General features: G+C 62.8%; 89 protein-coding genes and 11 pseudogenes. 45 read left to right on the forward strand and 55 right to left on the reverse strand.

The genetic code is table 11. From position 1 onward, the window contains the following. The first annotated feature begins 459 nt into the window (after positions 1-459). Together PSOLE_RS11750 and PSOLE_RS11755 are read left to right on the forward strand one after the other, a co-directional pair. Complete coding sequence (locus PSOLE_RS11750; protein ID WP_003461245.1) at positions 460-732, forward strand: CopG family ribbon-helix-helix protein; 273 nt, start codon at positions 460-462, stop codon at positions 730-732. After that, positions 720-1,013 carry a type II toxin-antitoxin system RelE/ParE family toxin gene (locus PSOLE_RS11755; RefSeq protein WP_003461247.1) on the forward strand — a complete coding sequence of 98 codons (294 nt, stop codon included), beginning with the start codon at positions 720-722 and terminating at the stop codon, positions 1,011-1,013. Before PSOLE_RS11750 ends, PSOLE_RS11755 begins: the two co-directional genes overlap by 13 nt. Here PSOLE_RS11755 and PSOLE_RS11760 read toward each other — a convergent pair. Continuing rightward, a pseudogene (locus tag PSOLE_RS11760) lies at positions 1,007-1,681 on the reverse strand (site-specific integrase); the annotation flags it as partial. The gene PSOLE_RS11755 and the pseudogene PSOLE_RS11760 overlap by 7 nt on opposite strands. A gap of 27 nt (positions 1,682-1,708) precedes the next feature. Here PSOLE_RS11760 and PSOLE_RS11765 point away from each other — a divergent pair. The 5 genes from PSOLE_RS11765 (at position 1,709) to PSOLE_RS11790 (ending at position 6,834) form a co-directional block, all read left to right on the forward strand. Continuing rightward, on the forward strand, positions 1,709-2,059 hold the full coding sequence (locus PSOLE_RS11765) for a DUF262 domain-containing protein (RefSeq protein WP_242408933.1): 351 nt from the start codon (positions 1,709-1,711) through the stop codon (positions 2,057-2,059). A 133-nt stretch (positions 2,060-2,192) separates the two neighbouring features. After that, complete coding sequence (locus PSOLE_RS11775) at positions 2,193-3,482, forward strand: NAD(P)/FAD-dependent oxidoreductase (RefSeq protein ID WP_074860612.1); 1,290 nt, start codon at positions 2,193-2,195, stop codon at positions 3,480-3,482. A gap of 16 nt (positions 3,483-3,498) precedes the next feature. Next, complete coding sequence (locus tag PSOLE_RS11780; RefSeq protein WP_074860635.1) at positions 3,499-4,056, forward strand: helix-turn-helix domain-containing protein; 558 nt, start codon at positions 3,499-3,501, stop codon at positions 4,054-4,056. A gap of 28 nt (positions 4,057-4,084) precedes the next feature. Beyond that, the gene (locus PSOLE_RS11785) at positions 4,085-5,431 is read left to right on the forward strand and encodes a glutamine synthetase family protein (protein WP_074860614.1); all 1,347 of its coding nucleotides are present in this window, start codon (positions 4,085-4,087) and stop codon (positions 5,429-5,431) included. A gap of 23 nt (positions 5,432-5,454) precedes the next feature. Next, complete coding sequence (locus PSOLE_RS11790; RefSeq protein ID WP_074860618.1) at positions 5,455-6,834, forward strand: aspartate aminotransferase family protein; 1,380 nt, start codon at positions 5,455-5,457, stop codon at positions 6,832-6,834. 328 nt (positions 6,835-7,162) lie between these two features. On the opposite strand, the gene PSOLE_RS11795 is transcribed toward PSOLE_RS11790, so the two are convergent. The 14 genes and pseudogenes from PSOLE_RS11795 to PSOLE_RS11860 form a co-directional block, all read right to left on the reverse strand. After that, the gene (locus PSOLE_RS11795; RefSeq protein WP_074860620.1) at positions 7,163-8,017 is read right to left on the reverse strand and encodes a helix-turn-helix transcriptional regulator; all 855 of its coding nucleotides are present in this window, start codon (positions 8,015-8,017) and stop codon (positions 7,163-7,165) included. A 324-nt stretch (positions 8,018-8,341) separates the two neighbouring features. Further along, positions 8,342-9,313, reverse strand: coding sequence for an XdhC family protein (locus PSOLE_RS11800; protein ID WP_003461270.1), 972 nt, complete (start codon positions 9,311-9,313; stop codon positions 8,342-8,344). A 276-nt stretch (positions 9,314-9,589) separates the two neighbouring features. Further along, positions 9,590-9,970: pseudogene (locus PSOLE_RS11805) on the reverse strand (IS5 family transposase); the annotation flags it as partial. 207 nt (positions 9,971-10,177) lie between these two features. After that, positions 10,178-11,419 (reverse strand): benzoate/H(+) symporter BenE family transporter, encoded by a 1,242-nt coding sequence (locus tag PSOLE_RS11810; RefSeq protein WP_074860622.1) that lies wholly within the window; start codon positions 11,417-11,419, stop codon positions 10,178-10,180. An 83-nt stretch (positions 11,420-11,502) separates the two neighbouring features. Beyond that, a complete protein-coding gene (locus tag PSOLE_RS11815; protein ID WP_074860624.1) occupies positions 11,503-12,306 on the reverse strand; it encodes an enoyl-CoA hydratase/isomerase family protein in 804 nt (267 codons plus the stop codon). A gap of 27 nt (positions 12,307-12,333) precedes the next feature. After that, positions 12,334-13,866 (reverse strand): AMP-binding protein, encoded by a 1,533-nt coding sequence (locus PSOLE_RS11820; RefSeq protein WP_074860626.1) that lies wholly within the window; start codon positions 13,864-13,866, stop codon positions 12,334-12,336. Then, complete coding sequence (locus PSOLE_RS11825; protein WP_003461286.1) at positions 13,866-14,372, reverse strand: (2Fe-2S)-binding protein; 507 nt, start codon at positions 14,370-14,372, stop codon at positions 13,866-13,868. Before PSOLE_RS11825 ends, PSOLE_RS11820 begins: the two co-directional genes overlap by 1 nt. Before the next feature lie 2 nt (positions 14,373-14,374). After that, entirely contained in the window at positions 14,375-15,181 is an 807-nt protein-coding gene (locus tag PSOLE_RS11830; RefSeq protein ID WP_003461288.1) for an FAD binding domain-containing protein, read from the reverse strand. Further along, positions 15,178-18,180 (reverse strand): xanthine dehydrogenase family protein molybdopterin-binding subunit, encoded by a 3,003-nt coding sequence (locus tag PSOLE_RS11835; RefSeq protein WP_074860628.1) that lies wholly within the window; start codon positions 18,178-18,180, stop codon positions 15,178-15,180. The genes PSOLE_RS11830 and PSOLE_RS11835 overlap by 4 nt, the downstream gene beginning before the upstream one ends. Positions 18,181-18,654: 474 nt before the next feature. Further along, a pseudogene (locus PSOLE_RS11840) lies at positions 18,655-19,076 on the reverse strand (organic hydroperoxide resistance protein); the annotation flags it as partial. A 440-nt stretch (positions 19,077-19,516) separates the two neighbouring features. Next, the gene (locus PSOLE_RS11845; protein WP_003461296.1) at positions 19,517-19,969 is read right to left on the reverse strand and encodes a MarR family winged helix-turn-helix transcriptional regulator; all 453 of its coding nucleotides are present in this window, start codon (positions 19,967-19,969) and stop codon (positions 19,517-19,519) included. 73 nt (positions 19,970-20,042) lie between these two features. Then, positions 20,043-20,360, reverse strand: a complete 318-nt coding sequence (locus PSOLE_RS11850) for an I78 family peptidase inhibitor (protein ID WP_003461298.1) — start codon at positions 20,358-20,360, stop codon at positions 20,043-20,045. A gap of 17 nt (positions 20,361-20,377) precedes the next feature. Next, positions 20,378-21,028 carry a YceH family protein gene (locus PSOLE_RS11855; protein ID WP_074860630.1) on the reverse strand — a complete coding sequence of 217 codons (651 nt, stop codon included), beginning with the start codon at positions 21,026-21,028 and terminating at the stop codon, positions 20,378-20,380. 48 nt (positions 21,029-21,076) lie between these two features. Further along, the gene (locus PSOLE_RS11860; RefSeq protein WP_003461303.1) at positions 21,077-21,643 is read right to left on the reverse strand and encodes a TetR/AcrR family transcriptional regulator; all 567 of its coding nucleotides are present in this window, start codon (positions 21,641-21,643) and stop codon (positions 21,077-21,079) included. 89 nt (positions 21,644-21,732) lie between these two features. On the opposite strand from PSOLE_RS11860, the gene PSOLE_RS11865 reads away from it, so the two are divergent. The 4 genes and pseudogenes from PSOLE_RS11865 to PSOLE_RS11880 all read left to right on the forward strand — a co-directional run. Beyond that, positions 21,733-22,464: an SDR family oxidoreductase gene (locus PSOLE_RS11865; protein ID WP_003461306.1), complete on the forward strand. Its 732-nt coding sequence runs from the start codon at positions 21,733-21,735 to the stop codon at positions 22,462-22,464. A gap of 43 nt (positions 22,465-22,507) precedes the next feature. Beyond that, positions 22,508-23,101, forward strand: a complete 594-nt coding sequence (locus tag PSOLE_RS11870) for a 2-hydroxychromene-2-carboxylate isomerase (RefSeq protein ID WP_074860632.1) — start codon at positions 22,508-22,510, stop codon at positions 23,099-23,101. A gap of 68 nt (positions 23,102-23,169) precedes the next feature. Further along, positions 23,170-23,385: a DUF3820 family protein gene (locus PSOLE_RS11875; RefSeq protein WP_003243834.1), complete on the forward strand. Its 216-nt coding sequence runs from the start codon at positions 23,170-23,172 to the stop codon at positions 23,383-23,385. Positions 23,386-23,471: 86 nt separating this feature from the next. Next, positions 23,472-23,795 (forward strand): annotated as a pseudogene (locus tag PSOLE_RS11880) (IS110 family transposase); the annotation flags it as partial. Here the strand turns inward: PSOLE_RS11880 and istB are convergent. Together istB and PSOLE_RS24105 are read right to left on the reverse strand one after the other, a co-directional pair. Next, a pseudogene (istB, locus tag PSOLE_RS11885) lies at positions 23,793-24,455 on the reverse strand (IS21-like element ISPpu7 family helper ATPase IstB); the annotation flags it as partial. The pseudogenes PSOLE_RS11880 and istB sit on opposite strands and share 3 nt — an antisense overlap. Positions 24,456-24,472: 17 nt before the next feature. Then, positions 24,473-24,616, reverse strand: coding sequence for a hypothetical protein (locus PSOLE_RS24105; protein WP_156157174.1), 144 nt, complete (start codon positions 24,614-24,616; stop codon positions 24,473-24,475). 162 nt (positions 24,617-24,778) lie between these two features. On the opposite strand from PSOLE_RS24105, the pseudogene PSOLE_RS11890 reads away from it, so the two are divergent. Continuing rightward, positions 24,779-25,102, forward strand: a pseudogene (locus tag PSOLE_RS11890) (IS21 family transposase); the annotation flags it as partial. Positions 25,103-25,149: 47 nt separating this feature from the next. On the opposite strand, the gene queD reads toward PSOLE_RS11890, so the two are convergent. Together queD and PSOLE_RS11900 are read right to left on the reverse strand one after the other, a co-directional pair. Continuing rightward, positions 25,150-25,506, reverse strand: coding sequence for a 6-carboxytetrahydropterin synthase QueD (queD, locus tag PSOLE_RS11895; RefSeq protein ID WP_074855975.1), 357 nt, complete (start codon positions 25,504-25,506; stop codon positions 25,150-25,152). Positions 25,507-25,618: 112 nt separating this feature from the next. Beyond that, positions 25,619-26,698 carry a patatin-like phospholipase domain-containing protein gene (locus PSOLE_RS11900; protein ID WP_074855978.1) on the reverse strand — a complete coding sequence of 360 codons (1,080 nt, stop codon included), beginning with the start codon at positions 26,696-26,698 and terminating at the stop codon, positions 25,619-25,621. 145 nt (positions 26,699-26,843) lie between these two features. Between PSOLE_RS11900 and PSOLE_RS11905 the strand changes: the two genes are divergently transcribed. From PSOLE_RS11905 to PSOLE_RS11920, 4 genes are read left to right on the forward strand one after another with little or no spacing between them, the layout of a single operon-like run. Further along, on the forward strand, positions 26,844-27,152 hold the full coding sequence (locus PSOLE_RS11905; RefSeq protein WP_003461318.1) for a PepSY domain-containing protein: 309 nt from the start codon (positions 26,844-26,846) through the stop codon (positions 27,150-27,152). Then, entirely contained in the window at positions 27,152-27,466 is a 315-nt protein-coding gene (locus PSOLE_RS11910) for a PepSY domain-containing protein (RefSeq protein WP_003461320.1), read from the forward strand. The genes PSOLE_RS11905 and PSOLE_RS11910 overlap by 1 nt, the downstream gene beginning before the upstream one ends. Beyond that, entirely contained in the window at positions 27,466-28,134 is a 669-nt protein-coding gene (locus tag PSOLE_RS11915; RefSeq protein ID WP_003461322.1) for a response regulator transcription factor, read from the forward strand. The genes PSOLE_RS11910 and PSOLE_RS11915 overlap by 1 nt, the downstream gene beginning before the upstream one ends. Continuing rightward, positions 28,131-29,444 carry an ATP-binding protein gene (locus PSOLE_RS11920; protein WP_003461324.1) on the forward strand — a complete coding sequence of 438 codons (1,314 nt, stop codon included), beginning with the start codon at positions 28,131-28,133 and terminating at the stop codon, positions 29,442-29,444. The genes PSOLE_RS11915 and PSOLE_RS11920 overlap by 4 nt, the downstream gene beginning before the upstream one ends. A gap of 103 nt (positions 29,445-29,547) precedes the next feature. Here the strand turns inward: PSOLE_RS11920 and PSOLE_RS11925 are convergent, their stop codons facing one another. Together PSOLE_RS11925 and PSOLE_RS11930 are read right to left on the reverse strand one after the other, a co-directional pair. Further along, a complete protein-coding gene (locus PSOLE_RS11925; RefSeq protein WP_003461326.1) occupies positions 29,548-30,144 on the reverse strand; it encodes an NADPH-dependent FMN reductase in 597 nt (198 codons plus the stop codon). A gap of 145 nt (positions 30,145-30,289) precedes the next feature. Next, positions 30,290-32,434 (reverse strand): annotated as a pseudogene (locus PSOLE_RS11930) (methyl-accepting chemotaxis protein). A gap of 184 nt (positions 32,435-32,618) precedes the next feature. Here PSOLE_RS11930 and PSOLE_RS11935 point away from each other — a divergent pair. From PSOLE_RS11935 to PSOLE_RS11950, 3 genes and pseudogenes are all read left to right on the forward strand, one after another. Next, a complete protein-coding gene (locus PSOLE_RS11935) occupies positions 32,619-33,938 on the forward strand; it encodes a Na+/H+ antiporter family protein (protein ID WP_074855980.1) in 1,320 nt (439 codons plus the stop codon). A gap of 117 nt (positions 33,939-34,055) precedes the next feature. Next, a pseudogene (locus tag PSOLE_RS11940) lies at positions 34,056-34,816 on the forward strand (cache domain-containing protein); the annotation flags it as partial. Positions 34,817-35,449: 633 nt separating this feature from the next. Continuing rightward, positions 35,450-35,865 (forward strand): annotated as a pseudogene (locus tag PSOLE_RS11950) (IS5 family transposase); the annotation flags it as partial. Here the strand turns inward: PSOLE_RS11950 and PSOLE_RS11955 are convergent. The 9 genes from PSOLE_RS11955 to PSOLE_RS11995 form a co-directional block, all read right to left on the reverse strand. After that, the gene (locus PSOLE_RS11955) at positions 35,848-36,687 is read right to left on the reverse strand and encodes a GGDEF domain-containing protein (protein ID WP_373855182.1); all 840 of its coding nucleotides are present in this window, start codon (positions 36,685-36,687) and stop codon (positions 35,848-35,850) included. The pseudogene PSOLE_RS11950 and the gene PSOLE_RS11955 overlap by 18 nt on opposite strands. Before the next feature lie 100 nt (positions 36,688-36,787). Further along, positions 36,788-37,615 carry an alpha/beta fold hydrolase gene (locus tag PSOLE_RS11960; protein WP_074855984.1) on the reverse strand — a complete coding sequence of 276 codons (828 nt, stop codon included), beginning with the start codon at positions 37,613-37,615 and terminating at the stop codon, positions 36,788-36,790. Between the two features lie 105 nt (positions 37,616-37,720). Next, positions 37,721-39,682 carry an acetoacetate--CoA ligase gene (locus tag PSOLE_RS11965; protein ID WP_074855987.1) on the reverse strand — a complete coding sequence of 654 codons (1,962 nt, stop codon included), beginning with the start codon at positions 39,680-39,682 and terminating at the stop codon, positions 37,721-37,723. A gap of 221 nt (positions 39,683-39,903) precedes the next feature. Next, positions 39,904-40,803, reverse strand: a complete 900-nt coding sequence (locus PSOLE_RS11970; RefSeq protein ID WP_003461343.1) for a hydroxymethylglutaryl-CoA lyase — start codon at positions 40,801-40,803, stop codon at positions 39,904-39,906. A 156-nt stretch (positions 40,804-40,959) separates the two neighbouring features. After that, positions 40,960-42,888 (reverse strand): acetyl/propionyl/methylcrotonyl-CoA carboxylase subunit alpha, encoded by a 1,929-nt coding sequence (locus PSOLE_RS11975; protein WP_074855989.1) that lies wholly within the window; start codon positions 42,886-42,888, stop codon positions 40,960-40,962. 1 nt (position 42,889) lies between these two features. Continuing rightward, positions 42,890-43,684 carry a gamma-carboxygeranoyl-CoA hydratase gene (locus tag PSOLE_RS11980; protein ID WP_074855992.1) on the reverse strand — a complete coding sequence of 265 codons (795 nt, stop codon included), beginning with the start codon at positions 43,682-43,684 and terminating at the stop codon, positions 42,890-42,892. A gap of 86 nt (positions 43,685-43,770) precedes the next feature. Continuing rightward, positions 43,771-45,378 carry a carboxyl transferase domain-containing protein gene (locus PSOLE_RS11985; protein ID WP_074855994.1) on the reverse strand — a complete coding sequence of 536 codons (1,608 nt, stop codon included), beginning with the start codon at positions 45,376-45,378 and terminating at the stop codon, positions 43,771-43,773. Positions 45,379-45,481: 103 nt separating this feature from the next. Then, a complete protein-coding gene (locus PSOLE_RS11990; protein ID WP_074855996.1) occupies positions 45,482-46,645 on the reverse strand; it encodes an isovaleryl-CoA dehydrogenase in 1,164 nt (387 codons plus the stop codon). Between the two features lie 35 nt (positions 46,646-46,680). Further along, entirely contained in the window at positions 46,681-47,061 is a 381-nt protein-coding gene (locus PSOLE_RS11995; protein WP_017676704.1) for a MerR family transcriptional regulator, read from the reverse strand. A gap of 87 nt (positions 47,062-47,148) precedes the next feature. On the opposite strand from PSOLE_RS11995, the gene PSOLE_RS12000 reads away from it, so the two are divergent. Next, positions 47,149-47,850, forward strand: coding sequence for an SDR family NAD(P)-dependent oxidoreductase (locus tag PSOLE_RS12000; RefSeq protein ID WP_003461350.1), 702 nt, complete (start codon positions 47,149-47,151; stop codon positions 47,848-47,850). 182 nt (positions 47,851-48,032) lie between these two features. Further along, on the forward strand, positions 48,033-48,725 hold the full coding sequence (locus PSOLE_RS12005) for a thiolase family protein (protein ID WP_003461351.1): 693 nt from the start codon (positions 48,033-48,035) through the stop codon (positions 48,723-48,725). Here the strand turns inward: PSOLE_RS12005 and PSOLE_RS12010 are convergent. Then, positions 48,629-49,328 (reverse strand): annotated as a pseudogene (locus PSOLE_RS12010) (IS5 family transposase); the annotation flags it as partial. The gene PSOLE_RS12005 and the pseudogene PSOLE_RS12010 overlap by 97 nt on opposite strands. A 119-nt stretch (positions 49,329-49,447) precedes the next feature. Continuing rightward, entirely contained in the window at positions 49,448-49,858 is a 411-nt protein-coding gene (locus tag PSOLE_RS12015; RefSeq protein ID WP_003461354.1) for an acyl-CoA thioesterase, read from the reverse strand. A 104-nt stretch (positions 49,859-49,962) separates the two neighbouring features. Between PSOLE_RS12015 and PSOLE_RS12020 the strand changes: the two genes are divergently transcribed. Then, on the forward strand, positions 49,963-50,667 hold the full coding sequence (locus PSOLE_RS12020) for an MlaA family lipoprotein (RefSeq protein ID WP_003461355.1): 705 nt from the start codon (positions 49,963-49,965) through the stop codon (positions 50,665-50,667). A gap of 57 nt (positions 50,668-50,724) precedes the next feature. Here the strand turns inward: PSOLE_RS12020 and PSOLE_RS12025 are convergent, their stop codons facing one another. Further along, positions 50,725-51,024: a PilZ domain-containing protein gene (locus tag PSOLE_RS12025; RefSeq protein ID WP_003461356.1), complete on the reverse strand. Its 300-nt coding sequence runs from the start codon at positions 51,022-51,024 to the stop codon at positions 50,725-50,727. A gap of 216 nt (positions 51,025-51,240) precedes the next feature. Here PSOLE_RS12025 and rssB point away from each other — a divergent pair, with 216 nt between their 5' ends. Both rssB and rssC read left to right on the forward strand, forming a co-directional pair. Beyond that, entirely contained in the window at positions 51,241-52,425 is a 1,185-nt protein-coding gene (gene rssB, locus PSOLE_RS12030) for a two-component system response regulator RssB (RefSeq protein ID WP_003461357.1), read from the forward strand. Positions 52,426-52,433: 8 nt separating this feature from the next. Beyond that, the gene (gene rssC / locus PSOLE_RS12035) at positions 52,434-52,916 is read left to right on the forward strand and encodes an anti-sigma factor antagonist RssC (RefSeq protein WP_026088796.1); all 483 of its coding nucleotides are present in this window, start codon (positions 52,434-52,436) and stop codon (positions 52,914-52,916) included. 131 nt (positions 52,917-53,047) lie between these two features. On the opposite strand, the gene tal is transcribed toward rssC, so the two are convergent. Next, a complete protein-coding gene (gene tal / locus PSOLE_RS12040; RefSeq protein ID WP_003461359.1) occupies positions 53,048-53,974 on the reverse strand; it encodes a transaldolase in 927 nt (308 codons plus the stop codon). Between the two features lie 195 nt (positions 53,975-54,169). Between tal and PSOLE_RS12045 the strand changes: the two genes are divergently transcribed. Further along, the gene (locus PSOLE_RS12045; RefSeq protein ID WP_003461360.1) at positions 54,170-54,454 is read left to right on the forward strand and encodes a hypothetical protein; all 285 of its coding nucleotides are present in this window, start codon (positions 54,170-54,172) and stop codon (positions 54,452-54,454) included. A gap of 10 nt (positions 54,455-54,464) precedes the next feature. Here the strand turns inward: PSOLE_RS12045 and dusA are convergent, their stop codons facing one another. Continuing rightward, the gene (gene dusA, locus PSOLE_RS12050) at positions 54,465-55,457 is read right to left on the reverse strand and encodes a tRNA dihydrouridine(20/20a) synthase DusA (protein ID WP_074856068.1); all 993 of its coding nucleotides are present in this window, start codon (positions 55,455-55,457) and stop codon (positions 54,465-54,467) included. Positions 55,458-55,642: 185 nt separating this feature from the next. On the opposite strand from dusA, the gene pqqF reads away from it, so the two are divergent. The 8 genes from pqqF (at position 55,643) to PSOLE_RS12090 (ending at position 68,026) form a co-directional block, all read left to right on the forward strand. Then, the gene (gene pqqF / locus PSOLE_RS12055) at positions 55,643-58,024 is read left to right on the forward strand and encodes a pyrroloquinoline quinone biosynthesis protein PqqF (protein WP_074855998.1); all 2,382 of its coding nucleotides are present in this window, start codon (positions 55,643-55,645) and stop codon (positions 58,022-58,024) included. Positions 58,025-58,450: 426 nt separating this feature from the next. Continuing rightward, positions 58,451-59,635 carry a porin gene (locus tag PSOLE_RS12060; RefSeq protein WP_074855999.1) on the forward strand — a complete coding sequence of 395 codons (1,185 nt, stop codon included), beginning with the start codon at positions 58,451-58,453 and terminating at the stop codon, positions 59,633-59,635. A gap of 258 nt (positions 59,636-59,893) precedes the next feature. Continuing rightward, positions 59,894-60,286: a hypothetical protein gene (locus PSOLE_RS12065; RefSeq protein ID WP_074856001.1), complete on the forward strand. Its 393-nt coding sequence runs from the start codon at positions 59,894-59,896 to the stop codon at positions 60,284-60,286. A 247-nt stretch (positions 60,287-60,533) separates the two neighbouring features. Next, complete coding sequence (gene nosP / locus PSOLE_RS12070) at positions 60,534-61,697, forward strand: nitric oxide-sensing protein NosP (protein WP_084343998.1); 1,164 nt, start codon at positions 60,534-60,536, stop codon at positions 61,695-61,697. Beyond that, positions 61,627-64,269, forward strand: a complete 2,643-nt coding sequence (gene nahK, locus PSOLE_RS12075) for a hybrid sensor histidine kinase/response regulator NahK/ErcS' (protein WP_169713320.1) — start codon at positions 61,627-61,629, stop codon at positions 64,267-64,269. The genes nosP and nahK overlap by 71 nt, the downstream gene beginning before the upstream one ends. A 600-nt stretch (positions 64,270-64,869) precedes the next feature. Then, positions 64,870-66,279: a circularly permuted type 2 ATP-grasp protein gene (locus PSOLE_RS12080; protein WP_074856007.1), complete on the forward strand. Its 1,410-nt coding sequence runs from the start codon at positions 64,870-64,872 to the stop codon at positions 66,277-66,279. Positions 66,280-66,281: 2 nt separating this feature from the next. Continuing rightward, complete coding sequence (locus PSOLE_RS12085; protein ID WP_072424180.1) at positions 66,282-67,232, forward strand: alpha-E domain-containing protein; 951 nt, start codon at positions 66,282-66,284, stop codon at positions 67,230-67,232. Then, a complete protein-coding gene (locus tag PSOLE_RS12090; RefSeq protein ID WP_074856010.1) occupies positions 67,229-68,026 on the forward strand; it encodes a transglutaminase family protein in 798 nt (265 codons plus the stop codon). The genes PSOLE_RS12085 and PSOLE_RS12090 overlap by 4 nt, the downstream gene beginning before the upstream one ends. A gap of 102 nt (positions 68,027-68,128) precedes the next feature. Here the strand turns inward: PSOLE_RS12090 and PSOLE_RS12095 are convergent. Together PSOLE_RS12095 and PSOLE_RS12100 are read right to left on the reverse strand one after the other, a co-directional pair. Continuing rightward, positions 68,129-68,942: pseudogene (locus PSOLE_RS12095) on the reverse strand (c-type cytochrome). Next, positions 68,939-69,298: a rhodanese-like domain-containing protein gene (locus PSOLE_RS12100; RefSeq protein ID WP_074856013.1), complete on the reverse strand. Its 360-nt coding sequence runs from the start codon at positions 69,296-69,298 to the stop codon at positions 68,939-68,941. The pseudogene PSOLE_RS12095 and the gene PSOLE_RS12100 overlap by 4 nt, the downstream one beginning before the upstream one ends. 678 nt (positions 69,299-69,976) lie before the next feature. Here PSOLE_RS12100 and PSOLE_RS12105 point away from each other — a divergent pair. Continuing rightward, positions 69,977-71,182, forward strand: a complete 1,206-nt coding sequence (locus PSOLE_RS12105) for an acetyl-CoA C-acetyltransferase (RefSeq protein WP_074856015.1) — start codon at positions 69,977-69,979, stop codon at positions 71,180-71,182. A gap of 95 nt (positions 71,183-71,277) precedes the next feature. Further along, entirely contained in the window at positions 71,278-73,422 is a 2,145-nt protein-coding gene (locus PSOLE_RS12110) for a 3-hydroxyacyl-CoA dehydrogenase NAD-binding domain-containing protein (RefSeq protein ID WP_074856017.1), read from the forward strand. Positions 73,423-73,540: 118 nt separating this feature from the next. On the opposite strand, the gene PSOLE_RS12115 is transcribed toward PSOLE_RS12110, so the two are convergent. From PSOLE_RS12115 to PSOLE_RS24935, 3 genes are read right to left on the reverse strand one after another with little or no spacing between them, the layout of a single operon-like run. Next, complete coding sequence (locus PSOLE_RS12115) at positions 73,541-73,807, reverse strand: PepSY domain-containing protein (RefSeq protein WP_074856018.1); 267 nt, start codon at positions 73,805-73,807, stop codon at positions 73,541-73,543. A gap of 56 nt (positions 73,808-73,863) precedes the next feature. Beyond that, complete coding sequence (gene ptrC / locus PSOLE_RS12120; RefSeq protein ID WP_074856020.1) at positions 73,864-74,064, reverse strand: type III secretion system co-regulatory protein PtrC; 201 nt, start codon at positions 74,062-74,064, stop codon at positions 73,864-73,866. Between the two features lie 20 nt (positions 74,065-74,084). Continuing rightward, complete coding sequence (locus PSOLE_RS24935) at positions 74,085-74,198, reverse strand: PA2485 family small membrane protein (RefSeq protein WP_279530729.1); 114 nt, start codon at positions 74,196-74,198, stop codon at positions 74,085-74,087. Between the two features lie 296 nt (positions 74,199-74,494). On the opposite strand from PSOLE_RS24935, the gene PSOLE_RS12125 reads away from it, so the two are divergent. Then, positions 74,495-75,220: an amidotransferase gene (locus PSOLE_RS12125; protein ID WP_074856021.1), complete on the forward strand. Its 726-nt coding sequence runs from the start codon at positions 74,495-74,497 to the stop codon at positions 75,218-75,220. A 43-nt stretch (positions 75,221-75,263) separates the two neighbouring features. On the opposite strand, the gene PSOLE_RS12130 is transcribed toward PSOLE_RS12125, so the two are convergent. The 12 genes from PSOLE_RS12130 to PSOLE_RS12185 form a co-directional block, all read right to left on the reverse strand. Further along, entirely contained in the window at positions 75,264-75,506 is a 243-nt protein-coding gene (locus PSOLE_RS12130; protein ID WP_003461396.1) for a hypothetical protein, read from the reverse strand. Between the two features lie 10 nt (positions 75,507-75,516). Beyond that, complete coding sequence (locus PSOLE_RS12135) at positions 75,517-75,711, reverse strand: hypothetical protein (RefSeq protein WP_003461399.1); 195 nt, start codon at positions 75,709-75,711, stop codon at positions 75,517-75,519. Between the two features lie 146 nt (positions 75,712-75,857). Next, a complete protein-coding gene (locus PSOLE_RS12140; protein WP_074856022.1) occupies positions 75,858-76,580 on the reverse strand; it encodes a lysophospholipid acyltransferase family protein in 723 nt (240 codons plus the stop codon). A gap of 162 nt (positions 76,581-76,742) precedes the next feature. After that, positions 76,743-77,972, reverse strand: a complete 1,230-nt coding sequence (gene alaC / locus PSOLE_RS12145; RefSeq protein ID WP_074856024.1) for an alanine transaminase — start codon at positions 77,970-77,972, stop codon at positions 76,743-76,745. 129 nt (positions 77,973-78,101) lie between these two features. After that, complete coding sequence (locus PSOLE_RS12150) at positions 78,102-78,680, reverse strand: ANTAR domain-containing response regulator (RefSeq protein WP_003461404.1); 579 nt, start codon at positions 78,678-78,680, stop codon at positions 78,102-78,104. 18 nt (positions 78,681-78,698) lie between these two features. Continuing rightward, complete coding sequence (locus tag PSOLE_RS12155; protein WP_074856026.1) at positions 78,699-79,910, reverse strand: CmpA/NrtA family ABC transporter substrate-binding protein; 1,212 nt, start codon at positions 79,908-79,910, stop codon at positions 78,699-78,701. A 401-nt stretch (positions 79,911-80,311) separates the two neighbouring features. Beyond that, the gene (fabI, locus tag PSOLE_RS12160) at positions 80,312-81,106 is read right to left on the reverse strand and encodes an enoyl-ACP reductase FabI (protein ID WP_003461408.1); all 795 of its coding nucleotides are present in this window, start codon (positions 81,104-81,106) and stop codon (positions 80,312-80,314) included. Positions 81,107-81,134: 28 nt separating this feature from the next. Continuing rightward, on the reverse strand, positions 81,135-82,748 hold the full coding sequence (locus PSOLE_RS12165) for an ABC transporter ATP-binding protein (protein ID WP_003461410.1): 1,614 nt from the start codon (positions 82,746-82,748) through the stop codon (positions 81,135-81,137). A 1-nt stretch (position 82,749) separates the two neighbouring features. Beyond that, a complete protein-coding gene (locus tag PSOLE_RS12170; protein ID WP_074856028.1) occupies positions 82,750-83,769 on the reverse strand; it encodes an ABC transporter permease in 1,020 nt (339 codons plus the stop codon). A 2-nt stretch (positions 83,770-83,771) separates the two neighbouring features. Beyond that, the gene (locus PSOLE_RS12175) at positions 83,772-84,857 is read right to left on the reverse strand and encodes a microcin C ABC transporter permease YejB (protein WP_003461414.1); all 1,086 of its coding nucleotides are present in this window, start codon (positions 84,855-84,857) and stop codon (positions 83,772-83,774) included. A gap of 1 nt (position 84,858) precedes the next feature. After that, positions 84,859-86,718, reverse strand: a complete 1,860-nt coding sequence (locus PSOLE_RS12180) for an extracellular solute-binding protein (RefSeq protein WP_003461416.1) — start codon at positions 86,716-86,718, stop codon at positions 84,859-84,861. After that, on the reverse strand, positions 86,715-88,544 hold the full coding sequence (locus PSOLE_RS12185; protein ID WP_039964729.1) for an extracellular solute-binding protein: 1,830 nt from the start codon (positions 88,542-88,544) through the stop codon (positions 86,715-86,717). Before PSOLE_RS12185 ends, PSOLE_RS12180 begins: the two co-directional genes overlap by 4 nt. 147 nt (positions 88,545-88,691) lie before the next feature. Between PSOLE_RS12185 and PSOLE_RS12190 the strand changes: the two genes are divergently transcribed. Continuing rightward, on the forward strand, positions 88,692-90,134 hold the full coding sequence (locus tag PSOLE_RS12190) for an HDOD domain-containing protein (protein ID WP_088339317.1): 1,443 nt from the start codon (positions 88,692-88,694) through the stop codon (positions 90,132-90,134). Here PSOLE_RS12190 and PSOLE_RS12195 read toward each other — a convergent pair whose 3' ends face one another. Further along, positions 90,135-91,709 carry a lytic transglycosylase domain-containing protein gene (locus PSOLE_RS12195; protein ID WP_039964731.1) on the reverse strand — a complete coding sequence of 525 codons (1,575 nt, stop codon included), beginning with the start codon at positions 91,707-91,709 and terminating at the stop codon, positions 90,135-90,137. Between the two features lie 121 nt (positions 91,710-91,830). After that, on the reverse strand, positions 91,831-92,604 hold the full coding sequence (gene gloB / locus PSOLE_RS12200) for a hydroxyacylglutathione hydrolase (protein WP_003461422.1): 774 nt from the start codon (positions 92,602-92,604) through the stop codon (positions 91,831-91,833). 72 nt (positions 92,605-92,676) lie between these two features. On the opposite strand from gloB, the gene PSOLE_RS12205 reads away from it, so the two are divergent. From PSOLE_RS12205 to nudC, 7 genes are all read left to right on the forward strand, one after another. Further along, positions 92,677-93,435, forward strand: a complete 759-nt coding sequence (locus PSOLE_RS12205) for a class I SAM-dependent methyltransferase (RefSeq protein WP_003461423.1) — start codon at positions 92,677-92,679, stop codon at positions 93,433-93,435. Between the two features lie 41 nt (positions 93,436-93,476). Further along, positions 93,477-93,929, forward strand: coding sequence for a ribonuclease HI (rnhA, locus tag PSOLE_RS12210; protein WP_003461424.1), 453 nt, complete (start codon positions 93,477-93,479; stop codon positions 93,927-93,929). A gap of 172 nt (positions 93,930-94,101) precedes the next feature. Further along, on the forward strand, positions 94,102-94,896 hold the full coding sequence (gene dnaQ, locus PSOLE_RS12215) for a DNA polymerase III subunit epsilon (RefSeq protein WP_045107750.1): 795 nt from the start codon (positions 94,102-94,104) through the stop codon (positions 94,894-94,896). A gap of 121 nt (positions 94,897-95,017) precedes the next feature. Continuing rightward, complete coding sequence (locus PSOLE_RS12220) at positions 95,018-97,261, forward strand: Orn/Lys/Arg family decarboxylase (protein ID WP_074856030.1); 2,244 nt, start codon at positions 95,018-95,020, stop codon at positions 97,259-97,261. A 201-nt stretch (positions 97,262-97,462) separates the two neighbouring features. Continuing rightward, positions 97,463-98,275: a crotonase/enoyl-CoA hydratase family protein gene (locus PSOLE_RS12225; protein ID WP_074856032.1), complete on the forward strand. Its 813-nt coding sequence runs from the start codon at positions 97,463-97,465 to the stop codon at positions 98,273-98,275. Positions 98,276-98,312: 37 nt separating this feature from the next. After that, entirely contained in the window at positions 98,313-99,992 is a 1,680-nt protein-coding gene (locus PSOLE_RS12230) for a ferrous iron transporter B (RefSeq protein WP_074856034.1), read from the forward strand. Next, entirely contained in the window at positions 99,992-100,813 is an 822-nt protein-coding gene (gene nudC / locus PSOLE_RS12235) for an NAD(+) diphosphatase (protein WP_074856036.1), read from the forward strand. The genes PSOLE_RS12230 and nudC overlap by 1 nt, the downstream gene beginning before the upstream one ends. Before the next feature lie 47 nt (positions 100,814-100,860). Here nudC and PSOLE_RS12240 read toward each other — a convergent pair whose 3' ends face one another. Then, entirely contained in the window at positions 100,861-101,640 is a 780-nt protein-coding gene (locus tag PSOLE_RS12240) for a TSUP family transporter (protein ID WP_003461436.1), read from the reverse strand. 102 nt (positions 101,641-101,742) lie between these two features. On the opposite strand from PSOLE_RS12240, the gene PSOLE_RS12245 reads away from it, so the two are divergent. Beyond that, entirely contained in the window at positions 101,743-102,390 is a 648-nt protein-coding gene (locus PSOLE_RS12245) for a hypothetical protein (protein WP_003461438.1), read from the forward strand. Positions 102,391-102,709: the final 319 nt, after the last annotated feature.

Below are 102,709 nucleotides of genomic sequence, written 5' to 3' on the forward strand. Positions count from 1 at the left end.
GTATCAGCGCGTGGTCAGCAACAAGGGGGCGCCGGGTGCCGATGGCATGACGGTCGCCGACTTGGCAGGCTACGTGAAACAGTATTGGCCCATCCTGAAGGTCAGGCTGCTGGCAGGTGAATACCATGGGTAATAAAGGTCTGAAATATTTTTGAATCGCGTAGCGTGTTAGCAGCGTTCATGATTCCCGGCTTGTTGGCCAGCGAAGTATCCGCTGCACTGCGTAGATTCACGCATTGCCGGTTTCGAGACTGAAACTGCCCCTTTCGGGGGGGCGTCTGGTTTAGGTTTTAATGAAAGCGCTCGTACCAAGATGCTGAAGATGACTCAGCTATACCGGTGCGAGTGACCCGGTCGAACCTCCAGCATCGTGATCTGTTTGTGAGCATCGGATAGACAGCTTTCACGACTGCTGCTACCTTATTAAAAGGTAATACCTTTAGATAAAGAGGGCTAACCATGGCCACTTCCATCAAAATTGATGACAAGCTAAAAGGCCGCATTCTGCAGTTGGCGAGCCAACGCCAGCGCTCGTCTCACTGGATCATGCGCGAGGCAATCACCCAGTACGTCGAGCGTGAGGAGGCCCGTGAGAGCTTCAAGCAGGAAGCCCTGGCATCGTGGGCGGCATATCAGGAAACCGGACGGCATTTGACCAGCCAAGAAACTCGGGCCTGGCTCGGTAGCTGGGGAACAGATACTGAGGTAGAGCTTCCCAAGTGCCACGATTGATTGTTACTGAAGGCGCGGCGAAGGGCTTGGAGCGTTGCCGGCGATTCCTCTCAGACAAAGATCCGCAGGTCGCGCGCCGTGTTGCACAGGCAATCGAGCGCCAATTCGCTCGATTGGAGGAAAGTCCGGAAGTAGGGCGTCCATTTCCAGATCTGCCGGAGCTGCGTGAGCTCATCATCGAATTTGGTGACTCAGGTTACGTAGCGTTGTACCGCTATGAGCGTGCAGATGACACCGCCTATGTCTTGGCCTTTCGCCATCAAAAAGAAGCTGGCTACTGAGGCTGGACAGCAGCTTTCGGGCTCCCGGCAAGAATCGACTCCAGCCTCTCTCCCAATAACCGCCATGCTTCGGTCTTTTCCTTGGCGTAATCGTGGTGCAGGTAATGCCGGCGTACCTTGGAGCCACCCAGCAGGTGGTTCTGGCAGCGATCAATGATTTCCAGCGTGACACCGAGCTCCTGCATCATGGTTGCACCTGTGCGACGCAGGTCGTGTGGTGTCCATTCGCCCTTTATGCCCTTGCTCAGTACCAGTGAGTCGTCATGATGTCGGCCAGCCAAAGGCTTGGTACGGTTTTTGAACCGGCACTGCCGGTCTCCGATTAGCTTGCTGACAGTCTTGGTATCAACGTGGCTTTTACCGTCCTTGCTGGGGAAGCAGAACGGTGTATTACCGGTTTCTTTCTGCAGTCGCGGGAACTGCGCGATGGAAAAAGCTGATAGGAACACATGGTGATCCTGACGTTTGCCTTTATGGCCTTTGGTAGCCTCGGCAGGGATGAACCAGGTGCCTTTCTTCAGGTCCAGGTAGCGCCACTCGGCCTTAAGCAGTTCGCCGATACGACATAGGGTGCTCAGGCAGATCCACAGAGCGCACTGGACTCGCGTGTTGACCGGGCGAGTGCCGGAATACTTCTGGCCAGCGGGAAGCTCTTCGTAGTCTTTCTGCTCGACTCCTTACTCCAGTGCTACCCGATTGGAGGCGTAGTACTCTGGGAAACGGATCAGAAGGTGCCGTATCGCTATTTCGTCCAGGATTACCTACCAGGCCACTATGCGCGTCAGGTAGATGAGGGGCGGTGGGGCGCAGCCAAGGCTCTGGTATATGACGGTCAGCAACGCTTGCAAACGTTGTACTCGGTGCTTCGACATCGTTTCAACGGGCGCATTTTGCACTTCGATTTGCTGTTCGACTCAGCAACAGCTGAGGCGGATGAGACTGGTTTTTTGTTTCGTGATGCTGGCGAGGAAGCGGATCCGCGCTATCTGCGTATGACCGAGTGGAATCCGCAGCCTGCGTCGGGTTTTGGCCCAGGCGATAGATGAAGGGCTGTTCACCCATCTCGAATGCGGTATGGAGTTGCTGCAGCAGGTCGCCTGAGTCGCTCAGACTTGCCTTTGTGAATTTATCTCTATAGATTTTCATGAAATTAATTATTAAAAATTTCATGAGCCATTTATGTTTCGCCACGCCAGTGAGCACGTCGACAGCTATTACGCCCATAGCTGCAAGGATCGACTGACGCATCATCCCGTGCTGCAAGATGATCTGCAGTGCGATGTGCTGGTGATCGGTGCTGGTTTCAGTGGCCTGCACACTGCTTTGCGCCTGGCCGAAGCAGGGCGCAAGGCCATTCTGCTGGAGGCCAGTCGTGTGGCCTGGGCAGCCTCTGGGCGCAACGGCGGGCAGGCGATTCTGGGCTGGTCCTGCGATATGCCGCCGCTGGAAAAGGCGCTGGGCATCGAACGCGCCCGCCGTCTTTGGGATGGCATGAGCTGGGCCGCCCGTGAGCTGCGTGAACTGCCCCAGCGCCATGGCTTCGACTGCGATTACCGACGTGGCCATCTGTGGACGGCGGTGCTGCCGCGCCGCGTGGCGCTGTTGCATGAATGGCAGGAAGAGGCCGCCTATAAGTGGGGGCACCGCGCGCTGCAGTTCGTCTCTCGTGAGCAGATGCCGGAGTGGGTCGCCAGCGAGCGTTACCGCGCTGGCCTCTACGACCCCGAGGCCGGGCATCTCAATCCGCTCAAGTTGGCGCTCGGGCTGGCCGAAGCCTTCGTTCGCGCCGGTGGGCAGATCTTCGAGCAGAGCCGTGTGCTGAGTCAGGACAAGCAGGGCACGGGCTACCGTGTGCGTACCGGGCAGGGCAGTGTGCAGGCCGATAACCTGGTGCTGGCCTGCAACACCTATGTCGACAGCCTGGAGCCCCGTCTGGCCCGGCGCATCCTGCCGGTCGGCACCTACCAGATCGCCACCGCGCCGCTAGGTGCGGAGCGCGCCGAGGCCTTGCTGCCGCGCAATGCCTGCGTCACCGACAACCAGTTCGTCCTCGATTACTTCCGCCGTACGCCGGATCACCGTCTGCTGTTCGGCGGGGGCTGCACATACCTCGGCGGTTTGCCAAAGGACATCGCTGCTGCCACGCGGCCATTCCTCGAGCGTGTATTCCCGCAGTTGTCAGGCGTGGCCATCGACTTTGCATGGGGCGGGCATATCGATATCACCCGTGCGCGCACGCCGGATATCGGTGGCGAGAACGGCCGTTACTGGCTGCAGGGCTTTTCCGGGCATGGTGTGCTGCCGACCCTGGCGGCAGCGCGGGCAGTCAGTGATGCCATTCTCGGCAATGACGACGAACTGGCGCTGTATCAGCAACTACGCAATCCCGAATTCCTATTCGGCGAGCGCCTGGCGGCACCGCTCGAGGCCATCGGCAAGGCCTGGTATCGACTGAGGGACAGCTTCTGAAATGGACAGCCCTGACATGGACAAGAATCTGGAGATGGCCGCGCTGGCCGTGCTCATTCACGACCTGCGTAAGCACAAGAAGGTCACCCTCAACGAGCTGGCCGAGCGCATCGGTCGTTCCGTGGGCTTTCTCTCGCAGGTCGAGCGTGGCCTGTCGCGCCCGACCGTGGAAGATCTGACCGCCATCAGTGAGGCACTCGACGTACCCACCACCTATTTCTACAGCCTGCCCAAGCCCAAGGCGCTGGACTGGGTGACTCGTCCGGACGAGCGCCGCACCCTGTACCTGGCCGGTGGCATCACCGACATCATGGCGTCGCCGACCTTGCAGGGCGCGTTCATGGTCGTCGATAGCCTGCTCGAACCGGGGGCCAGCAGTGGCGAGCGGCAGATGAGCGACCGCTCGGAACAGGCCGGCTACGTACTCGACGGCCAGCTGACGCTATGGCTGGGCGAGGACGAAGAAAGTGCCACGCTGTATCCCGGCGATGCCTTCCAGGTCCCGAGCTACGCGCGTTTGCGCTACGCCAACCAGGGCGAAACGCCAGCGCGTGTGCTGTGGATCTACACCTGACCCTTACCGTGAACCGGACATAACTCCAATGAACGTCACCCGAGTCGAGCTGCTCGACGAAGTCCGCCAATTCCGCCAGGCCCACCCAGAGGTGCGCTTCGTCGACCTGATCTGCCTGGATATTCCCGGACATTTCTATGGCAAGCGCTACCCCATCGAGATGCTGGAAAAGGTCGCTGCCGGCAGCGCCCTGAAGCTACCGCAGAACTGCGTGCTGCTCGGTGCTCAGGGCGGTCTCTACGAGATCGGCGACTACTGCTTTCATGACGGCGACCCGGACGCGCCACGGCGCCTGATTCCCGGCACGCTCAAGCTGGTGAACTGGGAGCGCCAGCCGTTGGGGCAGATGCTGATCAGCTCCGACGGCACCGAAGCGCCCATCGAATTCGAACCGCGCGAGGTGCTGGCGCGCGTGGTGCAGCGTCTGGCCGCACGCGGCATTCGCCCGGTGGTGGCCTTCGAGCTGGAGTTCTACCTGTTCGACAAGGCGCTCAAGGACGGCTTGCCGCAGTACCCGCGCGACGACCTCAGCGGCGATGCCGACGACCAGCCGAACATGCACATCGAGCGGCTGTCGCGTTTTTCCGACGTGCTCGACGACATCACCGAGACCGCACGCCTGCAGGGCATCGATACCACGGTGATCACCGCCGAGATCGGCCCGGGGCAGTTCGAGATCAACTTCAGCCACAACACCGACCCGATGCAGGCGGCCGACTGGTCGGCGCTGTTCTGCCGGCTGACCCGTGGCGTGGCGCTCAAATACGGCCATCGCGCCAGCTTCATGGCCAAACCGTACCTGCAGTATCCGGGTAGTGGCATGCACATCCACGTCAGCCTCTACGACGAAGCCGGTGACAACCTGCTGGCGTGTGACGAGCAGCGCCCGCTGCGGCATGCCGTGGCCGGCTGCCTGGAACTGCTGCCGGAGCTGATGCCGATCTACGCGCCGAACCACAATAGCTATCGCCGCTTCGGTGCCCAGGTGAACTCGGCGAGCAAGGCCAGTTGGGGTTTCGAGGACCGTGACGCCTGCGTACGCATCCCCGAGTCGGATGCGCGCAACCTGCGTCTGGAGTTCCGCCTGCCGGGCGCCGATGCCAACCCCTATCTGGTGCTGGCGGCATTGCTGACCAGTATCGAGCATGGCCTCGACGCCAAGGTCGAGCCCATCGCCCCCCTGAATGACGACCGCGAAAGCGGCGTCGACTTTCCCAAGGACATGCTCGACGCCGTGCGCTGCATGCAGGCCAGCGAGCGTGTCGCCGCTGGTCTCGGCAGCGAGTTCGTCATGGTCTATTGCGAGAACAAACGCCAGGATCACCTGGCCTTCATGCACGACATCAGCCCGCGCGAATACCGCTGGTACCTGTGATGTCACGGATAGAAGGAGGCGCCATGAATAACGCCGTGAACAACCCCAAGACCGCCCACTGGCAAGCCCTCAGCCAGGCCCACCACCTGGCGCCGTTCAGTGATTACAAGCAACTGGCCGAGAAGGGCCCGCGCATCATCACTGAAGCAAAGGGTGTGCACCTGTGGGACAGCGAGGGCAACAAGATCCTCGATGGCATGGCCGGCCTGTGGTGCGTGGCCGTCGGCTATGGCCGCGAGGAGCTGGTCGAAGCTGCCGCTACGCAGATGCGCCAGTTGCCGTTCTACAACACCTTCTTCCAGACCGCCCATCCACCGGTGCTGGAGTTGGCCCATGCAATTGCCCAGCTGGCGCCGGCCGGCATGAACCACGTGTTCTTCACCGGCTCGGGCTCGGAAGGCAACGACACGATGCTGCGTCTGGTACGCCACTACTGGGCATGCAAAGGCCAGCCGAACAAGAAAATCATCATCGGCCGCGACAACGGCTACCACGGCTCCACCGTGGCCGGGGCTAGCCTCGGCGGCATGAAGTTCATGCACGAGCAGGGTGACCTGCCGATTCCGGGCATCGCCCATATCCCGCAGCCGTACTGGTTCGGTGAAGGTGGCGACATGAGCCCGGCGGCCTTCGGCATCTGGGCCGCTGACCAGTTGGAGAAGAAGATTCTCGAGCTGGGTGAAGATAATGTCGCGGCGTTCATTGCCGAGCCGATCCAGGGCGCTGGCGGTGTGATCATCCCGCCGGACAGCTACTGGCCACGCATCAAGGAAATCCTCGGCAAGTACGACATTCTCTTCGTCGCCGACGAAGTGATCTGCGGTTTCGGCCGTACCGGCGAATGGTTCGGCAGTCAGTATTACGACCTCAAACCTGACCTGATGACCATCGCCAAGGGGCTTACCAGCGGCTACGTGCCGATGGGCGGGCTGATCGTCAGCGACAAGGTGTTCGAGGTGATCGCGGCGCACGGCGATTTCAACCATGGCTTCACCTATTCCGGCCATCCGGTGGCGGCAGCGGTGGGCCTGGAGAACCTGCGCATTCTCAAGGAAGAAGGCATCGTCGAGCGGGTGAAGGCAGAAACCGCGCCCTATCTGCAAAAGCGCCTGCGCGAGCTGGCCGATCACCCGCTGGTGGGTGAAGTGCGCGGCATCGGCATGCTTGGTGCCATCGAGTTGGTGCAGGACAAGGCCACGCGCAAGCGCTTCTCCGGTGATGTGGGTGTGGGCATGGTGTGCCGTGGCCACTGCTTCAACAACGGTCTGATCATGCGCGCGGTGGGCGACACCATGATCATTGCGCCGCCATTGGTGATCAGCCAGACGGAAGTGGATGAGCTGGTAGAGAAGGCGCGCAAATGCCTGGATCTGACCTGGGAGCAGGTGCGCACCGCGGTATAAGGACGATCACCGTGGGAGGCGCTTTAGCGGCGATTTTTTCTTGTCGCGGCTACGACTGCATGGATGCAGGAGGTAGAGCGAAGCAGGATTGCCCGAGCCGAAAGCCCCTCCCACGGAAAATGCCAAACCCCGCCACCGGTAACGGTGGCGGGGTTTGGTTTTTCAGCTGCTTACTCGAGGCTATTGTTCGGCGCTCGGGCGACACGATCCAGCGCGGTGTGCACCGCCGGCCCTGGTCATCTTTGGCCGGCCACGACCGGCAGCAGCCACTCGCTTCAATGCAAGAACCCTGTGCACTGGGCTCCGGCAATTGCCAAGGATCCATGGCTCAGGAGTGCGGGTAACTGTCCACTACCCGCTGGTACTGGCTCGGCGAGGCGCCGATATGGTGCTTGAAGAAACGCGTGAAATGCCCCTGCTCGGAGAACCCCAACGACTCGGAAAGCAAGCCCAGGGTGCCACTGCGCTCACTGTCGAGCCAGGAAAAGGCACGCCGCATCCTCGCCGCGTTGAGCAGCAGGTTGGGGGGCATGCCGGTGTCCTTGCGAAACAGGGAATAGAAGTGCGCGCGCGACAGACCACAGCTTTTGGCCGCATTGTCGATTGGCGCCGGGTCATCCAGGTGATTGAGCAAATAGTCGGTACCTTTGCGCACCCGCGCGTCGCGGTAGTCATTGACAGTACGAACGCCCATCCGACAGAGATGCCGCCACTGCGAGGAGTCTTCGATCAGTTGGATGAGGAAGTCGAACAAGTAAAACTCGATACGCTCTTGTGGAACCAGGCCAGGGCTGTGCATTTCAGCAATCAAGCGATCCGCCAGATTGCGGTTTTGCGTGCTCAGTTCCATGGAGGATTGCGCAAAAAAGTCTGGACGACTGCTCAAGGCGAGCGACTGTTGCGCGGTGGCCAGCCAGGCCGGCTCGATGTACAGAGCCAGAATCAAGGTATTGCCGGCACCTGCCTGATAATCGAAATAATGCGGTTCCCAGGCGTTGACCAGGACCACATTGCGGTCGGTCAGCGGCACCTGACGGCCACGGACGTTGAAGAAGGTGTCGTCACCCGCCACTTTCACCAGCACATGGCATTCCGAGTGGGTATGCATGACCAAGGGTTTATTCATGTTCAACAAGGCAACTCGGCCGAAATTGCCATGAAATACGCGTTGTGCAACCGACATAGGCAGTTCTCCCTCATCTACTGGATGAGCGTTGTCCGCAGCGCTTGGTTCTATCTGCGCCGTCTTAGAATATTTTCCCGAGGGGGTTAGCCGGAGGTCGGCAGGCGTATCGATATCCTGGTGGATACCTGAATCCTCCACGTCGACACTCATGCAGGACGCCGCTTGCTCACCGCTATCGCCATCGAGTTACCGCAGCGCTGGACAGCAATCTTGGCCATACAACCCCGGATGTCCTGAGTAGCCTCGATAGCGCGGCTGAGGATTATTTGACTAATTCAGCTTGGCGCACAAGTACTTCTTAGTCGTAGCGCAATGACCTGATCACAAGGCATGACGCGCCTTGCCGTGGTATACGCGCAGGACATCGGCCATTACCGCCAGCGCTATTTCCGCCGGCGCCTTACTGCCCAGATCCAGACCTATGGGCATGTGCAGGCGCGTGATCTGCTCGTCGGACAGGCCGCCAACGCGCTTGAGCCGCTCGGCGCGCTTGGCCGAGGTGGCCTGCGAGCCCATGGCGCCAATGTAGAACGCCGGGGTGCGCACCGCCTCCATTAGGGCCAGGTCGTCGATACGCGGATCGTGGGTCAACGCCACCACTGCGGTGGCGGCGTGGCAGCCGCCAGCAGCGATAAACAGCGAGGGCAGTACGCGCTGCATCTCTACGCCGTCGAGTACGATGTGCCCGACTTCCTCACGGGGGTCACAGGCGATCACCTCGCAGCCGATAGCGCAGGCAAAAGCGGCGCAGGCTTCGGCCACCGGGGACAGCCCGGCAAGAATCAGGCGCAGCACCGGGCCGACATGAATGCGCACCCTTTCATCGACGATGTGCACCCGCTCGCTACCCTGGCTGGCGTCCGGATCCAGACGCAGCGCACCACTGCCAAGGTCGACATGACGCACCAGGCGATTCTGACCGAGCAAGGCCGCCTGCAGGGCTTGCAGGTGCTCGAGCCACTCGGCGCTGGGCGCGCGGTGTTCCACCAGCACCACCAGCACCCCACCGCAGGGCAAACGCAGGCGCCGACTCTCCTCGGCGCTGTCGCCGTAGCGGACAATCTGCGCCGGCTCGCGCAGCTCGCCACGGGCCAGGCTGGCGAGGAACTCTTCCTCGACACAACCGCCGGAGAGCGAGCCGACATGCTCGCCAGCAGCGCAGGCCACCAGCATCGCCCCCGGCGCGCGCGGCGCCGAGCCGTAGGTCGAGAGGACTGTACAGAACCACAATGCACGACCGGCACGGGCCCAGTCGAGCGCCTGGCTGACAACCTGTAGATCGAGATGGCGCATGCTTCCAGTACCTTGTAGAGCCGGTATCACAGGGGAGGCAGCAGAGGCGAACTTGCCCGTTTCGCACTTGTCCAGGCATACGCTGGTGCGGGAAATCCCCGGTGACGCCTGCGTTTTGTCGTTGCTGCGTTTTATCAGCCGTCCGCCGGATGGTCAGGTTACGGCACGCAATGGCGCACGCCTTGCCAACCCAATGGAATATTGGTCTTTACGTCCGCCGATTTGCCTTTTGGTCCAAACAAGGGCGGCTTAGCGAATAAAAAAGGCTATGTCCCTAACTGCCAGGTGAATCGTGCTGGTATTGCCAGCTCGACTTTTTCCTATGGCCTCATCGTTGCCACTGGCAGCGCCTGCACTGTGTTGGTGAGCCTTGGCATAGCTGCCATCAATGAACACTCATTCCATGTCGGGCTGCGCCACAAGCGCCTTGAAAACCTTGAGCCATTTTCCAGTTGCGGACCACGCATTGAAGCGTTTATAGACCTTATTCCAGTTCCCGAACGCTTCGGGTAGATCTCTCCAGGGGCATCCCGTGCGCATGTGGTACAGCATGCCCTCCACCGTCATTCGTCGATCACGCTTGTTGTAGATGGCCTTGCTCAGCAGAACTTCCCGCAGCTTCGACCAATGCTTATCACTGAGCAATAATCGGGGCATTGTAAACTCGTATCGATGATGGGCTAGAGCTTCGGCGATACGGGTTTTCTCTTACATATCAACTGGTTATCGAAAAACGGCAACAGCCCCTAGGCAAAAGAACTCCCACAGGCCCTTGCAGGTCCATGTGTGGCAGTGGGAGCTCTTGAGGGGGACAGCGTTTAAGACGTGCGCGGTGTGTCGTTACTCGACGACGGCAGCGCGACTTTAGGCGGCCTGCTCACGGTGCAACTCGCCGAGCACCCAGGACACCGCCACGCCGATCACCAGCGCCCAGAACGGCGCGCTGATACCGAACAGGCTGAACTTGCTCATGGCCACCACCAGGGCGACAAATGCACCGATCTGGCAACCGGTGTCTTTGTGGAAGGCCTGCTGCAACGCGCTGAGCAAGACGCCGATCATCGCCAGGCCGGCGACCACCAGGATCAACTCACGCGGCAAGGCGAGGATGAACGGCACGGCGATACCGGCGAATACGCCAAACAGGGCGAACAGCACGCCATTGACCAGGGTCGCCCCGTAACGTTGACGCGGATCGTCGCCGGCCTGCTCGGAACTGCAGATCGCCGTCATCGGCCCGGCGATATTGGCGTTGTGCCCGCCCAACAGCCCGGCCAGCATGCCGCCCACGCCGCTCACCACGGTCATCGCATTGACCGGAGGCTTGTAGCCCTCGACCATCAGCACACCGGTGGCCTGGGCATTCTCGGCACCGATTACCAGCGCCGCCAGCGGCACCGATATGGCAAAGAAGGTCTCCAGGGTGAACATGGGCGTGGTGAAAGCCGGCATGACGAAGGCGATATCCACATCCGCCGGTTTCAGCAGGCCCAGAGCCAAGGCCGCGGCGAAGCCCACCACCCCGGCAGCCAGCACCGGCGGCACCGCCTTGAAGAAGCGCATGACCAGGAAGAAGGTCAGCGCCGCCAGACCGGCCATCAGCGGAGCGCTGCCGACCGCTTCTACCGCACCGACGCCGAAGCGAATCATCGCCCCGGCGATCATCGCCATGACGATGGGCATCGGCAGCCAGCGCATCAACTTGCCGATCACCCCGCTCAAGCCGAGCAGCAAGACCAGCGCGCCGCTCATGATGAAAGCGCCGACCGCCTGGCGAAAATCCAGACCGGCAAGTGCCGCGATCATGATCGCCGCGCCAGGAATCGAATAAGCGCCGCAGATCGGCTGGCGGTAGCGCAGCGCCATGCCGATGCTGATCAGTCCGCCGAGCACGTAGATGGCGAATAGCCAGGCAACCGTCTGGCCATCGCTCAATTGGCCGGCTTCGGCGGCGCTGATGACGATCAGCGCCGGCCCGGAACAGCCGAACAGCGCGGCTACTACCCCGGCGCTGACCGACTTGAGGTTGATTGCCTCTCGGATTGAGTGGCCCGATGAGGCGCCAGATGGTGGTGCAGTATCAGTGTTCGCTTTTTTGCTAAGCATGACCCGTTCTCCGCGATTGTTGTTGTAATGCGGTACAGCCGTTGTCTGCCGAGGCCTGCCGCAGGCAAGCCCCGGTGGGAAGGTTACTCGCCGCGGAATACCGCCGGCCGCTTGCTGTGGAACGCCTCGACGCCTTCCTTGAAGTCATGCGAGCTGCGCAGGCGGCTGTAGCAATGGCCTTCCATCTCGATGGCCACGCTCAGCGGCGCGTCTTCGTTGTCGTTGATCAAGCGCTTGGCCGTGCGCTGGGCCAGCGGCGAGAAGCGCCGCAGTTCATCGACCAGCGCGTCTACCGTGCTTTCCAGCTCGGCGTCCGCCACGCACTCGGTGGCGATGCCCCACTCGTAGGCCTGTTCGCCGCTGATGCGCTTGGCGCGCATGACCATGTGCTTGGTGCGGGCCACGCCGATGATCTTCTGCAGGCGCGCCGAACCACCGGAGCCGGGGATCTGCCCGAGATTCTGCTCGGGCAATGCGTAGCGAGTGGTCTCCGAGGCGATGCGGAAATCGCAGGCCAGCGACAGCTCGAAACCGACGCCGAAGGTGTAACCACGGTTGGCGGCGATCACCGGCTTCTCGCAGCGCACCGGTGCGGCGACGTTCCAGGCCAGCTTGGAGACGTGCTCCGGCGAAGCCTCGAGGAAGCCCTTGATGTCGCCGCCGCTGGAGAAGTGCTCGCCCACCGCGCGCAGCACGATGACGCGCACCTGTGGATGTGCGTCAAGCGCTTCGAAGACCTGGCGCAGCTGGTCGCGCTGGCCCATGGAGATAACGTTCAGCGGCGGGCGGTTGAGGATGATGTCGGCGCGCTCACGGGCCGCATTGACCTCGACCTGGAAGCCGTCGAACGGGGTTTCGAGAAATTGCTGGATCGCTTGCAGTTGCATGATGGATGTCCTCGGGATAGTGAGCAGTCAGCCTTTTTGGGCCTGTTCCTGGTGCTGGGCCAGCAAGACGCGGCGCAGCACCTTGCCAACGGGGGATTTGGGAATTTCGTCGATGAACTGGTAACGCCGCGACCGCTTGAACTTGGCCAGGCCGGAGGTGATGCAGTAGGCATCCAGTTCGCTTTCGCTGACCTCGGCACGCAGCTTGATGAAGGCGGCGATGATCTTGCCCCACTGCTCGTCCGGCAAACCGACCACCACCACTTCCTCGACGGCGGGGTGCAGTGAGAGCACGTTCTCGATCTCCACTGGGCTGATGTTCTCGCCGCCGGTGATGATCAGGTCGTCCACCCGCCCGGTGACAAACAGGTCGCCGTCCTCATCGAAATAGCCGGTGTCACCGGTGAAATACCAGCCTTCGCGCAACGCCTTGGCCGTGGCTTCGGGGCGGTTCAGGTAGCCTTCGAACGCCTCGTCGCTGGCCAGGTCGGCGACGATCTGACCTTCTTCCATGGGCTTGACTTGCACCTGTGCCGATTCGGCGTCGATCGGCACCACCCGCACCCGTTGGTTTAGCGCGCTACGCCCCGAGGAGCCAGGTTTGCGGCTGGCCTGCTGATCGATGGTGAAGGTATAGATCTCCGAGCTGCCGTAGTGGTTGACGAACAACTGCGGCTGGAACGCCTGTTCGACGCGGCGCATCAGCCCGTCGCTCATGGGTGCGCCGGCGAAGCCGATTTTCTCCACGCTGGCGACCCGTTCGCGGGCGAAGGCCGGGTGCTCGATAAGCATGTGATAGAGGGTCGGCACCAGGTACAGGTTGCTGACCTGTTCCCGTTCGATAGCTTCCAGGGTGGCCTCGACGTCGAACTTCGGCACGCAGACGAAATGCCCGTCGATCAGCGCCATGGCCAGCAGCGAACGCACGCCCATGGTGTGGTACAGCGGCATCACGCCGAGGGTGCACTCGCCGTGGTAATAGAGGTTCTGCGCCACATGGGCGACCGCCGCGGCGCGTTCCGCGCGGTGCCGGCGCGGCACGCCCTTGGGCTTGCTGGTGGTGCCGGAGGTATAGAGCAGCAGGGAGAAATCCTCGGGCGTGGCGCGCAGGATGGTCGCCGTCGGCGCCTCTGCGCACAGCTCGGCGAAGCTCAGGTCGCCGTCCGCGGCGCGCTGACCCGCGGCGATCCGCGGCAGATTGAGCGCGGCCGTGCAGGCAGCGACCGCGGCCACGGTGGCGTCGTCGTAGGCCACTGCGCGGATCTGCGCATCCTCGATGCAGTAGGCCAACTCCTCGGCAGTCGAGCGCCAGTTCAGCGGGGTCATGACGATGCCGGCGAACTGGCAGGCCCAATGCAGGGTCGCCATCTGCCAGCGGTTCTGCATGGCCACCAGCAGGCGATCACCCCTGCCCAGCCCGAGTGACTCGAGGCCGTGGGCAGCGCACTGGATATCGGCGAACCACTGTTCGTAGGTTTTTTTCACCGTGCCGTCGCTGACCGCAGTGGCCAGCGGGCGGCGTTCCGTGGCAGCGAGGAAGCTGCGTCCGAGATCGAACATTATTGTTGTACCTCTTCGTTCGTTTGGCGTTGGGCAGCCACTTCCAGCACTGCCTGGACAATGCCGGTGTAACCGGTACAGCGGCACAGGTGCCCGGAAAGCATGTCGCGCACTTCGGCCTCGCTCGGGTCGGGCTGCCGCTCGAGGAAATCCACGCAGGACATGAGGATGCCCGCAGTGCAGAAACCGCACTGCAGGGCGTGATGACGGCGGAACGCCTGTTGCAGGTCGCTCAGCGTGTCGTCGTCGGCCAGCGATTCGACTGTCTCGATGCGCCGCTCGTGGGCCTGCACGGCGAGCATCAGGCAGGAGCGCACGGCGACGCCGTCCACCAGCACCGTGCAGGCGCCGCAGACGCCGTGTTCGCAGCCGACATGGACGCCGGTGGCGCCGAGGTCGTGGCGCAGGAAATCGCACAGCTGGGTACGCGGCTCGGCCAGGCCTTCGCGCGAGCGGCCATTGAGCTCGAGACGGACGGGAAAACGTTGTTCGGCGGTTGCGCGCATGTTCAGACTCCTTCGATGAGCCGGTGACCCAGCTCGCGAATCAGTTGCCGGCGGTAGGCCGCGCTGGCGTGTACATCGTCCTGGGCGTCGAGCGACCAGGCGGTTTCGTTGAGCGCGTCGGCCAGCGCCGCGCCGCGCGGCAGGCTGCGCATCACCGGGCGGTCGGCGACCCCGCCGACGCCCAGGCGCACCTCGTCGATGCCGACACAGGCGGCCAGCGAGACGATGGCGAAGTCGCCGTGGCGCATGGCGATTTCCCGGAAGCGGTAGCCGATGCCTTCGCGTTTGAGCGGGAAGCGCACCTCGACGAGCAGTTCGTCGGCGCGTTTGTCGGTGGTGAGAATGCCCTGGAAGAACTCGGCGGCCTTGACCACGCGCTTGCCCTTCTTCGACTCCAGGACGATCTCGCCGCCTAAGGTCACCAGGCACAACGGCAGCTCGGCGCTGGGGTCGGCGTGGGCCACCGAACCGCACACGGTGCCGCGGTTGCGGGTCTGGAAGTGGCCGATCCAGGGCATCGCCAGGGCCAGCAGCGGCACCTCGTCGACCAGCGTCGGCCGCGCCAGCAGTTGCGCCTGGCGCACCGCCGCGCCAACCGCCAGGCAATCCTGGCGCAGCTCGATATAGGCCAGGTCGGCGACCTGGTTGATGTCGATCAGCAGCTTGGGCTGGGCCAGGCGCATGTTCAGCACCGCCATCAGCGACTGCCCACCGGCAATGATGCGCGCATCCGCGCCATACTCGGCGAGCAGTTCGAGCACCTGGTGGCGGCTCTCGGCGCGGACGTAATCGAAGGCAGCCGGTTTCATTGCGCACCTCCCTTGCCGAGCAGGCTGGCTAACAGCGCACGCAGGCGGGGCCACCAGCCAGCGGCGATCGCCTGGCCACTGACCCGCTGCGACAGGCGGGTGAAAATCTGTCCGATGATCACTTTCGAGGCCCCTTGCATCATGCGGCTGCCGACCGCGGCGACCTTGCCGCTGACGGCGACCTGGTATTGGTATTCCAGGCGCGTGTGACCGTTCTCCAAGGCGACGAAACGCACCCTGGCGTGGCCCTCGGCCGAACCCATGGAGCTGGTGCCGGAGCCGGACAGGCGCAACGAATGCGGTGGATCCAATTCGCTCAAGGCGACCTTGGCCTCGAAGCGTGCGCGGATCATGCCGACGCCGACGGTGACGTCCGCGCGGTAGCGATTCTCGCCCTGCAGCTCAAGGGCATGGCAGCCGGGGATGATCGCCGCCAGGGTGGCCGGGTCGAGCAGGGTGTCGAACACCTGCTGTGGCGGCGCCGGGATCACCACCGCATCGTTGGCGCGCAGGGCCGAACCACCGGCCGACTCTGCGGCGAAAGCGTCGTCCTGCAGCATGCCGGCCGGCCGCGGCGGCTCGTCGATGCCGATCATGCTGCGCACCTTCGAGGGGGTCAGCGGCAGGCGGATGTCGGCGCGGCCGAGGGCATCGGCCACGGCGTTGGCGATGCATACCGGCGTGCTCATGTTGTTGCCCTCGCCGACGCCCTTGGCCCCCAAGGGGGTAAACGGCGACGGTGTTTCCAGATGCAGGATCACCGGCTCGAGCACTTCCGGTGCAGTGGGCACCAGGTAGTCGGCGAAGGTGCCAGAGAGGAAGCTGCCGTCCTCGCCATAGGCGAACTCTTCCATCAGCGCCGCGCCAAGCCCCTGGGTAAAGCCGCCGCGGATCTGTCCGTCGACCAGCGCGGGATTGAGCAGGCGGCCGGCATCGTGGCAGGTCACGTAGCGGTCGAGGTGAATCGCGCCAGTGACGCGGTCGATCTCCAGGCCACAGATGTCGAAGACGAAGCCGTAGCACAGCGAGCTATTGATGAGATCGTCGTCGTCCGGCGCCATGAGCTGCGGCGGGCTCCAGAATGCGGTCTCGCGCAGGCCGCCCGGTTCGCCTTGCGGGAGCAGGCCAGGCGTCCAGTGGGTGGCGCCGGCGATGCGGTGAAAGGCTGCAGAAGGACCGCCGTTGGCGACGAAGATCTTGCCGCCGCCGAAGCGGATGTCCTCCGGTTTGGCTTGCAGTTGCGCGGCTGCGATCGCGGCGAGGCGATCGCGCACCTTAAGCGCGGCCTGGTAAACCACCCCAGCCACCGCGCCGGCGAAGCGGCTGGAATAGTTGCCCGAGGCGATCGACCAGGCATCCTTCTGGGTGTCCAGTTCGACGTTGACCACGATCGATTCCAGCGCCACGCCGAGCACATCGGCGACTATCTGCGCCACCGCGGTCTGGTGGCCCTGGCCCTGGGGCGTCGAGGAGACGTGCACGCTGACGTCGCCGAGCGGGCCGACGTTGATGGTCGCCGTGCTCACCGCACCGTTCTTCGGCCCGGCCTTGCGCCGTTCCTCGGGCGTCATCGCGGTGGTGATGTAGCCCATGTTGGAGATCGACGGTTCGATCACCGCGGCATAGCCGATGCCGTACAGCCGGCCTTCGCCGCGCGCCTGGTCGCGGCGGCGCAGTAACTCGTCGAGACCGCCGTCCTTGACCGCCAAATCGATACCGGCCTGGTAATTGCCGGAATCCAGCAGAGCGCCGGCCGCGGCCCGGTAGGGGAAGGCGTCGGCCGGTACCAGGTTGCGGCGGATCACCTCCAGCGGATCGAGATCCAGCTGCACGGCGATATGCTGCAACAGACGCTCCAGGGCAAAGTACACCTGCGGGCCGCCGAAGCCTCGGTTTAGGCCGGTGGGGGTCTTGTTGGTCAGCACCACGCGGTTGCGCACCAGCAGGTTACGAATCGCATAGGCACCCGTGAGGTTGCCGTGCATGCGGTAGAAGGTGGCCGGCTCCGGTGCGCGCAGGTAGGCGCCGCAGTCGTCGATCTGGTCATAGCGCAGGGCGGTGATGCGACCGTCGGCCTGCACCGCCGCCTCGATTTCGGTGACCCGATTGGTCGCGGAGGACGCGCCTTGCAGATGCTCGAGGCGGTCTTCAACCCATTTCACCGGGGCTCCGACCTTGCGTGCCGCCAGTCCCATCATCACCACGTAGGGGAACACGCCCTGTTTGATCCCGAAGCTGCCGCCGGAGTCTTTCGGTGTACGCAGACGCAGGCGGTTGCTCGGCACGTTGAGCGCGCGGGCCATCACCGTGTGCAGCGCATAGGGTCCCTGGAAGTTGGCCAGCACGTCGTAGATGCCGGTGGCGCGTTCGTACTGGGCAAGCACCACGTAGCATTCGATGGGAGTGCAGGAGCTGCGCGGAAAGCTCACCTTCAGCGAGACCCGGTGCGGCGCCTGCGCGAAGGCTTGTTCCGGTTCGCCGTAGCGGAAATGCCGCTCGTTGACCACGTTGCTGCCGACTGCCTCATGCAGCACCGGCGCCTGTTCGGTGGTGGCGGCCTCCGGGTCGATGATCGGCGGCAGCGGCTCATATTCGACACGTACGCCTTCCAGGGCGTCTTCGGCCAGGTAACGGCTCTCGGCGATCACGACCGCCACCGGCTCGCCGACGTAGCGCACCTTGTCCACGGCGATGCACCAATGCTCCATCGGCTGGCGCACGCCGACCGGGAATGGCTGGGCCCAACGCTTGATGTCCTCACCGATGAGTACGCCGTGCACGCCTTTCATCAGCAGCGCTTTGGAGAAGTCCACGGCAGTGATGCGTGCATGGGGATGGGGTGAACGGACAATGGCCGCGTGCAGGGTACCGGGCGGGGTGGCCGCATCGTCGGCATAGCAGCCCAGGCCACGCAGCAATGCAGCATCCTCGACACGGGTCTGACGAGCGCCGATATGGCCGCTGTGCTGGGTAACGGGGTCAGGCTGATATAGGTTCATCACTACTTCTCGCGTTTATTGTTGTGCGCGATTGACTCGTAAGAAGAGTATGGACCCCGGCCAGCCGGCCGCCTTGCCAGGGCCTATGAATATCTGCCCGTACGTCAGTTGGCTTGCCTTTTAGTCTGATGCGGTGAAGACGGCGGCGTTTTTCCGGACGCGCTTTGGTCTGGGCAATGCCGCTTGGGCTGGCTCGGTAGGTTGTCGAGCGCTCATCTGCATCACCTTGGTGTCCACCAGGATGCCGGACAGGTTCACAAGGGGTAGTTCTGGTTGCTGCTGGCGCTGGACAGCAGCTCGTGGGCGAGAGGTCATCTTCGCGGTGACCACTTCGCATCAGGGGCTGGCGGGTACGCCGATGGCAATCACCTTGGCGATATTCAGCGGCAAGCCGCAGCGACACTGGGGTGGTTGCGGTGTTCTCCTCTTGGGCCCGCTGACGGCCTGGCCGTCAGCGTTCGCCCCTGGGGGGCAGACGATGGTCAAGGTGGCGTCGATGTTGCCGCGGGTGGCGTTGGAATAGGGGCAGACGATGTGCGCGCGGTCCACCAGGGTCTGCGCCGCTTCGCGATCCAGGCCCGGCAGGCTGATGCGCAGCTCCACTTCGATGCCGAAGCCGGTGGGGATCGGACCGATGCCCACGGTGCCTTCGATAAAGGTGTCGGCCGGGATGCTCAGCTTGTCGCGGGCGGCGATGAACTTCAGGGCGCCGAGGAAGCAGGCCGAATAGCCGCGGCGAACAGTTGTTCCGGGTTGGTGCCCTTGCCGCCGGCGCCGCGGAATTCCTTCGGCGTGGTCAGGGCGATGTCCAGTACGCCGTCGGAGGAGACGGCGCGGCCCTCACGGCCGCCGAAGGCTTCAGCGGTAGCACGGTAGAGAACGTTTTCGATGGTCATGGCGGTATTCCTCTTCAGATGCGATGGGGTGCGTAGGGATGCGTCGCTCAGCCTTCGGGGTACAGGCCCTTGCCGTTCTGGCTGGCTTGACCATTGTCGGCCAGAACCGGGGCGGACAGGATCAGCGTGGCGGTCAGTGCGATCAGGGTTTTCATCGGTTTCTCCAGGGCTTTGGTGGGTAGCGGGTGGAGACGACTGCGGAGTCTCCGTGGAAAGTTTAGCGCCAATTGTTAGTGCGCAAGTTATTTCCATGGAGCGAACTGTGCCTCGAATATATTTTGTGCGCAATATAATTTTATGAGTTTTTCGCTATAACCCTGGAAGTTCAGAGCATAAGCAGGCGTAACGGGGCATAGAGGCGCTGGAAGCGAACGGGTGGCGTGCTGACTAGTGGCCGCCCAACCGCTTCCAGGCGCGATCGGGCGGTCTGAGCGCTTGGCTTACAGCGTTTGCTGCAGGTGGCTGCGCAGCTCCACCAGCTCTTCTTTGAGCGAGGCGAGCTGCTCCAGGCTCAGGCCGGAGGCCTTGAGGATGCAGGCCGGCAGTGCCTTGGCCTGCTCGTGCAGGGCGCGACCCTTGTCGGTCAGGTACAGCTGTACCACGCGTTCGTCCTGGCTGCTGCGCTGGCGCTGCAGCAGGCCTTCGCTCTCCAGGCGCTTGAGCAGAGGCGTCAACGAGCCCGGATCGGTCAGCATGCGTGCGCTGATCTCACTGACGGTGATGCCCTCGTTTTCCCACAGCACCAGCATGGCCAGATATTGCGGATAGGTGAGACCAAGCGCCTGCAGCAGCGGCTTGTAGGTCTTGGTCATCATCAGCGAGGTGGAATAGAGGGCGAAGCACAGCTGGTTGTCCAGCATCAGCTCGGCGCAGGGTTCCACTTGGGAGGTCATGGCATTGGCCTGTGCAAAGGTGGTTGGCGTTGTCGGCAATTGAGCGCAGGGCAACCCGCACTCTATTGTGAGTTCAGCCGCAGGATACGCGGGTGATCACGCGCTGATCATCGACATTGAGGTTAAGGCGTTGACCATTGTATTCCAAGGTCACCACGCTGTCGGGTGTGAGTATACGAGCTGTGCTGGCTCCGGCTTGCTGACGTGCCTGCTCGAGCAGTTCGGGCGTCGCGGTCTTGCCTTTGAGGTGCTCGACGGCGGACGAGGTGCAGCTGTCCGGAGTCGGGCCACTGGGTGCGGCAGCGGAGGTCGGTTTCTCGGCGGTGCTGCTGCAGCCGGCTGCGAGCAGGGTGGCGCCCAGGATGAGGCAGAGACGAGTTTTGAAATTCAATGCATGAGCTCCTTGGGTTACTGCGCGCCTTCCAGGCGCGCCAGACGTTCTTCGAGGGCGGCGATGCGCGTTTCCAGTTCGACCAGTCGATCTTCGTTAGGTGCCGCAGCCTCCTCACGAGCAGCAGGGCGGCTGGTCAGCAAGCTTTCCATATCTGCAGATTCGCCCAGCAGATGCATGTAGCGATCCTCGCGCTGACCACTCTGGCGTGGTAGCAAAAGCGCCAGACCGCGACCGATCAGACGCTCCAACTGATGCTGGACCTCGGCGACATCGTCGAAATCGTGCATGCGATTGCTGCGCGTGAGCAGCTCATTGAGCGTCTGCGGGCCACGCAACAGCAGCAGACCGAGCAATACCGTCTGCGGCTTGACCAACTCCAACTGCTTGTCGCAACGCTGTTCCCAGCGGTCGGCACGGCTGCCCATCACCAGGTGCACCAGCTTGCGACCTTCGAGGCTGCGCAGATAGCGCCCGACTTCACCGGTTTCCAGGTTCATCAGCGGTTCGCGGCTGGTCTTCTGGTTACAGGCCAGTTGCACGGCATTGAGCGTCAGCGGGTAGGTTTCCGGTGTGGTCAGCTGCTTTTCGATCAGGCAGCCGAGGATGCGCACCTCGACGGCGTGCAGCGGGGTTTCACCAACCAGCGGGGATGGGGTGTGCGACATGGATCGATCCTGGCAGGAAGAACGCGCCTAGGTTAACGGCATCCGCGCTCAGCTGACAGGCTTCAATGTGTGTTCGAGCATGTCCAGGCTGGCGCCGAGCACCTGCTGGCGCGATTCCTGGCTGGCCATCATGCGCGCCAGCAGTAGGCTGCCCAGGCATTGCGCGAGAATCGTCCAGGCCAGTTGCGGGTCGCCGATGATCTCGGCCCAGGTGTTCTGCAACTGCAGGATCTGCTGCTCGGTACGCAGCCGCACGCGTTCATCGGCACGGGCGATCTCCGCGCCCAGGGCAGGCAGCACGCAACCTTTATCCGGTTGCTCGACATGCGCCAGGCTGAGATAGGCCGCCAGGCAGCGTTGCAGCTTGTCGCGCCCGGCGTCACCCGCTTCGCCGCCAAGCCGGCTCAGGCTGTTACGCAGCTCGCGTTCGATCAGTTCAGCGAACAAATCGTCCTTGCTCGAGAAATGGCTGTAGAAGGCTGCGCCGGTCAGACCTATGGTTTTCATCAGCGCGTCCACGCCGGTCACGGCAAAACCTTGCTGCTTGGCAATCGCGCCGCTGCTGGCGAGCAGGCGCTCGCGGGTTTCGGCCTTGTGTTCGGCGGAATAACGCATGGATGGCTCCGTTCTATGCTGGGTTGACCTGCCCGAGATAGTATCATAACGTTCGTTAAGCTAACGATCGTTAGTTAACAGAGGAAGCCATGAACGAGAACAAGAAAGTCGCTTTGATCATCGGCGCGGGTGATGCCACCGGCGGCGCCATTGCCCGGCGTTTTGCCCGTGAGGGTTACGTGGCCTGCGTCACCCGGCGCAGCCTCGATAAATTGCAACCGTTGCTGGAAGAAATCCGCAGCGAGGGCGGCGAAGCGCATGGTTTTGCTTCCGATGCGCGACGTGAGGAGCAGGTGGCTGAACTGGTAGAGAGCATCGAGCGTGACATCGGGCCGATCGAGGTGATGGTGTTCAATATCGGCGCCAACGTGCCCTGTAGCATCCTTGATGAAACCGCACGCAAGTACTTCAAGATCTGGGAAATGGCCTGCTTCTCCGGCTTTCTCACCAGCCAGGCGGTGGCCAGGCGCATGGTCACCCGTGGACGCGGCACCATCCTGTTCACCGGCGCTACGGCCGGCCTGCGTGGCGCCGCCGGATTTGCCGCTTTCGCCGGGGCCAAGCACGGCATCCGCGCGCTGGCGCAGAGCATGGCGCGCGAGTTGGGGCCGTTGAATATCCATGTCGCACATGTGGTGGTGGACGGCGCCATCGATACCGCGTTCATTCGCGACAGCTTTCCCGAGCTCTACGCCAAGAAGGATCAGGATGGCATTCTCGACCCCGAGCATATCGCCGACAGCTACTGGTTCCTGCATGCTCAGCCGCGCGATGCCTGGACCTTCGAGCTGGATCTGCGCCCGTGGATGGAGCGCTGGTAACCTGCGCTGAACCCATAATCACAATAACGAGCGAGTGAAGCTGATGAGCAAGACGGTGGAGTTCTTCTTCGATCTGGGCAGCCCGGCCTCCTACCTGGCCCATACCCAGTTGCCTGATCTGTGTCGCGACGCTGGCGCTGCACTGGTCTATCGGCCAATGCTGCTCGGCGGCGTGTTCCAGGCCACCGGCAACGCCTCGCCGGCGATGATTCCGGCCAAGGGGCGTTACATGATTCGCGACCTGGCGCGCTTTGCCGAGCGCTATGGCGTACCGATGCGCTTCAACCCGCACTTTCCGATCAATACCCTGACGCTGATGCGTTTGCTGGTGGCGCTACAGTTGTATCAGGCGGAGCGCTTCGACGATGCTTTGCAGGCGCTATTCCGGGCGATCTGGGTCGACGGGGTGAACATGGGTAATCCGGCCAGGGTGGCAGGCGTGCTGGTTGCCGCTGGTTTCGATGCAGCCGCCCTGCAGGCGCAAGCCGCTGAACCGGCAGTGAAGGACGCGCTCAAGGCGACTACCGAGGAGGCGGTCAAACGCGGCGTATTTGGCGCGCCGACCTGTTTTGTTGGCGGTGAGATGTTCTTCGGTCAGGATCGCCTGGATTTCGTTCGCGAAGCGCTTCGCGGCTAGGTGCTTTTCGTCCAGGGCCTGATGCCTGGCACAATGGACGGCTCATTTTCCGGCCATTCGAGTAACCGATGAACCCCGAAGCGCTGAAGCTCCTGGTGACCCGCCGCATGCCTTACGGCAAGTACAAGGATCGACTGATCGCCGATCTGCCGGGCCACTACCTCAACTGGTTCGCCCGCACGGGTTTTCCCAAGGGCGAGCTGGGTCAGTTGCTCGCGCTGATGCAGGAGATCGACCACAACGGCCTCAAGCCGTTGCTCGATCCGTTGCGCGACCGTTCGTAGCCCAATGAGATGGACTCCTCCCTCCTACGGCGTCATTGCGCCAGACTGAAGGTTACGAAACAAACAATCCCGGAGGGGGAGCCCGCATGAAACTTAAACGCATAGGCGTGGATTTGGCAAAGCAGGTTTTTCAAGTTCATGGTGTCGACAGCCATGAGCAGGTCAAATGCCGCAAGCAACTCAAACGGCATCAGATGCTGGATTTTTTCCGCCAACTGGAGCCGTGTGTGGTGGCGATGGAGGCCTGTGGCAGCGTGCATTACTGGGCCCGTGAATTAGGCAAGCTGGGGCATGAGGTGCGTTTAATTGCTCCGCAGTTCGTCAAGCCTTACGTGAAAGGCGGCAAGAACGACGCGAACGATGCGCAGGCAATTTGTGAAGCGGCCAGCAGGCCCACCCTGCGTTATGTCGAGGATGGCATCGGCCAGGGTCGGATCGCCGATCAGTTCGTGCCAGTTGTCCACCGGCATCTGGCTGGTAACGATGGTCGAGCGCTGACCGTAACGGTCGTCCAGTAGCTCCAGCATGTCGCGCCGTTGCTCGACGGTGAACGGGGCCAGGCCCCAGTCATCGAGGATCAGCAGGTCGGTCTTGGCGTAGCTGCTCATCAGCTTGGCGAAGCGCCCGTCGCCATGGGCCAGACCCAGTTCTTCCAGCAAACGTGGCAGGCGCAGATAGCGCACGCTGTAGCCCTCTCGGCAGGCCTGGTGGGCCAGGGCGCAGGCCAGCCAGGTTTTACCGACACCGGTGGGGCCGCCGATGATCAGGTTGAGGCCGTCGCGTAGCCACTGGCCACTGCTCAGTTGCAGGATCAGCGCCTTATCCAGTCCGCGCGGGCTGCGGTAGTCGATGTCTTCGAGGCAGGCGTTGTGCTTGAGCCGGGCCTGGCGCAGGCGGCTGCTCAGGCGCTTGTCATCGCGTTCGGTCAGTTCGCGGTCGACCAGCAGGCCGAGGCGTTCTTCGAAGCTCAGGCTGTCGATGTCCGGGGTTTTCAGTTGTTCATTCAGCGCCTTGAGCATGCCGTGCAGGCGCAGGGTTTGCAGCTTGTCCAGGGTCGGATGGGGCAGCATGGTGAGTTTCCTTGGGGTCAGTGGTAGTAGGCGGATCCGCGCAGGTTGGCGTGATCGTCCGGCAGTAGCGGCAGGTTGGTTTGAGCTAGCGGCAGGTTTTCCAGCCCCTGGCGCAGGATCGATTCGAGGCTCTTGTAGCTGCATGCGGATTCCACGGTCATCTGGCACTCATTCCATGAGCATCTGACCACCGATTCCACGGTGATCCGGCCACTGATTCCACTGTCATCCGGCCACTCAACCGGGCAGGCAGCTACGCAGGATTTCTTCACTACCATCGACCTCTTTTTCGAAGCAGAGAGGTCGTCGTGGAGCGTTTATCCATGCGTAAGATTCGCGAAGTACTACGTCTCAAGTTCGAGGTCGGACTATCGGCTCGCCAGATTGCGGTCAGCGTGCAGGTCGGTCGTGTCACCGTCGGCGACTACCTCAATCGTTTTGCCGCCAGCGGTCTCAGTTGGCCCTGTTCGTTGTCCGATGCCGAGTTGGAGCAGCAACTGTTCCCGCTGACACCAGTGGTGCCCAGCGAGCAGCGTCCACTGCCCGATTGGGCATGGATGCATGCCGAACTGCGCCGCCCCGGCGTAACCCTGGCGCTGCTCTGGCAGGAGTACCGCCTGAGCCAGCCGCAGGCTTTGTCGGCATCAATAAAAAGGCCACCTTGAAGGTGGCCTTTGCTGTTTCTGGGCGCTGATCAATCGCCGCGATATTCGCAGCCGCTGGTGCAGGTCTCGTGGATGCGTACGCGCGACAGCTCAGGCAGCAAGGGTTTGACCTGTTGCCAGATCCACTTGGCCAGCACTTCGCTGGTTGGGTTTTCCAGGCCGGGGATGTCGTTCAGGTAGTTGTGGTCGAGCTGCTCGTAGATCGGTTTGAAGATCGTCTTGATCTCAGAAAAGTCACGAATCCAACCGGTATAGGGATCGACTTCACCTTCGATATAAATGGCGACTCGAAAGGAGTGGCCGTGCAGGCGGCCGCATTTGTGGCCTTCCGGTACGTGTGGCAGGCGATGGGCCGCCTCGAAGATGAACTCTTTGAACAATTCCACTGAACAGCGCTCGCGTAAATGATTCCGCCTGATTGGCGTTGAGCGGCACAGTTTATCAGGTATGGCCCGATTGCCGCCTAATCACGTCCGCTCAAAAGGTTGACCGGATCAATCAGAGGGGTTGCAGGCGTTCTGCCAGGCGGCCGCTTTCGACCAGTTCGAGAAATTCGTCGCCGAGCCGCGCGCTCTCGGCCATGGCCTGACGCCAGTAGCGCTCGCGCCCCTCATCATTGCCCAGGTAACGCTTGAAGTCGGTACGATCCGGCAGCTTACCGTGCGGCAGGCGCGCCAGGTAGTCGCGTGATGGTGCCAGCAGCAGTACGTCCTGCAGGCGGCTGCGGTCGCCACGGCGCCAAGGCATGCTCTTGTCGAACCAGCCCGGTATCACCCGGTCGGTGAAGTGCGGATAGAGCACGATGTCTTCGCCGCTGTAGGGCAGGTCGAGGTGATAGTCGAGTAGGCCGCCGTCGCGGTAGGCGCCTGGTTCCAGGCCAGGAATTTCACGAATCGCCTCCATCACCATGGGGATCGAGCCCGAAGCCAGCAGGGCGTGGCGCAGGTTCTTCGAGGTCAGCGCATGGAAGTGCGAACGGAAGTCGCTCAACTGAGCCAGGGGCGGCACCTGTCGCGCATCGTGCAGAATCACTCGGTCGAAATGACGGCCAAGGCGCTGGCGGGCCAGAAAGTTGTTGCCGATCACCGATGACAGGCCAAGGCCGAGTTTGCCGCGATGGTCGTGTTGCAGCAGGCCATGGCTATTGACCACGACAATATGCAGGCGGTAGTGCGGGTTGGCGATGATGGCGGCATCCTGATCGGCGAGCAGCTCGTTGAGCATCTGCCGGCAACTGCCCGACACCTCGGCCATGCTCACGCCTTTGGCGAAGCGCTGGGAGGTGTACAGCTCACCGAGTCGTCGAATCCCCACTGCCGGATCGGGCAGGCAGGCACTGGCGAAGCGCCAGGAGCCGATGGACGCGCCGATCAGCGCGCGTTCACGCGGCGCGCGAAGCAACCAGTCACCAAACAGTGCCAGATCCAGGCCTTGAATGCCGATGCCCTTGGGCCCGCCTGCCGCTCCAGGCAGGATGCCGACGTCCGCCGGGCTCAGGCCATTCTGGCTAATTCGCGCCAAGGCTCTGGGGCCGACCTTGATAGTCAGGGCAGGGGATTTGATATGGATCGCGCTCATCATGCCTCCTTTCGCAGCAGGCGATTATAGAGGCGTGGGCGAGCAGGCCAAGCCACTTCATGCGGTGAATGACGTGAGTGAATTCAGCTTGAATTAAGTGCCTGGGCCTAGAGTGGCAGTCACTGATTCACTGCTGGAGAAACCCATGAAACGATTGATCAGCCTCGCAACACTTGCCACCCTCGCCAGCGTCGCTACCATTGCCCAGGCGCGTGATCTCGGCCCGGATGAGGCCCAGCGTCTGCGTGATGCCGGGACCATCAAATCCTTCGAACAGCTCAATGAAGCGGCACTGGCCCAGCATCCAGGCGCGCGCATCGAAGAAACCGAGTTGGAAGACGAATACGGTCGCTATATCTATCAGATCGAGCTGCGCGATACCCAGGGCGTGCAGTGGGACCTGGAGCTGGATGCCAGCACCGGGGAAATCCTCAAGAACCATCAGGACGATTGATGAAGTTTCGACGTACCACCGCGCTGTTGCTGGTTCTGGCATGCGGTTTCGCCAGTGTGCCGGGGATTGCGCGCGATCTCGACCAGGATGAGGCTCTGCGCCTGCGGCGCGAGGGTGTCATCATGCCCTTCGAGCAGCTGATGGAGCACATCGGCAATGCCTACCCCGGTTCCACTTTGCTCGAAGCGGAGCTGGAGGAAGAGGATGGCGTGCTGGTCTATGAAGTCGAGATTCTGACCACCTCGGGCGTGGTGCGTGAGCTCGAACTGGATGCCCGCAACGGCAATATTCTGAAGGATGAGGAAGACGACTGATGCGCCTGTTGCTGGTGGAAGACCATGTACCCCTGGCCGATGAGTTGACCGCCAGCCTCACGCGTCAGGGCTATGCCGTGGACTGGTTGGCCGATGGCCGTGATGCGGCCTATCAGGGCGCCAGCGAGCCTTATGACCTGATCATTCTCGACCTAGGCCTGCCAGGCAAGCCGGGGCTTGAGGTGCTGCAGGAGTGGCGTGCCGGCGGACTGGCCACGCCGGTGCTGGTGCTGACTGCGCGAGGTTCCTGGGCCGAGCGCATCGAAGGACTGAAGGCCGGCGCCGACGACTACCTGACCAAACCCTTCCACCCCGAGGAACTGGCCCTGCGCATCCAGGCGCTGTTGCGCCGCGCCCATGGCCTGGCTAACCAGCCGCAACTGGAGGCCGCCGGGCTGCAACTGGACGAGAGCCGCCAGTGCGTGACAGCAGGCGGCGAAGCCATCGACCTGACTGCAGCCGAGTTTCGTCTGCTGCGTTATTTCATGCTGCATCCGGGGCAGATTCTCTCCAAGAGTCATCTCGCCGACCACCTCTATGACGGCGAGACAGAGCGTGATTCCAACGTCATCGAGGTTCACGTCAACCGCCTGCGCGGCAAGCTCGGACGTAACGTGATCGAGACCCGTCGCGGGCAGGGCTACCGCTTTACCGGAGAGCAGGGTTGAGGTCCATTCAGCGCCGGCTCGGTATTGGCCTGGCCGCGACGCTGCTGCTGGTTGGGCTGGTACTGGCGCAGGCCAGCCTCTGGGTCTTCGACCGCGGCCTGCGCGCTTATCTGGAAGAGAATCTGCGTGACGAGGCGCAAGGCCTGCTGGCCGCGCTGATCCGTGGTCCGGCAGGTTTGCAACTGGATGAGCGACGTCTCGATCCTTCGTTCCAACGGCAATTCTCGGGGCATTACTTTCGCATCGATTTTTCCGACCGCAGCTGGCGTTCACGCTCGCTGTGGGATCGTGAGCTGCTCAAACCCAACGGCATTGGCATGCAGGCCGAGCTGGGCGATGGCCCGCAAGGCCAGTTGCTGCTGATCTACCGCGCCGACTACCGTCGCTATGGCGAGAATCTGTCGATCAGCGTGGCGCAGGATTACCAGCCGATACTGCAGAGTTTTCGCCGCATGCAGTGGGTGGGTTTGGGCCTGGGAGGCGCTGCGCTGCTGCTGATCCTTGTTGCCCAGCGCTACACCGTTCGCCGAGCCCTGCGCCCACTGGAACAGGTGCGTCAGCAGATCGCGCAACTGCAGCAGGGTCGACGTAGCGATCTGGATGCCGAGGTGCCCGAGGAGCTGGAGCCTCTGGTCGCGCAGATCAACCACCTGTTGGCGCATACCGAGGACACCCTCAAGCGCTCGCGCAATGCGTTGGGCAATCTTGGCCATGCACTTAAAACGCCGCTGGCAGTGCTGATCAGCCTAGCGGGTCGCGAAGAGTTGGCGGCTCATCCGGCCCTGCGCGCGACCATGCGTGAACAGTTGGAGCAGATCGAGCAGCGTCTCAGCCGCGAGCTGGGGCGTGCGCGCCTGGCTGGTGAGGTGCTGCCGGGTGCACGTTTCGATTGCGCGCAGGAGCTGCCAGGATTGTTCGCGACCTTGTCGATGATTCATGACCACGGCCTGAGTCTGGACTGGCAGGCGCCGCCGGGCCTGGTGCTGCCGCGTGATCGTGAAGATTTGCTGGAGCTGCTCGGCAACCTGTTGGACAACGCCTGCAAATGGGCCGATCAGCGCGTGCAGTTGACGGTGGAGGAGAGTGCCGAGGGCTATCGCCTGTCTGTCGATGACGACGGCCCCGGCATCGATGCCGAACGCCGCGAGGCCGTGCTGGGCCGCGGTACTCGCCTGGATGAACAAGTGGCGGGGCACGGCCTGGGTCTGGGTATCGTGCGCGACATCATCGAGGCCTGGCATGGCCGTATAGAACTGCAGGACAGCCCGCTGGGCGGGCTGCGAGTGGTGGTCAGTCTGCCACGGCGTTGAACCAAGGTCAGGCGAGCCATCGCTGGTGAATTACGTGGCGCGATAAGTTCGCTGGCGCTTGCGGGCGCTGTGTTCAGCGCCGCTAATCCACCCTATGAATCCCTTACATCCCGTTGGCAAAGGCCGGGTTGTCGAAGCTGATGGCGGCGCGTACCGGCTGCAGGGCGTGGGCGTAACGCACCAGTACATCGAGCGCGTAATCGATGCGGGCGCGGATACGCTCATCGGCTTCGTCCACCGCCTGTGGGCCGTTCAATACTTTCTCGACCTGACGCACGATCAGGTGCTCCGGCAGGTAGCACAGGCGGCAGTTCTTGTAGCTGGAGGCGCGCAGTTCGCTGATCGGGTAAGCGCCGCCAATACCGGAGGAAACGCCAACCAGCAGGCCCGGCTTGTGCGCCAGTTCGGCCTTGCTGGCGTAGATGAAGAAATTCTTGATCGCCGGGCAGGCCATGCCGTTCCACTCCGGCGCGATGATCACCACCGCATCGGCGGCGGCCAGTTGCTGTTGGTACATGCCCCAGGGGCCGGCATCTTCAGCGGGCCACAGCGGTAGCGGCGCCAGGCCCAGATCGATGATGCTGCTGGTGTCCTGAGTGGTTTGCCCCATCTCGATCAGGCGCTGACGCAGCACGCGAGCGATCTTTCCCGATTGGCTGTTGTTGCGGCTGGAGCCGGCGACCAAGGCGATATTGAGCATGCTGCTTCCCCCGAAAAAGAACGCAGGCTAGGCGATTGCCTGCCTGCGCCGCAAGGGAAGCGCCGCCAGAGCGAGGATGATTTGGCGTCATGTCCACCTGTGCGCGGCCCGGATTTGAGGTGCGCGCGGCGCGCCCTACCTGAGGTTACACGCGGAACTGATCCATCAGGCTCTGCTGGTGATTGGCCAGTCGATTGAGGTTCTGGCTCACCTGCGCCGACTCGTCGGCCTGTGCGGTGATGGCCTCGGTGACGTCGCGAATCGAGGCAACGTTGCGGTTGATCTCCTCGGCCACCGAGCTCTGCTCCTCCGCCGCGCTGGCGATCTGCAGGTTCATGTCGGTAATGGTGCTGACCGCCTGGCTGATGCGCTGCAGCGCGGCCACGGCCTGCTGAACCTGCTCGACGCTGCCCTGAGCCTGGCGATGACTGCTGTGCATGGTGCTGACCACCTCGCGCGTGCCGTTCTGCAGGCCTTCGATCACCTGGCGGATTTCCTCCACCGAATCCTGGGTGCGTTTGGCCAGGTTGCGTACTTCGTCGGCGACCACGGCAAAGCCGCGACCGGCTTCGCCCGCACGCGCGGCCTCGATGGCGGCGTTGAGGGCAAGCAGGTTGGTCTGCTCGGCAATCGAGCGAATCACCTCCAGCACCGAGCCGATCTGCTCGCTGCTGTTGGCCAGGCCTTCGACTTCCTGCATGGCCACATTCATTTCATTGGCCAAAAGATCGATGGTGCTGGTAGTGCGGTCGATCACCTGCAGGCCTTCTCGGCTGGCCTGGTCGGCATTGCGCGCGGCTTCTGCGGCCTGCGCGGCATTGTGGGCGACATCCTGGGCGGTGGCGCTCATTTCCTGGAAGGCGGTCGCCACCTGGTCAACCTCGCGATACTGCTGCTGCATGCCGGCGCTGGTCTGGCTGGCGATCGCTGCGGACTGATCGGCCGTGCTGCGGGCGTCGATCACGCTGTTCTTCACGTCGGCGATGATGGGCTGCAGTTTGTCGAGGAAGCGGTTGAACCAGCCAGCCAACTCGCCCAGCTCATCCTGCCGGGCGTATTGCAGGCGGCGGGTCAGGTCGCCTTCGCCGCTGGCGATATCCCTGAGCATGGCGGCCACACCGAGAATCGGCCGCGTTACGCCGCGTGCCGTCAGCCACATCAGCAGCAGACCGGCGATCACCGCGACAAGGCCCATCAGCAGCGCGACCAGACTGTCACTGGCACGGTTGGCATCGAGCTGTGCGCCCAGCGTGATGGCGCGCTCTAGCAGTACGTTCTGAGGTACTTCGAGCAGCACTGACCAGGGCTTTGACTCGGGGATGGGTTTGAACGGGCTGATCTCGCGGAGCATGTCACCGTGATGCAGCTCGGCATCGCTGCCGCTCTGGATCAGGCCGCGCAGTTCGCTGGCGTTTTCGGGAAAGGCGCGTTCGACCGGCTGGCTCAGCAGGCTGCCGTCGCGGCTGTGGCCCGCCAGCAGGGCGCTGGGGCTGAAGATGCTGATATGGCCCTGGCCGTCATACAGCTCGCGATTGGCCTCCTGGCTGATCTGTTGCAGGCTGGCCAGGCTGATATCGACGCCCATCACGCCGATGATCTTGCCGTCTAGTTCCAGCGGGAAGGCGATGCTGGTCATCAGCGTCTTCTGCCCGCCGACCTCGTCGTAATAAGGCTCCAGTACGCAGGGCTGACGGGTCTCGCGCGGGCAGGTGTACCAGGCGTTGTAGGCCACGCCGTTGTCACCCGGCGTGGTGTCGCCGAGCAATTCTTCGGTCATGGCCTCGGCTTCCAGCTTGCCGATCGTGGGTTGTGCCCAGTACAGCGCGAAGCGCCCTGCGTCATTGCTGCCCAGGTCGGGCTGGTCGGCGAACAGCTCGTCCTTGCCGTCCAGAGCGTTGGGTTCGAACACCAGGTACAGGCCGAGCAGGGTGGGGTTGGCTTCCAGGCTGCTGCGCACCTGGCGGGTCAGGTCCTCACGCAGGTCGAAGGCATCGAGAAAGCGCTTCTCAGCCTGCTCGCGCAGAAACAGAATCTGCCGGGAAAACCCCTTGCCGTACTGGTAGGCGTCCATGAAGTAACGCTGGATGCGAATCGCCTGTAATTCACTGCGCGCCTTGAGGCGCAGTGTCGCGCTCTCTTCCAGCATGGCAGAGCTTGCGTCGCGCACCAGGCTGGCGCTGCGGTTGGACTGATACTGCTAGGCACCCACCAGCAAGGTGACGATGGCGAGCAGGCATAGGCCGGCGAGCAGGGTGATCTTCCATTGGATCGAAAGACGGCTGAACAGCATGGTGCGTTCCTTTCTACATGGACTTAGAGGGTTATCGGTGTGCGGCCCGTATTCTTGATCGATACGTGTGTGGTCGAAATTATGCACGTTTCGATTTAAATAATGAACGAGCATGCGTTTTGACAGGTGTGGCTCGCTTACGGCAGAGTACGCGGCTTTTTGCGCCGTGCAGGTGGAGTGCTTTATGAACGCTGTAATCGCTGCGGTCGGCATCATGCTGGTCCTCAGTCTCTGTCGCGTACACGTGGTCGTGGCGCTGATCATTGGTGCGCTGGCCGGTGGGCTGCTTGGTGGGCTGGGCGTCGAGGGCACGCTGAAGGCGTTCAACCAGGGGCTCGGTGGTGGGGCGACCGTTGCCCTTTCATACGCGCTGCTGGGGGCTTTCGCCGTTGCCATTGCCAAGGCGGGCCTGGCCCACGCCCTGGCGGACAAGGCGCTGGCGCTGGTCGGCAAGCAGCAGGAAGGCGCCGGTGGTGCGCTGAAGTGGCTGCTGATCGGGCTGCTGCTGGCGGTGGCGATCTCCTCGCAGAACCTGCTGCCGATTCACATCGCCTTCATTCCGTTGCTGGTACCGCCGCTGCTCTATGTATTGAGCAAGTTGCAACTGGACCGTCGCCTGATCGCCTGTGTGCTGACCTTCGGTCTGATCACGCCGTACATGTTCCTGCCGGTGGGTTTTGGCGGCATCTTCCTCAACGACATCCTGCTGGCCAATGTCGCCAAGTCCGGGGTTGATGTCACGGGTATCAATGTCACCCAGGCGATGTTCATTCCGGCCCTGGGCATGCTCTTCGGCCTGCTTGTCGCGGTGCTGTTCAGCTACCGTGGTAAGCGCGTCTATGACCTGGAGAAAGTCGCGCAGGCCGAACGCGTGGACATGCACTACAACCCGCTGAGCCTGCTGGTGGCGGGGCTCGCCATCGCCGCGGCGTTCGTCGTGCAGCTGTGGCTGGACTCGATGATCATCGGTGCGCTGGTCGGTTTCGTGATTTTCTCGGTGTCCGGCGTGGTGCGCTGGAAGGAAGCGGACGGTCTGTTTACCGAGGGCATGAAGATGATGGCCATGATCGGCTTCATCATGATCGCCGCTGCAGGTTTCGCCGAGGTGATGAAGACCACCGGTGAGGTCAAGACGCTGGTCGATAGCTCTGCAGCCCTGATTGGCCACAACAAGGCCGTTGGCGCGTTGCTGATGCTGCTGGTCGGGCTGCTGGTGACCATGGGCATTGGCTCTTCCTTCTCGACCATCCCGATCATCGCCGCGATCTTCGTGCCGCTGGGCGTGCAACTGGGTTTCAGCCCGCTGGCCATTGTCTGCATCGTCGGCACGGCCGGTGCCTTGGGTGACGCGGGTTCACCTGCCTCGGACTCGACGCTCGGGCCTACCTCGGGGTTGAACGCCGATGGTCAGCACAACCACATCTGGGACAGCGTGGTACCCACCTTCCTGCACTACAACCTACCGCTGCTGGCGTTCGGTTGGGCCGCCGCTATGCTGCTGTAAAGGTGTGAACAGACGCCGGGTTAAGTTCTCGGCGCTTGGGTCGCTTAACTCCTGAACGGGGCTGCCGATAGACGGGTAGCCCCGTTTTTGCGTTGGCTTCGCACAAGGACAATAACAATGCACCTGACATTGAAAGCCAAGGTAATCCTGCTTGCGCTGGTTCCCGTCACCTCTTCGCGCTGGTGCTCAGCGCCACGGCGGCGAGGGTGTTGCAGAATCTGGCTGCTGATGAAGTGGCCGAGACCCGTGAGCGTCTGCTGCAGGAGAAACGCAGCGAGCTCGAGCACTACATCCAGATCGCACTGGGCTCGGTGAAGGGGCTCTACGATGGCGCCGCGCAAGGCGACATGGCCAGGCGCGAACAGGCCATCGCCATCCTCTCGAAGATCAAGTACGGCGCCGACGGCTACTTCTTCGGCCACGACTCCAACGTGGTGCGCCTGTTCCGTGGCGACAGCCCGGTGGATGTCGGCAAGAGCCTGGCCGAGCGGCACGACCCGAACGGTGTGTACATCAACCGTGAGTTGGTCAACCAACCGGTTTGTCGAGAAGGTGCATGGCCTGGTGCGGCAGATCGTCGAAATGACCGGGCAGCTTACCGAGCTGGTGGGCCAGGTTTCCGAGCAGGCGCAGCGCTCCGAGCAGGCCATGGGGCAGTAGCGCCACGAAACCGATCAGGTGGTCACGGCGATCAATGGAATGTCCGCTGCCGCGCACGAAGTAGCCAAGAGCGCGCAGAACGCCGCCGAAGCCGCGACCGCGAAGGGCAGGCAGCCAAAATCGTGGTCGATGGCAGCATCAAGCGTATTCATGCTCACCAGATAAGGCACATGGGCGCCGAGACCGAGGGCACTACCGACGATCAGGGTGGGGTGATGATGCCGACGAAGCTGGCCAGCACATGCTGCAGCGCCGCGAAGATGGCAGGGGCGAAAGCTGGCGTGTCGTCCAGCTGATAGATGAGGTCGCTGTTGTCGACGGGCGCAGCTGGGGCTTGGGTGTTGCTGTCTGCGGTCATGTCATAGCCTGCCAGTTGTTTTATATGGTCATGGGCTTACACGAGGCTTCACGGCACCTCTGCTCTGCTCGAAGGAAAGCTGTCCTGTCGGTCAGAATATGCCGACTATAGAAATTGTGGCCATGGCTAAAAAACAATTTATTTATGGATTGTGCACAAAAAGCTGGGCGGCCGCTCAGCTTGCGCTGCCGGCGGTTCGGCGGGGTGCCGGGTTGGCGCTTGAGTCGCTCCTGCACGAAGCAGGGGGGCGTAGGGTGGACATGGCGCAGCTTTGTCCGCCAATGTCCTTTCGCCGTCCTCTGCGCGAGCGGCGCTGGACAAGCCTTTGGCATGTCCAGCGGGTTGTCGAGCTTCCAGCGCAAGCCATTTCTTGTGGAGCTGCGGCCCGAAGGGGCCCCTGATGGTAGGCCATAGAAAGGCTGTGTCTGCGTTAAGTGTTGGGAGTGGGTGCAAGGGTCAGTAGGGTGGGCTTCACGCCTCCTATACTGGAGCGACAATGAAGGTTTTCAAGGCGCTTGTGGCGCAGCCCGACATGGAATGAGTGTTCATTGATGGCAGCTATGCCAAGGCTCACCAACACAGTGCAGGCGCTGCCAGTGGCAACGATGAGGCCATAGGAAAAAGTCGAGCTGGCAATACCAGCACGATTCACCTGGCAGTTGATGCTCATGGACTGCCCATCGAGTTTGAAATTACGGGGGGCAAATCAATGATTGCACCCAGGCTCCCGCATTGATTGCCAAGCTCCCGGAGGCAGAAACCATTGTCGCGGACAAGGGCTATGACAGCGAGAGAGTTCGGGAGCAGGTTGAGCAACAAGGGGCCAAGGCCGTGATCCCGAGAAAGCGTAACACCGTTTGCGGCCCGATGCAGCGATCGATCCTGAGCCGGCTACTCGTGTCGAATGCTGCGATTCCTGCCCTGGGCTTTGGCTATGTAAAGGGCTTTGTCGGCTGCCGCCAGCAGACGCTCCAGGTAGCGTTCACAGGGTTTCAGGCTGGCGATGCCGATGCTTACCGTGACCGATTCGTTGGCGATCTCAAGCGCCTTGACCTGATCATGCACGCGCTCGGCGATATCGCTGGCTTCAGCGAGATCGGCGTGGGGTAGCCATATCGCGAACTCTTCGCCGCCGTAGCGCACCACACTGTCGCCACTGCGCACGCTGGCCAGAAGACGTTGCGCCATATCCACCAGAACTCGATCTCCCTCGGCGTGGCCGAAGCGATCATTGATCTGTTTGAAGTGGTCGATATCGATCAGCAGGAGGCTGCTGCAAGCCAGGTCGCTGACGCTGCCGAGCCACTGCTCGACATGCACTGACAGCGCTCTGCGATTACTCAGCGCAGTCAGTGGGTCGGTATGGCTCAGTTGTGCAAGCTGCTCGGCTTCACTCTGAATTTCCACCGCGTAGTTGGCCAACTGGGCGTAGGCGCTCTGCAGCGCCAGGTTGGCTTTGGCCAGTTGTGCTGCGCTTTCCTGTGCCTGTTCGCGAGCCTTGAGCAGCTCTGCTTCGAAACGTTGGCGATCCTTGGCGACGAAGAACAGCCAGATAACCTCCGGCGTGCCATCGACTTCGCTGATGCGTGCGTTGGCCATGACGGGTATTGCCTGGCCGTTTTCTGATTGCAGTTGCAGGTAAAGCTCACTGAACTCGCCGTTGCGCAGCAACAGGGGCCAGGCGTGGGTTTGCAGGAAGATGCGACTGGCCGGCGGAAAGAACTGGTCCATGCCTTCGGCCGCACCCGCACCTGCCAGGCGCTTGAAATCGCAATTGGAGTGCTTGATTCGGCCGTTGCAGTCAGTGACCAGTACCGGGCCGGGTAGGTGATCAAGATAGAACACGTGTGCGTGCTCCCTGCAGGTAGCGATGCATGGCGGCGCTCACCAGTTCAGGATGGCTCATGTGCGCGCAATGGCCGCTGACGTCCAGCGTTTCCAGGGTGCTGCCCGTGAGTGCGCTATGCAGATAGTCGGCAACTGATGTGGGAACCAGTGCATCACGCTGGTGGTGCAGGATCAGGCTGGGCGAAGGACACGACTGTAGCGCCGGGCGGATATCGGAAAAGAAGGTGGCTTGAGCGAAGGCATGGGCCATGATTGGGTCGGTCGAGCAGAAGCTGTCGGAGAGCTGCCGGGTGACTGCGGGAGTTTCGTCGGCTGATACCAGTGGTGCGAATTGCTGAGCCCAGCCCAGATAGTTATGAGCCATCAGATCCAGCAGCCCCTCCAGGTCACTGCGTTCGAACCCGCCCCGATAGTCGGGTGGATCGTTGAGAAAACAGGGGGAAGGGCCGAGAAGAATCAGCCGGGAGAACAGCGCGGGGCGCCTGATGGCGGCGAGAATACCGATGCTGCAACTGATCGAGTGGCCAACAAAGGTCAGATCACCCGAGAGTTCGAGCGCGTCGCATACTTCCAGAAGGTCTTCTACGTAACCCTCCAGCTGGGCATAGCGGGCAGGGTGGAAGGCGCTGGCATCGGAGCGGCCGCTGCCGACATAGTCAAACAGCACCTGGTGCCAGTGCTGGCTGAAGGCTGGCGTGACCTTGCTCCACATCTCCTGATTGCAACCGAAGCCGTGGCTGTAGATGAGCGTCGGGGCATCGGCCGTTTCCGCTTTCAAGCGTTGAACGTTGTTGCGCTGGATGATGTTCATGCCGCCACCTTACCATTTGCCGAGTTGGCCTTGGCCAGGGCTCAGCTGCTGTGAAGACGAAAAAATGGCGTCAGTATAGTGATTTTTCTGACTGGTGGCTTTTGGCTACGACTCGTTTCGCAGTTCTGCCAGGCTGCGATACAGCTCCAGCGCTTGTGGGTTTGCCAAGGCATCGGTGTTCTTCACCGGGCGGCCGTGGACGATGTTGCGTACTGCGAGCTCGACGATCTTGCCGCTGAGGGTGCGCGGGATATCGGCGACCTGGATGATTTTCGCCGGCACGTGTCGCGGCGTGGTGTTGGCGCGGATCACTCGGCGAATCTCTTCGCGCAGGGTGTCGTCCAGCGTCACGCCATCACGCAGACGTACGAACAGCACCACGCGCACATCGCCCTGCCAATCCTGGCCAATGACGATGGACTCCAGCACCTGCGGCACCTTTTCCACTTGGCGATAGATCTCTGCGGTGCCGATGCGTACGCCACCCGGGTTGAGCACGGCGTCGGAGCGGCCGTGGATGACCAGGCCGCCATGAGCGGTTTCCTCGGCATAATCGCCGTGGGCCCAGACGCCGGGGAAGGAGGCGAAATAGGCGGCGCGGAATTTTTCGCCGTCAGCGTCGTTCCAGAATCCCACAGGCATCGAGGGGAAGTGCCGAGCACAGACCAGTTCGCCCTTGCCGCTGCTCAGCGGGTGGCCGTCTTCGTCCCACACCTGCACGTCCATCCCCAGGCCCTTGCACTGCAGCTCGCCGCGCCAGACCGGCAGAATCGGGTTGCCCAGGGCGAAGCAGGAGACGATGTCGGTACCGCCTGAGATCGATGACAGGCACAGGTCGCGTTTCACATCGCGGTAGATGTACTCGAAGCTCTCGTGGGCCAGTGGCGAGCCGGTGGAGAGGATGGTTTTGAGGCTGTGCAGTTTATGGCTTTCGCGAGGCTTGACGCCGGCTTTCTCCAGCGCAGCGATGAACTTGGCGCTGGTGCCGAACACCGAGATGTTCTCGGCATCGATCAGGTCGATCAGGCGCGCGGGGACAGGATGCATGGGCGAGCCGTCGTAGAGCACCAGGGTGGCGCCCAAGGCCAGGCCTGCTACCTGCCAGTTCCACATCATCCAGCCGCAGGTGGTGTAGTAGAACAGGGTGTCGCTGGCGCCCAGATCGGTGTGCAGCCCCAGTTCCTTGAGGTGCTGCAAGAGGGTGCCGCCAACACCATGGACGATGCACTCGGGCACACCGGTGGTGCCGCTGGAGTAGAGGATATACAGCGGCTGATCGAACGGCACCGGGGTGAACTGCGGCGCGCCGCCGGGTTGGTAGAAGTCCTGCCACAGGGCCACTGGAGCAACTGACTTGTAATCTGCAGGGCTGGCCTCATGGCGTGTGTAGGGCACGATCACCAGGCGCTCCAGGCTGGGTAGTTGCGCGAGAATTTCATTGATTTTGTCGGTTAGATCGATGGCCTTGCCGGCGTAACGGTAGCCGGCGGCAGCGATCAGCACCTTGGGCTCGATCTGGCCGAAGCGGTCGATCACGCCCTGGGTACCGAAGTCCGGCGAGCAACTCGACCAGGTGGCGCCCAGGCTGGCGCTGGCGAGCATGCCGACCACGGTCTGCCAGGTATTGGGCATGAAGGCCGCGACGCGGTCGCCGATGCCTACGCCGGCCTCGCGCAGGGCTCTTTGCAGGCCGGCGACATGGGCGGCCAGTTGTGCGTGACTGAGCTGCTCGCGGCTGCCGTCCTCGGCGATGGCCACCAGCGCCGGGTGACCGTCACGGCGGCGCAGCAGGTGTTCGGCGAAATTCAGCGTGGCGCCGGGAAACCACTGCGCATCTGGCATCGCCGGGCCTTCGCGCAGCACGCAGTCGGCGGGAGTATGCAAGCGGATGTCGAAGAAATCGACGATGGCCTGCCAGAAGGCTTCGCGCTGTTCGATGCTCCAGGCATGCAGGGTAGGGTAGTCGGCCAGTTGCAGCCCATGGCGCTGGTTGACGAAGCAGCGGAAGGCGCCCATTCGGCTGGCGGCGATACGTGCGGGCGAAGGTGTCCATAGCGGGTGCTGCATGGCTCAGTCCTCGCCGTGCTTGTCCCTAGACTTCAGCTTAGTGCGTGCGGGGCATTTGACCTTTAACTCAGACGACCTTTGCTGCTATCGCACCGACCTTTTCATGGTTCTGAAGCTTTGGATAAAACGACGGGGCGATACGCTGCAGCCCCTTGTAGGAACGGCTTTAGCCGCGAAAATCGCGGATGAATCCGCTCCTACAGTGCAGAAGGCGATGACATCTATCGGCTCAGGCGAGCACGCGCCACCCGCGAGCCATTGGCCTTGCCCAGTACCTCACAGATGCGTTGACCCGCGGCGATCAGCTTATCCATGTCCACGCCGGTTTCGATACCCTGGCCCTGCAGCAGGTAGAGCACGTCTTCGGTGGCAACGTTGCCGGTGGCGCCCTTGGCGTAGGGACAACCGCCCAGGCCGGCCACCGAGCTGTCGAACACATTGATGCCTTCGAGCAGGCTGGCGTAGATGTTGGCCAGGGCCTGGCCATAGGTGTCGTGGAAATGCCCGGCGAGCCTGTCGCGCGGTATGTCGCGAGCGACCACCTCGAGCATCGAGCGCGTCTTGCCGGCGGTGCCTGTGCCGATAGTGTCGCCCAGCGACACCTCGTAGCAGCCCATGGCGTAAAGCTCGCGGGCGACGCTGGCGACCTGCTCGGGCGCGATTTCGCCATCGTAGGGGCAGCCCAGTACGCAGGAAACGTAGCCGCGCACGCGCACGTTCGTCGCCTTCGCCGCCTCCATCAGCGGTACGAAGCGCGCCAGGCTGCCGGCGATGGAGCAGTTGATGTTCTTCTGCGAGAAGGCCTCGCTGGCGGCGGCGAACACCGCCACTTCCTCGACCTTTACCTCCAGCGCGGCTTCGAGGCCTTTCAGATTGGGCGTCAGGGCGGCGTAGGTGACGCCCGGCTGGCGCTGAATGCCGGCGAACACCTCGGCGGAGCCAGCCATCTGCGGTACCCATTTGGGCGAGACGAAGCTACCTACCTCGATATAGCTCAGACCGGCTGCTGTCAGATCGTCCACCAGGCGTACCTTGTCGGCGACGCTGATCGGTTGCTTCTCGTTCTGCAGGCCGTCGCGCGGGCCGACTTCGACCAGGCGTACGGATTTGGGCAGGTTCATCGGTTGTCCTCGTATTCATCGTAGGGTGCGCCGTGCGCACCGTCTGCGGCAAGAAATCGTAGGGCGGGTGTAACCCGCCAACACGATCTGGCGGGTTGCACCCGCCCTACGCAGAGCTGAGTCGGTTGGCCGAAACGGATTGGCGCCTGGCCCGCCCTAGGGTTCGAGCTCCACCAGCACTGCACCTTCGCTGACCATTTCCCCTTCGCGGCAGTACAGCGCCTTGACCGTCCCGGCTTGCGGCGCGCGGATGCTGTGCTCCATCTTCATCGCCTCCAGTACCACCAGGGCTGCGCCAGCCTCGACCGTCTGGCCGGGTTCGACCAGTACACGGACAATGCTGCCGTTCATGGGCGCGCTCAAGCCACCATGCTGGGCGTGGCTGGCTTCAACGGCCGCGATGGGGTCGAAGCGGGTGATCGCGTGCAGTTCACCGCGCCATTGCAGGTAGAGGGTTTCGCCACGGCGAATGGCGCGTAGACGCTGGCGTGTGCCGTCGATCTCCGCCAGCAGCTCTTCGCCCTGCAAGCACGCCCGGTTGTTCGCGCGCACCTTGCGGCTCTCGCCCTGACTGCTCAGGTGCAGCTCGATTTCCGTCACGCCACCGGCGCGCCAGCCACTGCGGGTCGCCCAGGGCGAATGCGGGTCGTCGTCGCGCTCTAGCGGCGCCTCGCTCTGTACCCAGGCATCGGCTGCCAGTTGCCAGAAGGCCTCCGGCAACTCGCTCGGTGCAGGCAGCAACTGCTGCTGATGGCGCGGGATAAAGCCCGTATCCAGCTCGCACGCGGCGAAAGCCGGATGGGCGAGGATGCGGCGCAGGAACGCCAGGTTGGTCTTCACACCGCCGACCAGGGTGTCGCCGAGCATGGCGAGCAGGCGCAGGCGCGCCTGCTCGCGCTTCTCGCCCCAGGCGATCAGCTTGCCCAGCATGGGATCGTAGAAGGGCGAGACGCTGTCGCCCTCGGCCACGCCGCTGTCGATACGGCGCCCATCGCCACTGGCAGCTTCGCGGTACAGCGCCAGGGTGCCGGTAGCGGGGAGAAAATCGTGATCCGGGTCTTCGGCGTACAGCCGTACCTCGATGGCGTGGCCGTTCAGCGGCATCTGCGCTTGGCTGATGGGTAGTGGCTCGCCACGAGCAACGCGAATCTGCCAGGCCACCAGGTCGAGGCCGGTGATGGCTTCGGTGACCGGGTGCTCGACCTGCAGGCGGGTGTTCATCTCCATGAAGAAGAAGTCGCCGCGCTCATCCAGCAGAAATTCCACCGTGCCGGCGCCGACGTAGCCGATGGCCTGCGCCGCCTTGACCGCCGCCTCGCCCATGGCGCGGCGCAGTTCGGCGGACAGGCCGGGGGCGGGCGCTTCCTCCACCACCTTCTGGTGGCGGCGCTGGATCGAGCAGTCCCGCTCGTTGAGGTACAGGCAGTTGCCGTGCTGGTCGGCGAACACCTGAATCTCCACATGGCGCGGCTTGAGTACGTATTTTTCCACCAGCATGCGCGAGTCGCCGAAGGCTGACTGCGCTTCGCGCTGCGCGGATTCCAGCGTCTCGGCGAACTGCACCTCTGACTCGGCGACCTTCATGCCTTTGCCACCGCCGCCGGCAGCGGCCTTGAATAGCACCGGGTAGCCGATGCGTTTGGCGGCCTCGCGGAAGGTATCAAGATCCTGCTTTTCACCGTGGTAGCCGGGCACCAGCGGCACGCCGGCAGCCTCCATCAGCGACTTGGCCGCCGACTTGCTGCCCATGGCTTCGATAGCAGAGGCGGGTGGGCCGAGGAAAATCAATCCGACCTGTTCGATGGCGCGGGCGAAGCCGGCGTTCTCCGAGAGAAAACCGTAGCCGGGGTGAATGGCCTGCGCGCCGCTGGCCTTGGCGGCAGCGATGATCTTGTCGATCAGCAGGTAGCTTTCGCCAGGCTTGGCGCCGCCGAGATTCACCGCCATGTCGGCTTCGCGCACATGCCGTGCATTGGCATCGATGGCGCTGTGCACGGCGACGGTACGAATGCCCATGGCCTTGGCCGTACGCATCACACGGCAGGCGATCTCGCCACGGTTGGCGACCAGCAGGGTGTCGATCATGTCATTGCTCCTGCCAGGTGGGTTGGCGTTTTTCCAGGAACGCACGCAGGCCTTCCTGACCCTCGGCGCTGACGCGCAGGCGGGCGATGGCGTTCTCGGTGTAGCGGCGCAGGGCTGGGGTCAGGTCGCCGCTGCCGACTTCGCGCAGCAGATCCTTGCTGGCGCGCATGGCTTGCGGGCTGTTTTGCAGCAGGTTGGCGACCCAGGCTTCGACCTGAGCGTCCAGCTCATCGGCCGGGAAGCATTCGGCGAGCAGGCCCAGTTCGCGGGCACGCTTGCCGTCGAAACGCTCGGCGGTGAGCGCGTAGCGCTTGGCGGCGCGCTCGCCAATGGCCTGCACGACGAAGGGGCTGATCACCGCCGGGGCCAGGCCGATGCGCACCTCGGACAGCGAGAACAGGGCGTCCTCGGCACCGATGGCCATGTCACAGCAACTGGCCAGACCCACTGCACCACCGAAGGCGGCGCCTTGCACCACGGCCAGGGTCGGGATCTTCAGGCCGTGCAGGTTGTACATCAGCTCGGCCAGTTCGCGGGCATCGCCCAGGTTGGCGTTGTAGTCCAGGCCGGCGGCCTGTTGCATCCAGGCCAGGTCGGCGCCGGCGCAGAAGTGCTTGCCACGGCCACGCAGCAGGAGAAAACGCAGGCTTTTGTCTTCACCGACGGCATCGAGGGCGAGGATCAGCTCGCGGATCATCTCGGCGTTGAAGGCGTTGTTCTTCTCCGGGCGATTCAGCCACAGGGTGGCGAAGCCGCGTGGGTCTTTTTCAAGCTCGATGGTGGTGAATTCGGTCATGTCTGTCGCTCTCAGAACTCTGGTGTAGGAGCCGGCTTGCCGGCGATGCTTTTGATCGCCCGCAAGCGGGCTCCTACAGACTGGTGTTACATCCGGAACACACCGAAACGGGTCGGCTCGATGGGCGCGTTGAGGCTGGCCGACAGCGCCAGGGCCAGCAGCTCGCGGGTCTGCGCCGGATCGATCACGCCGTCGTCCCACAGCCGGGCGCTGGAATAGAAGGCGTGCGCCTGCTGCTCGTACTGCTCGACGATGGGCTGCTTCAAACGCTGCTCGTCTTCGTCGGAGTAGGGCTGGCCAGCACGCTGCGCCTGTTCGCGCTTGACCTGCACCAGCACGCCTGCGGCCTGCTGCGCGCCCATCACACCGATCCGCGCGTTGGGCCACATCCACAAAAAGCGTGGGTCGTAGGCACGGCCGCACATGCCGTAGTTACCGGCGCCGAAGCTGCCGCCAATGATCACGGTGAATTTCGGCACCTGGGCGCAGGCCACGGCGGTGACCAGCTTGGCGCCATGTTTCGCAATTCCCCCGGCTTCATATTTTTGCCCGACCATAAAGCCGGTGATGTTCTGCAGGAACAGCAGCGGAATGCCACGTTGGCAGGCCAGTTCGACGAAGTGCGCGCCTTTCTGCGCAGCCTCGGCAAAGAGGATGCCGTTGTTCGCCAGGATCGCCACCGGATAGCCGTTGATGCGGGCGAAGCCGCACACCAGGGTGGTGCCGAACAGCGCCTTGAACTCATCCAGCTGCGAGTCGTCGACGATACGCGCGATCACCTCGCGTACATCGAAGGGCTGCTTGGCGTCGGCCGGGATCACCCCGTACAGCTCCTCGGCGGCATAGCGCGGGGGGATGGGCGCGCGGCTGTCGAGTTGGCCGAGCTTGCGCCAGTTCAAATTGCTGATGCTGCGTCGGGCCAGGGCCAGGGCGTGTTCGTCGTCCTCTGCATAGTGGTCGGCCACGCCGCTGGTCTTGCAGTGCACATCGGCACCGCCCAGTTCCTCAGCGCTGACTTCTTCACCCGTGGCGGCCTTCACCAGCGGCGGGCCGGCGAGGAAGATGGTCGCCTGTTTGCGCACCATGATGGTCTCGTCGCTCATGGCCGGCACGTAGGCGCCACCGGCGGTGCAGGAGCCCATCACCACGGCGATCTGCGCAATGCCCAGCGCGCTCATATTGGCCTGGTTGAAGAAGATCCGCCCGAAGTGTTCGCGATCCGGGAACACCTCGTCCTGGCGCGGCAGGTTGGCGCCGCCGGAGTCCACCAGGTAGATGCACGGCAGGCGGTTTTCGCGGGCGATGGCCTGGGCGCGCAGGTGCTTCTTCACCGTCAGCGGGTAGTAGCTGCCGCCTTTAACCGTGGCGTCGTTGGCCACGATCATGCATTCGACACCTTCGACACGACCGATACCGGCGATCACCCCTGCGGCGGGCACGTCTTCGCCGTAGACCTCATGGGCGGCGAGCTGGCCGATCTCGAGGAAGGGCGAGCCGGGATCGAGCAGGCGGTTGATGCGTTCGCGCGGCAGCAATTTACCGCGCGAGGTGTGGCGCTCCTGCGCCTTGGCGCCGCCGCCTTCATGGACGCGGGCGAGCAGGGCGCGCAGTTCGTTCACCTGGGCGAGCATGGCCGCCTGATTGTTGGCGAACTCGGGGGAGCGGGTGTTGATCTGGGTATGCAGGATGGGCATGGATGCCTCTTCGCTTGGCTCCCTCTCCCTCCGGGAGAGGGGTGGGGTGAGGGGAAAGCCCCTCATCCGCCCTTCGGGCACCTTCTCCCAGCGGGAGAAGGGATCACTTGGTCTCGTTGAACAGCTCACGGCCGATCAGCATACGACGGATCTCGCTGGTGCCGGCGCCGATCTCGTAGAGCTTGGCGTCGCGCAGTAGGCGGCCGGCCGGGTATTCATTGGTGTAGCCGTTGCCGCCCAGCAGCTGGATGGTATCCAGGGCCATCTTGGTGGCCATCTCGGCGGTATAGAGGATCACCGCGGCGGCGTCCTTGCGCGATTCCTCGCCGCGGTCGCAGGCCTTGGCCACGTTGTACAGGTAGGACTTGGAGGCATTCATGCCGGCGTACATGTCGGCCAGCTTGCCCTGCACCAGCTGAAATTCTCCGATGGACTGCTTGAACTGCTGACGCTCGTGCACGTAGGGCAGCACCACGTCCATGCAGGCGCTCATGATCCCGGTCGGACCGCCGGAGAGCACGGTGCGCTCGTAGTCCAGGCCGCTCATCAGCACGCGTACGCCACCGCCCTCGCTGCCTAAGATGTTCTCTTCCGGCACTTCGCAGTCTTCGAACACCAGCTCGCAGGTGTTGGAGCCGCGCATGCCCAGCTTGTCCAGCTTCTGGTGGCGGGAGAAACCCTTGAAGTCGCGCTCGACGATGAAGGCAGTCATGCCACGCGAGCCGGCGTTGATGTCGGTCTTGGCGTAGATCACGTAGGTGTGGGCGTCCGGGCCATTGGTAATCCACATCTTGTTGCCGTTGAGCACGTAGCGGTCGCCGCGTTTTTCGGCGCGCAGCTTCATCGACACCACGTCGGAGCCGGCGTTGGGCTCGCTCATGGCCAGGGCGCCGATATGCTCGCCGGAGCACAGTTTGGGCAAGTACTTCTGCTTCTGCGCCTCGCTGCCGTTCTTGTGAATCTGGTTGACGCACAGGTTCGAATGCGCGCCGTAGGACAGGCCAACCGAGGCCGAGGCGCGGCTGATCTCTTCCATGGCCAGCACATGCGCCAGGTAGCCCATGTTGGTGCCGCCATACTCTTCCTTGACCGTCATGCCGAGCAGGCCCATGTCGCCGAACTTGCGCCACATGTCCATGGGGAATTCGTTGTCACGGTCGATCTGCGCGGCACGTGGCGCCAGCTCGTTCTGGGCGAACTGATGGACCGAGTCGCGCAGCATGTCGAGGGTTTCGCCGAGGCCGAAATTGAGGGTGGGGTAGCTCATGGGGTCACCTGCTGTTGTTCTTGTCGTGGAGGTGATTACGCGGTCGTTTCGGCCAAGGCAGCGAGACAGCGCTCCTCGGCGGTATCCAGTTCCAGCTGCATCTGCTGGATATCCAGTAACTGTTGCTCAAGCTGCAGACGGCGCTCGGCGATCTTGCCCATGAAGGTCTCCAGCTGTTTACGGCTGCCGGTTTCCGGGTCGTAGAGCTCGATCAGCTCGCGGCATTCAGCCAGTGAGAAGCCGATGCGCTTGCCGCGCAGGATGAGTTTCAGCGTCACCTTGTCCTTGGCGCTGTAAACGCGCTCCTGACCGCGCCGCTCCGGCGCGAGCATGCCTTGCTCCTCGTAGAAGCGGATGGCGCGGGTGGTGATGTCGAGCTCGCGGGCCAGATCGGAGATGGAGTAAGTGGTTGCCATGGTCATTGCTCGTTTACCTTTACGTTAACGTAAGCCTGTGCAAATCTGCCTGTCAATCTCACTCCACAACAATCACAGAGGTTGAGCATGCGTATCGACGAATCCGTATTCCTGATCTGCGGCGGCGCCTCTGGTCTTGGCCTGGCAACAGCCCGTGAGCTGGTCGGATGCGGTGGCAAGGTGGTGCTGCTGGATATCAACGTAGAAGCGGGCCAGCAGGCCCTCGTCGAGCTGGGCGGCAACGCCCGTTTCGTATGTGCCGATATCACCCGCGAAGAGGATGGCCAGGCCGCCGTGGCACAGGCGTTGGCGGCGTTCGGCGCACATGGCCTGGACAGTTTCCGCCGTACCGTCGAGATCAATCTGATCGGCAGCTTCAACCTGTTGCGCCTGGCAGCCGAGGCCATGGCGCAGAACACGCCGAACGCAGGCGGCGAGCGTGGGGTCATCATCAATACCGCCTCGGTGGCGGCGTTTGACGGGCAGATGGGCCAAGTCGCTTACGCTGCGTCCAAGGGCGGCGTCGCGGCACTGACGCTGCCGGCGGCGCGTGATCTGGCGCGCTCGGGCATCCGTGTGATGTGCATTGCCCCCGGCGTGTTCGAGACGCCGATGATGGCCGGTATGCCGCAGGAGGTGCGTGATTCGATGGCGGCCAACGTGCCGTTCCCGCCGCGACTGGGTCGGCCCGACGAATACGCCGCGCTGGTGCGGCATATCGTCGAGAACCCGATGCTCAACGGTGAAGCGATCCGTCTCGATGGCGCGCTGCGCATGGCGGCTAAGTAACCAGAATGCTTTTGGGGCGGTCGTGGCCTTTGTAGGAGCGGCTTCAGCCGCGAAAGTCATGGCATCTCGATTCGCGGCTGAAGCCGCTCCTACGCTCAGAGAGGGGGCCAGGATTTCATTCGGGGCGCCCCAGCAGAAATTTCCCGGAGTGCATCCGGGGTACGCAATTGAAGGTGAAACTCATGAATCAGCAACTCGATCCCATTGTCATCGTCAGCGCCGCCCGCACCCCATGGGTGGTTTTCTCGGCGACAGACCCTAGGCGCCGCCGAACTGGGCGCCGCCGCCATCCGCTCGACCCGGAGCGCGCCGGGCTTGCGGCCGAGGCGGTGGACACGGTGCTGATGGGCTGCGTGTTGCAGGCCGGCCAGGGCCAGGCACCGGCGCGCCAGGCGGCGTTGGGCGCAGGGTTGAGCCAGGCGGTGCAGTGCACCACGCTGAACAAGATGTGTGGCTCCGGCATGCAGGCGCTGATGCTCGGCCATGACCAGTTGCTGGCCGGTAGCAGCGAAGTGCTGGTGGCCGGCGGCATGGAGAGCATGTCCAACGCGCCGTATCTGCTGACGCGTGCCCGTGGTGGTTATCGCATGGGCCATGGTCAGGTGCCCGACCACATGTTCCTCGACGGCCTGGAGGACGCCTTCGAGCGCGGCCGGCTGATGGGCACCTTCGCCGAGGATTGTGCGCAGCAGTATCGCTTCAGTCGTGAGGAGCAGGACGCCTATGCCCTGGAGTCGCTGCACCGCGCCCAGCAGGCGATAACGGAAGGCCGCTTCGCCAGTGCGGCTTCACGTTCGCTACGGCCGCCGGCCAAACTGACATGGGCACTGCGCACCAGGCCGCTGCGATGCTCCATCAGCACATGCCCCATGTAGCTCAGCTGCGCGCCGGTGTTGTGGCTCTTGCGGTATAGCCGGGCATCCGGATCGCTGGTCGAGGCGTGGGTGTCGTTGCTGCGTTTCTGCCCTTTGAAGTCCGGCTGGGCATTGCGCGGCCCGGGCTCCTGGTCATCCGGAGAGTCGTCCTTGGGGCGGAAGCTCTTCTGTGAGGCCCACGCCTGCAGCAGGGTGCCGTCGACCGAGAAGTGCTCATCCGACATCAGTCCCTGCTTCTCGGCCAGGCGCACCACTTCGCTCAGAAACTCGGCGGCCACGGTGAGCATTGAGGCGGTCACGGTTCTTCGAGAACACCGAGTGATCCCACACCGGGTCGTCAATGGCCAGGCCGACGAACCAGCGAAAAAGCAGGTTGTAGCCCAGTTGCTCCATGAGCATGCGCTCGCTGCGCAGCGAGTAGAGCAGCTGCAGCAATTGCGCCCGCATCAGCTTCTCCGGGGCAATCGAGGTGCGGCCGGTGTCGGCATATAAGGTGTCGAACAGGGCACTCATCCGTTGCAGAGCGGTGTTGGCCAGCTTGCGGATAGCGCGCAGGGGATGATTCACCGGCACGAAGTCATCGAGCTTGGCGACAGTGAACAGGGACTACTGGGTGATATCGGCTCCACGCATGGAAATCGAGGGCTCCGGCAGATTGGAGCCAATATCGTAAACCACACGCCGCAAAACCAGACAGGGCGTGGGCGAATTTCAACAAGCTGCTAGGTGACGTTGAACAGGCCGCGTACATGCTTCGGCAGGGCCACCGACCTGCCGCTTTCATGATCGATCCACACCAGCTTGCAGTAACCCTCACCATAGACCGTGAGCGGGTCTTCGGCGGTGGTCAGCCGGTGTGCGATCACCAGGCTGCTGCGTCCCACCACGCCTGCCCGCAGTTCCACCACCACGGTGGCGGGGTGGATCACCGGTTTCAGGTAGGTGTGCTGGGTCTGCAGTACCACCGGACCGAATGGCACGTTGCTCAAGGCTACGCCGGCCAGCTCGAACCAGGCGACACGAGCCTCTTCCAGGTACTGCATGTAGATGATGTTGTTGACGTGCCCGTAGCTGTCCATGTCGCCCCAGCGTACGGGGATGTGTGCTGTATGCAGCAAGGTTTCGTCGGTCATCGCTTTTCTTCGCTATGCTGCCCAATCAGGGCTCAAGGCTTTATACTACGCGGCATTCGGCCCGCTGGCGGTGGCCACATTATTATCCTCAAGGAGAGATTTAAATGCATGTGATCGGTGCTCGCTGGATCGCGCGCCTGGGTGGCCTGATGGCCCTCGTTGGCCTGAGCCTGCTGCCTGCGATGAGTCAGGCAGCTTCGGAAGAAGATCCTTGGGAAAGTTTCAATCGCCCCATCTTCCGCTTCAACGATACCGTCGACACCTATGCGCTGAAGCCGATCGCCCAGGGTTACCGGGCTGTCACGCCGCAGTTTCTCGAAGATGGCGTGCACAACGTCTTCGGCAATATCGGCGACGTTGGCAACCTGGCCAACAACCTGCTGCAGGGCAAGTTGCACAACGCCGGCGTCGATACCGGTCGCCTGATCTTCAACACCACCTTCGGTGTGCTGGGCTTCTTCGACGTGGCCAAGCACATGGGCCTGCAGAAGAGCAACGAAGATTTCGGTCAGACCCTGGGTGTCTGGGGTTTGGAAAGCGGCCCGTATCTGGTCATCCCGTTTCTTGGCCCAAGCACCGTGCGCGACGCTGCCGGGCGTGTACCGGATAGCTTCCTGACCCCCTATCCGTACATCGACCATGTGCCGACCCGCAACGTCACTCGTGGCGTACAGGTGGTCGACACCCGTGCCAATCTGCTGCAGGCCGAGCGACTGGTCAGCGGCGACAAGTACATCTTCATCCGCAACGCCTACCTGCAGAGCCGTGAGTTCAAGGTGAAAGATGGGCAGGTTGAAGACGACTTCTAAGTCCTGATAGATGCAAAAAAGGCGGCTCTAGATCCGCCTTTTTCGTAAATGCAGATTTCAGCTCATGGATATGATTGCCAAGCCCAGCGATTGACGACCGTCGCCCAGATCGCTGATCCGAACCACTTCGGCCTGGGCGTCGAGGCCGGCGAGCTCGCTGTGCTCTGAAGGGATGTGGACCTTGACCTTGTCGCCCATGCTCAGGGCCGCTTCAGCCTCGATTTGTATGCCGGTACTGGAAAGATCCAGGCACAGTGCAGGGATTTCCCGGCCAGCGTGATGGAGGACGACTGCAGCTTCCAGTCGCATGCGGATGTAGTCGCGTTTCTCGCTGTACGCTCGATCATTCTGACTCATGGACCCTGTCCTCGTCTTCTTATGAGCTCTCCCGCGGCTCTTATAACCCTCGTCGATTTGACCTGTAAAGCCGCCGAACGACGACCGGTTCCGGCTTGAATCGGCCGGCAGATGGGAGTACCGTCTGCCCCTTGAAATCGCCCTGGCGCCATAGATGCGGCGCCGCGCCATGGGCAGTGACCAAAATTGCCCTGGCGCAGTTTGCCTGGATACCCCATGCACAAAACCAGTGCCACTCTGCTGATCATCGACGACGACGATGTCGTACGTGCAAGCCTCGCGGCCTACCTCGAGGACAGCGGCTTCAAGGTGTTGCAGGCCAACAACGGTTTGCAGGGGCTGGAAGTGTTCCAGCAGGAAGGCCCCGACCTGATGATCTGCGACCTGCGCATGCCGCAGGTCGACGGTCTTGAACTGATTCGACGTATCAACGCGCTGGGTGTCGAGGTACCGGTGATCGTCGTTTCCGGTGCCGGCGTGATGAACGATGCCGTCGAAGCCCTGCGTCTCGGCGCTGCCGACTACCTGATCAAACCTCTCGAAGACCTGGCGGTGCTGGAGCACTCGGTGCGTCGCGCGCTGGATCGTGCGCGTCTGCGCGTCGAGAACCAGCTCTATCGCGAGAAGCTGGAGGCGACCAATCGTGAGCTCCAGGCCAGCCTGCATCTATTGCAGGAGGACCAGAACGCCGGCCGTCAGGTACAGATGAACATGCTGCCAGTGACGCCCTGGCAGGCCGATGGCCTGAACTTCGCGCACCTGATCATTCCGTCGCTGTACCTGTCCGGTGACTTCGTCGATTACTTCCGTATCGACGAGCGCCGCATCGCGTTCTACCTGGCCGATGTCTCCGGCCATGGGGCGTCCTCGGCATTCGTCACCGTGCTGCTCAAGTTCATGACCACGCGCCTGCTCTACGAGTGGCGGCGTGGCGGTACGCTGCCGCAGTTCAAGCCCTCGGATGTGCTCGGTCACATCAACCGCGGCCTGATCAACTGTAAGCTGGGCAAACACGTGACCATGCTCGGCGGCGTGATCGACGAGGAGAGCGGCATGCTCACCTACAGCATCGGCGGGCATCTACCATTGCCGGTGCTGTTCGAGAATGGTCAGGCGCGTTACCTGGAAGGCCGCGGTCTGCCGGTCGGCCTTTTCGAAGAAGCCGAATACGGCGATCTGGTGATGCAGTTGCCTGAGTCTTTCAGCCTGACCCTGCTCTCCGACGGCATTCTCGACCTGTTGCCCGGCGACACGCTGAAAGAGAAGGAATTGGCGCTGCCACAACTGGTTAGCCAGGCTGGCGGTACGCTGGGCGGTTTGCGTCAAGTTCTCGGTCTGGCCAATCTGGGCGAGATGCCGGATGATATCGCCTTGCTGGTGTTGAGCAGGAACCTTGCATGAATCCTGGGATAAGCCCCGGTCGCATCCAATTCGCCGAGCAGGATGGAACCTTCGTCCTGAAGTTTGTCGGTGAAGTCCGTCTGACGCTGTGTTCAGCTCTGGATGCCACGATTGAAAAGATTTTCACCGCGTTGAATTTTTCGGCCATCGTCATCGACTTGACTGAAACGCGCAGTATCGACAGCACGACTCTCGGTTTGCTGGCGAAATTGTCCATTCTGTCGCGGCAGAAGGTGGGCCTGTTGCCGACCGTTGTCACCACTCACGACGACATCACCCGTTTGCTGGAGTCCATGGGTTTCGATCAGGTGTTCAACATCGTCGATCGGCCGATTCCCTGCCCGGATTGTCTGGATGATCTGCCTTCGCAGGATCAGTCCGAAGAGGTGGTGAAGGCCAAGGTGCTGGAAGCGCACCGCATTCTGATGGGGCTCAACGACTCCAACCGCGAGGCCTTTCACGATTTGGTCAGCGCGCTCGAGCGGCACTGATCGATTGTTTTCCGTAGGGTGCGCTGCGCGCACCGATATCTGCCGAGAAAGTCGTTGGTGCGCACAACGCGCTCTACTTTCTAACTCGCGATGAAAAGGGGCGTCAGCCAAGCTGACGCCCCCTTTGTCATTCAGGCCTTGGCGGCCAGCAGGGCTTCGAGTTTCTCCTGATCGCGGGCGAACAGGCGGATGCCTTCGGCCAGTTTCTCGGTGGCCATGGCGTCTTCGTTCAGCGCCCAGCGGAAGCCGCCTTCATCGAGGCTCTGGCGAGGTTCGCCGTTAGCACCCAGGGCGAGCTGGCGACTCAGTTGGCCATCGTCCTCAGCCAGTTTCTGCAGCAGGTCGGGGCTGATGGTCAGGCGGTCGCAACCAGCCAACGCTTCGATCTGACCAAGATTGCGGAAGCTTGCCCCCATCACCACGGTGTCGTAGCCGTTTGCCTTGTAGTAGTCGTAGATGCGCGTGACCGATTGCACGCCAGGATCATCGTTGCCTACGAAATCACGGCCCTCGGCCTTCTTGTACCAATCGTAGATGCGCCCCACGAACGGCGAGATGAGGAATATGCCGGCATCGGCGCAGGCCTGTGCCTGGGCGAAGGCGAACAGCAGCGTCAGGTTGGTCTGCACGCCGGCTTTTTCCAACTGCTCGGCGGCGCGGATGCCTTCCCAGGTCGAAGCTATCTTGATCAGTACGCGATCGCGGCCAATACCCGCTTTTTCGTAAAGGCCGATCAGGCGCTCGGCGCGGCGCAGGGTCGCGTCGGTGTCGAACGACAGGCGCGCATCGACTTCGGTGGAAATGCGCCCCGGAATGACCTTGAGGATCTCCTGGCCGACGGCCACCGCGAAGTGATCGCAGGCCAATCCCAGGTCTCCCTTGCCGGCACTCACTGCCTGATTCAACAGATCGGCATAGCGGGGTAGGGCCGCCGCCTTGAGCAGCAGCGAGGGGTTGGTGGTGGCATCCACCGGTTGCAGGCGGGCGATGGCGTCGAGGTCACCGGTGTCAGCGACTACGGTAGTGAACTGCTTGAGTTGTTCCAGCTTGGAGGTCATGACGAGGCCTTGTCGTTGCAGATGGCATGACCTTACCCGAGGCGCTGCAAGCGCTCAACGGTCGGGTCACTGACAAAATTTACCTTTTCGGGCTGCGCTTTTCGCTGGCTCGTTCGTCTTTAGTAATGACGGTACGTGAGAACGTACCGAAGTCGGTGGAGTCCGACTTTAGACGAGCTGCCAAGGAGCCCGAACATGTCGACCCAAACCCTGCTTTCTCGTTCAGTTTCCGCAGGCCTGGATACGCGTCAGTGCCGTGAGTGGCTGCAGGCCGCCGGGCTGCGCCTCAGCATGCCCCGGCTCAAGGTGGTGGAGGCGCTGTGCAGCGCCAATGACGAGCAGGAAATATCCGCGCGCGCACTCCACCAGCAATTGAGTGAGGCCGGCGAACCGCTGTCGCTGGTCAGCGTGCGCCAGGTGCTGCGCAGCAGGAGGAGAATGGCCTGGTGCAGACGACGGGGCGTAGCCGCTATCGTCTGAGCGCGCCGGATCAATGACCGCGTAGCAGTTCGGCTGCCTGATCGAGCAGCGCCAGCGGGTCTTGCACCTTGTGAATGTCCACCGACAGCAACTGGCGGAAGCGCCGCGCACCTGGGAAGCCTTGAGCCAGGCCCAGCACGTGACGGCTGACGTGATGCAGGGTGCCGCCCTCGCGCAGATGCTGTTCGACGTAGGGTTTGAGTGCGAGCAGGGCGTCCATGCGGGTAATGCCCGCGTCCGCGGCGCCGAACAGGCGACTGTCCACCTGCGCCAGCAGATAGGGATTGTGATAGGCCTCGCGGCCGAGCATCACGCCGTCGAAGGTCTGCAGGTGCTGCTCGCATTCCTCAAGGGTCTTGATGCCGCCGTTGAGGATGATCTCCAGGTCGGGGAAGTCCTGCTTGAGTTGGGCAGCCACGTCGTAACGCAGCGGCGGGATCTCGCGGTTTTCCTTTGGCGACAGGCCTTCGAGGATGGCGATACGCGCATGCACGGTGAAGCTGCGGCAACCGGCATCACGCACCTGGCCGACGAAATCGCACAGCTCGGCGTAACTGTCACGGCCATTGATGCCGATGCGGTGCTTGACCGTCACCGGGATGTTCACGGCGTCCTGCATGGCCTTGACGCAGTCGGCTACCAGCGCCGGATGGCCCATCAGGCAGGCGCCGATCATGTTGTTCTGCACCCGATCGCTGGGGCAACCAACGTTCAGGTTCACTTCGTCATAGCCATGCTCTTCGGCCATCTTCGCGCAGGTCGCCAGGTCCTGCGGGTTGCTGCCGCCCAACTGCAGGGCAATCGGATGTTCGCACTCGCTGTAACGCAGGAAACGCTCGCGGTCGCCATGGATCAGCGCGCCGGTGGTGACCATCTCGGTGTAGAGCAGGGCATGACGCGACAGCTGGCGGAGAAAGAACCGGCAGTGACGGTCCGTCCAGTCCATCATCGGGGCGACGGAGAAGCGGCGGGACAGGGCGAGGCGGTTGGAATCCTGGGACATGGGGCGCTGTGACGGACTGAAAAAGGCTGCGTATTCTAACAGCAAGCCCGCGCGGGACGGGCTTTTGTTGCCGGCCATAGGAGGGCTTTTGTACCAATGTGTCGGCTTGTCTAGGCCAAAAGCAGCATTGCCGGACCGTGGTGCAAGGGGGCACGCTTGGCGGCAAGCTGCCCAGAGAACCATCGATGTCTGATCAAGCTCCCGTTACCCGGCGACTGGCCAATGGCGCCGAGCTGCGAGCGCAGCAGCAGCTTTGGGCGCAGCAGGTTGGGGTGTGCCTGCGTGTGGCCGCCGGCAGTCATGACGAGCCGCCAGCCTATCCGGGCCTGGCGCACTTTCTCGAACATCTGCTGTTTCTCGGCAGTCGCGATTACCCGGTCGATCAGGGTTTGATGGCCTTCGTCCAGCGCCATGGCGGGCTGGTCAATGCCTCGACCCAGGCGCGGCACACCGATTTCGTCTGTGAGGTGCCGTCCGAGCTGCTGCAGCCGGCGCTGACGCGTCTGCTGGATATGCTTGGCCAGCCGTTGCTGGCGCTCGACGCGCAGCTGCGCGAGCGCGAGGTGTTGCACGCCGAATATCAGGCGCGCAGCCAGGATGCCGACAGTCGCATCGATCATGCTCTGGGTCAGGCGCTCGCCGCCGGGCATCGCTGCAGCGCGTTCCTGGCCGGTGATCGCAGCACGCTGGCTGTGGAGTCGGCGGAATTTCAGCGAGCGCTGCGTGATCATCATCAGCACCACTACCAGGCTCGGCATATGAGGCTGACTCTGGTCGGGCCACAACCGGCCGAGCAGTTGCTGGATATTGCCGAGGCGCTGCTTGGAGCGTTACCCGCAGGCGAGGGCGACGCCTGTTCCGCTCCGCCGCTGGACCTGCTGCCGCTGCGAGCGCCGTGCCTGCGCCTGCAGCACAGTCGCTCAGGTGTGCACTTGGGCGTTGCCGTGCAGCTCGACACCCATCACCTGAATGCGTCGTTGGATCTGGTGCTGGATGCTTTGCAGGACCCTGCGCCCGGCGGCTTGCTCGACGGCTTGCGTGAATTGCAGCTGTGCCGGCAGTTGCAGGCGCGGGTGCTGTATCAGGACGGAGGGCAGTGTCTGCTGCGCCTGGACTTTCCTGGCGCCACCGCGGAGCAGGGCGCCGCGTTGCGCGATGCCGTGCAGAGTTGGGCCGAGCAGTTGCAGGGCGATGCAGATTGGTCATTGCGGCTGTTGCACCAACAGCAGGCAGCAGCGCTCAGGTTGCTTGGGCTAAGCCCGTTGGCGGCGGCCAGGGAGCTACAGTCGCCTGCTCAGGACGATAGCCACACCTTGCGCGATCTGAATGCCTTGCTGGTTTGTCTGGCTCGTGGTGAGGGGCTGATCGAACTGCAGTGCGGCGAGCAGGCGCAGCCGCTGTGGCCGGCAATCGGATTGGATTTGCCATTGCAGGCTTTGCCGATGCCATCACCAACTCCAATTCCGAACCACCCGTGGCGGCTGCCTGGCGATGATCTGTTACTGGCCGGCGCTGCCGTGGCATCGGCCGTTTTGCCATTGGCCGCGCTACGACATCATCCGGGGCAGGTCGAGGGCGGGCCGGCTGCGCTTTACTGGCGAGGCCCTTGTGCGGCGGCGGGCGACGCTGCGGCCATCGAAGCGGGATTGCTGGCGCGCAGCGCCGATCTGCGCTGGCGCGGTGAGCGGCTTGGCATTGCCTGCCAGCTGAGCGTACAAGTTGCTGGCTGGAGCCTTTCATTGCGCGGGCCGGCACCACTATTGCCGACCTTCAGTGCTTTGCTGCTACCGCTGCTGTTGGCCACGCGGGATGAACCAGTCGAGCCCGCTTCCCAGGGCATGTTGTTGCGGGCGCTGCTGCAGCGTTCGCCGCAACTGTGCGAGATGCCCAAGACCTCGCGGCTGGAAGGGCTGAGTGTCGGGCTCGGCGCGAGCGAACAGGCACAACTGGCCGAGCTGTGCGTAGCGGTCGAGGCGCTTGCGGATCTGCCGCCAATGCCCCGTATCGCGACCGGGATCGACTGGCAGCAGGTTGCGCAGCCGGGTACGGATGCCGCGTTGTTGCTGTTTTGTCCCTTGCCTGCCGGCGATGCCTGCACCGAGGCTGCCTGGCGTCTGCTTGGCCAGGTGCTGCAGGGGCGTTTCTATCAGCGCCTGCGTGGTGAGCTGCAACTGGGTTACGCGCTGTTCGCCGGTTTCCGTCAGGTCGAGGGCTGCCGGGGGTTGTTGTTTGCCCTGCAGTCACCGGTTTGCGGAGCGGCCGGGATCTTCGAGCATATCCGCGCTTTTCTGGACGAGCAGCGGCAGTCGCTCGCCCAGCTGGACGACGAGACTGTGTCACGTTATCGCGATGCCTTGCTGCCGGCGCTGAGTCCGGCCAAGGCCAACCTGGCGCGTGCCGAGCAGCTTTGGCAACTGCATCTGGCGGGCTTGCCCGAGGCGCATCTGCAGCGGGTGCAGCTGGCGCTGACAGCCCTGACCAAAAACGATCTGCTCCAGGCTCATGAGCAGTTGCTAAGCGCCCGCGACTGGCGCGTGCTCGCCAGCGGAGCGCCGTCGCCGGCCTAGGCTGCGTTCTCTTCAGCGCTCCTTGCGCGACTGCGCGCGAATTTCCAACGCCCTTTTTCTGCAGGAGCCCCGGTCCGGTGCAAGGCTCTGGCTTTGCGTCGTTCTTTCGATTCGCCGCGGGGCGCGGCTCCTACAGGGTGAGGCAGTGTCTGGTGCTTGTGTAGGAGCCCCGACCCGGGGCGAAGCCTTGTGCAGCTGCGCCGCTCGTTACTGGCGCATGTCTACGCCCTAGGGCTGGCCCGGTACTAATACCTTTCTCCCGCTACCGGTAGCAGGTCGGTCGCGAGCCGGCGGGAGCACGCCGGTAGCGCCCGGCCAAAGCAGCAGCGAATCGCTGCCAAGGCAGCGTATGGCCCGCCGGACCCGCTTTCGATAATCGCCTCCGACACGACTGCCCTGGCGGTCGCCACTCAAGCGGAGAGCGTTATGCACAACAACAAGATCGCCATCACTCGACTTCTGCCCCTGACCCTGGCCACCGCCGTCGCTCTGGCGACCGCGCAGCAGGCCGCCGCCGAGATCGTCCTGTACGACAAGGACGACACCACTTTCTCCACCGACGGCTACATCAACGCCTTCTACGTCAACAGCGACGTCGATCGTGACGGCGAGCAATTCGACCGTCGCCAGTCGCGGGTGAAGATGGGCTTTCTGCCCAACTGGATCGGCTTCAACTTCGGCAAGCAGATCGACGGGCTCAAGCTGACCGGTCGCTCGTCCTTCTGGGTCACCATCAACGACAGCGAAACCAACGGCACCGACACCGCCATCGATGTGCGCCAGTTCTACGGCACCGTTTCCAGCCCGGAATGGGGCGAGGTGCTGGTGGGTAAGGACTTCGGTCTGTTCTCGCGCTCCAACATCTTCCTCGACGAGCTGCTGGCCGGTTACGGCAACGTCTCCGACACCCTCGGCCTGGTGGACGGCAACGGCGTTTCGTTCGGCAACATCGGCACTGGCTACCCGTACCCGTTCCCGACCTCGCAGATCACCTACCGCAACAACAACCTGGCCGAAGGCCTGCGTGTGGCCGTGGGCATCATGGACCCGGTCGACACCAACGACGACAGCGCCACCGGCAAGGCCTACCAGGAAAATCCGCGCTTCGAATCGGAAGTCAGCTACCAGTTCGATCTTGGCGGCTCGACCATCTACACCTGGGTCAACGGCGCCTACCAGACCTCCGAGAACACCGACGACAGCGTCGACAAGGTCACCTCCAAGGGCCTCGGCTATGGCGTGCAGGCCAAGTTCGGCGGCCTGTCTCTGACCGGCTCGGGATTCCAGGCCAAGGGCATCAACCCCTTCTTCACCAACAACCTGGGTGAGCCGACCCTGCGTGACATCGACAGCGACGGCTATCTGCTGCAGGGCTCCTACACCTGGGGCAAGAACCGCGTGGCGCTGTCCTACGGCAAGACCGAGGACGACGGCAACGGCCTGGGTGTGGCGGCGGACTACGAGACCCGTGGCATCGCCTATTTCCGCACCATCAACGACAACCTCAAGCTGGTCGCCGAGTACAACCAGTACCAGATCGATGCCGCCGCCGGCAGCGGTCTGAACGAGGACACCGACACCTTCGCCGTCGGTGCGGTGCTCAGCTGGTAAGCCATACGGCTTGCGGACGACGGGAGGCCCAAGGGCCTCCCGTTCTTTTCGAGCCTGTTCACGATCTGCTGCGCGTCGGCGCTACTGCGTTAAAAACAAGCTGGATCGCCAGCCCGGTCGGAATGCTCATGTGCAAAAGTACAGTCGCCCGCGACCTCGGCCGCTCCTCGCTTGTTTTTGCGGGGCCGCCATCGGTGTTGTATCGCTCTAGCTCGCCAGATCGTGAACAGACTCTCAGGGATCGAAAGGAAGAATTCAATGATCGGACTCTGGAGCGAATCGGCTCAAACCTATCTGCTGGTACTGGCGATCAGCACTACGCTGGTCTTTGCGCTGCCCATCTTCCTCGTGCCGCTGGCCTGGGCGCGCCTGATGCGTTGGCGCATTCCGCAGGACATCGACCTGGCGGTGTATTTCGGGCGCTGTCTGGGCGCCTTCATCCTCATCGTCGAAGCGCTGATGCTGCGCGCCGCGCTGACCGGTGAAGCGCTGCACACCACCTTCGAGGTGCTGGCCGCGGTGGCCCTGCTGATGGTGCTGGTGCATGTGCATGGCGCGATCAAGCGCATCCAGCCGTGGACGGAAACCCTGGAGATCGGCTTTTACGCCGGAATGTTCGTGCTGAACCTGATGTTCTGGCCGGCCCTGTAAGAACACTGGTGCGCACGGCGCAGCAGTTTGTAGGGCGGGTGCAACCCGCCGTTGCCCCACTGGCGGGTTGCACCCGCCCTACATATTGAATTGCCCATGCATGGCGTGACCAGGGTGGCGGCGTGCGTCGCGTACTGCTTCGCGAGTACGCCCTACGGATCGACTACCCAGTACTCAAGTAGCATGGGGCGGGCAGCGCCGGCTTCGTAGAATTTCGCCATGATCAGCAGGTGCATTGGGGCGTGATATGGCCTTGCAACAGCCGGACGGCGTGCTAAGCGCCGTCTCCAGCACGAAGGATGTGGAATTGGCCGCCCAGGAACTGGCGCGCCAGCTGATCCACCCCTATCTCGGTTTCGTGCTGTTCTTCTGCTCGGCCGAATACGATCTCGACGGGCTCGGCCAGGCGCTGGAGGCCCATTTCGGCGGCGTCAGCCTGGTCGGCTGCACCAGCGCCGGTGAGATCACCCCGCAGGGCTATGGCCGTGGCTGCGTGGTGGCGCTGGGCTTCGACCTGCGCTGTTTCTCCATCGCCAGCGTGCTGATCGACGAGATGGAACGCTTCAATCTGCTCGATGCGCAGCATCTGGTCGATGGCCTGGTCAAGGATTGCCGCAGCAACGAGCTGGCCTCGATCAAGGGCCACAGCTTCGCCCTGACCCTGCTCGACGGCTTGTCCAGCCGCGAAGAACTGGTGCTCGGCGCGCTCAGTGCGGCGCTGGGCAGCATCCCGCACTTCGGCGGCTCGGCCGGGGACGATAACCACCTGACCCATACCCACGTTTATCACGGCGGCCGCTTCCACAGCGGTGCAGCGGTCGTGGTGCTGTTCAATACCTGGCTGGAGTTCGAGGTGTTCAGCACCCACCACATCCAACCCAGCGCGGAAAAGCTGGTGGTGACCCGCGCCGACAGCGCCACGCGCCGGGTGTACGAACTCAATGCCGCACCGGCCGCGCAGGAATATGCCGAGCTGATCGGTGTGCCGGTCGAGGCGCTGGATCTGCGGGCGTTCGCTGCTTATCCGCTGGCGGTACGGATCAGCGATCACTACTACGTGCGCTCGATCCAGCAGGTGCACGACGACCTCAGCCTGACCTTCTACTGCGCGGTGGAGAACGGCATCGTCCTCACTGCCATGCATCCCGGCCCCTTGCTGCCCAATCTGCAGCAACTGTTCGCCGGGCTGGAGCAGCGCCTCGGTCCGCTGCTGCTGACCATCGGCTGCGACTGCTTCCTGCGCCGCCTGGAGATCGAGAACGATGGCGGCGTCGAGTCGGTCGCCACGCTGCTGCGCCAGCAGCGGGTGATCGGCTTCAACACCTACGGAGAGCAGTTCAATGGCATGCACATCAACCAGACCTTCACCGGCGTCGCAATTGGCCGACCTGTTGGGCGTGCCGAGCGCTGAGCTGCAGGCACGCTGTGCGGCGCTGGAGCAGGAGAACGCCAAGCTCAGGCGCATCAACGCCGCGTTGATTGAGCGGGTCGAGTCGATCCATTCCCGTGGCGATGACGCCTACGCGGCCTTCCAGCACTCGGTGGTGCTGTCCGAGCAGGTGCGCGAGCGCACCGACGCGCTGAACCAGGCGATGGCCGAGTTGAAGTCGAGCAACCAGTTACTCAGCGATGCGCGGCTGCGCGCCGAGACCGCGCACCAGCATTTGATCGACGCCATCGAGAGCATCTCCGACGCCTTCGTGCTGTTCGATGATCGACAGCGCATCGTGCTATTCAACAGCCGCTTCAAGGCGCTGTGGTCGCGCAGCCGCGCGCGTATCGGCACCGGTACGCGGTTGGAGGAGATTCGCCGGCTGAGCCGCAGCACTGGTCTGGTGGTGGAAGCGCAGTTGGGCAAGGAGGGCGAGCCGAGCCTGTTCCGCCTGCAGGACGGGCGCTGGGTGCAGGTCAGTGAGCGGCCGACCCGGGAGGGCGGGCTGGTGATCCTTTACGCCGACATCACCGAGGTGAAGCAGAGCGAGGCGCTGCGCCGCGAGCAGGCCCTGGCGCAGAAGTCGCGCCTGCTGCAGCGCGCGGTCGACAACCTGTCCCAGGGCATGGCCATGGTCAACGCCGAGGGTGCACTGGAGTTGTGGAACCACCGTTTCCTCGAACTCTGCGGCCTGGCGCCGATCAACGCCCATCGGCCGTTCGCCGAAGTGATGGCGGAAAGCGAACTTGAGCCGCTGACCCCGGACAGCCGCGATGCCGCCGGCAAACCGCTGCGCCAGGTGGAGGTGCGTCTGTTCAACGGACGCATGCTGGAAGTGCGTACTCATCCGCTGCCCACCGGCGGCTTCGTCAACACCTTCACCGATATCACCGAGCGCCATCGCCAGGCTCAGGCGCTGAGCGACAGCGAGCGCTGGATTCGCCTGATCACCGATCACGTGCCGGCGCTGATCGCCTACCTGTCGGCTGATCTGGTCTACGAATTCACCAACAAGGTTTACGAGGAATGGTACTGCTGGCCACGCGGCGCCATGCTCGGCCAGAGCCTGCGCGAAGTGCACAGCGAGGAGCATTGCCAGCGTCTGGAACCCTACGTCGAATTGGCGCTGTCCGGCGAGAGCGTGACCTTCGAATTCGCCGAAACCAACCACAACGGCCAGGAGCGCTACATGTTGCGTTCCTACGTGCCCAACCGTCAGGCCAGCGGCGAAGTGGTCGGCATCTTCGTGCTGATCCGCGATATCACCGAGCGCCGCCGCACCGCCGAGGCGTTGCACCAGGCCTATCAACACCTGGAACAGCGCGTGCGCGAGCGCACCGCCGAGCTGACCACGGTGAACGACCAGCTGCGCCGCGAGATCGACGAGCGCACGCAGATGGAAGCGCGCCTGCGTGATGCCAAGGGCGAGGCCGAGCAGGCCAACCTGTCCAAGACCAAGTTTCTCGCTGCCGTCAGCCACGATCTGCTGCAGCCGCTCAACGCCGCGCGGCTATTCACCAGTGCCTTGCTGGAGAAGAACGACCTGAGCGGCTGCGCGCCGCTGGTACGCAACGTCAGCAACTCGCTGGAAGACGTGGAAAGTCTGCTCGGCACGCTGGTGGACATTTCCAAGCTCGATGCCGGGGTGATCAAGCCCGATATCGCGCCATTCGCCGTCAGCGAGCTGCTGGAGAACCTGGCCGCCGAGTATCACCAGATCGCCCGCAGCGAAGGCCTGCGTCTGGATTACCTGCCCAGCTCGGCCCTGGTGCGCAGCGACGTGCAGTTGCTGGCGCGGATCCTGCGCAACTTCCTCAGCAACGCCATTCGCTACACCGCCAGCGGGCGCATCCTGCTGGGCTGCCGGCGGCGCGGCAACAGCCTGTCCATCGAAGTCTGGGACACCGGCATCGGCATCGCTCAGGACAAGCTGGTGGAGATATTCCAGGAGTTCAAGCGCGGCGACAACGTGCAGCGCAAGCAGGATCGCGGCCTCGGCCTGGGCCTGGCGATCGTCGAGAAAATTGCGGGCATGCTTGGGCACCGTATTCGTGTGGCATCGCAGCAGGGCAGGGGCTCGATGTTCGCCGTCGAGGTGCCGCTGACCCGCCGCGCGCCGCGCGTGCGTGCCGTGCAGGACAGCCCGGATCTGTTGCTCGAACGCCTCAGCGGCGCGCGGGTCTGGGTGCTGGATAACGACGCGGCGATCTGCGCCGGCATGCGCACCCTGCTCGAAGGCTGGGGCTGCCGGGTGGTCACCGCGCTGAGCGAAGAAGACCTGGCGTGCCAGGTGGACAACTACCACGCCGAGGCCGACCTGCTGATCGCCGACTACCACCTCGACGACGAGCGCAATGGCGTCGACGCGGTGGCGCAGATCAACGCGCGGCGTAGCACGCCGCTACCGGCGCTGATGATCACCGCCAACTACAGCAATGAGCTCAAGCAGCAGATGCGCGAGCTGGGCCATAGCCTGCTGCACAAGCCGGTGCGACCGATGAAGCTGAAGGCGGCGATGAGTCATTTGATGGAGCGTGGAGCGGGTGTTTGATCGCGGGTCATATCCGTAGGGTGCTGCCTGTTCAGCGGACAGGTTTACAGGTCGTGAGTCGCAATCGGACGATATTTGTAGGAGCCGGCTTGCCGGCGATCAGGCCACGGATACATGGATCGCCCGCAAGCGGGCTCCTACAACAAGCAGCACTCGCAAAGGGGGCATATTTGTGAGTCGTGATGAGCTGTTGCTGGCGTCTGCTCAGCGAGCCCGTAGCTGATGCAATCCGGGAAAGATCACGCCGTTCTGCCCCGGATTTCATCCGGCTACGCACGTTCATTCCGACACTTGTTCGTCGTGTAGTCGGTACAAAAGCGGTTGCGCTTGACCAGTCGGTCACGCAATGTGACAGCTAAGTGTCCGGGGCCACTGCAGGGCGGGGCTGCAAGCTTTTTACCTTCACCGCGCGCTGCGATGGCCAGTGAATTTTTGCTGTGCCACGCAATGGGGCGGCGTCTCATGACAGAAACATCGCGCCGCACCATTTCGGTGCTTTCTGTTTGGGTTTTGTTGGTATCTATTTGAAATTAAAGGATTAATTTCATTGGCTCGGGCCTTGCAGAGGATGCTGCAAGTCCGGGTGACAAGGAGTACGGCATGGCCCGCACCTTTTATGACGAGATGTACGACGCGAGCGGTGCTGTCCGCCCGCATTACCGCGAATTTGCCCGCTGGTTGGCAGAGACGCCGGACGATCTGCTGGCTCAGCGCCGACGAGAAGCCGACCTATTGTTCCACCGCGCCGGTATCACCTTCACCCTCTACGGAGATGATCAGGGCACCGAGCGGCTGATCCCCTTCGACATCATTCCCCGCTCCATCCCCGCCAGCGAATGGCGTATCGTCGAACGCGGCTGCATCCAGCGTGTGCAGGCACTCAACCTGTTCCTCGCCGACCTCTACCACGACCAGCGCATCATCAAGGCGGGGATCATCCCGGCCGAGCAGGTGCTGGCCAATGAGGGCTACCAGATGGCCATGAAGGGCCTCGACCTGCACCGCGACATCTACGCGCACATTGCCGGGGTCGACCTGGTACGTGACGGCGACGGCAGCTACTACGTACTGGAAGACAACCTGCGCACGCCCAGCGGCGTGAGCTACATGCTCGAAGACCGCAAGATGATGATGCGCCTGTTCCCTGAGCTGTTCGCCGCTCAGCGCGTGGCGCCGGTGGACCACTACCCGAACCTGCTGCTCGATGCGCTGAAGAGTTCCAGTCCGCTGGACAACCCCACGGTGGTGGTGCTGACGCCGGGCCGCTTCAACAGCGCCTACTTCGAACACGCCTTCCTTGCCCGCGAGATGGGCGTGGAACTGGTGGAGGGCGCCGACCTGTTCGTGCGTGACGACAAGGTTTACATGCGCACCACCGCCGGTGCGCGGCAGGTGGACGTGATCTATCGCCGCCTCGATGATGCCTTCCTCGACCCGCTGGCCTTCAATCCTGATTCGATGCTCGGCGTGGCGGGGCTGCTGTCGGCCTACCGCTCGCGCAACGTGGTGTTGGCCAACGCCATCGGCACCGGCGTGGCCGACGACAAGTCGATCTACCCCTATGTCGGCGACATGATCCGCTTCTATCTGGACGAAGAGCCGATCCTCAAGAACGTACCCACCTGGCAGTGTCGCAAGCCGGAGGAGTTGTCCCACGTGCTGGCCAACCTGTCCGAACTGGTGGTCAAGGAGACTCAAGGCTCGGGCGGCTACGGCATGCTGGTCGGTCCGGCGGCGAGCAAGGCCGAGATCGAGAACTTCCGCGCGCGGCTGATGGCCAAGCCGGAGGCCTATATCGCCCAGCCGACGCTGTGCCTGTCGACCTGTCCTACCTTCGTCGAACGCGGCATCGCCCCGCGCCATATCGACCTGCGCCCGTTCGTCCTGACCGGTCGCGAAACCCGCCTGGTGCCCGGCGGCCTGACGCGCGTGGCACTGCGCGAAGGCTCGCTGGTGGTCAACTCGTCGCAAGGCGGCGGTACCAAGGACACCTGGGTGGTGGAGGACTAATCATGCTCAGTCGTACTGCCTCAGACCTGTACTGGATGTCGCGCTACCTGGAGCGTGCCGAGAACCTGGCGCGCATGCTCGACGTCAGCTATTCGCTGTCACTGATGCCGCAGGACGGCCGTGGCGATGGCCTCGATGAGTTGGCTATGCCGCTGCTGATCACCGGCACCCTGGACGACTACCTGGAGCGCCACGGTCCGCTGCACGGCGAGCGCATGCTGCACTTCTTCGCTCTCGATGCGAGCAACCCCGGCAGCATCTATTGCTGCCTGCAAGCTGCGCGCAGCAACGCGCATGCGGTGCGCGGGCGGATCACCGCGGACATGTGGGAAAACATCAACGCCACCTGGCTGGAGATGCGCGGCATTGCCGAGCAGGGCCTGGGCCGCTACGGCATCAGCCGCTTCTGCGAGTGGGTCAAGGAGCGCTCGCACCTGTTCCGTGGTGCCACCTTCGGCACCATCATGCGTGGTGAGGCCTATCGCTTCATCCGCTTGGGCACCTTCATCGAGCGTGCCGACAACACCCTGCGCCTGCTCGATGCGCGCTACGAAATGCTTGGCGAGGAAATTGACGAGCTGGAGGAGCGCACCGCGCGCAGCTACTACCAATGGAGTGCGCTGCTGCGGGCGTTGTCCTCGTTCGAGGCATTTGCCGAGAGCTATCGAGGCTCGCCACGTACGCGCAAGGTCGCCGAACTGCTGCTGCTGCGTCCGGACGTGCCGCGCTCGCTGCGAGCCTGTATGGAAGAACTCAACCTGATGCTCGCGGGTCTACCGGGGGAGAACGGTCGACCGGCGCAGCGCCTGGCCGCCGAGCTGGATGCGCGACTGCGCTACACCAGCATCGACGAAGTGCTCGACGAAGGCCTGCATGCCTGGCTCACCGACTTCATCCTGCTGGTACGCCAGTTGGGCAACACCATCCATACGTCCTACCTGGAGGTCGCATGAGACTCTCGATCAGCCATGACACCACCTATCGTTACGATGATCAGGTACGCGCCAGCATCCAGTACCTGCGCCTGACCCCACACGACAGCGAGCGCCAGCAGGTGCTCAGCTGGCAGCTCGACCTGCCGCGCCCGGTGCACGCCCAGCTCGACCCCTACGGCAACATCCTGCACGTGCTGACCCTGGACGAGCCGCACGAGTCCATCGTCATTGGCGCCCGCGGCCAGGTGGAGATCGACGAAACCTGCGAGGCCGAGCACGAGCGTCAGTCGGCGCTGCCGTTTTTGCGCTTCACCCGCCTGACCCAGGCCGACGACGCCATCCGTGAATTCGCCGCGCAGCAGAGCAAGGCACGTACAGATCGCAACGGCTTGATCGACCTGATGCATGCGCTCAATGCCCATATCGCCTACCAGCCAGGCATCACCGAGGTGGACACCAGTGCCGCCGAGGCCTTCGCCGGTCGTCGTGGCGTTTGCCAGGATCATACCCATGCCTTCCTCGCCTGCGCGCGCAGTCTCGGTGTGCCGGCGCGCTATGTGTCGGGCTATCTCTACACCGATGACGCCGAGCACCTGGCCAGCCATGCCTGGGCCGAGGCCTGGGTGGGGGACGCCTGGTACAGCTTCGACGTGACCAATTGCCTGGCGCGCCCGGAGCGGCACCTCAAGCTGGCGGTCGGTCTCGATTACCTCGACGCCTGCCCGGTGCGTGGCATGCGCCGTGGCGGTGGCTGCGAGCAGATGCATGCGCAGGTACAGGTGGCGCCGCTGCTGCAGGTGCGTCAGCAGTGAAGTACCGATAGGCGCGTGTCGTAGGGTGCGCCATTTGCGCACCAGGCGCCTGGTCAAAGCGCCGGTGCGCACGGCGCACCCTACTTGAATCGTTCCTGCAGGCTAGGTGTCGTCAGGCTCCGGGGCGTTCTTGCGCTGCGCCATATGCTGCAGGTAGGCGATCAGTCGTTCCAGTTCGGCGGGTGGTAGTACCTGTTCACTGAACCCCGGCATGCGCCCCCTGCGGCCAGCGGCGCAGGCTTTGTGGGTCACGGATGTACTGGCGCAGGAAGTCGCCGGTGAAGTATTCGGTCGGGCTGTGTGGAATGTTCAGGTCCGGGCCGAATTCGGAGTCGCCAGCGCCATTGAGTCGGTGGCAGGCCATGCAGTTCTTCTGATACGCGGCGAAACCGGCACGGATTTCGGCGCTGGCATCCACTGCCGGCAGCAAGGCGGGGAAGCGTTGTTCAACAGTGGCGAGCTGGCGAATCCGGGCGACCTGGAAGGGCCACTGCTCCGGGCCGATCTGGCTGGCGGCCGGATCGGTCCAGACCAGATAGAAGGGACCGGCGCTGGGCTTATCCTTGGCCAACGGTGGCCAGGGGCGTTGCGGATCCTCGATGGCCAGCCACGCCTTGGCACCCTCGCGAGCCAGCAGCGTGGCAGCCGGCAGCTCGGCAGCAAAGCCGTCGAGGGCCACGGCCTGCAGGTGGTCGCCAGCGGTTAGGCCGTCCAGCAGGGCGCTTATGGGCACCGCTCGGTAACGCATGGGCCGCTTGTAACTCACGTCTTCGTCTATCTCGATGTCACGTGTCTGCGGATGACTGAGCAACTCGCTGCTGCTCCAGTTGCGTTGTCCGCAGCTCAGATGTATCTCGAGCTGCGCAGCCTGCGCTGTGCCGCCCGGAACCAATAGTGCAAGCAGCAGAGCCCTCACTCCTCGGCCTCCAGCAGAGGTAGCAGATCGTCATAAGCGCCGGCATTGATCACCTGGCGGTAACCCAGATTCTCCAGGCTTTGCTTGGCCAGTCCCGAGCGGCGGCCGCTGCGGCAATAGAGCACCAGGGGGCTGTCCTTGTCCGGTGCGATGCTGGCGATCTGCGCGGCGATCTCGTCATGACCGATGCGAATGGCGCCAGGCAGGGCTCCAGCGGAAAATTCCTCGCTGCTGCGTACGTCGATCAGCAGGCTGTCGGCCCGTTGCAGGGTGGCCAGAGCGGCAGCTTGATCGACTTCTTCAGCCTGGGCGCCAAGAAAGGTGAGCAGGCCGCTCAGCAAGATGAGAAAACGCATGTCCGGCTCCAGGGCAGGGGGCTTTTGCCTATCTTTGCCCGAAGTCAGCACGCCGTCCACAAGCAAGCGCCCGCCCTGCACTGAGCGCACCACGGCGTCGGCACAGCAGCGGGGAAGTATAAAGTCAACTGACCAGACGGGTCAGATTGGGAAGGATCAGGATGATTGCCGTGGCGAAAAGTATTACGCCAGCCTGGCGATATTTCGGCTGTTTGAACATGGCTGCATGCCTTTTGTTGTTATGGGGGTGGCACCGGGAGCCTGCATCACCATGCGGCAGGCTGCTGCGTCACACCTGGGCGTTACTTTGATTGCCCGCCCCGGCATGACCCGGCGACGGTTCCCTGCACCCGTTTTTCGATACAGGCACAGGAGTAACTCTAGGGCTGACGTCACAGTTTCCTTAGATGGTTTGGTTGCTAACGAAGTGCTGTTAGGAAGCTGGGGCTATGTGCGACGTCCTCCAGAACAATGCAGGCCTTGAAGCAGACAGCTTGCTCGCCCTTGCAACTGTCAGTTCGAGCAAGCGACCGTTCGTCTGAGCTCAGCGGTCAATGGTGCTGAGCGCTTAGGTCATTGAGCGCTGATGTACCAGCGCTATGGTAGTCAGGCTCAATAAGAACAGGCGCGGCCGGTTTGTGATGTTCCGCCAGCGCCGTATCAGTCTCCGAGGACGCCATGACCGAAGCATATATTTTCGATGCGGTGCGCACACCGCGTGGCAAGGGCAAGAAGGACGGCGCGCTGTACAGCGTCAAGCCGGTTCAGCTGATTGCCGGCCTGCTCAATGCCCTGCAAACGCGCAACGATCTGGATACCAGCCAGGTGGACGACATCGTGCTGGGCTGCGTGACGCCCGTGGGCGATCAGGGCGCCGATATCGCCAAGACCGCCGCCATGGTCGCGGACTGGGACGTCAGCGTCGCCGGCGTGCAGCTCAACCGCTTCTGCGCCTCGGGCCTGGAGGCGGTGAACCTGGGCGCGATGAAGGTGCGCTCCGGCTTCGAGGATCTGGTGGTGGTCGGTGGCGTGGAGTCCATGTCGCGCGTGCCCATGGGCTCGGACGGCGGCGCCTGGGTCATGGACCCGGAAACCAACATCCACACCAATTTCGTCCCGCAGGGTATCGGTGCCGACCTGATCGCCACCCTGGAGGATTTCAGCCGCGCTGATGTCGATGCCTTCGCCCTGTGCTCGCAGCACAAGGCGGCGCGCGCCAGCGCTGATGGCTCGTTCGCCAAGTCGCTGGTGCCGGTGACCGACCAGAACGGCATCGTGCTGCTTGACCATGACGAGTTCATCCGTGGCGATTCGACCCTGGAAGGCCTCGGCAAGCTCAAGCCGAGCTTCGAGATGATGGGGCAGATGGGCTTCGACGCCACTGCGCTGCGCGTCTACAGCCATGTTGAGCGTATCGAGCACGTACACACGCCGGGCAACAGCTCCGGCATCGTCGACGGCGCCGCGCTGATGCTGATCGGCTCCGCGGCCAAGGGCAAGGAACTGGGCCTGAAACCGCGTGCGCGCATCGTCGCCACCGCGGTGACCAGCACCGACCCGACCATCATGCTCACCGGCCCGGCGCCGGCCACGCGTAAGGCGCTGGCCAAGGCGGGACTCTCCATCGACGACATCGACCTGTTCGAGGTCAACGAGGCTTTTGCCTCCGTTGTCATGAAGTTCATGAAGGACATGGGCGTGAGCGAGGACAAGGTCAACGTCAACGGCGGTTCCATCGCCATGGGCCACCCGCTGGGCGCCACCGGCTGCGCCATCCTCGGCACGCTGCTCGATGAACTGGAGAAGCGCCAGTTGCGCTACGGCCTTGCCACCCTCTGCGTGGGCGGCGGCATGGGCATCGCCACCATCATCGAACGAATCTGATCGGTACGGGTGAAACCCGCCATTCGTGTGCTGGCGGGTTGCACCCGCCCTACGCAGCTACGCAGCTCCCACAGCTTTGGGAAGAGAATACAAAAATGACAGACGCCATCCGTTACGAAAAAGGCCAGGACAATATCGTCGTCCTGACCATGGACATGCCCGGCCAGAGCGCCAATACCATGAACGCGGTGTACCGCGAGGCCATGGGCCAGATCGTCGACCGCCTGGAAGCGGAAAAGGACTCGATCGCCGGGGTGATCGTCACCTCGGCGAAGAAGACCTTCTTCGCCGGCGGCGACCTCAATGAACTGATCAAGGTCACCCAGGCCGAGGCCCAGGGCTTCTACGAGATGATCCTGAGAATCAAGGGCCAACTGCGCCGCCTGGAAACCCTCGGCAAGCCGGTGGTTGCCGCCATCAACGGCGCAGCGCTGGGCGGCGGCTGGGAAATCGCCCTGGCCTGCCACCACCGCATCGCGCTGAACGAGAGCCACGTCCAGCTCGGCCTGCCGGAAGTCACCCTCGGCCTGCTGCCGGGCGGCGGTGGGGTGGTGCGCATGGTGCGCCTGCTTGGCCTGGAAAAGGCCCTGCCGTACCTGGCCGAGGGTAAGAAGGTACGCCCGGACGCTGCGCTCAAGGCCGGCCTGATCCACGATCTGGCCAGCGACCGTGACGAGATGCTGGCCAAAGCGCGTGCCTGGATCGCCGCCAACCCGGTGGCCAAGCAGCCGTGGGATGTGCAGGGCTACAAGATTCCCGGCGGCACGCCGAGTTCGCCGAACGTGGCGCAGATGCTGGCCATCGCCCCGAGCGTGCTGCGCAACAAGACCAAGGGCTGCTTCCCGGCGCCGGAGAAGATCATGTGCGCGGCCGTAGAAGGCGCGCAGGTCGACTTCGACACCGCGCAGATCATCGAGGCGCGCTACTTCACCGAGCTGACCACCGGCCAGGTGGCGAAGAACATGATTGGTACCTTCTGGTTCCAACTCAACGAGATCAACGCCGGCAGCTCGCGCCCACAGGGCTATCCGAAAACCCAGACGAAAAAGGTCGGCGTGCTTGGCGCCGGCATGATGGGCGCCGGCATCGCCTATGTGTCGGCGGCGGCCGGCATCGAAGTGGTACTCAAGGATGTGTCCCTCGACGCGGCGGAGAAGGGCAAGGGCTACTCGGCCAAGCTGCTCGACAAGAAAGTGAGCAAGGGCCACATGACGGCCGAGCAGCGTGAGGCTTTCCTGGCGCTGATCAAGGCTACCGATAGCGAGGCGGATTTTGCCGGCTGCGACCTGATCATCGAAGCCGTATTCGAGGATCGTGCGCTCAAGGGCAAGGTCACCGCGGCAGCCGAAGCTGCTGCGCTGAGCGATGCGGTGATCGCCTCCAACACCTCGACGCTGCCGATCACCGGCCTGGCGGCTGCCGTGGCCAAACCGGAGAAATTCATCGGCCTGCACTTCTTCAGCCCGGTGGACAAGATGCCGCTGGTGGAAATCATCCGCGGTGAGCAGACCAGCGATGAAACGCTGGCGCGCGGCTTCGACTACGTCATGCAGATCAAGAAGACGCCCATCGTGGTCAACGACAGCCGCGGCTTCTTTACCTCGCGGGTGTTCGGCACCTTCACCAACGAGGGCATCGCCATGCTCGGCGAAGGCGTGAGCGCGGCGATGATCGAGAACGAAGCGCGCAAGGCCGGCATGCCGGTCGGCCCGCTGGCGATCAGCGACGAAGTGTCGATGAGCCTGATGAACCACATCCGCCAGCAGACCCTCTCGGATCTGGCGGCCGAGGGCAAATCCATTCCCGAGCACCCGGCGTTTGCGGTGATCGATCTGATGCTTAACGAGTTCAAGCGTCCGGGCAAGGCGGCCGGTGGCGGTTTCTACGATTACCCGGCAGGCGGCAAGAAGTACCTGTGGCCCGAGCTCAAGGCGCGTTTCGAAAAGGCCGATGCGCAGATCTCGCAGGAGGACGTGCGTGACCGCATCCTGTTCATCCAGGCCATCGAGACGGTTCGCTGCGTCGAAGAGGGCGTCTTGAAGTCAGTGGCCGATGCCAACATCGGCTCGATCTTCGGTATCGGCTTCGCCGCCTGGACCGGTGGTGCGCTGCAGTTCATCAACCAGTACGGGGCGAAGGACTTCGTCGCCCGTGCGCAGTACCTGGCCGAGCAGTACGGCGAACGTTTCCTGCCGCCTGCGCTGTTGCTGGAAAAGGCCGCCAAGGGCGAGACGTTCTGAGCCTCCCTTGTAGGGTGTCGCGGGGCCGCCCAGGCCATGCGCACCGCTTAAGCGGAGTGTCCCCGGTGCGCACGGCGCCCCCTACGGATGCAGAAACGGCCCGAAAGGGCCGTTTCAGTCAATCTTCCAACTGGTCGCGAATCACTGCACCGCTCTTGCCGTCGATACGAAATTCGTGAAGACGGCCATCCTGTTTCAGGCCTTCGCCTTCCCAGTAACCGTCATTGTCGGCTTCGATCTTGTGTAGCTCCGTGTAGCCAGCTGCACGTGCTTTGCTCAGCGCCTCGTCGATGCTGATCCAGTCGCTGTCGGGGCGATCTGCTAGAGCGTTGCCGGCAAGCAACAGGCTACCGCCGAACAGGGTGATCAGAGTGCGTGTTTGCATGGGGCCAGCCTCGTTCCGCACCGTGAATGTCACGAGGAGTCTAGATCATCGCTTTCTCACGCCGCCTGGCACCAGCCCTGACGGATGCACACGGCTTCGTGGATCGCCAGCATCTCGCTGTGGCGAGTTGGCATGCGCAGGGTCAACATGCTGCCATCATCGAGTTGCAGGGCGGCTTCGGTTTCGAACTGCAGGTTGCCATCTTGAAGGTGGGCGTAGGTGACGCCGTAGGCGTCCAGGCTGAGTTGGCTGTGCATGGCGGCTCTCCTGGGTTGTGTCAGCTCGGACGAACGTCGCGGGCTACGGCGGCAGCCTGCTCGGGACGAACCGGTGCGACGGTCTGGAAGGCGGAAGCGGCGGCGAAGCTGGCGAGTGCGGAGTAGGTGCTCATGATCGATTTCTTTCTGTGCATGAGGGCGACTGCCCGTTGTGGCGATATTCGCTGCGAGCGTGCAATCACAGAAGTGAATGGCGTGCATGGTAACTATCGAAGCGGCTGATGAAACGTCGCCATGCACTGACAGGGTAAAGTTTCGTCAATTTTAATTGACGACTGTTCGTGGCGTTGCACAGCGCCGATAATCGCGGATCTGCTTGAAAATCGGGCTCGGCTATTTATTTGTACGAATTCATATGTTAAGAAAAACGCACAAATTACCCGCCCGCGTGCTCACCACAGGAAACCTCATGCCACTGCGTATCTGTATTCTGGAAACTGACATCCTCCGTCCCGAACTGGTTGACCAGTATCAGGGCTATGGCCGCATGTTCGAGCAGTTGTTCGCTCAGCAGCCGGTGGCGGCGGAGTTCAGTGTCTACAACGTGGTGAATGGCCATTACCCGCCCGATAGCGAGAAATTCGATGCCTATCTTGTGACTGGCAGCAAAGCCGACTCCTTTGGCAGTGAGGCCTGGATTCAAACGCTCAAGGAATACCTGCTGGAGCGCTACAAGCGTGGCGACAAGCTGCTGGGCATTTGCTTTGGTCATCAGCTATTGGCGTTGCTGCTCGGTGGCAAAGCCGAGCGCGCGGAGCAGGGCTGGGGCGTAGGGGTGCACAGCTATCGCCTGGAGAACAAACCCGAGTGGATGACCCCGGCGCTGGACGAACTGCAGTTGCTGATCAGCCACCAGGATCAGGTGACCCGTCTGCCGGAGAAGGCCACGCTGCTGGCTACCAGTGACTTCTGCCCGATTGGCGCCTACCGCATCGAGGATCAGGTCCTGTGTTTTCAGGGCCACCCGGAGTTCGTGCACGACTATTCGCGGGCGTTGCTCGATCTGCGTCAGCAGCATCTTGGCGAGCAGGTCTATCAGCAGGGGGTGGATAGCCTCAAGCATTCGCAGCAGGGCAGTGCAGTGGCTGAGTGGATGATGCGCTTTGTTGCTCAAGGCAAGCAAGCCAAGGCCTGAGTCTGATATCGAGACATGAAAAAGCCCGGTCATCCGGGCTTTTTCATGTCTGCTGAGTGAGCACGAAGTATGGCGAGAGCCGTTCGCTTCTGTTCGGTGGCGGGCTGCTGCGCTGCCGCTTGAGGCTTTCGGCCAGGTCCAGGTGATGAGCCAGTTTGTGGCTGCATTCGATGTTGCGCGCCACGGCGCCAGCCGAGCCTTTGCCGATGCCACTGAGGGCCAGCAAGGTGGTCAGCAGCGACAGGCTGGCGAGCACCAGCAGGCGGGTGCGGTGATTTTTGATCATGGCCGTTCACTCAACCTTGCGAGCGCGCGCCGAGCAGGGCGGGCAAATGAGTGATCAGGCTCTGCAGCGGGCCTGGTTGTTCTATGGTTGGAGTGCTTGGCTGGACGGCGGCGTAACTCACGACCAGCACCGTCGAGGTGCTGATCAGGTACAGGCCGATGGCAGCGAGAGCGCCGTTGCGGGCGGCTTGAGAGAGGCGGGACATGTTCTGTGCTCCAGGTCAGGAGTGGGTGTGGGCACAGAATCGTCGAAGTCATTTCGATTGAATAATGGATGTTCTGCAGAGTAACTATCGATGGATTTGATAGCAGGCGCGAGTTGCCTGCTCGCTCCGGCATCCCGCGTTATACCTCACGCGGACGCCAGTTCCTTGTCCATGCTGCTGATACATTCGCTCATGGCCTGCTGACAACGCTCCATCAGCGCGGGCATGTCGTCCAGGCTCAGGCCGGCAGTAGGGATTGCCGGCAGCGAGCGAATCAGGATGCGGCCGCTGTTCCAGCGATTCAGGCGCATGACTTTGCTGTAGTTGCTCACGCACACCGGGATGATCGGAACACCGGCCGTGATCGCCATTTGAAACGCGCCTTTCTTGAACGGCAGCAGGCCTCGGCCAAGGTTGCGCGTGCCTTCCGGGAAGACCCAGATCGAAGTGTCGCGATTGCGCAGGGTTTCGGTGGTGGTCAGCATTGCGCGCTTGGCGGCTACGGCATTGCTGCGATCGATCAGCACGTTACCGGCCAGCCAGTAGAGCTGACCGAAGAATGGCACCCACTTGAGGCTCTTCTTGCCGATGCTCACGGTGCGTTCCGGTACCACGCGGCCAAGCACGTAGAGGTCGAAGTTGGACTGGTGGTTGGCGATGATCACGCAGGAGCGCTGGTGTTCTAAAAGCGGGCGTACGTCAGTCTTCAGCTTCAGGCGCAGCAGGCATAGGGCGGGCAGCGAATAAAAACGCGCGCAGAGGTGGCTGTTGTCGGGGTTGAACGGGCGGCACAGGCCGAGCAGCAGGCCGAGCAGGCCGGCCAGGATGAAATGCACGCCCATCAGCAGTATGCGCAAGACGTAGAGCATTGGGGAGAACCGTCAGGGAAGGGGCGCGCAGTGTACGGGCGCTCACTCTGTCGGGCAATTGCTCGAAACTATCGCTTGGCGTGCGTAACGTCCTGAATTGTCGCAGAACTTGTCGGTTTCCATGCCCACGTAGAAAGGGCGCCTCACGGCGCCCTTCAATGCTTACTCGGTCTCTGCCTTGGCCGGCTTGCCTGGCAGCAACCCGTCGGCGCGGAACATCGCCTTGATGCCGCGCAGCGCCTGACGGCTGCGGTCCTGGTTCTCGATCAGGGCGAAGCGCACATGGTCGTCGCCATAGTCGCCAAAACCCAATCCAGGCGAGACGCAGACCTTGGCTTCGGCCAGCAGTTTCTTGGCGAACTCCAGCGAGCCCAGGTGCGCGTAGGCGTCGGGAATCTTGGCCCAGATGTACATGGAAGCCTTGGGCTTTTCCACCATCCAGCCGATCTCGTGCAGGCCCTTGACCAGCAGGTTACGCCGCTGACGATACTGTTCGGCGATATCGCGCACGCACTGCTGGTCGCCTTCCAGTGCAGCGATGGCCGCCACCTGTAGCGGGGTGAAGGTGCCATAGTCGTGGTAGCTCTTGATCCGCGCCAGGGCGCTGACCAGTTCGGGGTTGCCGACCATGAAACCGATGCGCCAGCCGGCCATGTTGTAGCTCTTGGACAGGGTGAAGAACTCCACCGCGATGTCCTTGGCGCCGGGTACCTGCATGATCGAAGGCGCCTTCCAACCGTCATAAACGATGTCGGCGTAGGCCAGGTCGTGAATCACCAGTACGTCGTACTGCTTGGCCAGGGTTACCACGCGCTCGAAGAAGTCCAGCTCCACGCACTGTGCGGTGGGGTTGGAGGGGAAGCCGAGAATCATCATCTTCGGCTTGGGAATCGACTCGCGAATGGCGCGTTCCAGCTCGGCGAAGAAGTCCACGCCCGGCACCAGCGGCACGGAACGCACCTGGGCGCCAGCGATCACCGCGCCGTAGATATGGATCGGGTAACTGGGGTTGGGTACCAGCACCGTGTCGCCATGGTCCAGGGTGGCGAGCATCAGGTGCGCCAGGCCTTCCTTGGAGCCGATGGTGACGATGGCTTCGCTTTCCGGGTCGATCTCCACCTCGTAGCGATCCTTGTACCAGCGCGAGATGGCGCGGCGCAGGCGCGGAATACCGCGGGAAGTGGAGTAGCCGTGGGTATCTTCACGCTGGGCGACCTGCACCAGCTTCTCGACGATGTGCGGCGGAGTCGCACCGTCGGGGTTGCCCATGGAGAAGTCGATGATGTCCTCGCCGCGACGGCGTGCAGCCATCTTCAGTTCGGCGGTGATGTTGAAGACGTAGGGGGGCAGACGATCGATGCGCGCAAAGCGGCGCTTGGCGTTATCAGCCATGATTTCCTCGAAGTACGTAAGCGCCCGGAACCGTCCGAGCGACGTTGGCCACTGCTGCAGCCTGCGGCGAAGATACGCGCGCCGCCGTCTCGCTGTCCAGCACAGCCAGCGAGCGGCGTAGCGCAACAGTCAACCGCCGAGCATGTCGTGCATGGCGATGATCTGTTCGGCCACCTGAATCAGCTTCTGCTGGCGACTCATGGCCTGCCGGCGCATCAGCGTATAGGCCTCTTCCTCGTTGCAGCTCTTCATCTTCATCAGCAGGCCCTTGGCCTGTTCGACGCGCTTGCGCTCGGCCAGTTGGGCATCGCGTGCCTGGAGCTGGGCACGCAATGCCTGATCGCTCTCGAAGCGGGCCATGGCGACGTCGAGGATGGGTTGCAGGCGCTGGGCATGGATGCCTTCGACAATGTAGGCGCTGACGCCACTCTGGATCGCCTGGCGCATCACGCTGGGGTTGTGTTCGTCGGTGAACATGACGATTGGACGCGGTTGGTCACGGCTGACCAGTACCACCTGTTCCATCACGTCGCGGCCAGGGGACTCGGTGTCGATCAGGATAACGTCGGGGCGCACGGCCTCGACCCGCTCCGGCAGGTCGATGGTCAGCCCGGATTCGTCGATGACCTCGAATCCGGCCTCGATCAGCGCGCACTTGAGGCGGCCGACCTTCTTCGGGGTGTCGTTGATCAGAAGGATACGCAGCATCGATGGCTCTCCCGGCGGTTACAGGGCGACAGCCGGGCTGTCGGCCAGGGCATGGAGGCGGAAGCTGCGCGCGTACGCGGCAGGGGCGCTGCCGTCCCAGTTGGTGCCGTCCTGCAGGATGGAGCTGCGCATCTCGCCCGGCACGGCAATTCCCAGCGCCGTAGCGGCTTCGCGGTACAGGGCCAGTTGCTGCACCTGGCGGGCCACGCCCAGGTAGTCGGGGTCTTTGCGTAGCAGGCCCCAACGGCGGAATTGGGTCATGAACCACATGGCATCGGACAGGTAGGGCTGGTTGACCAGGCCGCCGGCATGAAAGCGCAGCGGATGCTCGTCCTGCCAGGCGTGGCCGAGGCCGTCCTGATAGTGGCCGAGAAAGCGTGGGGTGATCGCCGAGACCGGCGCATTGACGTATTCGCTGCCGCTGAGCAGCAGGGCGGTGCTGCGCTTGTTTTCCTCGTTGTCATCGATGAAGCGTGCGGCGTCGAGCACCGCCATGATCAGCGCACGGGCGGTATTGGGGTTCTGTGCGGCGAAGGCGCGGGTGCAGCCCAGCACCTTTTCTGGGTGATCCGGCCAGATTGCCTGGATGGTGGTGACGGTACAGCCGAGTTGTTCATCGACGGCCTTGGCGGTCCAGGGTTCGCCGACGCAGAAGCCGTCGATGCGCTTGGCCTCCAGGTGTTCGATCATCTGCGGCGGTGGCACCACCACGCTGTCCACGTCGCGCAGCGGATGGATGCCCTGGCTGGCCAGCCAGTAGTAAAGCCACATGGCATGGGTGCCGGTGGGGAAGGTCTGAGCGAAGGTCAGTCGCGCTCTGTTTTGGTGCACATGCTGGTGCAGTGCTTCACCGCTGGTCACGCCGGCGCTTTGCAGCGTGTGCGACAGGTTGATGCTCTGGCCGTTCTGGTTCAGCCCCATGAGCACCGCCATGTCGGTTGCCGCGGCGCCACCGAGGCCGAGCTGCACGCCGTAGATCAAACCGTACAGGCTGTGGGCGGCGTCCAGCTCGCCGCTGAGCAGGCGGTCGCGCAGGCCGGCCCAGGAGGCCTGGCGCTGCAGTTTGAGGCTCAGCCCATATTTTTCGGCAAAGCCCTGGGTGGCCGCGACTATCACCGAGGCGGAATCGCTCAGGGCCATGAAACCGATGTTCAGCACGCTCTTTTCCGGTGCATCGCTGCCGCCGACCCAGGCCAGGGCGTCGCCGCGAGGGATATGCTGTTCGCTCATGTCACTTCCTTCATCCACGCATTAGGTTCCGAGCCGCCAGCTGAGGTTTGCAGAACTGTGCGGGTGGCCCACAAAAAAGGCGTCGTACCGATCACCGCCGTAAAGGGTCGAGTTCGGAGACGACGCCGTTGTCGTTCGGGCCTTGTCCGTCGTCGGAGAGGCTCACTGCACGTAGAGAAAGCAAGGCATATGCCAGTGCGCAGAGTATGCACTGTTGGATGAGGCGTTCAGCGTCCCGAGTAGTGGTGGCGTTTCGGTTCGGGTAGCTGAATGCTGACAAAAGCCAGCAACGACAACGCCGCACTTGCTGAGCAATATGCGGCGTGTGGGTTCAGGCACGGCTGGGTAGTGCATGAGGTGCGGCAGAGCCGGGCATCGCTCTGCGATGTCCGGCGACCTTCTCAGTCTTCCATGGCGCCCATGGCAGTGGTGTTGAAGCCGCCGTCGACGTACATGATCTCGCCGCTGATGCCCGAAGCCAGGTCGGAGCAGAGGAAGGCGCCGGCATTGCCGACTTCCTCGATGGTCACGTTACGGCGCAGCGGAGTCTGCTTCTCGTTGGCGGCCAGCATCTTGCGGAAGCTGGCGATGCCGCTGGCAGCCAGGGTGCGAATCGGGCCGGCAGAGATGGCGTTGACGCGAGTGCCTTCCGGGCCGAGGCTGCCGGCCAGGTAGCGTACGCCGGCTTCCAGACTGGCCTTGGCCATGCCCATGACGTTGTAGTTGGGCATGGTGCGCTCGGCGCCCAGGTAGGAGAGGGTGAGCAGGCTGCCGTTGCGGCCTTTCATCATTTCGCGACCGGCCTTGGCCAGAGCAACGAAACTGTAGGCGCTGATGTCGTGGGCGATCTTAAAGCCTTCACGGGTGGTGACGTCGGTGAAGTCGCCATTGAGCTGGTCGCCCGGGGCGAAGCCGACCGAGTGGACGATGCAGTCCAGGCCGTCCCACTTCTTGCTCAGTGCTTCGAACACCGCGGCGATTTCCTCGTCGCTGGCTACATCGCAAGGGAAGCACAGGTCGGCGCTGGAGCCCCAGCCGGCAGCGAAGTCTTCCACGCGGCCCTTGAGCTTCTCGTTCTGGTAGGTGAAGGCCAGCTCGGCACCTTCGCGGTGCATGGCGGCGGCGATACCCGAGGCGATGGACAGTTTGCTGGCAACGCCAACGATGAGTACGCGCTTACCGGTTAGAAAACCCATTGTGCTATTCCTCTTCCTGTTTCAAGGATCAGTGAGCCGTTGCCGGGGCCAGAAAAGCGGCTTCCAGCAACTGCTGCGTATAAGGGTGTTGCGGTGCACTGAAGATCGACTCGGCAGACCCCTGTTCGACCACCTGGCCCTGCTTGACCACCATCAACTGGTGGCTCAGCGCTCTGACTACCGCCAGGTCATGGCTGATAAACAGATAGGTCAGGTTGTACTTGGCCTGCAAGCCGCGCAACAACTCCACCACCTGACGCTGCACCGTACGGTCGAGCGCCGAAGTGGGCTCGTCCAGCAGGATCAGCGCCGGTTTCAACACCAGTGCCCGGGCAATGGCAATCCGCTGCCGTTGCCCGCCAGAAAACTCGTGGGGGTAGCGATGCCGTGTCTGCGGATCGAGTCCTACCTCCAAAAGCGCGTCGATGATCGCCTGTTCCTGCTCTGCCTCATTGCCCATACGGTGAATGCGCAGACCTTCACCGACGATCTGGCTCACCGACATGCGCGGGCTCAGGCTGCCGAAGGGGTCCTGAAACACCACCTGCATCTGCCTGCGCAGCGGGCGTACTTCCTGCTGGCTCAGGCCCTGCAACTGCTGGCCCTGAAAACGGATATCACCGCGACTGGCGAGTAGCCGCAGAATGGCCATGCCCAGCGTGGACTTGCCGGAACCACTTTCGCCGACGATGCCCAGGGTATGGCCCTGGGGCAGGCTGAAGTTGATGCCGTCCACCGCTTTGACATGATCCACCGTCCGGCGCAGCAGGCCCTTTTTGATCGGGAACCACACACGCAGGTCGTCCACTTCCAGCAACGGCTGGCCCGCAGGATTGGCCGCAGGGTCGCCGCTGGGCTCGGCGCCGAGCAGTTCCTGGGTATAGGGATGCTGCGGAGCCTGGAACAATTCTTCACACGACGCCTGTTCGACGATGCGACCGCGCTGCATGACACATACGCGGTGGGCAATTCTGCGAACCAGGTTGAGGTCGTGGCTGATCAACAGCAGCGACATGCCCAGGCGTGCCTGCAGATCCTTGAGCAATTCGAGGATTTTCAGCTGTACGGTGACGTCCAGAGCGGTGGTCGGCTCGTCGGCGATCAGCAGCTGTGGTTCATTGGCCAGGGCCATGGCGATCATCACACGCTGCCGTTGGCCGCCGGAGAGTTCGTGCGGGTAGGCCTTGAGGCGTTTCTTCGGTTCGGGAATACCGACCAGTTCCAGCAGTTCGAGGGTGCGCGCGCTGGCGGCCTTGCCGCGCAGGCCCTTATGCAGAGCGAGCACTTCGTTGATCTGCTTCTCGATACTGTGCAGCGGGTTGAGCGAGGTCATGGGCTCCTGGAAGACCATGGCGATGCGGTTGCCGCGGATGCCGCGCAGGCGGCCTTCGCTGAGCTTGAGCAGGTCTTCGCCGGCGTACTCGATGCTGCCGTGCGGGTGGCGCGCGAGCGGGTAGGGCAAGAGGCGCAGGATCGAGTGCGCCGTGACCGACTTGCCCGAGCCGCTCTCGCCAACCAGGGCCAGGGTCTCGCCCTGGCGGATGTCGAAGCTGACGCCTTCGACCACGCGCTGGCACTGCTCGCCCGTGACGAACTCGACGGCCAGGTCGCGCACTTGCAACAGGGTTTCGTTCTGGCTCATGTCATTTCCTCGGGTCGAAGGCATCGCGGGCGGCTTCGCCGATGAATACCAGCAGGCTCAGCATGATCGCCAATACGGCGAAGGCGCTGATGCCCAGCCAGGGCGCCTGCAGGTTGCTCTTGCCCTGGGCGACCAGTTCACCGAGCGAGGGTGCGCCGGGTGGCAGGCCGAAGCCGAGGAAGTCCAGCGCAGTGAGGGTGCCAATGGCGCCGGTGAGGATGAAGGGCATGAAGGTCATGGTGGAAACCATGGCGTTGGGCAGGATGTGGCGGAACATGATGGCGCCATTGCTCATTCCTAGGGCACGGGCGGCGCGTACGTACTCGAGGTTGCGCCCGCGCAGGAACTCGGCGCGTACCACGTCGACCAGGCTCATCCAGGAGAACAGCAGCATGATGCCCAGCAGCCACCAGAAGTTCGGCTGCACGAAGCTGGCGAGGATGATCAGCAGGTAGAGCACCGGCAGGCCCGACCATATTTCCAGGAAGCGCTGGCCAAGCAGGTCGACCCAGCCGCCGTAGAAGCCCTGTAGCGCGCCGGCGATCACGCCGATTACCGAGCTGGCCAGGGTCAGGATCAGGGCGAACAGCACCGAGATGCGAAAGCCGTAGATCACCCGTGCCAGCACGTCACGGCCCTGATCGTCGGTGCCCAGCCAGTTCTGCGCCGAGGGCGGGGCGGGGGCGGGCACCTCCAGGTCGTAGTTGATGCTCGAATAGCTGAAGGGGATCGGCGGCCAGAGCATCCAGCCGTCCTTTGCCGCGATCAGTTCCTGGATGTAGGGGCTCTTGTAGTTGGCCTGCAGCGGGAATTCACCGCCGAACACCGTTTCCGGGTAGCGCTTGAGCACCGGGAAGTACCACTGGCCGTCGTAGCGCACCGCCAGCGGCTTGTCGTTGGCGATCAGCTCGGCGCCCAGGCTCAGGCCGAACAGGATGAGGAACAGCCACAGCGACCACCAGCCACGCTTGTGCGCCTTGAAACGGTCGAAGCGGCGTCGATTGAGAGGGGAGAGTTTCATACTCAACCCTCCCGGCTTTCGAAGTCGATACGCGGATCGACCAGGGTGTAGGTGATGTCACCGATCAATTTCACGATCAGCCCCAGCAAGGTGAAGATGAACAGGGTGCCGAACACCACCGGATAGTCGCGGTTGATCGCCGCCTCGAAGCTCATCAGGCCGAGGCCGTCGAGCGAGAAGATCACCTCGATCAGCAGGGAGCCGGTGAAGAAGATGCCGATGAAGGCGGCGGGGAAGCCCGCGATGATCAGCAGCATGGCGTTACGGAATACGTGGCCGTAGAGCACGCGATGGTTGGTCAGGCCCTTGGCGCGGGCGGTCACCACGTACTGTTTGTTGATCTCGTCGAGAAAACTGTTCTTGGTCAGCAGGGTCAGGGTGGCGAAGTTACCGATGACCAGGGCGGTAACTGGCAGCACCAGGTGCCAGAGGTAGTCGAGGATCTTGCCGCCGAGGCTGAGCTGCTCGAAGTTGTTCGAGGTCAGCCCGCGTAGCGGGAACCAGTCCCAGTAGCTGCCACCAGCGAACAGCACGATCAGCAGGATGGCGAAGAGGAAGGCCGGGATGGCGTAGCCGACGATGATCGCCGAGCTGGTCCAGACGTCGAAGGCGCTGCCGTGGCGCGTGGCCTTGGCGATGCCCAGCGGGATGGAGACCAGATACATGATCAGGGTGCTCCACAGGCCAAGCGAGATCGATACAGGCATCTTCTCGATGATCAGGTCGATGACCTGGGCGTCGCGGAAGAAGCTGGAGCCGAAGTCCAGCTGAGCGTAGTTCTTGAGCATGATCCAGAAACGCTCGGGCGCCGACTTGTCGAAGCCGTACATCTTCTCGATCTCAGCGATCAGTTGTGGGTCGAGGCCCTGGGCGCCGCGATAGTTGGAGCCGGCCACCGACACTTCGGCGCCGCCGCCACCGATGCGCCCCGTGGCGCCGCCGGCAGCCGCATCGAAACCCTCCAGCTTGGCGATCATCTGCTCGACCGGGCCGCCGGGCGCGGCCTGGATGATGATGAAGTTGATGACCAGAATGCCGAACAGGGTCGGGATGATCAGCAGCAGGCGACGAAAGATATAGGCCAGCATGTTATTGCTTCGCCTCTTCGGTCGCTTGTTCGGCGGCTTGCTGCTGAGCTTCGCTCGGCTGCTCCAGGCCTGGGCGCATCCACCAGGTGTGCAGGCCGATATCGTAGAGTGGCGTCACCTTTGGGTGCTCGAAACGGTTCCAGTAGGCGACACGCCAGGTCTTGATGTGCCAATTGGGGATCACGTAATAGCCCCACAGCAGCACGCGATCGAGGGCACGGGTATGGGCGATCAGGTTCTGCCGCGAGTCGGCGTTGATCAGACCTTCGACGATCTGATCGATGGCCGGGTCCTTGAGGCCGATGAAATTGCGGCTACCGGGATTGTCGGCGCTGGAGGAGTGCCAGTATTCGCGTTGCTCGTTGCCCGGCGAGTTGGACTGGCCGAAGCCGCCGACGATCATGTCGAAGTCACGCGAGCGCAGGCGGTTGATGTACTGCGAAACGTCGACGCGGCGAATCACCAGATCCATGCCAAGGTCAGCCAGATTGCGCTTGAATGGCAGCAGCACACGCTCGAATTCGGTTTGTGCGAGAAGGAACTCGAAGCTGACCGGCTGACCGTTGGCATCGAGCATGCGATCACCTTCGATGCGCCAGCCGGCCTGTTGCAGCAGTTGGTAGGCGCGGCGCTGTTGCTCGCGAATGATGCCGCTGCCGTCGGTGACCGGTACACGGAATTCCTCGCTGAACACCTCGGCCGGAATCTTGCCGCGCAGCGGTTCTAGAATCGCCAGTTCGTCTTCACCGGGTAGCCCCTGCGAGCCCAGTTCGGAATTGTCGAAATAGCTGCGGGTGCGGGAATAGGCGCCGTAGAACAGGCGTTTGTTGGCCCATTCGAAGTCGTACAGCAGGCCCAGCGCCTCACGTACGCGGCGATCCTGGAACTGCGGACGGCGGGTGTTGAAGATGAAACCCTGCATGCCGGTGGGGTTGCGGTTCTGGATTTCTTCCTTGATCAGCTGGCCGTTGGCTACCGCCGGGGTGTTGTAGGCCGTGGCCCAGTTCTTCGCGCTGGTTTCCAGCCAGTAGTCGAACTGGCCGGCCTTCAGCGCCTCCAGGGCCACGGTGTTGTCGCGGTAATAATCGATCTGGATGCTGTCGAAGTTGTAGAAGCCGCGGCTCACGGGCAGATCCTTGGCCCACCAGTCGTCGACACGCTCATAGCGGATGCTGCGGCCGGCCTGGACGCGGCCGACCTTGTACGGGCCGCTGCCCAGCGGTACCTCGAGATTGCCCTTGGCGAAGTCGCGCTCGGCCCACCAGTGCTTGGGTAGCACCGGCAACTGGCCGACGATCAGCGGCAGTTCGCGGTTGCCGGCGTGCTTGAACACGAAGCGCACGCTGTGCGGTGATTCCACTTCCACCTGCTCGACGTCGGCGTAGTAGCCGCGGTACATCGGCGCGCCTTTTTCCATCAGCGTATCGAAGGTGAACTTGACGTCTTCGGCGGTGATCGGCGTGCCGTCATGAAAGCGGGCTTCCTTGCGTAACAGGAAACGCACCCAGGCATTGTCGGGGGCTTTCTCGATCGTTTCCGCGACCAGGCCATAGGCGCTGAACGGCTCGTCCAGGCTCTGCACAGTGAGGGTGGCGTAGATCAGGCCGATGTTGTCGGCGGCGACCCCCTTGCTGATAAAGGGGTTGAGGCTATCGAAGCTACCGAAACCGGCTTCACGAAAGGTACCGCCTTTGGGGGCGTCGGGGTTGGTGTATTCGAAGTGGGTGAAGTCGGCGGGGTACTTGGGCGCCTCGTCATACAGGGTGACGGCATGCTTGGGGGTGGCGAAGGCGAGGCCGGCCAGACCGAGCAGGATGAGGCTGCTACCGTGGAGCAGGAAACTGCGCAGCGGGTGGGTCATCGAGCGTTCTCCGTAGGCTTCAGCCACCAGGTGCGCAGGCCCAGTGTGTAGGGCGGCGTGGTGACGAAGGCGAACCGATTGCGGTACGCCAGGCGGTGATAGTTGATGTACCAGTTGGGAATGCTGTAGTGCTGCCAGAGCAGGACTCGGTCCAAGGCCCGCGTGGCGGCTACCTGTTCGTCTCGAGTCTGCGCCGAGAGCAGCTTGTCGATCATCTCGTCGACCACCGGATCGTTGACGCCGGCATAGTTCTTGCCGCCCTTGATGTTCACCTGGCTGGAATGGAAGTACAGCGATTGTTCCAGCCCCGGGCTGAGGGTTTGCGGCAGGGTCAGCAGGATCATGTCGTAGTCGAACTGGTCAAGGCGCTGCTTGTACTGGGCGCGATCGACAGTGCGCAGGTTGGCGCGTATGCCGATACTGGCGAGGTTGGCAGTATAGGGCTGGAGAATGCGTTCGAGGCTGGGGTTGACCAGCATGATCTCGAACTCGAGGCGTTGACCGCGAGCATTACGCAGCTCCTGGCCGGAGGGTTTCCAGCCGGCATCGGTCAATAGACCGAGGGCGCGGCGCAAGGTTTCCCGAGGGATGCCGCGACCGTCAGTTACCGGTTGTGTCGGTGGCTCGGTGAGCAGGCGTGCGGGTAGCTTGTCGCGATGCGGCGAGAGCAACAGCCACTCCGCGCCTTCGGGCTTGCCAGTGGCCGAGAATTCGCTGTTGGGGTAGTAGCTGGCGGCGCGCACGTAGGCGTTGTTGAACAGCGTGCGATTGGTCCACTCGAAATCGAACATCAGCCCCAGCGCCTCACGCACCCGGCGGTCGCTGAACAGATCGCGGCGCGTGTTCATGAACAGCGCCTGGGTCTGGGTCGGAATCTGGTGCGGTATCTCGGCACGAATCACCTCGCCGCGGGTAACGGCCGGAAAGCGGTAGCCGTTGCTCCAGTTCTTTGCCTGGTTCTCTATATAGAAGTCGAATTCGCCGGCCTTGAAGGCTTCGAAGGCGACATGGTTGTCGCGGTAGAACTCCACCTCGACGCGGTCGAAGTTGTATTTGCCGCGATTGACCGGCAGATCCTTGCCCCACCAGTCCTTCACCCGCTCGAATACCAGGCGCCGGCCAGGTACCACCTGGACGATGCGGTAGGGACCGCTGCCCAGCGGCGCCTCGAAGGTGGTGCTCTTGAAGTCGCGATCTTTCCAGTAGTGCTGCGGCAGGACCGGCAGTTCACCCAGGCGCAGGATCAACAGTGGGTTACCGGTGCGCTTGAAGACGAAACGGATGCGGTGGCGGCCGAGAATATCGACGCGTTTCACTTCCTGCAGGTTGGTGCGGTACTGCGGGTGGCCGTCATTGCGCAGCAGGCGATAGGAGAAGGCCACGTCGTAGGCCGTGATCGGCTTGCCATCGTGAAAACGCGCTTCCGGACGCAGGTTGAAGACCACCCAACTGCGGTCCTCGCTGTACTCGACGCTTCTGGCGATCAGGCCATAGCTGGAGGCAGGCTCATCCCCCGAGGGGTCGTAAGCGCCAGTGCCGACCATCAAGGGTTCGTTCAGCTCATTGGCGCCGTACTGCAGGAAATGTGCGGTCGAGATCGGGCTGCTGCCCTTGAACGTGTAGGGGTTGAGCGTATCGAAAGTACCCGACGCCATGATGCGCAACGTGCCGCCTTTGGGCGCATCGGGGTTGACCCAGTCAAAATGACTGAAGCTGGCAGGATACTTGAGTGTCCCGAACTGGGCGTAGCCGTGGCTCTCGCTGATAGTCGCAGAGGCGGGAAAGCTCAAGGCCAGGCTGAGGAACAGCAGTAGGAGGGGACGCATCGGGGGTGAGATCCGATCCATGGCGGCGTTTGGGCTTCTGGGTCGGTACAGTAACAGCTTGTATGGGCAGGAAAAAGAGTGCAGCGGTGGGCGCTCGCTTACGACGCTACGGCATACACTTCAGGGACACACCATGAGGGTACGAATTTGTCGGAACGAAGCCATGGTTTGCAGTCATGGATCGATCGCCTGAACCAAGCCGAACTGCCCGCGCTGGCTGCAGTGGTGCAGGATCTGCAGCGCCTTGCGCAGCAGGATTCTGCTTCAGTACAGCAGTTGGCCGATGTGTTGCTGCGTGATGCGGCGCTGACCAGCAAGGTGCTGCGGGTCGGCAACAGCGTCTACTACAACCCGTCCCAGGAAACCATAAAGACCATTTCGCGGGCCATCGTACTGATCGGCTTCGACAATGTACGCCTGATCAGTCTTTCGGTGAGCCTGATAGACGGGCTGCTTACCCGCGCGCCGCGTGAGCAGTTGCAGATGTTACTCGCGCGTTCTTTCCATGCCGCGGTGCAGGCGCGCAACCTGGCTGGCTATGTCATTTCCAGGCACAGCGAAGAAGTGTTCATCGCTGCGCTGCTCCATCATCTGGGCGAGCTGGCGTTCTGGGGCTGTGGTGGGGCGCAGGCTGACGAACTGGCCGATGACCTTGAGCGCCCCGGTGTCGATGTCGATGAGGCAGTGCGTGAGATGCTCGGTGCCAGCTTTCGTCAACTTACCCAGGCGTTGCTGAAAAGCTGGAACCTCGGCGAAACCGCCATCCTCGCCCAGGCGGGCGCCAGCCAGCATGATCCGGCCGCCTACGCCGTACAGTTGGGCGTGCGCATCAGCGAGGCGGCGCTGGATGGCTGGGATTGTGCAGAAATGGAGGGCGTGCTGGGCAAGGTGGCAGCGTTTATCGAGCTGACACCGGAGGAAACCCTGCAGCAGGTGCTGGCCAGTGCTGATGAGGCGGTCAAGGTTGCCTCGACCTTCGGTGCCAGCAAGTTGTGCCGGCTGATTCCCAATACCGATCTCGAGCAGATTCGCCAGCAGCAGGAGGCGCGTCGTGCGTGTTTGCTGCAGCCGGATCTGTTGGTGATGCAGCAGGCATTGCAGGATCTTGGCCTGATGGTCAATGCCAGGGCCGATGTCGGGCTGGTGCTCGACACCTTGCTCAAAGGCCTGCATCGGGGCGTTGGCCTGGAGCGGGTGATGCTCGCGGTGCTGGCCGATGGGCAAAGCCGCTTCCGCGCCAAACGGGTGATCGGTGAAAAGTCTCAGCAATGGCTGGAGGACTTCGTGCTGCCTGCCGAGCAGGTGGAGCAGCCGCATATCTTCAGTTATGCGCTGCGCCATCGCGAGGCGATCTGGATGGGCGTGCCCGCCAGCTACAACCTGGCCGAGCTGGTGACCCAGCCGATTCGGCGCAGTCTTGGCGCCGGCATGTTCTTCATTGCACCGATCATCGCGGGTACCCGGGAAATCGGCGTGCTGTATGCCGACAGCAGGCTGTCCGGGCGGGCGCTGCGACACGAGCAATTCGTGGCGTTTCAGCGTTTCACGCAACTGGCGAGGCGTTGCCTGGAGGCGATCAGCAAGCGCTGATCACGGCAGATAGAGGGTCAGCTTTTCCCCTGGTTGCAGCTTGCTGCTGCGTGGATTCCAGGCCTGCAGGCGCTTGAGGTCTATATTGAAGCGCTTGGCGATCACATACAGTGAGTCGCCATGCTTTACGCGGTAGTAGGTAGCCTTGTCTCGTGAGGTGGCGGTGCTGCGATTGGCGCTGGCGGCGCGCGCGCCGCTGTCGGCGGCTGCCAGTGTGAGCACCTGGCCGACTTTCAACGCATTGCCTTGCAGCTTGTTCCAGCGCTTCAGGTCGTGCACCGCGACCTGGTTGGCGCGAGCGATCTGCCACAGGTTGTCGCCGTTCTTTACCTGATAGATCCGCGTGCTCGCGCTCTGCGCGACGCTGCGCTGCTGATACAGCGGTTCGCTCGGTTGAGCACCGGGCTTGGCGGGAATGGTCAGCACCTGGCCAATGCTCAGGTTGTTGCCACTCAGACGATTGACGTCCTTGAGCATGTTGACCGACAGGTGGTGACGGTTGGCGATGGCGTGCAGGCTGTCGCCGGAGCGTACGGTATAGCTTTGCCAGTCGACCATTTCCTGCGGTTTCATCAGGGCCAGGTTGGCGCTGAGCATTTCTGCCTTATCGGTCGGCACCAGCAGGTGTTGCGGGCCGTCGAGGGTAATCCCGCGCTTGTAGGCGGGGTTGAGCTGCAGCAGCTCCTGTTCATCCAGGTCGGCCAGTTTGGCGACGCGCGACAGATCCATGTGCTGCTTGATTGCGATCTGTTCGAAGTAGGGTTCGTTGGCGATTGGCGAAAGGCTCACGCTGTAGGCTTCGGGCGTCAGGATCACCTGTGACAGCGCCAGTAGCCTGGGCACGTAGTCCTCGGTTTCCTTGGGCAGCGACAGGTTCCAGTAGTCGCTGGGCAGGCCGAGCTTCTCGTTGCGCTCGATGGCGCGACTGATGCGGCCTTCGCCAGCATTGTAGGCGGCCAGGGCGAGCAGCCAGTCGCCGTTGAACATTTCATGCAGGCGGCTGAGATAGTTGAGCGCTGCCTCGGTCGATGCAGTGACGTCGCGGCGGCCGTCGTACCAGTTGGTCTGGCGCAGGTTGTAATGGCGGCCGGTCGAGGGAATGAACTGCCAGAGGCCGACCGCATGTGCCGAGGAGTAGGCCAGTGGATCGTAAGCACTTTCGATCACCGGCAGCAGCGCCAGCTCCATCGGCATGTCGCGCTCGGCAAGGCGCTCGACAATGTAGTGGATATAAGGCGCGCTGCGTTCGCTGACGGTATTGACGTGTTTTGGATTGCTGGCGTACCACAGGCGCACGCGTTCGATGCGCGGGTTGATGCCGATTTCATCCTGCAGCTTGAAGCCGTCGCGTACGCGTTCCCAGATATCGGCGTATTCACGCGGCTTGACCTGATTGTTGAGCCACTCCGGCTCGCGCTCCAGGCCCACGGCTCGAGAGGTATCAGCCGAACGGTCCGGAGTATCGCTGGGCAGGCTCTGACAGCCGGCCAGGATCATGCTGCACATCACCGCGAGCGCTCGGGAGTTTCGCGCTAACGCCTTTATATTCAATGGTTTGCGTGATGATAAAGGCATTGGGTGAGGTGTATGTCCCGGCGAAAAGGTCGGGCGATTCTAGGAATCGGGCCGGGGGTGGTCAAGTTTTCACCAGTCTTAATCTGGTCTTTTGCGGGCCTGTCGACCTTTTTCTCAGCGACTAAAACCTGTCTTTCCAGGCACGCAGACTAGCGAATACGGCGCTTGGCTCGCTTGACTGCCGGTCGTCGCGTCCGTTGGTCGCAGCGACGACCGCAGGCTCGCCAACACGCAGGAAAGGATTGGTAGCCAGTTCCAATTCGATGTTCGACGGCAGGCTGATGCGGCCCTCATCGCGCCAGCGGGCCACTTCGGCCAGGCGCGCACTGACGTCCGGATTGTGCGGCTCGACGGCGTGGGCGAAGCGCAGGTTGCTCAGGGTGTATTCGTGGGTGCAGTAGACCCGTGTTGCACCGGGGAGCGCTGCCAGGCGGCTCAGCGACTGGTGCATCTGTTGCGGCGTACCTTCGAAGAGGCGGCCACAGCCACCTGCGAACAGGGTGTCGCCACAGAACAACAGGTTCTGTTCGGCGTGGTAGTAGGCGATATGACCGAGGGTATGTCCAGGTACGGCCATGACCTCGAAGCGCAGGTCGAGTACGTCGATTGCGTCGTTATCCTTGAGGTCGATGTCACGGGCTGGAATCTTTTCCGCCGCCGGGCCGGCGACACGGGCGCCGGTAGCCGTCTTCAGTTGCTCGACACCGCCAACGTGATCGAAGTGATGGTGAGTGATCAGGATATCGCTGAGTGTCCAGTCAGGATGGGCCTCGAGCCAGGCCATGACCGGCGCAGCATCACCGGGGTCGACCACGGCACAACGCTTGCTGCGGGCCTCCTGCAGCAGCCAGATATAATTGTCATTGAAGGCGGGTAGTGCGTCGATCTGGATCATTGCGGGTCGCTAAGCTGGTGATAAAGGTGCATCTTAGACAGGACATGCAGAACCTGTCATGCGGAGGCAGCGATGACTGATCAGGCATTCGCTCAGGCCGACCCTGAGTGGCTCAAACTCATCGGTGAGGCGCGCGACTGGCTTGCCGGGCCGCTCGGCCAGCTGTTGCTGGAGGAAGAGCGGCGCTTGCTGGAGGAAGAGTTGGCACGTTTCTTCGGCGGTTATCTGGTGAGCTTCGGCCCAGGCGCCGAGGGGCCGCCCAAGGCCGGGCAGATTCAGCACAACGTTCGCCTTGGTGCGCCGATGCCTGGCGTGCAGATCGTCTGTGAGGAGCAATCCTGGCCCTTGGGTGAGCACGCCGCTGATGTGGTGGTGCTGCAGCATGGCCTGGATTTCAGCCTGTCGCCTCACGGCCTGCTACGTGAGGCGGCACGCAGTGTCAGGCCTGGCGGGCATCTGTTGATTCTGGGTATTCACCCCTGGAGCGCCTGGGGCGTGCGGCGCCTGTTTGCCCAGGATGGTTTGGCCAAGGCGCGTTGCATCGCCCCGAGCCGCGTCGGTGACTGGCTGAGCCTGCTGGGTTTTGCGTTGGAGAAACGCCGCTTCGGGTGCTATCGTCCGCCGCTCGCTTCGCTGGCCTGGCAAATGCGCCTGCGACGAATGGAGAGTTGGGGCGATGCCTGGCAGTTGCCGGGTGCCGGCTTCTACCTGTTGGTGGCGCGCAAACTGGTGGTCGGCTTGCGCCCCTTGCGGCAGTCGCGCCGTGAGTCAATGGGCAAGTTGCTGCCGATGCCGGTGGCCAAGATCAGTCGGCGAGACGTCGACAACTAAAGGCCATGCCCGGGCCCGTCAAATCTGTACAGAGCTTATGAATGTCCGAAACCGATGAAGTGGTGATTTACACCGATGGCGCCTGCAAGGGCAATCCTGGTCCCGGAGGTTGGGGTGCGCTGCTGGTCTATAAAGGCGCAGAAAAGGAATTGTGGGGCGGTGACCCGAATACCACCAACAATCGCATGGAGCTGATGGCGGCGATCGCCGGCCTGATCGCATTGACCCGGCCCTGTTCGGTCAAGCTGGTGACCGACTCGCAGTACGTGATGAAGGGTATTCAGGAATGGCTGCCGAACTGGAAGAAGCGCGGCTGGAAGACGGCTTCGAAAGAGCCGGTGAAAAATGCCGACCTCTGGCAGAAGCTGGACGAGGAGGTGAATCGTCATCAGGTGAGCTGGCAGTGGGTGCGTGGCCATACCGGCCACCCCGGCAACGAACGAGCGGACCAGTTGGCCAATCGTGGGGTCGACGAGGTGCGTTCGGCGCGTTAGCAGGCTGTTGAAAAACTACCTGCGTTGCCATTGCTGCGTTAAAAACAGGCTCAAAATGCTCATTTACAGCTCGTAAACTCCGCTTTTTCGCCTGTTTTCGCCTTGCACTGGCTGCCTCGCCAACGTTTTTCAACGGCCTGCTAGGCCACTTGAGTTAATATGCCGCGCTTGAATGTGCGACAACCCGAATAGATTGGAGAAGCAAGGCGTGACAACCGAGAATACCGTCAAGCGCTATGTGGTGCTGGATACCGAAACCACGGGTATGCCGGTCACTGACGGGCACCGCATCATCGAGATCGGTTGTGTCGAGTTGTTGGGGCGTCGCCTGACCGGGCGTCATTTCCATGTCTATCTCAACCCTGATCGCGAGATCGACGAAGGCGCCATCGCGGTTCACGGCATCACCAACGAGTACGTCGCCGACAAGCCGCGCTTCAAGGACGTCGCCGATGAATTCTACGAGTTCATCAAGGGCGCCCAACTGATCATTCACAACGCGGCGTTCGACGTTGGCTTCATCAACAACGAGTTCGCCCTGTTGGGGCAGAGCGAACGCGCCGACGTGAGCGATTACTGCTCGGTGCTCGATACCCTGATGATGGCGCGCGAGCGTCATCCGGGCCAGCGCAACAGCCTCGATGCGTTGTGCAAACGTTACGGCGTCGACAACTCCAACCGCGAACTGCACGGCGCCTTGCTCGACTCGGAGATCCTCGCCGACGTCTACCTGGCGATGACTGGCGGGCAGACCAATCTGTCCCTGGCCGGTGAAGGTTCCGACGGCGACGGCAGCGGGCGCCAGCAGCCCACACCGATCCGCCGTCTGGACGCCTCGCGTCCGCGCACGCGCGTCATCCGTGCCAGCGAAGAGGAGCTGGCAGCCCATCTCGCGCGCCTGGCCGTGATCGAGAAATCTGCGGGTGGCCCGTCGCTGTGGGCGCAGTTGGAAAAAGCGCCGGAATAACCGAACAGCGCAATTGCGACCTTTTCTTATAGCGTGATGCACAGGGGGTTCCGCCGATCAGGGCGAGCCTCTAACCTGAGGCGATGGGCAGGCCAAGCCTGCCAGCCTTCAGGACGTCACAATGTATAAAGATCTCAAGTTCCCCGTCCTAATCGTGCATCGCGACATCAAGGCTGACACCGTGGCCGGTGATCGCGTGCGCGCCATCGCTCAGGAGCTTACCCAGGACGGTTTCAGCATTCTGCCCACGGCCAGCGCCGCCGAGGGGCGTATCGTCGCGTCCACTCACCACGGTCTGGCCTGCATCCTGGTGGCGGCCGAGGGGGCGGGGGAGAACAGCCGCCTGTTGCAGGACATGGTCGAGCTGATCCGCGTGGCGCGAGTGCGGGCGCCGCAATTGCCGATTTTTGCCCTGGGCGAGCAGGTCACCATCGAGAACGCGCCGGCCGAAGCCATGGCCGATCTCAACCACCTGCGCGGCATCCTCTATCTCTACGAAGACACTGTGTCGTTCCTCGCCAGGCAGGTGGCGCGTGCGGCACACAACTATCTTGACGGCCTGCTACCGCCGTTCTTCAAGGCGCTGGTGCAGCACACCGCGCAATCCAACTATTCCTGGCATACACCCGGTCATGGTGGTGGCGTAGCCTATCGCAAGAGTCCGGTGGGCCAGGCCTTCCACCAGTTCTTTGGTGAAAACACACTGCGTTCGGATTTGTCGGTGTCGGTGCCGGAGCTGGGCTCGCTGCTTGACCATACTGGCCCCCTGGCCGAGGCCGAGGCGCGCGCGGCGCGCAACTTCGGCGCCGACCACACTTTCTTCGTGATCAACGGCACCTCGACGGCGAACAAGATCGTTTGGCATTCGATGGTCGGCCGCGATGACCTGGTGCTGGTGGACCGCAACTGCCACAAGTCGATCCTGCACTCGATCATCATGACCGGCGCGATCCCGTTGTATCTCTGCCCGGAGCGCAATGAACTGGGGATCATCGGGCCGATTCCGCTTTCCGAGTTCAGCAAGGAATCGATTCAGGCCAAGATCGACGCCAGCCCGCTGGCGCGCGGTCGTGCGCCCAGGGTCAAGCTGGCGGTGGTAACCAACTCCACCTATGACGGGCTGTGCTACAACGCTGAAATGGTCAAGCAGGCGCTGGGTGACTCGGTCGAGGTGCTGCACTTCGACGAAGCCTGGTACGCCTACGCCGCTTTCCATGAGTTCTATGCTGGCCGCTATGGCATGGGCACCCAGTACGATGAGCATTCACCGCTGGTGTTCACCACCCATTCGACGCACAAGCTGCTGGCGGCCTTCAGTCAGGCCTCGATGATTCACGTGCAGGACGGCGGGCAGCGCCAGCTGGATCGCGACCGCTTCAACGAAGCCTTCATGATGCACATCTCGACCTCGCCGCAGTACGGCATCATCGCCTCGCTGGATGTGGCCTCGGCGATGATGGAAGGGCCGGCAGGGCGCTCGCTGATTCAGGAAACCTTCGACGAGGCGCTGAGCTTCCGCCGCGCCCTGGCCAATGTGCGGCGCAACCTGAGCGCCGAGGACTGGTGGTTCAGTATCTGGCAGCCAGGGGCGGCCGATGGCGCCGACAGCCTGTCGACCGCCGACTGGGTGTTGCAACCGGACGCCGACTGGCATGGCTTCGGCGAAGTGGCCGATGACTATGTGCTGCTCGATCCGATCAAGGTCACGCTGGTGATGCCCGGCCTCAATGCAGCCGGCAAGCTGGAGCCGCAGGGCATTCCCGCCGCGGTGGTCAGCAAGTTTCTCTGGGAGCGTGGCCTGGTGGTGGAGAAAACCGGCCTGTACTCCTTCCTGGTGCTGTTCTCCATGGGCATCACCAAGGGCAAGTGGAGCACGCTGCTGACCGAGCTGCTGGAGTTCAAGCGCAGCTACGACGCCAATCTGCCGTTGATCGACGTGCTGCCTTCCATCGCCCACGCTGGCGCGGGCCGCTACCAGGGCATGGGCCTGCGTGACCTGTGCGACGCGCTGCATGGCTGCTACCGTGAAAACGCCACGGCCAAGGCGCTGAAAAGCATGTATACGGCACTGCCAGAGATTGCGATCAAACCGGCTGATGCCTATGACCGCCTGGTGCGGGGCGAGGTAGAGGCGGTACCGATCGACCAGCTCCAGGGGCGTATCGCGGCGGTGATGCTGGTGCCTTACCCGCCCGGCATTCCGCTGATCATGCCGGGTGAGCGCTTTACCACGCAAAGTCGTTCGATTCTCGACTACCTGGCGTTCGCGCACACCTTCGACAAGGCTTTCCCCGGCTTTGACGTCGATGTACATGGCCTGCAAACCGACGCCGGACACTACACGGTGGATTGCTTGGTGGAATAAACCACCCCGGATCTGCCGAAGCGCAAGTTCTTCGGCAGATCAAACGCTTATCTCTGATATTCAAAGCAGTTGATAACGCCCGGGCTGTGGCCTGCGTCACGCTGGCAAGCATCGACTTTTATGGCGTGCTTGTTATAGTTGCTCGGTTATTAATCACAAAATTGTTACTGTGCTGCCGAGCCGCGGCTGAGGATGCCTGCCATGTCCGACTACAAAGCCTTCCGCATCGAGCAGGTGGGCAAGATCGCTCACGTGCAGATCAACCGACCGGACAAGGTCAACGCCATGAATGCCGACTTCTGGCGCGAGATCATCGAGATCTTCCAGTGGGTCGATGACAACGATGCGGTCCGCGTGGTGGTGCTTTCCGGTGCCGGCAAGCACTTTTCCTCGGGCATCGATCTGATGTTGCTGGCCTCGGTCGGTGCGCAACTGGGCAAGGATGTCGGCCGTAACGCCACCACGCTGCGCCGCAAGATTCTCGAGCTGCAAGCCTCCTTCAACGCCGTCGACAATTGCCGCAAGCCAGTGCTGGCTGCCATTCAGGGCTATTGCATCGGCGGCGCCATCGACCTGATCAGCGCTTGCGACATGCGTTATTCCACGCTCGATGCGCAGTTCTCGATCAAGGAGATCGACATGGGCATGGCTGCCGATGTCGGCACCCTGCAGCGTCTGCCGCGCATCATCGGCGACGGCATGATGCGTGAGCTGGCCTTCACCGGGCGCAACATCGATGGCACGGAAGCTGCCCGTATCGGCCTGGTCAATCGCACCTACGAGAATCAGGAGGCGCTGCTGGCCGGGGTGATGGAGATCGCCGCACAAATCGCCGCCAAGTCGCCGATTGCCGTGCGTGGCACCAAGGAAATGATTCGCTATATGCGCGATCACCGGGTCGACGATGGCCTTGAATACATCGCCACCTGGAACGCCGCCATGCTGCAATCGGAAGACCTGCGCCTGGCCATGGCGGCGCACATGACCAAGCAGAAGCCGGAGTTCGCCGACTGATGCCGTATCCGCTGATGTTCGCTGCGAGGCCCAGAGCATGGTAAGTGGAGCCACATCCCTGAATCTGGTGCGCGACGAGCTGTTCGTCACCATGGAAGAGGCCGAGCAGAGCCTGGAGCATTTCATCGCCGAGCGGCATAACGGCAGTCTGTTGCAGCAAGCGGTGGAAAGCCTGCACCAGGTGCGCGGCACGCTCAACCTGATCGAGCTGGCCGGTGCCGAGTTGCTGGCGCAGGAAGTGCTCGATCAGGCCACCGATATCCCGGCCGGTGCCGGTGAGGAGCGCGACGCACAACTCTCGGCACTGAGCAATGCCCTGCATGTGCTGCGCCGTTATCTGGAAAACGTCGACACTCATCGGCAGGAAATGCCTGAACTGCTGCTGCCGGCGATCAACGATTTGCGTCAGGCTGGCGCGCAGCAGCCGCTGCCGGAAAGTTTCTTCTTCAGCGTGCGCCTCGATCATGCGCGGCCACATACGGCTACCCAGCCACTCGATGGCGCGGCCAAACTGAGCGAAGGCAAGCGCCTGCGTCACATGTATCAGGTAGGGCTGCTGGGCTTCATTCGTGAGCAGAATCCGCAGGCCAGCCTCAAGCTGATGATGCGTGCGATGGCGCGCCTGGACAGCCTGTTCGCCAATGAGCCGCGTGGGCGCATGTGCTGGATTGGCGCTGCCGCCATCGAAGCGCAGTGCGATGGTCAACTGCTGCCACGTAAATCGCGCAAGCAGCTGTTCTCGCGGGTCGATCGCGAACTCAAGCTGATGCTCGGCAACCCCCAGTACGAAGCACCGCGCAGCTTGCTGAAAGAGCTGCTGTATCTGGTCGCGCTGGCTGACAGCCACGGCCCGCACGCCAGCGCCATGCGCGGAGTGTTCGGTCTCACGCCGTTGCCGTTCACTGACCACCTGCTGGAAGAGGAATACCGGCGCCTGGCCGGGCCGGGCCAGGCGGTGATGCGTTCGTTGTCCACGGCGATTCGCGAAGAGCTGGCCAGCGTCAAGGACATGCTCGACCTGCTCGAGCGCGGCACCTTGCAAGGCGAAACCTTGGGCACCCTGCATGCAATGCTGGGTAAGCTGGCCAAGACCTTGGGCATGGTCGGTCTGACCTCTGCCGGCAACTCACTCGGTGCGCAGTTGCCGCTGGTCGCCGCCTGGAGCGAAGACGCGCCGCCACAGGCTGAGCAGTTGCACAAGCTGGCCGATGCCGTGCTCTATGTCGAAGGCATGGTGGCCAGCCTGGAACGTGGCGAAGGTCGCGATATCAGGCCGGCTGCCGTCGAGCCGGGCAATGAGGCCGATTCTTTCGCTACTCATCAGCTCAACGAAGCCCGTATCGTCGTGGTCGACGAGGCACAGGCCGGTCTGGCTCTGGCCAAGCGCGCGATCACCGCGTATCTGGAGTCGGCTGGCGACAAGATGCACCTGTCCAACGTGCCGTTCAGCCTGCAGGCCGTGCGTGGCGGCTTGTGGTTTCTCGAGCAGCGTCGTGCCGCGATGCTGGTCGGGGCGTGCGCCGACTACATCCAGACGCGCATGCTCGACAGCGGTCAGATGCCTTCGGAGCAGATGCTGGAAACCCTGGCTGATGCGCTGAGCAGCCTGGAGTACTACCTGGAAGCTGGCGCCGTCATGCGTCCTGAAACCCGCCCGAGCGTGCTCGACCTCGCCGAAGAGAGCGTCAAGGCGCTGGGCATGCCGGTGGCTGCCTGATGGTCTGGCGTAATACGTTCCTCGATCCGGCCCAGCCGGGTGGCTGGGCGCTGCTCTACAGCCAGCAGAACTTTCTTGCCGACAGCAATGGCGTGCTGTTTCCGCGTGACTGGATCAAGCGCCAGGATCTGCCGATCATCGGCGAGCAGGGCATTGGCCATTTCGGTGAGGACGCCGTCTATCTCCTACAGGTCAAACCGTCGGCCGCGCTGGATGGCTGCAACTGGCAGAGCCTGCGCCAGTTTATGTTGCAGGGCGAGGCGGAAACCTTCCGCATGCTCGCCTACGCCGCGCAGATCGGCACCTGGTACGCCGAGCATCGTTTCTGCGGCAGTTGCGGTACGCCGACCCGACAGCTTCCTGGCGAGCGGGCCATGCGTTGTGACAGCTGCGAATCGCAGCATTATCCGCGCCTGGCGCCGAGCATGATCGTGCTGGTGACGCGTGGCGATGAAGTCCTGCTCGCGCGCTCGCCGCGTTTCGTGACAGGGGTATACAGCGCCCTGGCAGGCTTTGTCGAACCAGGCGAGTCGGTGGAGCATTGCGTGGCACGCGAGGTGCGCGAGGAAGTCGGGCTCGAGGTGAAGAATCTGCAGTACATCGGCAGCCAGGGCTGGCCGTTTCCGCATTCGCTGATGCTTGGCTTCCATGCCGAATATGCCGGTGGCGATATCGTCATGCAGGAAGACGAAATCGAGGATGCGCGCTGGTTTCGCGTTGATGACTTGCCGCCGTTGCCGGCGTCGCGCTCCATCGCTCGCCATCTGATCGACCTCTACGTCGCGCGCCGCCTCGGTCTGCCCGAGCCGAGTCTGTCGTAGGGCGGGTGCAACCCGCCAAATCGATACTCTGGCGGGTTGCGCCCGCCCTACGCGACCCAGTGCTGCCAGACCAGGCGCGCGGCCAGCGCCAATACCACCGTAATGAACACCGGGCGAATGAACTTCGAACCGCCTTTGATCGCGGTGCGCGCACCGAGAAAGGCGCCGACCATCAAGGCGGCGCCCATGCTCAGACCGAGCCCCCAGGCTACCTGACCAAAGGCGATGAACACCGCCAGCGCCGCCGCATTGCTGACGAAGTTCATGGTACGCGCCACGCCGCTGGCACGCACCAGGTCGAGTGGATACATCAGCAGGCTGCTGACCGTCCAGAATGCGCCGGTGCCGGGGCCCGCCACCCCATCGTAGAGTCCCAGGCCAAGCCCTTGCGGCCATTGCCGACCGCGCGCTATCGGCAGGTCGTGTTCGGCTGGTGCCTCCGGCATACGTCCGAACAGCAGGTAAACACCGCAGGCGAAGACGATCACCGGCAGCATCTGGTTGAGCCAGGCGGCCGGCATCCAGTGCGCGATGACGGCGCCGAGCAGGGCGCCGATCAGGGTTGCCAGCAACGCGTTGCGCCATTGTTTCGGATCGAACAGCTTGCGGCGATAAAACGTGAGAGCCGCGGTGCCCGAGCCGAAGGTGGCGCACAGCTTGTTGGTGCCCAGCACCAGGTGCGGCGGTAAACCTGCGGTAAGCAGAGCAGGGATGGTCAGCAGGCCGCCACCACCGGCAATGGCGTCGATGAAGCCGGCGATGAAGGCAACCAGGGCGAGAATGGCCAGTGTGCTGGGATCGATGGCGAGCTCGAGAGCGAAGGGCATATTAAAGTGTCGACTTGTGGGCGAGTGCGCAGCCTGCTGGCTGTTCGTCGTGGGGAGAGCTACGCATAATGCCGGGATTTCGTCAGAGAAGGAACGCAATCGATGCAATACGACGGGTTGGCCTGGGCCGTGGCGCTGTTGGCCGTATTGGCGCTGCTGGTGGCATTGCGCATTCTGCTCAATACGGGCTGGTTCCTCGGCTGGTTGCGTGGCACCTGTGGTCTGGCATTTCTCGCCCTGGCCGGCCTGGTCGGTCTGTTAGCTTACGATCTGTATACCTACGAGCCGCTGCAGCCGGGCAAGCCGCTGGTGACGCTGAGCTTCAAGGCTGATGGTCCGCAGCGTTATCAGGTGACGCTGCTCGAAGGGCAGCGTGAGCGTACGGTCACGCTCGAGGGGGATTTGTGGCAACTCGATGGTCGCCTGATCCGCTGGAAGGGGCTGGCCGAGCTGATCGGTCTTGAGCCGGGATACCGCCTGGAACGTCTGTCCGGACGTTTTCTCGCCATCGAACAGCAGGCATTGGCGCAACATGGCCGTGTGCAACTGGCTGAAAGCCCGTACGGCGTCGATCTATGGCGCTGGCTGCGGCTCAATCAGCGTGATCTGTTGTTGTTCGATCCACAGGCGCTGCGCGTCACCTATCTGCCGATCGCGGCCGATGCGGTGTACAGCGTCAGCCTGACGCCGACCGGCCTGCTGGCCGAGCCGATGAACCCGGCGGCGGAAGCGGCGTTGAAGGATTGGTAGCGGCCAGCAGGCAGGTAGATGTAGGGTGGGCTTTAGCCCACATTGCAGAGTCATTGGTGGGCTGAAGCCCACCCTACAAAAATTGATGAACCTCTCCCGCTTGATGGGGAGGGTGCGTGAAGGGCGGGAGAGGGGAGCGAAGTTGGCGTTCGCGTTGGTGACGTAGGGTGGGCTTCAGCCCACCGCGACCTACATTGGTGGGCTAAAGTGGAGCACCGCCCGGTCCACCCTACAAATCGACGCAGCGAATTTGTAGGAGCGGCGCCCCGCCGCGAAGCAGGCCGCGCGCAATTGAGAAACTTCGCCCCGGGGCGGGGCT

It is taken from the genome of Pseudomonas oleovorans subsp. oleovorans (assembly GCF_002197815.1).
In the GTDB taxonomy this organism is placed as follows: domain Bacteria; phylum Pseudomonadota; class Gammaproteobacteria; order Pseudomonadales; family Pseudomonadaceae; genus Aquipseudomonas; species Aquipseudomonas oleovorans.

Excerpts from the sequence above, each read along its gene's own strand:
- PSOLE_RS11925 (WP_003461326.1), bottom strand. The coding sequence starts at position 30,144 with ATGCTCAATATCGCCTTGGTCGCCGGCTCCAGCCGCAACAACAGCCAA.
- PSOLE_RS11860 (WP_003461303.1), bottom strand. The coding sequence starts at position 21,643 with ATGCGTTATTCCGCCGAACACAAGGCCGAAACCCGCGAGCGCCTGCTC.
- PSOLE_RS12020 (WP_003461355.1), top strand. The coding sequence starts at position 49,963 with ATGCATGTGATCGGTGCTCGCTGGATCGCGCGCCTGGGTGGCCTGATG.
- PSOLE_RS12195 (WP_039964731.1), bottom strand. The coding sequence starts at position 91,709 with ATGCCTTTATCATCACGCAAACCATTGAATATAAAGGCGTTAGCGCGA.
- PSOLE_RS11875 (WP_003243834.1), top strand. The coding sequence starts at position 23,170 with ATGAACCCCGAAGCGCTGAAGCTCCTGGTGACCCGCCGCATGCCTTAC.
- PSOLE_RS12140 (WP_074856022.1), bottom strand. The coding sequence starts at position 76,580 with ATGCTCTACGTCTTGCGCATACTGCTGATGGGCGTGCATTTCATCCTG.
- alaC (WP_074856024.1), bottom strand. The coding sequence starts at position 77,972 with ATGGCTGATAACGCCAAGCGCCGCTTTGCGCGCATCGATCGTCTGCCC.
- gloB (WP_003461422.1), bottom strand. The coding sequence starts at position 92,604 with ATGATCCAGATCGACGCACTACCCGCCTTCAATGACAATTATATCTGG.
- PSOLE_RS11865 (WP_003461306.1), top strand. The coding sequence starts at position 21,733 with ATGAACGAGAACAAGAAAGTCGCTTTGATCATCGGCGCGGGTGATGCC.
- PSOLE_RS12150 (WP_003461404.1), bottom strand. The coding sequence starts at position 78,680 with ATGCTGCGTATCCTTCTGATCAACGACACCCCGAAGAAGGTCGGCCGC.
- PSOLE_RS11845 (WP_003461296.1), bottom strand. The coding sequence starts at position 19,969 with ATGACCTCCCAAGTGGAACCCTGCGCCGAGCTGATGCTGGACAACCAG.
- PSOLE_RS12100 (WP_074856013.1), bottom strand. The coding sequence starts at position 69,298 with ATGCGTTTTCTCATCTTGCTGAGCGGCCTGCTCACCTTTCTTGGCGCC.
- PSOLE_RS12080 (WP_074856007.1), top strand. The coding sequence starts at position 64,870 with ATGGCCCGCACCTTTTATGACGAGATGTACGACGCGAGCGGTGCTGTC.
- PSOLE_RS11970 (WP_003461343.1), bottom strand. The coding sequence starts at position 40,803 with ATGAACCTGCCCAAATCCGTACGCCTGGTCGAAGTCGGCCCGCGCGAC.
- PSOLE_RS12115 (WP_074856018.1), bottom strand. The coding sequence starts at position 73,807 with ATGCAAACACGCACTCTGATCACCCTGTTCGGCGGTAGCCTGTTGCTT.
- PSOLE_RS12045 (WP_003461360.1), top strand. The coding sequence starts at position 54,170 with ATGTCGACCCAAACCCTGCTTTCTCGTTCAGTTTCCGCAGGCCTGGAT.
- PSOLE_RS12135 (WP_003461399.1), bottom strand. The coding sequence starts at position 75,711 with ATGTCCCGCCTCTCTCAAGCCGCCCGCAACGGCGCTCTCGCTGCCATC.
- PSOLE_RS12155 (WP_074856026.1), bottom strand. The coding sequence starts at position 79,910 with ATGAGCGAACAGCATATCCCTCGCGGCGACGCCCTGGCCTGGGTCGGC.
- PSOLE_RS11855 (WP_074860630.1), bottom strand. The coding sequence starts at position 21,028 with ATGTCGCACACCCCATCCCCGCTGGTTGGTGAAACCCCGCTGCACGCC.
- PSOLE_RS12125 (WP_074856021.1), top strand. The coding sequence starts at position 74,495 with ATGCCACTGCGTATCTGTATTCTGGAAACTGACATCCTCCGTCCCGAA.
- PSOLE_RS11810 (WP_074860622.1), bottom strand. The coding sequence starts at position 11,419 with ATGCTTAGCAAAAAAGCGAACACTGATACTGCACCACCATCTGGCGCC.
- PSOLE_RS12005 (WP_003461351.1), top strand. The coding sequence starts at position 48,033 with ATGAATCAGCAACTCGATCCCATTGTCATCGTCAGCGCCGCCCGCACC.
- PSOLE_RS12230 (WP_074856034.1), top strand. The coding sequence starts at position 98,313 with ATGGTAAGTGGAGCCACATCCCTGAATCTGGTGCGCGACGAGCTGTTC.
- PSOLE_RS11750 (WP_003461245.1), top strand. The coding sequence starts at position 460 with ATGGCCACTTCCATCAAAATTGATGACAAGCTAAAAGGCCGCATTCTG.
- PSOLE_RS11815 (WP_074860624.1), bottom strand. The coding sequence starts at position 12,306 with ATGCAACTGCAAGCGATCCAGCAATTTCTCGAAACCCCGTTCGACGGC.
- PSOLE_RS12130 (WP_003461396.1), bottom strand. The coding sequence starts at position 75,506 with ATGATCAAAAATCACCGCACCCGCCTGCTGGTGCTCGCCAGCCTGTCG.
- PSOLE_RS12220 (WP_074856030.1), top strand. The coding sequence starts at position 95,018 with ATGTATAAAGATCTCAAGTTCCCCGTCCTAATCGTGCATCGCGACATC.
- ptrC (WP_074856020.1), bottom strand. The coding sequence starts at position 74,064 with ATGCACAGCCAACTCAGCCTGGACGCCTACGGCGTCACCTACGCCCAC.
- nosP (WP_084343998.1), top strand. The coding sequence starts at position 60,534 with ATGGCCTTGCAACAGCCGGACGGCGTGCTAAGCGCCGTCTCCAGCACG.
- PSOLE_RS12170 (WP_074856028.1), bottom strand. The coding sequence starts at position 83,769 with ATGAAACTCTCCCCTCTCAATCGACGCCGCTTCGACCGTTTCAAGGCG.
- PSOLE_RS11900 (WP_074855978.1), bottom strand. The coding sequence starts at position 26,698 with ATGAGCGCGATCCATATCAAATCCCCTGCCCTGACTATCAAGGTCGGC.
- PSOLE_RS11830 (WP_003461288.1), bottom strand. The coding sequence starts at position 15,181 with ATGAAACCGGCTGCCTTCGATTACGTCCGCGCCGAGAGCCGCCACCAG.
- PSOLE_RS11825 (WP_003461286.1), bottom strand. The coding sequence starts at position 14,372 with ATGCGCGCAACCGCCGAACAACGTTTTCCCGTCCGTCTCGAGCTCAAT.
- PSOLE_RS11835 (WP_074860628.1), bottom strand. The coding sequence starts at position 18,180 with ATGAACCTATATCAGCCTGACCCCGTTACCCAGCACAGCGGCCATATC.
- PSOLE_RS11965 (WP_074855987.1), bottom strand. The coding sequence starts at position 39,682 with ATGCAGCACCCGCTATGGACACCTTCGCCCGCACGTATCGCCGCCAGC.
- PSOLE_RS12180 (WP_003461416.1), bottom strand. The coding sequence starts at position 86,718 with ATGACCCACCCGCTGCGCAGTTTCCTGCTCCACGGTAGCAGCCTCATC.
- PSOLE_RS11995 (WP_017676704.1), bottom strand. The coding sequence starts at position 47,061 with ATGGCAACCACTTACTCCATCTCCGATCTGGCCCGCGAGCTCGACATC.
- PSOLE_RS12240 (WP_003461436.1), bottom strand. The coding sequence starts at position 101,640 with ATGCCCTTCGCTCTCGAGCTCGCCATCGATCCCAGCACACTGGCCATT.
- PSOLE_RS12185 (WP_039964729.1), bottom strand. The coding sequence starts at position 88,544 with ATGCGTCCCCTCCTACTGCTGTTCCTCAGCCTGGCCTTGAGCTTTCCC.
- PSOLE_RS11980 (WP_074855992.1), bottom strand. The coding sequence starts at position 43,684 with ATGACCGAATTCACCACCATCGAGCTTGAAAAAGACCCACGCGGCTTC.
- PSOLE_RS11935 (WP_074855980.1), top strand. The coding sequence starts at position 32,619 with ATGAACGCTGTAATCGCTGCGGTCGGCATCATGCTGGTCCTCAGTCTC.
- PSOLE_RS11820 (WP_074860626.1), bottom strand. The coding sequence starts at position 13,866 with ATGTTCGATCTCGGACGCAGCTTCCTCGCTGCCACGGAACGCCGCCCG.
- pqqF (WP_074855998.1), top strand. The coding sequence starts at position 55,643 with ATGTCTGATCAAGCTCCCGTTACCCGGCGACTGGCCAATGGCGCCGAG.
- PSOLE_RS12090 (WP_074856010.1), top strand. The coding sequence starts at position 67,229 with ATGAGACTCTCGATCAGCCATGACACCACCTATCGTTACGATGATCAG.
- PSOLE_RS11870 (WP_074860632.1), top strand. The coding sequence starts at position 22,508 with ATGAGCAAGACGGTGGAGTTCTTCTTCGATCTGGGCAGCCCGGCCTCC.
- PSOLE_RS12245 (WP_003461438.1), top strand. The coding sequence starts at position 101,743 with ATGCAATACGACGGGTTGGCCTGGGCCGTGGCGCTGTTGGCCGTATTG.
- PSOLE_RS11800 (WP_003461270.1), bottom strand. The coding sequence starts at position 9,313 with ATGCGCCATCTCGATCTACAGGTTGTCAGCCAGGCGCTCGACTGGGCC.
- PSOLE_RS11795 (WP_074860620.1), bottom strand. The coding sequence starts at position 8,017 with ATGTCGGTTGCACAACGCGTATTTCATGGCAATTTCGGCCGAGTTGCC.
- fabI (WP_003461408.1), bottom strand. The coding sequence starts at position 81,106 with ATGGGTTTTCTAACCGGTAAGCGCGTACTCATCGTTGGCGTTGCCAGC.
- PSOLE_RS12065 (WP_074856001.1), top strand. The coding sequence starts at position 59,894 with ATGATCGGACTCTGGAGCGAATCGGCTCAAACCTATCTGCTGGTACTG.
- PSOLE_RS12225 (WP_074856032.1), top strand. The coding sequence starts at position 97,463 with ATGTCCGACTACAAAGCCTTCCGCATCGAGCAGGTGGGCAAGATCGCT.
- PSOLE_RS11910 (WP_003461320.1), top strand. The coding sequence starts at position 27,152 with ATGAAGTTTCGACGTACCACCGCGCTGTTGCTGGTTCTGGCATGCGGT.
- PSOLE_RS11785 (WP_074860614.1), top strand. The coding sequence starts at position 4,085 with ATGAACGTCACCCGAGTCGAGCTGCTCGACGAAGTCCGCCAATTCCGC.
- PSOLE_RS12085 (WP_072424180.1), top strand. The coding sequence starts at position 66,282 with ATGCTCAGTCGTACTGCCTCAGACCTGTACTGGATGTCGCGCTACCTG.
- PSOLE_RS11775 (WP_074860612.1), top strand. The coding sequence starts at position 2,193 with ATGTTTCGCCACGCCAGTGAGCACGTCGACAGCTATTACGCCCATAGC.
- PSOLE_RS11915 (WP_003461322.1), top strand. The coding sequence starts at position 27,466 with ATGCGCCTGTTGCTGGTGGAAGACCATGTACCCCTGGCCGATGAGTTG.
- tal (WP_003461359.1), bottom strand. The coding sequence starts at position 53,974 with ATGACCTCCAAGCTGGAACAACTCAAGCAGTTCACTACCGTAGTCGCT.
- PSOLE_RS12015 (WP_003461354.1), bottom strand. The coding sequence starts at position 49,858 with ATGACCGACGAAACCTTGCTGCATACAGCACACATCCCCGTACGCTGG.
- PSOLE_RS24935 (WP_279530729.1), bottom strand. The coding sequence starts at position 74,198 with ATGAGCACCTACTCCGCACTCGCCAGCTTCGCCGCCGCTTCCGCCTTC.
- PSOLE_RS12025 (WP_003461356.1), bottom strand. The coding sequence starts at position 51,024 with ATGAGTCAGAATGATCGAGCGTACAGCGAGAAACGCGACTACATCCGC.
- PSOLE_RS24105 (WP_156157174.1), bottom strand. The coding sequence starts at position 24,616 with ATGACCGTGGAATCCGCATGCAGCTACAAGAGCCTCGAATCGATCCTG.
- PSOLE_RS11985 (WP_074855994.1), bottom strand. The coding sequence starts at position 45,378 with ATGCCCATCCTGCATACCCAGATCAACACCCGCTCCCCCGAGTTCGCC.
- PSOLE_RS11955 (WP_373855182.1), bottom strand. The coding sequence starts at position 36,687 with ATGGACCAGTTCTTTCCGCCGGCCAGTCGCATCTTCCTGCAAACCCAC.
- PSOLE_RS11905 (WP_003461318.1), top strand. The coding sequence starts at position 26,844 with ATGAAACGATTGATCAGCCTCGCAACACTTGCCACCCTCGCCAGCGTC.
- PSOLE_RS11975 (WP_074855989.1), bottom strand. The coding sequence starts at position 42,888 with ATGATCGACACCCTGCTGGTCGCCAACCGTGGCGAGATCGCCTGCCGT.
- PSOLE_RS12000 (WP_003461350.1), top strand. The coding sequence starts at position 47,149 with ATGCGTATCGACGAATCCGTATTCCTGATCTGCGGCGGCGCCTCTGGT.
- PSOLE_RS12175 (WP_003461414.1), bottom strand. The coding sequence starts at position 84,857 with ATGCTGGCCTATATCTTTCGTCGCCTGCTGCTGATCATCCCGACCCTG.
- PSOLE_RS12110 (WP_074856017.1), top strand. The coding sequence starts at position 71,278 with ATGACAGACGCCATCCGTTACGAAAAAGGCCAGGACAATATCGTCGTC.
- PSOLE_RS11790 (WP_074860618.1), top strand. The coding sequence starts at position 5,455 with ATGAATAACGCCGTGAACAACCCCAAGACCGCCCACTGGCAAGCCCTC.
- PSOLE_RS11780 (WP_074860635.1), top strand. The coding sequence starts at position 3,499 with ATGGACAAGAATCTGGAGATGGCCGCGCTGGCCGTGCTCATTCACGAC.
- rnhA (WP_003461424.1), top strand. The coding sequence starts at position 93,477 with ATGTCCGAAACCGATGAAGTGGTGATTTACACCGATGGCGCCTGCAAG.
- PSOLE_RS12165 (WP_003461410.1), bottom strand. The coding sequence starts at position 82,748 with ATGAGCCAGAACGAAACCCTGTTGCAAGTGCGCGACCTGGCCGTCGAG.
- dnaQ (WP_045107750.1), top strand. The coding sequence starts at position 94,102 with ATGTGCGACAACCCGAATAGATTGGAGAAGCAAGGCGTGACAACCGAG.
- dusA (WP_074856068.1), bottom strand. The coding sequence starts at position 55,457 with ATGTCCCAGGATTCCAACCGCCTCGCCCTGTCCCGCCGCTTCTCCGTC.
- nudC (WP_074856036.1), top strand. The coding sequence starts at position 99,992 with ATGGTCTGGCGTAATACGTTCCTCGATCCGGCCCAGCCGGGTGGCTGG.
- PSOLE_RS12060 (WP_074855999.1), top strand. The coding sequence starts at position 58,451 with ATGCACAACAACAAGATCGCCATCACTCGACTTCTGCCCCTGACCCTG.
- PSOLE_RS11960 (WP_074855984.1), bottom strand. The coding sequence starts at position 37,615 with ATGAACATCATCCAGCGCAACAACGTTCAACGCTTGAAAGCGGAAACG.
- PSOLE_RS12105 (WP_074856015.1), top strand. The coding sequence starts at position 69,977 with ATGACCGAAGCATATATTTTCGATGCGGTGCGCACACCGCGTGGCAAG.
- rssB (WP_003461357.1), top strand. The coding sequence starts at position 51,241 with ATGCACAAAACCAGTGCCACTCTGCTGATCATCGACGACGACGATGTC.
- nahK (WP_169713320.1), top strand. The coding sequence starts at position 61,627 with ATGGCATGCACATCAACCAGACCTTCACCGGCGTCGCAATTGGCCGAC.
- PSOLE_RS12205 (WP_003461423.1), top strand. The coding sequence starts at position 92,677 with ATGACTGATCAGGCATTCGCTCAGGCCGACCCTGAGTGGCTCAAACTC.
- PSOLE_RS11990 (WP_074855996.1), bottom strand. The coding sequence starts at position 46,645 with ATGAGCTACCCCACCCTCAATTTCGGCCTCGGCGAAACCCTCGACATG.